Here is a 115,343-nt window from a genome sequence, read left to right on the forward strand (position 1 = left end):
CTTCATACATTTTTGAAATTTCATCTTGTGGTTTAACTCCAAGTCCTTTTTTAAGTATGAAATTTTCATAAAGTCTAGAGCCTCTTTTTAATGAAAGTCCATGAACTGTTAAACTATCTGGATTAAGTTCTTTTATTTCATTTGCAGTTTTTATAGCTTCTTTAATACCTTCTCCTGGAAGTCCTATTATCATATCCATATTAATATCTTTAAAACCTAATTCTCTTGCAATTTTAAATTTTTCTTTTACATCTTCTGAATTATGATTTCTTCCAATTAACTTTAATGTTTCATCATTCATAGTTTGAGGATTTATACTTATTCTAGAAACATTATATTTTTTCATAGTTTTAAGTTTTTCTAAAGTTATTGAATCAGGTCTTCCACATTCAACAGTAAATTCTAATATACCTCTATTTACCACAAATGCATTATAAACCTTATTCATTATTTCTTCAAACTCTTCATTAGATACTGATGTAGGAGTTCCTCCACCAAAATATACTGTTTCTATCTCTAACCCTTTTTTATCTACATATTCTTTAATTTTCTCTATTTCATAAGAAAGTGCATCTAAATATGGTTTTACAAGTTTTTTATTTCCTGATATAGGATTTGATGCAAAAGAACAATATAGACATCTAGTAGGGCAAAATGCCATTCCTATATATATAGCTATTTTTTTATTATTTATATCTAAAAACTTTTCTTCTACCTTTGCAATATCAATGCAAAGTTTTGCTTTTTCTTCTAAAGCCATATGTTTTTCATAAAAATATTTTATTATTTCTTCTTCGCTTTTTCCTTCATTTAATAGTTTTAATGCAATTTTAGAAGGTCTTATTCCAACTAAAGTTCCCCATGGATAAATATCTCCCGTTAAACTTTTAAGTCCTTTAAAAATAGTTTTCTTTATTATATCTTTTATATTTTCTTCTATTTTATCTTTTTCTTCAAAATTACCACTTTTAAAAACAACTTCATCTTTATTAATATCTACAGTGTAATCAAATTCATTTTCATTTTCAAATTTTATTTCATCTAAAGGAAAATATAAATTAAACATTTGATATACATCATATCTGTATTTTAAATCATTCAATCCTATATTAATTTTCATATTTTCTCCTTACTTTAAAAATGGATTGTTTTTCTTTTCAAATCCTATAGTTGTTTTTGGTCCATGTCCTGGATATACAGTTATATAATCTCCAAGTGGCAATAATTTAACCCTTATACTATTAATTATTTTTCCAAAATCTCCACCTGAAAAATCAGTTCTTCCTATTGACCCTTGAAACAATGTATCTCCTGAAAACAAATCATCTCCAATTAGAAAACAAACTCCACCTTCTGTATGACCTGGAGTACATATAACATTAACTTTAGTTTTCCCTATATAAAGATTAGAATCTTCTGTTAAGAATCCATCTGGCTTTCTTATATTTCCAAATACATAATTATCATTTTCTACATATTTCATTTCTGCTTCATTTACATAGAATGGAATATTAAATGATTGACTTAAGTATTCAACAGCTCCAACATGATCTAAATGAGCATGTGTTAATAATATAAATTTTGGCTTTATATTAAGTCCTTCTATTATTTGTTTTAACTTTAGTTCATCTCCACCTGGATCTATAATTCCTGCTTCTTTAGTATCATTATCTATTATTAAATAACAATTTGCATCATATATACCTGCTGGTATTGTTTTAACTATCATCAAAAATCATCTCCTTATTATTAAAATTGTTTGAAACTATCTAAAAGTATTGTTACAGGTCCATCATTTTGTATATCAACTTTCATATCCGCTCCAAATTCTCCAGTTTCTACTTTTAATCCTGTTTCTTTTAACATATTTACAAACTCATTGTAAAGAATTTTAGCTTCTTCTCCACCTTTAGCATTCATAAAATTAGGTCTTCTACCTTTTCTACAATCACCATAAAGTGTAAATTGTGATATAACTAAAATTTCTCCTTTTATATCTAATAAAGATTGATTCATTTTATAGTTTTCATCTTCAAAAATTCTAAGATTAACTACTTTATCTTTTATATATTTTAAATCCTCTATAGTATCTTCTTTTGATATTCCAATAAGAATATTTAATCCTTCATTTATTTTTCCTACTACTTCACCATCTACTTTTACACTAGATGAAGAAACTCTCTGTACTACAGCTCTCAAAATGAACACGTCCTTCTTTAATTATTAACTCTATATATATCAATTACCCCTCTAATTTTTCTAATAACCTTCATAAACTCCTTTAATTGCTCTATTGAGTTTATTTTTATTTTTATATTTATAGTTGCAACATTTCCTTTAGATGAATTCGCATTTAATGAATTTAAAGGTAATCCTTTTTCACTAATAACACTCATTATTTCAGCTAATATCCCAGTTCTATCTTCTGTTCTTATTTGAACCTCTGCTATATAAGCTGAGCCCTTTGCCTTTCCAAAGCTAGCTTCAACTATTTTTTCAGGTTCATTTTTAATTAATGCTTTTACATTATTACAATCTTTTCTATGAACAGATACTCCTCGCCCTTTTGTAATATATCCAACTATATCATCACCTGGCACTGGATTACAACATTTTGCAAATCTAACCATTATATTACTAAGGCCTTTTACAGTAACACCATAAGTTTTTTGGTTATCTTTTTCATGTTTCTTTTCTTGCTTTTGTATTTGTTCTTCAATATTTTTTTCTAAAGCTTCTTTAGCTGCTTTATCATCTATATTATCTTCTTTAAGCCTTGATACAAACGATGATGCTGTTATTACTCCAACACCTATATTAGCATATAAATCCTCTAAATTATGTATATTGTATCTCTTAAGAAGTTTGTTATAAACATCTCCCTTTGCAATATCATTAAATACAACACTTTGTTTCTTAAGTTCTTTTTCTAGGATTTCTTTTCCTTTTTCTATATTTTCTTCTTTTTTTATCTTTTTAAACCATTGTCTAATTTTACTCTTAGCTTGATTACTCTTTACAATATTTAACCAATCCATCTTAGGACCTTTTGTACTTTTAGAAGTAATTATTTCAACTATCTCTCCAGTCTTTAACTTATAATCTAAAGGTACTATTTTACCATTAACTTTTGCACCAACACATTTATTTCCTATATCAGTATGTATTCTATAAGCAAAATCTATTGGTGTAGAACCACTTGCTAAATTTATTACTACACCTTTTGGAGTAAATACAAATACTTCATCAGAAAATAAATCTATTTTAAATCCTTCTATAAATTCCTCAGCATCTGATGTTTCTTTTTGCCATTCTAACATATCTCTAAGCCATGCAAGCTTCATTTCAAAGTCAGCACCCTTATCATCTTCGCTTCCTTCTTTGTATTTCCAGTGAGCTGCTATACCATATTCTGCTGTTTTATGCATTTCAAAGGTTCTTATTTGAATTTCAAAAGTTTTACCTTGCGGTCCTATGACGGTTGTATGCAGTGATTGATACATATTAGGCTTTGGCATAGCTATATAGTCCTTAAATCTTCCTGGTATTGGTTTATAAATAGTATGAACTATACCAAGTACTCCATAACAATCTTTTACTGAATCAACTAAAATTCTTATTGCAGTTAAGTCAAATATTTGTTCTATATCTTTATGTTTTTTTACCATTTTTCTATATATACTATAGAAATGTTTTGGCCTTCCTTCTATATCAGCATCAATTCCTGCATCATCTAATTTTCCTTTAAGATCCTCTATAACAGAATCAATATAAGCTTCTCTCTCTACTCTCTTTTCAGCAATTTTATGTACTAAATCATAATATTCTTCTTCATGCAAATATCTAAAACTTAAATCTTCAAGTTCCCACTTAATTTTAGACATACCAAGTCTATGAGCAAGAGGTGCATAAATATCTAAAGTTTCTTTTGCTTTTTGTTTTTGCTTCTCTTTTTTCATATATTTAAGAGTTCTCATATTATGAAGTCTATCTGCTAATTTTATTATAATTACTCTTATATCTTTAGCCATAGCTAAAAGCATTTTCCTTACGTTATCAGCTTGCTGTTCTTCTTTTGTCTTATATTCTATTTTGCCAAGTTTTGTTACACCTTCAACAAGATTTGCTATTTCTTCATTAAATTCATTAGCCATATCTTCATATGTATAATCTGTATCTTCTATAACGTCATGTAAAAGACCTGCAGCAATAGTGCTAGTATCCATACCAAGTTCAGCTAATATACATGCTACGTCTATTGGATGTATTATGTAAGGTTCACCTGATTCTCTACTTTGATCTTTATGAGCTTCATTAGCTAAGTTATAGGCTTTTTTTATCGTTTCAATGTCAACATTATTGCAATTTTTTTCTATATAATTAACTAAATTCTCTATCATTAGGAATACGCCCCTTAAAATAGTATTAAACTATAATTATTTAAAATCAAAGGCTGGTTTTTTAACCAGCCATTATCTATTATTATATAATACCGTCAAAACATTTTCAATGATTTTAAACATCATACTGTGTTAATGACATTACATCGTAACCTTTAAGTTTATCTCTTCCTTTTAATTCTGTAAGTTCTATTACAAAATCTAATGAAACAACTTCTCCACCAGCAAGTTCTACAAGTTTTGCTACTGCTTCTATTGTTCCTCCAGTTGCTAATAAATCGTCAACTATTGCAACTCTTTGTCCTTTCTTTATAGAACCTTTGTGTAATTCTAAATTATCTGTACCATATTCTAAATCATATGCTATTGATATAGTTTCTCCTGGTAGCTTACCAGGTTTTCTAACTGGAATAAATCCAACACCTAATGCATAAGCAACAGGAACTCCAAATATAAACCCTCTAGCTTCTGGACCTACAACTACATCTATCTTTTTGTCTTTTAAATGCTCAACTATCTTATTAACAGATTCTCTTAATCCTTCTCCATCTGAAATTAATGTAGTTACATCTTTAAAACTTATTCCCTCTTTAGGAAAATCTTCAACTATTCTTATTTTTTCTTTTAAATCCATTTTGATTCCTCCAATATTTTAAGAATTACATCCTAACAATACATTATAATGCATTTAAAACTGCCTTATTCTTGTATTATATAAATATTTTGCTATTTGCTCTGCTCTATCTTCATCATCAGTCGTAATTAGTTCTAGAACTATTCTAGCATTATTTAATTTTCCAACAGCACTTGTAGTTGGAGTTATTAAATTTATAATTTTCTCTATATTCTCGTCATCAAGTTCTTCTATATTATTAAAGTTAATTATAGCTCTTAATCCAATGTTATTTGTATTGTCTAAAAATTTCTTACCTTCTTTTAGAAAAATAGCATTTTCTCCACTACCTTTAGAACCTGCCCACTTTGTACCAATTAAAATCAAATCCAAATATTTATTAATACTTTTCATATTGTAATAAATGGCTATAGCTTGCATTAATTTAAATGTTAAAGCACTTAATGATAAATTTTTATATCTATATTGACAACATTTTTGATTAGGATTTATATAAATATAATCTTTCTTTTCATTAATAATTTTATTCTCTATAACTATTAAATCTATTCCAAGCCTATCACAAAGTTCAACCTCTTCTTGTGATGCTAAATCCACTCCTAATGTAATTAGTAATTCTCCCCCTAAAAAATCTATTTTTGTTTTTATATCAAAAGAATCTACCTTTTTACATTCGTCTCCACCATCATGTATTAAATATTCTACATCTGCATTTAAGTATCTTAAAACTAAGCTTAAGGAAGCAATTGCACAAATACCATCAACAGTGTTTATTCCATATATAATGATCTTTTCCCTATTATTAATTGCTGTAACAAGACGTTCTATTGACTTGTTCATATCTTTCATAATAAAGGGATTATATCCTTTTATGTAATTAGGGCAATATATACTCTCCCAAAACTTACGCATCACTTACTATCTCCTCCACAAAATTAGAAAACAATAATATTATAATTTAAAACAGAGCATTTGACAAATATTTATGTAAAAAAGTTAAAAAACCTTCAAATTTATTTTGAAGGCTTTTATATTTAGACATAATCTTATAAGTTATGCTTTTGTTTTTTTATTATTATTTCTTCTTTTTTGAAGAGCAACCCATAAAGGTGATGCTATAAATATTGATGAATAAGCTCCTGTAGCTATACCAATTATAAGTGGAAGAGAAAATTCTCTAACAGTTGGCACAAAAATATTAACTGCTACAATTGTTATAAGAGTTGTAATTGTTGTATTAATTGATCTTGACATAGTTTGTGTTAAACTCTTATCAGCTATTTCAGTTGGAGAACTTCTTCTCATAATCTTTGAATTCTCTCTTATTCTATCAAAAATAACTATAGTATCATTTATTGAATAACCTACAACAGTTAATATAGCCGCTATAAATGGTGAGTTAACTGTTATATTAAATATAGCATAAAAACTAAGAGTTACTAATATATCATGAATTAGGGCTACTAAAGCCGCAATTCCAAATCTTATTTCAAATCTTATTGCTATATATATAAGCATGCACACAAATGCTATACCAATTGCTATAATAGCTTTATCTGTTAATTCTTTACCAACTGATGCACCTATTTCATTTTGAGAAACTAATGCTTTATCACCAATTTTAAAATCTTTCTTAAATTGATCATAAATTTCATTAACTTCTTTTGATGGTAAATTAGGTGATTTTATTTCATATTGTGTTGAATTTACAGTATTAGTTATTGCATCTTTATCATATTTTTTAACAATTTCATCTGCCTTTTGTTTATCAAATTCTTTACCAAAATCAAATACAACTTGTGTACCACCTTTAAAATCTATACCAAAATTAAGACCTCTTGTGAACATAAAGCCTAATCCCACAACTATAAAAATAAGGGATAAAGTAATCCATATTTTTGCATGTTCTATTATTTTCAACATAGCTCTACCCCCTTTTCACTTTCACTCTAAACAGAGATGGTTTGCTTAAGAAGCCAGCAGCTAACGCTTGATTCATTAAGAATTTTGTTACTATAAGAGCCGTAAATAAACTTACAACTATACCTATCATTAATGTTATAGCAAATCCTTTAACTGATCCAGACCCTACAAAATAAAGAACCAATGCAGCTATTATTGTTGTTACATTTGAATCAACTATTGATGAAAGTGCATTATCAAAGCCTTTCTTAACTGCTGATTTTGGTGAAATACCATTTCTAAGTTCTTCCCTTATTCTTTCAAATATAAGTACATTGGCATCTACTGCCATACCTATAGTAAGTAAGAATCCAGCTATACCTGGAAGTGTAAGTGTTGCTCCAATTTCAACAAACACTAGAAGAACTAATGTAACATATAATGTTAAAGCAATTGATGCTATTATACCTGGAACTCTATAATATAAAATCATAAATATGAATATTAAACTTATTCCAATCACTCCTGCTTTAACGGCATTTGGTAATGCTGTTTCACCAAGTTGTGCTCCAACAGTTTGTTGTGATAAAGCTTTTATACTAACAGGTAATGCTCCTGAATTTATAAGTCCTGCTAAATTTTTAGCTTCTTCAACACTACTCATACCAGTAATTACAGCTTCACCATTTGTTATTTGGCTTTGAACTGTAGGATTTGTAAGTTGTTGATCATCCATATTAATTGATATTTGTTTTCCTAAATATTTTTGAGTAGCCTCTGAAAATAATTTAGTTCCTTCATTATTTAATTCAAGTGAAACAACAGGCTTTCCATTTTGTTGATCAAGCATAGATGTAGCTTTTTTTACATCCTTACCAGTTAAAATTACCTTTCCATCTGGCGCCTTAAAAGTAAGCTCTCCTGTTTTACTTAAAGCATCTACTATACCTTGTGAATTATATTCTCCAGGTATATCAACTCTTATTTTATTATCACCTTCTGTAGTAACTACAGTTTCAGCTACTCCAAGCTTATCAACTCTTAATTTTATTAAATCTTTTGTTTTCTGTAAATCTTCATGACTTACATTTTCATCTTGAATTCCTAAAAGCACAGAAACTCCACCTTGTAAATCCAACCCTTTAGTTATAGCTTGATTGAAAGATTTTATCTCCCAGCCTCCAATTTTAACTCCTCTGAAGCAAACTATTGCTAAAATTATTATAACTAGGGTACAAAGCGTAAAAATAAATGTACTTTTTCCTTTTCCTTTCATTTTTATCCCCCTTCGGTTCAGTATAAACACTATTGTATAGTGCCCAAACTAATACTTAAATATTCTTTTTATAATTTTACATTTATTGGTATAAATTTCTATAAATCGCTTTTAATTATACCATAATATAATATCATAATAAAGTATTATGTAAACATTTCACTTTGTGATTAATTCAATCTTATTAAATAAAAAACACCACTTTTGTGGTGTTTTTACTTTTTAAATTATTTTTATTTAACTTCAGCTTCCTCTTTATTTAACTTAGTTGCAATTGAATTTTTAACTAATTTTATTTTTGTTCTATCTGAGCTTGTTTCTATTACTACATGCTCATCTGACATTTTAACTATTTTACCAACGATTCCGCCTCTTGTCATTATTTCATCATTAACTTTTAATGAATCCATCATTTGTCCATATTGCTTCTTTCTCTTCTTTTCTGGAAGAATTATCATAAAGAAGAAAAGACCAAATATTAAAACCAATGGTAGTATTTGATATAAAATTGGCATTTTGTACACCCTTTCCTTGTTTAAGTATCATTTGGAACTTATATCCCTAAAATGAGTTTACATTTATTTCATTTTGTTGTCAACAAAACATTTAAAACTATTATTAAATACTATTATTTTTTATTTCTATTCCACTCACTTAATTTTTGTTCTTTAAACTCTTTAAATCTATCTTCATCAATGGCATTTCTTATATCTTCCATTAACTTATTGTAAAAATAAAGATTATGAAGTACACAAAGTCTCATAGCAAGCATTTCCTTAGCTTTAAATAAATGTCTTATATATCCTCTTGTGTAATTTTTACATGTAGGACATTGACATCCTTCATCTATAGGTCTTTTATCTAATTCAAACTTTTTATTCATTAGATTAATCTTACCTTCTCCTGTAAACACATGACCATGTCTACCATTTCTTGCTGGAAGTACACAATCGAAAAAATCTACTCCTCTATCTACAGCTTCTAAAATATTTTCAGGCGTTCCAACTCCCATTAAATAGATAGGCTTATCTTGTGGAAGGTGTGGTACAACTGCATCTATTGTTTCATACATTTCTTCATGAGTTTCTCCAACTGCAAGTCCTCCAATAGCATATCCATCTAAATCCATCTTTGATATAGTCTTTGCATGTTCTATTCTTATATCTTTAAATGTGGCTCCTTGGTTTATACCAAATAACATTTGTTCTTTGTTTATAGTGTCAGGAAGTGAATTTAATCTATCCATTTCTTTTTTACATCTTTCAAGCCATCTTGTAGTTCTTTCAACTGATTGCTCAACATATTTTCTAGGTGATGGTATCTCTATACATTCATCAAATGCCATAGCTATAGTTGAGGCTAAATTACTTTGTATTTGCATACTTTCTTCAGGTCCCATAAATATTCTCTTACCATCTATATGAGAATTAAAGTATACACCCTCTTCTTTAATTTTTCTAATTCCTGATAATGAAAATACTTGGAATCCACCTGAATCTGTAAGTATAGGTCTATCCCAATTCATAAATTCATGAAGTCCCCCCATTTCCTTAACAACTTTATCTGATGGTCTTAAATGAAGATGATATGTATTTGAAAGTTCAACTTGACATCCTATTTCCTTTAAATCCATACTTGAAACCGCACCTTTAATAGCAGCTAATGTTCCTACATTCATAAATACTGGTGTTTCTATAGTTCCATGTGGTGTTACAAATCTACCTCTTCTTGCTTTCCCGTCCTTCTTTAACAAAGTATATCTTTTGCTCAAAAATTTCACTCCTTTAGTTTCTAAGTCAATTACTTTTTATTTAATAAACATAGCGTCTCCAAATGAGAAGAATCTATATTTTTCTTTAACTGCTTCATTATATGCATTTAATACATTATCTCTTCCTGCTAATGCTGAAACAAGCATTATTAATGTTGATTCTGGTAAATGAAAATTAGTTATTAAATTATCTACCACTTTATATTTATATCCTGGATATATAAATATATCTGTCCAACCACTTGCTTCCTTAACTGTACCATCATCTCCTGCTATAGTTTCTAATGTTCTTGTTGATGTAGTACCTACTGCTATAACTCTCTTGCCATTTTTCTTCGTATTATTTATTATATCAGCTGATTCTTTTGATAATTGATAAAATTCTGAATGCATAATATGATCATTTATATCATCAACTTGAACTGGTCTAAATGTTCCAAGACCAACATGTAAAGTTAGATAAACTATATTTACTCCTTTTTCTTTTATTTCTTTAAGTAATTCTTCTGTAAAGTGAAGTCCTGCAGTTGGTGCAGCGGCTGAACCTTTTTCTTTAGAATATACAGTTTGATATCTTTCTCTATCTTCTAATCTTTCATGTATGTATGGAGGAAGTGGCATTTCTCCTAATGAATCTAGAACTTCTTCAAATATTCCATCATATTCAAATTCTATAATTCTATTACCTGTATCTAATACTTCTAAAACTTCACATTTAAGTTTTCCATCTCCAAACTCAAATCTTCTTCCAGGTTTTGCGCTTTTTCCAGGCTTAGCTAAACATTCCCACTTATCTCCCTCAAGTCTTTTAAGAAGTAAAAATTCTATTTTACCACCAGTACCTTCTTTAGCACCTATAAGTCTTGCTGGCATTACTCTAGTATTGTTTAAAACAAGAGTATCACCTTCATTTAAATATTCTATTATATCCTTAAAAACTTTATGTTCTATATCACCTGTTTTCTTGTCAAGAACCATAAGTCTTGAAGTATCTCTTTTTTCTAATGGATGTTGTGCTATTAATTCTTCTGGTAAATAAAAATCAAAATCGCTTACTTTCATTTATTTCGTCTCCTTACTATATTTAAAAAAACTTTTTTTGTTCTCCTTTATTATGAGCACTAATACTTCTTCCTAAGTGCTTATATGCTTTTTCAGTTGCTACTCTTCCTCTTGGTGTTCTTACTATAAATCCTTTTTGTAACAGATAAGGTTCATATACATCTTCTAATGTTCCAAGTTCTTCTCCTATAAAATAAGATAAGGTTTCTATACCAACAGGTCCACCTTTAAAATTATCTATTATAGCTTCTAATATTTTATTATCAACTCTATCAAATCCTTGACTATCTACTTCTAAAAGTTTAAGAGCTTCTCTTGCTTCTTTATAACTTATTAAATTATCAGATTTAACTTCAGAATAATCTCTAACTCTTTTTAATAATCTATTAGCTATTCTTGGCGTACCTCTTGATCTTCTAGCTATTTCAAAAGCACCTTCCTCTGTTATAGAACAACCAAAAACTAAAGCACTTCTAACTATTATATCCTTTAGTTGTTCATCTGTATAATATTCCATAGAGCATAAAACCCCAAATCTATCTCTAAGAGGTGATGTTAACATTCCTATTCTTGTAGTTGCACCTATAAGAGTAAATTGTGGCAAATCAAGTCTAATAGATTTAGCAGCTGCTCCTTTTCCTATAACTATATCAAGAGCATAATCTTCCATGGCAGGATAAAGAATTTCCTCAACATTTCTATTTAATCTATGAATCTCATCAATAAATAAAACATCATTATCTTGAAGAGTAGTTAATATTGCAGCTAAATCACCAGCTCTTTCAATTGCTGGACCAGATGTAACCTTAAGATTTCCACCCATTTCTTTAGCTATAATGTTAGCTAATGTAGTTTTTCCAAGTCCTGGGGGGCCATATAATAAAACATGGTCTAATGCTTCATTTCTATTTCTAGCTGCTTTTATAAATATATCTAATCTTTCTTTAACTTTATCTTGACCTATATATTCATTTATTTTTTGAGGTCTTAAACTTAATTCTCCAAAATCTTCATTAAGTTCATTAGGTGTAATAATTCTTTCCAAAAATCTCACCTACCCCATTAAAACTTTTAAGCAATCTTTTATCATTATTTCTACAGTATTTTCTTTACTTATATTTTTAATAGCCATATTTGCTTCTTTTTCACTGTATCCTAATGCTAAAAGTGCTCCTAAAACTTCTGAAACTTTAAATGCATAATCATCATCTACTGAAGGTATATTTTCATTTATATCTCCATCTTCAAATAATTCATCTGGTTTTAACTTATCTTTAAGTTCTAATATTATTCTTGAAGCAGTCTTTTTACCTATTCCAGGAGCTCTACAAAGATGTTTATCATCTTCAGTCATTATTGCATACTTCAAATTATTTATTCTACTAATTGATAAAAGTGAAAGTGCAGCCTTTGAGCCAACTCCATTTATTCCAAGTAATAATTTAAACATATTTAATTCTTCTTTTGATAAAAATCCATATAATCCAATAAAATCTTCTCTAACTATTTGTTCTAAATAAAGCATAACTTCTTCACCAATAGATGGCATTTCTGACATAGTTATTCCTGAAGAAAATATTTTATATCCTATACCATTATTTTCAATGATTAAATAATCTTTTATTATTCCTATATATTTTCCTTTTATATATTCATACATTTATACTCCCCCTTTCCAATATGCTGGATGAAAGTATGTTCCCATACAAGTCTACTTATTACTTTATCATTTTAATTAAAATCTTTCAAGAAATGATAACAATAAAAAAAGGACTATATAATTAGTCCTAATTTTTACGTAATAAGTTCCATTATTTTATTTTCTACTTCTTCTATATTTTTGCTACTAAAATATTTAAAATTTTTAATTTTTTCAGCATCAGTATCTCTAAACATATCTATAGACATTTCATCTGAATAAACTTTTTCTTTTTTAAGTTCCCCATTATTATCAGCTTTATATATAGCTAAATATCCATCACTTTCACCAATATAATAAGTATCTTTCTCAAAATCACTACTAACTTTATCTTGACTATTTCTTCTATATATAAATCTATCATTTGATTTTTCTACTAATTCATATCCGTCTTTCAATGCTTGTTTTGTTAGTAATTCTTCTGTTAATCCATCCTTCAAATTATTAATTTTTATTAATTCTTTAACAGTTGTTGTTTTATCTCTCTTTTCATTAGTATAGAAAGAAATAATCAAATCATCTCTAAGTGTTCTTCCTTTTGCTATACTAGATGAATTAACTTCTTCTACCTGCATACTATTTTGCTTTTCAAGTTCTCTATTCTTAATACTTTTTGATGTTAAATAATATGTTCCACTAAAAAGAATTATAATACCTAAAAACACTATACTTAAATAAATTTTTCTTTTATGTTTCATTCTTATCACTCCTTATTGGGTATTTTTACCACAATAAAGAGTTTTATTCATTTTTTATAAAAATTTATTTTTATTTATACATATAAAAATCTTTTAATTCTTCCAAATCAAAAGAAGTTAGTCCATACTCTTTTTCAAAGTAATTCTCATAAGTTTCATATTTATTTTTTATAGCATTTAAACTTAATTGTATAAACGACCTATTAACCCCTAAAATTTCTTCTATTAACTTCTTTGTTTTTTCATCTTTAATATAATTACTACACATATTAATTACTTTTTTATTAAATTGCTCTCTATTCTCATTACTTTGTAAATAATCTTCTATTACTGTTTCTTCATCTATTCCTAATGCTAATAATAAAAGAGCAGATCCTATTCCTGTCCTATCCTTTCCTGCAGTACAATGCTGTAATATAGCTGTATTTTTTGGGTTTTTAAAAAGCTCAAATAATTCTTTGTATGCAGGATTATTAATTGGCATATTTTTATAAGCATCTTTAAGTAACTGTTCTGGAGTTATTGTAATTTCTTTTCCTTTCAATATTTCGGAAATATAACTTATCATATCTAAATTTTCACTTTTGCTAGTTTTTTCTTCAATATTCATTCCAGATATATTTATATTCTTAACTCCTTTTACTTGTATATCTGGATTTTCAAGTACTTCCTCTTTTGATCTATAATCCAATACATATTTTATTCCTAAAGTCTCAAAATATTTTAAATCATCATTTTTTAAATTTGAAAGATCTTCTGAACGATAAAATAATCCCCATTTAATCATTCTTCCTTTTTTATCTATATATCCTCCTAAATCTCTAAAATTACTAAATTTTTCAAGAGGTAATATTCTTTCTGCAAGAATAAGTTCTCCACTTTTGCATACAATTTTATAAAAAGTTCTATTTAAAGGTTTTGGATCTTTAAATTTTATTGTATTTTTATTATAAAAATCCATTAAAAATATTTCTTTTTCTTCTAATTTATTTTTATAAAATATTTTTCCACTTTCTGTTTTATTCAGTTTAATTTGTATATAATCTTCTTTTCTAATTAAAATTCCACTTATATTATTCATACGTACCTACCCTCTTAAATTTTTCCTATATATACCTAATATAATTATATATCTAATAATTTATTATATTTATGTTTACTAATTATTTTATTGAAAAATAATTATTTATTAATATTCTTCACATAATAATCCTATGTTTTTATAAAAGTATTAATCTTGACAATTCAGATAGGAATTCTTATAATTTTAAAAAAGAATTTATTTATAGGAAGAGGATTTCAAATGAAAAAACGTTTTACATTGCTTATATTATCATTGCTAATTATAGTAATATCATTAGTATCATGTAGTAATTTAAATAATAAAACTAATTCTACAGATTTAAATAAAAAAACTATTACTATAGGTACATCAGGTACATATTATCCTTTTACATATTCAAATAACGGAAACCTTGAAGGATTTGAAATTGACATATGGAATGAAATAGGGAAAAAATTAAATTACAATATAAAATTTAAGACCGCTTCATTTAGTGGGCTTTTTGGTATGCTTGAAAGTGGAAAAGTTGATACTTTAGCTAATCAAATAACTTTAACTAACGAACGAAAAGAAAAATACTTTTTTACTGATCCTACTGTATATAGTGGTGCACAAATAATTGTAAAACAAGATAATAATTCAATTAAATCATTTGATGATTTAATTGGTAAAAAAGTCGGTGTGGACCTTGGAAGTAATTATGAGCAAATAGTCAAAGATAAAGATAAAAATGGTAATATAAAAATTATAACTTATCAAAATACTGATGCTGCTTTTAATGAGCTTTTACTTGGTAGAATTGATGCTGTTGTTATAGACAAAGTTTCAGCAATAGCTGCAATTAAAGAAAAAAATTTAAATTTACAGCTTGCAGGTAAGCCTATTGATAAAATAGAAAATGCTTATCCATTTTTAAAAACAAAAGAAAATGAACATCTAATAAAAGATATAAATTCGGCTTTATTAGATATGAAAAATGATGGATCTTTAAAAGCAATTTCAGAAAAGTGGCTTGGAACTAATGTTACAACTCCAAATAATAACGAATCTGATACAGAATCTTTAAAAAGCTCTAAAGGCACATTATCCTTTGACTTTATGTATTCATTAAAATTAATTCCTATGCTAATTAAAGCTATGAAAACTACTATTTCATTATCTGTATTTGGTATGATTTTAGGACTTATTATTGGAATAGCACTTGCAATAATAAGAATTTACAAAATCCCAATAATTAAACAGTTAGCCGAAATATATATTTCATTTTTTAGAGGTACTCCTCTTTTAGTTCAATTATTTTTATTATATTTTGGTATTCCACAAGTTATACCACCCCTTCAAAATATGACAGCTTATACAGCAGCTCTTATTGGGCTTGGATTAAATGCATCTGCATATATTGCCGAAATATTAAGATCTTCAATAAATGCAATAGATAAAGGACAAATGGAAGCATGTTTATCAGTGGGAATGACAAAAGGAGAAGGACTTAAAAGAATAATACTTCCACAAGCATTCAGAATAGCTATCCCACCTCTTGGTAATATATTTGTTGATACTGTAAAGGGATCTTCACTTGCTTTTACTTTAGGTGTTGTAGAACTATTAGCAAAAGCTCAAATGGCTGCATCATCTAGTTACAAATTTTTCGAAAGTTATATTGTAGTAGCAATAATGTACTGGATAATCATAGAGTTCTTCAGTTATTTACAAAAAGTTTTAGAAAGAAAGATTTCAGTATATTAGAGGTGATATTATGATAAAAATAGAAGGCTTAAAAAAGAAATTTAATAATATAGAAGTTTTAAAAAATATAAATTTAAATGTTAAAACAGGAGAAGTTGTAGTAATTCTTGGACCATCTGGTTCTGGTAAATCAACCTTTCTAAGATGCTTAAATTATCTTGAATCTCCAGATGAAGGTAAAATAACAATTGGTGATATTTCTTTAGATACAAATAAAATAAATAAAAAGCAAATTCATTTATTAAGAAAACAATCTGCTATGGTTTTTCAGCATTATAATCTTTTTAATAACAAAACTGTATTAGAAAATGTAACAGAAGCATTAATAGTTGTAAAAAAAATAGACAAAACCAAAGCTTCAGAATTAGCTTTAGATGCACTAAGAAAAGTTGGAATGGAAAATAAAAAAGATGTATATCCAAATACTTTATCAGGTGGGCAAAAACAAAGAGTTAGTATAGCACGTGCTATGGCTATAAATCCAAATGTTATACTTTTTGATGAGCCAACGTCAGCATTAGATCCAGAACTTGTTGATGAAGTTTTATTAGTAATAAAAAATTTAGCAAAGGAACATAGAACTATGATAATTGTCACTCATGAAATGTCATTTGCTAAAGATGTTGGTGATAGAATTATCTTTATGTCAGATGGTTTAGTTGTTGAAGAAGGTACACCAAATGAAATATTTAATAATCCTAAAAATGATAGAACAAAACAGTTTTTAAAAAGATACATTAATTCTTAAAATAAAACTAAAAACCGATATAAATTTTTATATCGGTTTTTTTTATTCCTTTTCTATTTTAATAGATATTTTTGTAATGTAATTATTTGGATTTTTACTTGTTAGACTATCTAATACACAATATTCATAAGAATGACTTTTTATAATATATCCCATTCTATTTATCTCATTTAATAATTTTTTATAGCTTGTACCTATATCTTCATATCTACCTTGATGATAGATAATTGCATATAAACCTTCAGGTTTTATTATAACGTTTTTATCAGATATCTTATTATTTAAAGGTACAAAAGCATAATCTGCCGTAGTATAGTTTCCCTTATTTAAATTTTTAGCTGAAATCATAACTCCTATTTGATAATTATATACATAACAATTTAAAGTGGCCTTTTTTAATAATGTCTTTATAGCTATATTAGTTTTTATTAAATCGTATGGACTTTCTACCTCTTGTACTGCTAAAAATTCTTCTTTTAAGTATTTAAAATAAACCTTTTCTTCAAATTCACTTATATGCTCTATAGTTTCTATCTTTTTTTCAATTCTTTTAATTATTAAATTTAAATGTTCTTTTTGTTTTTCTAACTCTCTCTTTTGTTCAACCATCAAATTTAAAGTTGAATTTAAACTACGATGTCCTAAAAACTCTTTTATTTTTTTTAAAGGTACACCTATTTCCTTAAGTATTAAAATACTATCTAAAACTTCTAATTGTTCTGCAGTGTAATATCTATAATTATTAGAAGCATCAACTATTTTAGGTTTAAATAGACCTATTTTATCATAAAATATCAAAGTTTGTTTTGATAAATTATGAAACTTCGCCACTTCACCAATAGTAAATTTTATATCCATATTTCCTCCATAAAACTTTTAATATTCTCTTGACCATATAGTTACTATATCCTTTAAACTAATTATTGTAAATAATTATGTTAGATAAGGAGTACTATATATGAACAGCAATTTTACTAAACACCAAACTTATTTACAATTTATTAAGTATGTTCTCCCTTCTGTTGTAGCTATGGTGTTTTTATCATTTTATACTACTATAGATGGATTTTTTGTTTCAAGATTTGTAGGATCTGATGCATTAGCATCAATAAATATTATTATTCCAATAACCTGTGTAATATTTGGGATAGCAGTAATGCTTGCAACTGGATCTGGCGCCTTAGTTTCTATAAAACTCGGTGAAGGTAAAAAAGATGATGCTAATAAGCTGTTTTCTTTTATAACATTAACTCTACTTGTAATTTCTTTAATTTTAACTTTTATTGGATTAATTTTTTTAAAACCAATTCTATCATTACTTGGTGCAACTAAAGTTCTTATGCCCTACGCACTAAAGTATGGATTTATAACAATTTTAATGACTATACCTATGATGTTTAAATTGTATTTTGAGTATTATGCTCGTATAGATGGAAAGCCAAAGCTATCCCTTCTAATGTCATCAGTTGGCTTAATTTTAAATATAATATTAGATTATATTTTTATAGTAATTTTAAATCTAGGTATTTTAGGAGCTGCTTTTGGAACATTTTTATCAATAACTATATCTGCATTTATTGGATTATTTCATTTTTTAAGCAATGATTCTCTTTTATCTTTTAAAAAACCTAACATTTATTTAAGGGATTTATGGAATTCTTGTTTTAATGGAAGTTCTGAAATGTTTACTGAATTTTCAACTGGAATAACTACATTCTTATTTAATGTAAGTATACTTAAATTCCATGGTGAAAATGGTATCGCTGCTATGTCTATAATAACTTACATTTATTATTTTTTTATAGCCATGTTTTTTGGAATTTCAGTTGGAGTATCTCCTATTATAAGTTATAATTTTGGAGCAAAAAATAAAAATAAAATAAAAGAAAGCTTAAATTATAGTTTTATAACTATAGCTTGGTCATCGATTTTTATCTTTTTAGTTTCTTTTTTCCTTGGAAAATATATAATTTTATTCTTTACTAATAATTTAAATGTATATACTATAGCATACTTTGGTCTTAAATTGTTTTCTTTTGGATTCTTAATTATAGGTGTTAATATATTTATGTCAAATCTATTCACTTCAATAGGAAACGGAAAAATATCAGCCATAATATCTATAAGTAGATCATTAGTGTTTGTTAGTATTTGTATAATAATATTGCCTTATTTTATTGGAGTAAATGGAATTTGGCTTGCTATACCAATTGCAGAAGCTATAACTATTATATTTTCTTTAGCTTATTACTTTAAATATAAACAATATATATTATTAGAAAATTATAAATTAAAAACATGAAAGAAAATTTAAATTTATTAAAATATATGTTTTAATAAAAACATTTTAAAATACTATATTAGAAGTTAAATCTAATATAGTATTTTTTATAAAATTAACATTCAATAAATGTCTTTAACCACTCTTTTGTTTCCTTATCACAAAAAGCACCTTTTATACTATTTATATATATTTTTTTACCATCATTTATACTTAATATATGATTTTCATCTACAGCATTAAGTTCTTCTGTAAGTGTTACATTAGATACGGTTCTATTATCTGTACTTAAATTTACTAAAAGGTTATCTTCTAAAAATCTTTTTATCGGATGTTTTTTATAATTTTCTACTGCTTTTGTTTGTACATTACTCTTTGGACACATTTCAAGTATTACTTCTTTTTCTTTAACTAAATTATATATATTAATATCCTTTTCTATTGCAACAGCATGTCCAATTCTTTCTGCTCCTAATAATTCTATCGCTTCTTTAACATTAATTGAATGCCCTGTCTCTCCAGCATGAATTGTAATTTTATATCCATATTCCCTAGCTAAATTAAATGCATCTTTAAACTTTTTACAAAAACCTTTTTCTTCATTTCCCGCTAAATCTACTGCTACAACCCCATTTCCTATAAATTCTTTTCCACTTTCAATTACTTCATAAGCAGTTTTAATATCCATATTTCTTAAAATACTAAGGATTAAATTGCTTTTAACACCAAAATCCGTTTCCCCTTCTTTTAGTCCCATTAAAACACTTTCAATTATTTCTTTAATCTCAAGACCTTTTTCTTTATGTAAAAGTGGTGCGAATCTTATTTCTATATATTTAACATTTTCTTTACTAACATCTTCTATAAGTTCATATGCTATTCTTCTCAAATTTTCTTTACTTTGCATAACCTTTACTGGAATATCAAATCTTTTTAAATATACATTTAAGGATGAACAATTATCTGGAACTATTAACTCATTTTCTATATTATTAATATCATATAAATCTAAATTCAAATTTTCTTTAACTATTAACTCCTTTACTGTTTCTGGCCTTAAGCATCCATCTAAATGACAATGCAATTCTATTTTAGGTAAATTTTCAAATTTCATAACGTCCTCCTGTAATAAAAATTTTAAATTTTTAAATTTTCTACCTATAAAAAGATTTATTATAAAAAATTATAAAAAAAATTCTTGGTTACGAAGAAAATAATTAAATATCTTCTCCGTAATCAAGAATTATTGGTTCTTGGTAGAAACTCCTTAACCGTATTTTAAGGATTATACGAATTGTTTTTATTAAATTAAATATATTTTATCATAAAAATTTAATAAATCAATTATTATTTTTATTTATTATCTAATCTTCTAATTTTTCTATTAACCTTTGCTATTAATGCTGAATTATGGTTACCTTTGTTAATTAACGCTTCTTTTCTAGCTTCTAATTCTATTCTCTTATTCATTTTAAAACCCCTCTCACCCTTTATAATAAAAATATTTCCTCCTATATTTTAACATATTATTTATTTTTTTCAATAATATTTTATTATAAAACAACAAAAAACTACACTATAAAATTAGTGTAGTTTTACTAATTATTTTTTATGAGGAGAATTTCTTTCTTTGTCTTTTCCAAGTTTTCTTGATTCTTTTGAATATCCAACTTCATTTGCAGTTTCAATTTTCATTTTTTCAACTTCTTTTTTAGTTTTTTGTGAAACTTTTTTATTGTCTTTACTATTTTTGTTATTTTTATGAGACATTAAAACCTCTCCTTTTCTTTAAAATATCAATAATAGTATTAGACTTAATTAAAGTATGTATACTGTAAAATACTTACTATAAAAATAAAACCTTAGAAGAATTCTTCTAAGGTTTTATTTTACATAATAACTCTATTTAAAACTTTGCTCATAGTTTTATATAAAAATAAAGTAGCTATAAATGTACAGATAGCATTTCCTATTGAAACTTGAAATCCTAAAAGTAAAGTAATCCAAAGAGATTTTGCTCCAAGTCCAGCTGTTAAAAGATATGGAAGATCTATAATAGTTCCCATACAAAAAGATAAGATAGCTCCTACTATTCCATATATATACTCAGATTTTGTCACTCTTGATAAAAGATTATATATAAGTGCATACTGAGGAAGTACTAATAAATACATTATACTCCACGGAGCAATTCCTTTAGTTAACATTACTAAAATACAAAACACAACTATAGAAAACCATGATATTTTTTTAGGAAGTGTAGTTCCATATAATAAAATTACAAAACTTACAAGTTCAAAATACGTTACAAAAGAACCCATAAAGTAAACTATATATAATATAGCCGCTAGCAACGCACATTGAGTTAATTTTCTAGCATTCATTAAAATGTATTAGTAAATACAAATTCTACACTATCTCCATCATGCACATTTATTTTGTCCATAACAGGTGCACTACCTACTTTATAGTCTAAATTTTGTGATGGTGATTTATATCCATAAGTCCACCATGGTCCTTTATTTTTATCTTTTGTTTCTAAACCTTTAAGAGCTAATAAAAATGATCCATATTTACCATTTTCCATCTTTACTCCTAAAGTTTTTGTATTTTCATTTAAAAAATCAGCTAATGTATTTGCATCAGTTTTAAACTTTTCATTTTCAATAATAGTTTTATTATCTACTGCATCTTTTATTGTTACTGTTAAAGTTTTATTTCCTACAGAAGAATTATTTGTAGTTTTATTTATATAACTATAAGCAAATAAACCTACAACAACAATTGCTATAGCAATTATAACTTTTGTCCAAAATGATTTTTTCACCTCAAACTCACCTTTCTTTTTTATATTGTAATTTTAAATTTAGTACAAACTTAATTATAATAATTTTCATACTATATGTAAAATGTTTTTACTTTATTAAATTAAGAATAAATTATATTCTTTAAAGATTTATTTAATATTTTTAACTATTCCAAAATAACATCCTACAAAAGCTCCCATTGAATAAAGATAAAAAATATGGTCACTTTCTAGTGATTTAAGCTTAACAAGATTTAATATAAAAAACTCCATTAATGCAAAAACTACTGTAAATAAAATTATTTTAAATATATTGTTTACCTCTTTTTGTTTATCTTCTTCATATTCTTCATAAATAATCTCAATTAAAATTGCTTTTAAAATATTTATAACATAACTCGACAAACATCCAATCCATAATATAGACATACATAGTAACCAAAATAAACCGTTAATAATGATTCTATTAAAATCTAATATTTTGTTTATATTATAATGTCCGAAGTAGGATATCACTCCTATATATATTAATATTACTAAATTGAACAAAAGAAAATATTTTTTAAATATCTTATTTCCAAATTTAATCATATTTCTAAACGATAGTTTGTATTTTCTATTTGACTCCAAGACTTCTCCCCCTTAGTATATATTCCTAATTATAATATTGATATCATATTCAGTTGTGTAATTTTTATTTTCAATCTTTAAACTCTTTACTTGATTGTTTTAATTTTTTTAAATATATATATTTATCCATTTTAATATCTATTTAAAAATAATATATTTACCATAAGTAACACATCTTTTATAATTATTTTTAAACTTCATATACATTTCTGTAACTTACTTTACATTCTTTACATAAATTATAATTTAAAAACATTTTAAAAATATCTATATTTTCTATTTTGTAAACTTATAATATTTTAAATTTATGTTTTATAAAATAAGATACTAAATAACTCACTCTCACATTATTATTTAATAAAAATTTACTTTTAGTTCTCACCTAAAAACATAGTATAAAAATAATCAGTAGGTCTTATTAAGACCTACTGATTATTTTCTGTTTTCATCTTTATTTAAATATAATTTTAATTAATTAACTTAAATAAATTATAATATAAAATAAATTCACTTTCTTTATTTTGTAAATTGAAATAATTATTAATATCTACTTAAATTACAATTGTAAATGTAATTTTTTATCATAAGCCTTTGTTTTATTTATTATTTTTTTATTTAATTTTCTAAAATTTCTATCTTTATAATTACTCTATAAGTATTGATCCTCAAAAATTGTATTAGCAATAGTCCATCGCTCAAATCTAAGTTTTACAACTAACCCATAAAACCCCAATGTTATAATTGTTAAAAACCACCATAAAATCCAATAATTTATTAATTCCTTAGGTTTACCTATAAATTTTAATCTTTTACCGCAAATTACTGTATGTTTGCATCTTGCTTCATTTTTCATGCAAATAATCCAAGGATATGCTAATCCTAGTGTTATTACTCCAAGAAGTATTATTTTCAAATGAAATATTATATAATCTTTTAATTTTTTATCAAAAAATGAATTATACTTTTCTTTATTAATTATAATTGAAGATTTAACCATAATTTTAATATCCTTTCTATGTATTATTAATTATTTTATATTAAATTAAATAGCTTTCATCAATTAATTTATAATTTAATTTTTCTTCTTGATTTAATTCTTTTGACATTCTTTACACATAATTATTTTATACTAATAACATATATATTCTATTTCATATTTTTATTTATACATAAATATTACATTCAAATTATAGCATATTTTAGGGAAATATTGTATATTAAAGTTTCCAAATACCTTATACTATGTTTTAAATAATTATCTAATATTTAATATTCTTCCTTTAACCAATTTAACTTTTTCATAGATTTTCTCTTTCCAAAATATGTTATTATTGCAAATAATACTTTAAAAATTCTTTAAGCATATCATCTAACAATAAAAAAACACACCTCCAATACCGATATAACGTTATTATTGTATATCGACATTAAAAGTGTGTTATATTACTTTTGTATGTCACAATCGATTATTTTTTTGATTTTAAAAAGTGCTTAAAATGCCTTATTCTTCCCATCCTTCAGGGAATTCAGCATTGTGGTAAACTTCTTGAACATCATCATCATCCTCAAGTAAGTCAAGCATTTTTTGGAATTTTTTAGCATTATCTTCATCTAATTCTGAAGTTGTATCTGGAATCATTTTAACTCCTGCTTCTAAAAATTCTATTCCATTTCCTTCTAAAGCTTCTCTTACTAATCCGAAGTCTTCTGGAGTTGTATAAACTACAAATACTTCATCTTCAGCTTGGAAATCTTCAGCACCAGCATCTAATGCCATCATCATTACTTCTTCTTCATCTAAATCGCCTTTTTCAATAACGATTTCTCCTTTTTCTTGGAACATGAATCCAACACAGCCTGATGTACCCATGTTACCTCCACCTTTAGTAAATGCACTTCTTACATTACCTGCTGATCTATTTTTATTATCTGTTAATGTTTCAACAATTACAGCAACTCCTGATGGACCATATCCTTCGTAGACTATTTTTTCAAAATCTACTGATCCTGATTCACCTGATGCTTTTTTTATTGATCTTTGTATAGTATCATTAGGCATATTTGCTGCCTTTGCTTTTGCTATTACGTCTCTAAGTTTTGCATTAGACTCAGGACTTGGACCACCGCTTTTTACTGCAACCATAATTTCTTTACCGATTTTTGTGAAAATCTTTCCTCTTTTTGCATCCATTTTGCCCTTTTTAGCTTGGATGTTATGCCATTTTGAGTGTCCTGACATGTCTATTCCTCCTTACATTGTGTTAAACTATAAATTTATAAATTATACTTTAAAATTATATCATACTAAATTAGTTTTATTCAATATAGTAACCATTTTATAATGCTTATTTATATTTTCTTTACAATTAAATAACTTTAAACAATCTATTATTTTCTTTAAAATATATTCCTTCTTCTGCTTTTGATATAATAGCTTTACCATTAGTAGCTTCTGTAACTTCTTTTTCTATTAAAGGGATTATACTATTTTCTGCATATATATGTAAAATAACTTTATCTGTATATTCTGAGTCCTCTATATACCAGTTATTTTGTCCACAAAGATACTGTATTTTTCCTATTAAATCATAATCTATTTCAATAGAAATTTTAAATCCATGTACCTTTTCAACAACTCCAGCTGCAGTAACTGCAATACTTGCCCCTTTAGTATATGCACGAGTTAATCCCCCTGCACCTAAAAGTATTCCTCCAAAATATCTAGTTACAACTACAGCACAATCTGTTATTCCTTGTTTTTTCATAACTTCAAGTATAGGAATTCCAGCTGTTCCTTGTGGCTCTCCATCATCTGAGTATCTTTGTATTCCATAATTTTCTCCAATAACATATGCCCAACAATTATGTCTAGCTTGTTTATGCATACTTTTTATTTCATTTACAAAGGCTTTAGCTTCTTCTTCATTTTCTACTCTTTTAGCATATCCTATAAACTCAGACTTTTTTTCTTCAAATCTATCTTCTCCTCTATCTCTAATAGTTATATATGCCATAACCTTAATTCCTCCTTAATTGCTTTAATTCCTTCTTCTATAGATTCACAATTTGTCTGTGAAAAGCCTATTCTAAAAAATCCGTCTCCCTCTCTACTATTTCTAAAAAACAAAACCCCAGGAGTAATATAAACATTTTTCTTTTTTAATTTTAAAAATAACTCTCTAGAAGAAATTTTCTTATTCTTAATTTCTAAATAATAATTAAGTCCACCTTTAGGTTTATTACAATAAACGTAATCTGAAAGTTCTTCTTCTATAAGCTTACCCATAATATCATATCTCTTTTTATATTCATTAGATAATTTTTTAATATTTTCTTTCCAATTTTTATTTGCAATATAATATTCTAAAGCTCTTTGCATTAAAGTTGAAGTTGTAATATCAGTATTTAATTTAGTACTTAAAAACCTCTCCCTAAATCTTTCAGGAACTACCATGTATCCTAGTCTTATACCAGGTATAAATATTTTTGAGAAACTTTTAATGTATATTACTCTATCATCTTTATCTAAACTTTTAAATGGTGTATATTCAATATCTTCTTCATAAACAAGTTCTGATAAATAATCATCTTCTATTATATAGAAATCATATTTTTTAGATAATTCTATTAAACGCTTCTTTTTTTCTAAGCTATATGAAATTCCTGTTGGATTTTGAAAATAACTCATTGCATAAAATAAAGTTATTTTATTCTTTTTTAAAATTTCTTCAAACAATTCCATATTTATTCCATCTTTTTCTATTGGAACTTCAAATATATTAGCTCTTCTCCATTTAAAAACTGAAAGAGCACCACCATAAGTTGGTTTTTCAACTATAACATTGTCATTTATATTTATCATTGCTTTAGATGCTATATCAATTCCCTGTTGTGCACCTGAAACAATTATTATATCTTCAACATTTAATCTATTATTCCAAAATTCTTTATTTATTGTTTCTCTTAAAGGGTTATACCCTAATGTATTTTGAGAAAGCAAAACTTCTTCTCCGTCTCTATCTAAAACAGTTGTTATTATATCTTTAAAATCTTTTATTGGGAAAAATACTTCCCTAGTTGTTTCACCAGAGAAATCAACATAATTATCTAAATTACAATTTTTAAGAAATTTAAAAGTATTAGAATAAATTTTCATGAAATTAGAGTGTAACTCTTTTTTCTTAGCAAAAGTTCCACTCCCTATTTTTTGATATGCAAACCCTTCATCATTTAATTTTTTATATGCATTTACTACGGTAATTTTATTTACATTAAGTATTTTTGTAAGTTCTCTAATTGGAGGTAATTTTTCGCCGTCCTTTATATTTCCACTATCTATAAGTTCTTTAAATTTATCTGCTATTTGAATATACTTAGGTTTATCTTCTAAATAAACTATATCTTTTATGTTTTCCAAAAAATATCATCACCTTTATAAAATACCATAAACATTTTGAGTAAGTATTAAATTACCTTTTTTATCATAAACGTTTCTTTTTTTATGTTTTATTATTCCTTGTTCTAAAAGCTTTTTAAGTATTTGTTCAACCTTTATATTATATCCTACAAGCATTTCATCTTTTTTAATTTCCGTTGAACTTAAATAATCTTTATTACTCTTTAATATATCAATTATAACTTTTGCTGATATAGCTATATGTTTATCTATAAAATTTTCTATATAGTTTATTATATAAGATATATCTTCTTTATTCATTTTACCAAATAACTTCTCATCAATAATTCTTTTAAATGAATCATCTAAATTTATAACCATTCTAATTGCATCTTTACTAACTGTATATCCATTTAAACTTAAATAAAGTTTTGAAAAACTGTCTAAACTTCTAACCATAACTTCATATGCTGTATACATTCTTCCTAAATTTATATATTTTTTTGCTATCTTTACATCTTTAATTACTTTACTTAAATATTCTAACTTTCCTATTCCTGCATACTCATCAATTCCATATATAATTTTATTATATATAACATTTATATCCTTATCTCTTGAAAATACTAACTTTGAAAAACTAAGTATACTTTTTACTATGCCCCTTTTTCCCTCATTTTCATATGAATACACAAAACTATCTTTGCTTAATAACTTAGTATGCACTGGAATATTATTCACCTCAGAATATACATCTCTTACCTTATTAAACTCATCTTTATATATAACAAAAAAATCTATATCTGATTCATTCCATATATCTCCTGAAACCATACTTCCAAAAGTAAAAACTGCTATAACATTTTCATTACTTTCAAAAGTCTCCATCATAATATTAAATGCTTTTTGATATTCTATTATTATATCTTTCATAAAACTTCGCCCCCACAATTTTATATTGCTATTTTTATTATAACAAAACTGTTTCATATGTTAAAATATTATTTATAATAAATAAAAATTCCTAGAACAAAAGCTATTCTAGGAATTTTAAAATAATTATTGTAATATATTTATCATATAATCTTTAGTTCTATTAAAACTTTCATCATCTACTTCAACTATCATTCTAGTACCTGTTTCTACATATTCTTCTTCTAAAACTCTACCACTTCTATGAAGTAACGATTGAATATCTCCTCTATTATAAGGTACTATATACTCTACTTTCTTTAATTTATATGGAAGTTTTTCTTCTATTTCTTCTAATAAATTATCTAAATTTATTTCTTCTTTAGCTGAAACTTTTATAATGTGGTCATAATAAGAAATTTTTTCTTCTATATTAGCTATTTGTTCTTCTGTTGCTTTATCTATTTTATTTAAAACTAATATTGTATCTTTATCTATAGATCCAAGTTCTGACAGCACTTCTTCAACAGCTTTTATTTGCTCTAAAGCATCATCACTTGAAGCATCTACAACATGACATAAAAGATCTGAGTAAATAACTTCTTCTAAGGTTGACTTAAATGCTTCTACTAAATCATGAGGAAGCTTTCTTACAAATCCTACTGTATCAGTTAAAGTTATAAGACCTTTATTTTTAAGTATAATTGCTCTAGTTGTTATATCTAAAGTAGCAAAAAGCATATCTGCTTCAAAAACCTCTTCTTTATTTCTATTATCTTTTGATGCAGCTATTTTACATAGAGCATTTCTAAGTGTTGACTTACCTGCATTTGTATAACCAACTAAAGATACTTTAGGTATACTTTCTTTATTTCTTTTCTCTCTTTGAACTTCTCTTGTTTTCTTTATTTTTTTAAGTTCTCTATTTAAGTCATATATAGTTTCTCTTATATGTCTTCTATCTGTTTCTAATTTCTTTTCTCCAGGTCCCCTAGTACCAATACCACCACCTGTTCTTGAAAGAACTGTACCAAGACCTTGAAGTCTTCCTAATCTGTATTTAAGCTGAGCAAGCTCTACTTGTATTTTAGCTTCTTTACTTTTTGCTCTTCTTGCAAATATTTCAAGTATTAATGTAGTTCTATCAATTACCTTAGCCCCAATTGCATTTTCAAGATTTCTAACTTGTGAACCTGATAATTCATCATCAAATATAACAACATTAGCTCTTTCTGTTTGTCTTAAATGAGCAATTTCAAGAACTTTTCCTCTACCTATAAAAAATGCTGGATCTATTTTATTTCTACCTTGATATACTTTTGTAAGAACTGGTATGTCACAAGCTTTAGTAAGTTCTGCTAATTCATCTAAACTTTCTCTAGTATCTGATCCTACTAATATAGCTTTTTCTTCATCATTTTCTATAACATCATTTTCTTTTATAAGTTTTTCAACATATCTTATTTTATCTAATATATCTATTCTCATTAACTCTTCAATATTAAGATTATTTTTTTCTTCATATACTAAATCTTTATCTAATACCATTAAATTTGCTATTGAAAAATCAACAATTTCACCATTATTTATTCCAATTGCAACTATTGCATCTAATTTAAGCTTTATAAGAGCCGTTAAATCAAGTGCTGATAAATTGCTATATCCATTTGGATGTGTGTGAATAACTCTAACTCCTGAAAGTCTTTTTTCATATATATCTAAAATAGGAAGTTCTACTGATGTTGAATCGCCTATTGCTACAGATGTAACTTTTCCTTTTCTATCAATAGCTACACTTACTTCTCTCTCTATTTTTGAAGAAACATTAGTAATTATATCTATAATTTCTACATTACATACTTCTTGTTTTTGAGTTTTTATATTATATAAACTGTCTAATTCTGAAAGAATAGAATTCCTTATTCCTTCTGTATTTCCATGTATCATTAAATCACCCTTTTTATTATCTATATAATTAATTTTGAATATAATTCTATACTAATAAATACTTATTGTAAACTAAATCAATTAAATTTGCACTTGATTTTTCTTCTATAATAAAGTATTTTATTTATTAAGAAATTGATATTTAAAAATACTTGGAGGTTTTATTAATGGATGATAAGAAACGTAATATTTTATTTTCAGAAGAGCAAATTCAAAAAAGAATAGCTGAGCTTGGAAAGGTTATAACAGAAGATTATAAAGATAAAAATCTTTATGTTTTATCTTTATTAAGAGGAAGCTTTATATATGCAGCTGATTTAGTTAGATACATAGATACAAAAGCTAAAATAGGATTTATGACAACTTCAAGCTATGGACATGAAGAAACAAGTTCTGGAACAGTTAAAGTTGTAAATGATATTCCAGATAATATAGAAGGTTATGATGTTTTAATAGTTGATGATATAGTTGACAGTGGTATAACAATGGATTTCGTTGTAAATCACGCAAAAAAACTAGGAGCTAAATCAGTTAAAACTTGTGTTCTTCTAGATAAACCTTCAAGAAGAAAAGTTGATATAACTCCTGATTATTGTTGTTTTGAAATAGAAGATTTATTCGTTGTAGGTTATGGCTTAAATTATGGAGATCATTACAGAAACGTACCTTATGTTTTCAATTGGGAAACTAACTAAAACTATTTTCACTAAAAAGAGACAAGTTAGACTTGTCTCTTTTTTTAATCATTTAATTCTATTGCTGTATCTGGAATTTCACCAACTATTATAGATTCAGATAATGGTATTTGCGCATCGACATTCATTTCTTTGCTATACATAGGTATTATTATTTTTATTCTTGCTTTTACATTTAAATATATTTTATGTCTAGTTTGATTTATTCCAGCACTTTCAAATATAGAATCATAAGATGTTTCTATATTACCAAGTGGTTCCATTTGTATAGTTATCTTAGGGCCTAAATTATAATATATACTTTTATCAGTCATCCATCCAAGAGGAACTTCAATTCCTTTAACACCTAGTTGTTCTAATTTTTCATTACATCTAATTGCAATTTTCCCAGATACTTTATTTATAAGCTGAGTATTAGATTTAATTAGATTTATTCTATTTTTATCGTCCCTTTCTATAATTACTATATCTTCTGATCCAACTATTTCATCAAAAACGTCCATGCTAACTTCATTTATAGCTCTAACAGCTTCTGCTCTCATTAAAGTTTCTGAAATAGCTAATACAGAAGGCATGACTTTTTTATCAAATACTATAACCATAAGATTAAAAAATATAAAAATGGTGATACTAACTGCTATAACTGATTTACGCTTGTTTTTTCGTGTTCTTGTATAATATTTCATAAAACACCTTTTTATTGAGTTATTGGTTTAATAATATTATAATTATGCTATAATGGATAAGAATATTATTTATTAATTTTAAAATAATTGGGAGGATGAGATGGCAAATAAAAAAGACTTAAAAAAAGATAAAGATAATACTAATAGCCAAGCTCCACAAAAGAAAAAATCTACTAAAAAGAACATTTTTAAATGGGTAGGGCTTAGCATATTATTTTTAATATTAGCCGTAGCCGTAATAGGAGTTGGATATGTTGTAGCTGTTGTGAAAAACACTCCACCTATAGATATTAATAAAGTTGTTAATGTCGACCAAACCCTACAAGCATATGATAATAACGGAAAATTTATGGCCTCTTTACATGGAAAAGAAGATTATCAAAAAATAGAATCAAAAAATATACCTAAAAATCTTAAAAATGCATTAGTTGCTATAGAAGATGAAAGGTTTTATGAACATGATGGTATAGATGTTAAAAGAATACTTGGTGCTGCTGTTAATGACGTTGTTTATATAGTTACAGGAAAAGGCGGAATTCAAGGAGCATCTACTTTAACTCAACAATTAGTTAAAAATACTCTTTTGACCAACGAAAGATCAATTGAAAGAAAAGTTCGTGAAATTTATCTTTCACTTCAAATCGAAAAAATGCTATCAAAGGATGAAATACTAACAGCATATCTTAATCATTTCCCCGTAGGTGGTGTAGCATACGGCGCTCAAGCTGGTGCTAAAATGTATTTCAATAAAAATGCTAAAGATTTAAATCTTATAGAATGTGCTTACTTAGCTGGTGTTACTCAAGCACCAACAACTTACAGTGGTTATACACAAAAAAATCCTTCTGTTTATATTAACAGAACAAAACTTGTGTTATCTAAAATGCTTGAGCATAAATATATAACTCAACAAGAATATGATAAAGCAATAAAGGATTTAGATAATGGAAAACTTAAATTTAAGAAATCTAAAGTAGACTACAGATTACCATATGAAGATTTTATTTATGCTTCTGTAGATCAAGTAAAAAAAGATTTAAAGAAAAAATATAAATATAGTGATGAGCAAGTTGAAAGCTTAATTCAAGCTGGTGGACTTAAGGTTTATACAACAATGGATAGAAGCTTACAAGATTATACTCAAAAAGTACTAGATAATTATAATAATTACAATATTCCAGGTTATGATAAATTAAATAAAGATGGTGTTCCACTACTTCAATCATCTGCTACTATAACTGATTATAAAAATGGTGAAGTATTAGTTTTAGTTGGTGGAAGAGGTAGTCAAAGTGCTCGTTCATTAAATAGAGCTTATAGTTCATTAAGATCAATAGGTTCTACTACAAAACCATTTACTGTATATGGACCTGCAATTGACACAAAAAAAGCAACTGCTGCTACTACAATTGATGATTCACCAATTCCTGAATCAGTATCATCATATAGACCTAGTAATGCAGGTAAAACCTATAAAGGATTAATTCCTTTAAGAGAATCTTTAAGAATTTCAAGTAATGTAGGTTCTGCTTTAACTCAAAAAATGGTTGGAGATGAAACTTCACTTTCATATGGAGAAAAATTCGGAATTAAATATTCAAATGGTTCAAAATTCCCTTCCACTTATGCTTTAGGACAATTTGATAATAGTTCTACTGACCCAGATGGAGCCAACACATTTATAATGGCATCTGCTGTTGGAACTTTTGGTAATGATGGAGTATATGTTGAACCTAGACTTTATACTAAAGTTGTTGATTCTAATGGAAATGTATTATTAGAAAGTAAAAAAGAAGATAAAAGAATATTATCCTCTCAAGCTGCCTATATAATCTATGATATGATGAAAGGACCTTTAACTTACAATGCTACATATGCTCAACTTGGAGCTATGCCTGCTGCTGGTAAGACTGGTACTACTACTGATAATAAAGATTATTGGTTTGTTGGATTAACTCCTCATCTTAGTGGTGCAGTTTGGGTTGGTTATGATAATCAAGCTTCCATAAAAGGTGGTGGATCTGGTGCTACTGCATCAAATCTTTGGGGAAAAATTATGAGAAAAGCAAATGAAGGTTTAAGTACAAAAGATATTGATAAACCATCTGGAATTGTAGAAGTTTCTGTATGTAAAGATTCTGGATTACTTCCTACTGATCTTTGTAAAAATGATCCTAGAGGAAATCAAGTTTATACTGAATTATTTATTGAAGGAACTCAACCTTCAAGTTACTGTGAAACTCATGTAAGTGCTCAAATTAATAGTTCTAATGGTTTGTTAGCTACAAATAACACCCCTGCTGGTTTAGCAGCAAGTAGAATTTTTATAACAAAAGATTATAAAAATCCAGTTACTGCCGATTATAAATATATACTTCCAACTTCTTATGATAATTCAACCTATACACCTACGGAAGATAAAAAGGATAAAGATAAGAAAGACAAGGAAGACGAAAAAGATAAAAAACCAAATGAAAATAAAAAGCCTGATTCAAATGAAAATAATAATGAAACCACTAAACCAAATGAAGGAACTACTCCTGAGCAAAACAATAATCAAAATAATAATAAACCATCAAATACTCAAAATAACTCTAATAAACCTAACAATTAACAGTTTAAATAAGCATCTTTTTAAAGATGCTTATTTTTTATATACATATGAATAAAACATCTCTTTTTCTTGCAATACTGTTGTATTTTCAATGATTTTTACTTATTTTTACTGATTATTTTAATCTATATGAAATTTAGTTAATCACTTCTTGCATTTTATGTTTTTTTATTATATACTATAATCAATAATTATTTAGAATATTATTTTAGAAGGGAGATTTTTAATGAATTTACTTAATGATTTCATATTAAAATTCAATGATATTTTGTGGACATATATTTTAATAGCTATGCTATTAATTTTAGGTATTTATTTTTCTTTTAAAACAAAATTTGTACAATTTAGATATATAAAAGAAATGTTTAGACTTCTTGGAGATGGATTTTCAGCAGATAAAAAAAATGGAAGTATATCATCATTCCAAGCATTTTGTATAAGTACGGCTTCAAGAGTTGGTACTGGAAACTTAGCTGGTATCGCTATTGCAATTTCTGTTGGAGGTCCTGGAGCTATATTCTGGATGTGGCTTATAGCACTTATAGGTGCAGCATCAAGCTTTGTTGAATCTACTCTAGCACAAATATATAAAGAAAAAGCTGAAGATGGCTCTTTTAGAGGTGGACCAGCATATTATATGCAAAAAGGTTTAAATAAAAGATGGATGGGTGTTATATTCTCAATACTTATAACTATAGCTTTTGGTTTAATATTTAACTCAGTTCAATCTAATACTATAACATTAGCATTTAAAGATGCCTTTGGCGTAGATAGATTAATTGTTGGTATTATACTAACTTTAATAACACTATTTGTAATATTTGGTGGTGTTCACAGAGTTGCAAAGGTATCAGAAGTTATTGTTCCTATAATGGCTTTAGCATATATTGCAGTTGCTTTATTTATATTAATAATAAATATAACTGAAGTTCCTTCTATATTAAAATTAATAATAGAGAATGCTTTTGGATTTAAAGAATTTGTTGGTGGTACACTTGGTGGAGCGTTGCTTATGGGTATTAAAAGAGGACTTTTCTCAAATGAAGCTGGTATGGGTAGTGCACCAAATGCAGCTGCAACAGCAGATGTAAGCCATCCTGTAAAACAAGGTCTTATCCAAACATTAGGAGTATTTACAGATACAATTATAATTTGTAGTTGTACTGCATTTATAATTCTTTTATCAGGTGTTAATTATTTAGATAAATCAGTTACTGGAATTCAACTTACTCAAAGAGCTTTAAGTACACAAGTAGGCCCTTGGGGGAATACATTTATAGCAATATGTATACTACTTTTTGCCTTCAGTTCAATTGTAGGTAATTATTACTATGGTGAATCTAATATAGAATTCCTAAGTAAAAATAGAGTTATATTATATGTATATAGATTTTTAGTTGTTGGAATGGTATTCTTTGGATCAATAGCAGAAATAAATATAGTTTGGAATTTAGCGGATGTATTTATGGGACTTATGGCTGTAACAAATCTAATAGCAATTACCCTTCTTAGCAAACAAGCCTTCTTAGCATTAAAGGATTATCAAGACCAAAAGAGATCTGGTATAAAAGAACCATTATTTAAAGCATCTAATATACCTGGTTTAAAAAATGTTACTGAATGGAAATAGAAAAAGCAGATCATTTGATCTGCTTTTTATTTAACTTCTATTTTATCTATAACATTACTAATAATATTTATTATTTTACCTGATTTTGCTGATATAAAAAATATTTTATCAGTCTTTTCATTTGAAACTTCTACAACATAAGCCAATTCTAATCTTTCATTTTGTGCGCTATTACAAAAAGCTAAATATGAATTTGTCTTTATATGCCCTTCTTTTTGTACTTTATTAAAAAAGTTTAAAGCGATTTTTTCAGCATTATTTTTTGATATATTTATTTTTATACTTTCATGATCACTATTCTTAGTCTTATTTATATATCCTTGTAATTTTCCAGTATTTTTATTTATATTCAAAATTACCTCTTGCGAAAAATATGGGTATCCTTCTTCATATTTTAAAAATATAACAGAATAAAAATTAGAATCTTTATTTGTATAATTTTTATCTATTTCTTTTAATTTATAATTGCTTCCATCTATTTTATTTATATATTTTTTAGCAATTTTTACACTTTCATCTAATATTATATTAATTTTATTATCAGTTTTTCTCTTATCAACAAAACTTATAATTTTATTATCTTTATTTATTTCTATCATATAAAACTTGCTTTTTAATAAATAAATCTCTTCATCACTTTTTTCTAAATTTCTTTTTTCTATATTGAATCTTATCTTTTTCTTTTCCTCTTTAATAATATTATTTTCACTTAATGTATTAATAAACTCATTTCCAAATTCTATTTTTTCATTTCCCTGTCCATGAAAAATATGTAAAATTAATGGAATAATTAATAACAACAAAAATATTATAACTAAATAAACCCATTTACCCTTGATATAACTCATCTTATCCCCCACACAAAATATTACTTTGTATAATTATTTTACACTATAGTTCACTTTTTGAAAATATAATTTAAACCTTTATGAACATTGTTATAATTATAATCAAATTCTATATTACATAATATTTTTTATAGTATAATTAAGATAATAAAACTATCAAATTTTAGGAGGGTATATATATGAGCTTATCAAAATTAATTGAACAAAAAAGAAAAGAAAAAATTAGACAATCTCAAAAGAAAACAGCTAAAACTTTAGTAACTGGAGTTGCTTTTGGTGCATTAGCTGGAGCTTTAAGCGGTGTATTATTTGCTCCAAAATCAGGTAAGGAAACAAGAAACAATTTAAAGGATACTGCTAAAGATGTTAATGAAAAAGTAAAAATAGCAGCTAACAAAGCATCTAATACTTGTAAAGAAAATGTACTAGAAGCTAAAGCCAAAATAAAAGATTATTTAAATAATAAAAATATTCAAGATTTATCAACTAAAGAAAATGAAGAACATCTAATAGATGAAGTTAAAGAAGAAACAAATTCAGAGGTTAATAACTAATGTATATTAATTTACTTGATTTATTTTGGATAGTTATTGGTATTTTAGGTATAGTTGCATTAGTTTTCTTAATAATTTGTCTAATAAAATTATCTACTATTTTAACTAATGTAGATACTATTTTGACTAATAATAAAAAAAATATAGATACTACACTTAATAATGTAAAAGATTTTTCTGATAATGCAAAAGATATTTCAGATGTTGCAACTGAAGCAACTGCTGATGTTATTGTAGCAAAAGAAAATTTACAAGGACATTTAGAAACAGTAAGAGATATTGCAAACATTGTTTCAGGAGTATTTTTAAAAAATAAGTAGGAAAAATACTTTCCTACTTATTTTTTAGTCCTATATTATAAGCTAATTTTTCTTCTAAATCATTTCCGCCTATTTTTTTAATTAAGTTTAAATATAACTCTATATTTCCCATTACATTTTTACTCAACATTATTTTCCCATTATCTGTATAATTTCTTTTTACTAATCTAAAATCATTTTTTTCTATATCTAGTCCATCTATCCAATCTCCATAAGGAACTAAAACGCCTTTTAATTCATTACAATTTGCTAAATAATATATTCCTTCATTAATAGCACATATAAAATCACATTCTTTATAATACTTTAATATATAATTTATTATCTTTCCTTTACTACTTTCATCTATTATTTTATTTCCACCTGGTATTATAATTATATTAGGTTTAATGTCATTTTTAGTTATACTTAAATTAATATTTTTACTAATATTTATATTATTATCAATTGCTATACCATATACATTAAACATTTTTCTTCCAAGTATAGTATTAGCTTTTGAAAACAATTCCTCTGCCATAGTATAATCTAACATATTCATATTCTTAATCATTAATACTCCTATGTTAGTATTTTTGCTTTTATCAAAATTCAAAAATCCTGATTTACTAATTCTTATAATTGTAGTGTTTCCAAATTTTTTAACTTCCTCAAACCCTATTTTTTGAGCTACCCTTTCCCCTTCTAATGTTGATACTTTATCCATAAGCATGTCCCCACCAAATTCGGTAAAATAATATTCTAGAAGTAATCTAACAGCTTCTTCTCCATATCCATTATTTCTATAATTATAATGTATTTTCACATTAAACCTTGCAATTTTTGTTGCAGAATCATATCCGTGAAAACTAACTTCTCCTATTGGAGTATCGTTATTATCATATACTAAACAATAAAAATTCTTTCCATCAGTTGGGTTAACCATTTTTTTATAAAACATATCCCACTTTTCTTCTGTAAAATAAAAAACTCCTCCAATATCTTTCATAGTTTGTTTATGAGCCCAAAGCTCTTTAACAAACGATAATTCATTATACTCAGGTTGTTTTATATATACCTTTTTACCATTCCTTCTATATAATCCGTCTCTCAGTTTCATTATAATCACCTTTATCTAAAAATTCACCCTTCTCAATTTATAGAACAATACTTATTTTATATTAATTATATCAAACTTTTAATGTTTTTTTGTATATTAATAAATTTTTTATTATTTTAGAAATTGTATTAATTTATTATTATTTTTTAAAGTGACACTATATCAAGTTTTTAATATACAAAGTTAAATGTTTTATCTTAGTATTACTAAACTTTATTTACGTTTTTATTAAACTTATTTTTACAGTAAATGCTGTATCCTTTTATTATCAATGAATCTAAAGAAAAAATTTTTTTATTTTTTTATTAAATATATTGATTTTTAAACATATAATAATTATAATTATTCTTGTTTGTTTAGTAATCTTAAACTTTATGTTTAGTAAAAGTTATATTTTAAAACAGAAATGTGGTGTGAAAAATGGAAATAGGCGATAAAATCAGAAGTCTTAGAATTGCTAAAGGTCTCACACAAGAAGAATTAGCTAATAGATGTGAATTATCTAAAGGATTTATATCTCAAGTTGAAAATGATTTAACTTCACCATCTATTGCTACATTAGTTGATATTTTAGAAATCCTTGGAACTAATTTAACCGAGTTTTTTAGTGAAAAAGGAGAAGAAAGAATAACATATAAAAGTGATGACATGTTTGAAACTGAAGATGAAGACTTAAAGTACAGCTTAAAATGGTTAGTTCCTAGTGCTCAAAAAAATGATATGGAGCCTATTATGCTAACTTTAGAGCCTAATGGCAGATATATAGAGGAAGAACCTCATGAAGGGGAAGAATTTGGATTTGTCTTAAATGGAAGTATAATTTTACACTTAGGTGAAAAAAGATATAAGGTAAAAAAAGGAGAAAGCTTTTATTTTAAACCTAAATTAAATCATTATCTTTCAAATCCAGGTAAAACTACTGCAAAAGTTATTTGGATAAGTACTCCCCCATCATTTTAGATTATTTATTAAGACTATATAGAAAGAGGTGTTTATTGTGAAAGATAACATTCTAGAATTAAAAGGTATAAGTAAAAAATATGAAGATAACGAGGTTCTAAAGAAACTTGATCTTAATATAAAGAAAAATGAATTTTTAACACTTTTAGGTCCTAGCGGTTGTGGTAAAACTACTACCCTAAAAATAATTGCAGGATTTGAAACAGCAGATAGTGGTAAAGTTATTTTTGATGATAAAGATATGGCAAGCCTTCCATCTTATAAAAGACCTGTAAATACAGTGTTCCAAAAATATGCTTTATTTCCTCATATGAATGTGTTTGATAATATAGCCTTTGGTTTAAAAATAAAAAAATTACCAAAGGATGAAATAAAAGAAAAAGTTACTGAAATGCTTAAATTAGTTGCTCTTAGTGGTTTTGAAAATAGAAAAATAGACTCTTTAAGTGGTGGACAACAGCAAAGAGTAGCAATTGCAAGAGCATTAGTTAATGAACCTGAAGTTTTACTTCTTGATGAGCCTTTAGGTGCATTAGACTTAAAACTTAGAAAAGAAATGCAAATAGAGCTTAAAAAAATTCAACAAAGACTTGGTATTACATTTATATTTGTAACTCATGACCAAGAAGAAGCTCTTACAATGTCAGATACTATAGTTGTAATGAATAAAGGTGTTATTCAACAAATGGGAACACCTCAAGATATATATAATGAACCTGCTAATGCATTTGTTGCTGATTTCATAGGTGAAAGTAATATAGTTGATGGTGTTATGCTTTGTGACTATAAAACTGAATTTTTAGGAAAAATATTTGAAAGTGTTGATTTTGGATTTGATAAAAATGAAGAAGTTGATATAGTTATAAGACCTGAAGATATTAAAATGGTTAAAGCTTCAGAAGGTATGCTTAAAGCAAAAGTTATATCTGTTATTTTTAAAGGAGTTCATTACGAAATAGAAATAGAAGTTGAAAATTGTAATGATAAATGGATTATTCATAATACAAAATCAGCTGAAGTTGGATCAACTATTGGAATAGATATATATCCAGAAGATATTCATGTAATGAAAAAGGTGAGAGAATATGAATAAAAGAAGTAGATTAGCAGCTTATCCTTACATAGTATGGAGCGTATTATTTATTGTTGTTCCTTTAATTATGATTTTATTTTTTAGTTTTACTATAGATACAGGTTCTGGTTATAAATTTTCACTTGAAAATTTTGAGAGGCTTATGAATCCTATATATATTAGAATATTTGGTCGTTCAATGTATTTGGCATTTATTTCTACTGTATTATGTTTAGTTATAGGTTATCCTGTTGCTTATATAATATCAAAAATGCCTGAATCAAAGAGAAACCTAGTAATAATGTTATTTATTCTTCCTATGTGGATGAATTTCTTACTTAGAACTTATGCTTGGATGCCTATATTAAGCAGAAATGGTATAGTAAATAACTTTTTAGGGTTATTTGGAATTGAACCAATTCAATTTTTATATACTAATGGTGCTATTTTACTTGGTATGGTTTATAACTTCTTACCATTTATGATATTACCAATATATACAGTATTATCTAAGCTTGATCAAAATTTAATAAATGCTGCATATGACCTTGGAGCAAACAAAAAGCAAATCTTTACTAAAGTAATATTGCCTTTAAGTATGCCAGGAATTATTTCTGGAATAACTATGGTATTTATGCCGGCTGTATCAACTTTTGTTATTCCAAGACTACTTGGTGGTGGAAAAGATATGTTAATTGGTAATGTTATAGAACAACAATTTACAACATTAAGCGATTGGCACTTTGGATCAGCACTTGCAATTATACTTATGATTCTAATATTAATATCAATGGCTTTAATGTCTAAATTTGATAGTGAAGAAGCTGAAGGCGGTGGTCGTTTATGGTAAATAGATTACACAATTTTATAAAAAGATTTTATTTGATTATAATTTTTATATTTTTATATGCTCCAATAGTTACTTTAATGGTGTTCTCATTTAATGATTCTAAATCAATGGGACATTGGAGTGGTTTTACATTAAAGTGGTATAAATCACTTTTTCAAAATGATGCATTAATGGAAGCTTTATACTATACAGTTTTAATTGCTTTAATTGCCTCTATTATTGCTACTATTGTAGGAACTATAACAGCTATTGGAATTAGTAGAATGCGTGGAAAAAGCAAAGCTTTATTACTTAATATAAATAACCTTCCTATTATAAATCCAGATATAGTTACTGGTATAGCTTTAATGAGTTTATTTATATTCTTAAAATTTGATTTTGGATTTAATACAATGCTTCTTGCTCATATATCTTTTGATATACCATTTGTAATATTATCAGTTCTTCCTAAAATAAAACAACTTCCTGATAATACTATAGAAGCAGCAATGGATCTTGGTGCTACTCCTTGGTATGCACTTAGAAAGGTTATAATACCTCAAATTAAGCCAGGAATATTTGCTGGATTTTTAATGGCATTTACTATGTCAATTGATGACTTTGTTATAAGTTTCTTTACAACAGGTCCTGGGGTTACAAATCTTTCAATAGAAATTTACTCTATGGCAAGACGTGGTATTAAACCAGAAATTAATGCACTTTCTACACTAATGTTTGTTACAGTTCTTATACTACTTCTTATAGTTAATAAAAAGAAAAAAGTAGAGGTGAATTAAATGAAAAGAAAAAAGATTTTATGCACTACTATTGCCCTACTTGGAATAATAGCTACTACTCTTTTTACTGGGTGTAGCAATTCTAGTGCTAGCACTAATTCAGAAAACTCAAAAATATTAAATATATATAACTGGGGAGATTATATAGACCCTGATTTAGTTGATAAATTCCAAGAAGAAACTGGAATAAAAGTAAACTATAATACTTTTGATACAAATGAAACTATGTATTCTAAAATAAAAGATGGATCTAGTAATTATGACCTAATTGTTCCATCTGATTATATGATTGAAAAAATGAGAAAAGAAAATCTTTTAGAAAAAATTGATTATAAATATATTCCTAATTATAAATATGTAGGTAAACAGTTTAAAGACTTGCCTTATGATCCACACAATGAATATTCAGTTCCTTATATGTGGGGTACAGTAGGAATTGCTTATAATAGTAAAATAATAAAAAAACCAGTAGATAGCTGGAATATACTTTGGGATAAAGATTATAAAAATCAAATTGTTATGGTTGATTCAGTTAGAGATGCTATGGCAGTTGCATTAAAAAAACTAGGATATTCCTTAAATACTACAAATCCAAAGGAAATTGATAAAGCAGCTGAAGAACTTAGAAATGAAAAGCCTTTAGTTCAAGCTTATATGGTAGATGAAGTTAAAGATGCTTTAATAAGTGGTGAAGTAGCTGTTGCACCAGTTTGGTCTGGAGATGCTATGTATATAATGGATGAAAATCCTGATATTAAATATGTAATTCCAAAAGAGGGTTCTAATCTTTGGTATGATGCTTTAGCAATTCCAAAAGGAGCTAAGCATAAAAAAGAAGCTGAAGAATTTATAAACTTTTTATGTGAACCTGAAAATGCATTAAAAAATGTTGAATATATTGGATACCAAACACCTATTACTAAAGCTTATGAAATGCTTCCTCAAGATGTAAAAGATAAATATCCTACTGAAGAAGAACTTAAAAGATGTGAAGTATTTAATGATTTAAGTCCTAAAGCGTTAAGAAATTATAATGATGCATGGATTAAAGTTAGGTCATAATAAAAAAGCAATCAGAAATATGATTGCTTTTTTACAATTATATATTAATTAGGAGGTACTTTATAATGATTAGAATAAAAGTTTTAGTTAGTGGTCATGTTCAAGGTGTAGGCTTTAGATTTTTTACTCAATATGAAGCATCTTTACTTAATCTAACTGGATTTGTTAAAAACTTATCTGATGGAAATGTTTATTTAGAAGCTCAAGGAGATAAAAATAATATTTTAAAATTCATAAATAAAATAAAAAAAGGTAATGGCTTCTGCAAAGTTAAATCTATTTCTATTGATGAATTAACTCCTATTGATTCTGATAAAAAATTTAAAGTCTTATATTAAATTTTATATAGTATTTTCTTTAAATCTATATAAAGGTTAATACATATAATTAATTTTAAATGCTTATTTAATTCTGTTTCTTTTAAATATTTTAATTATAATTTGAAAACATTATATTCTAATATATTATGTATATAAAATTTATACTTTTATAAAATAAAAAGAGTCAATTTTAAATTGACTCTTTTTTTAATCCAAAAATTTATTTGTTTCATCAAAAATTACTTTTCTAAGTGCTATTATAGCAATAAGGTTTGGTATTGCCATAAGACCATTTACTATATCTGCTGATATAAATATAATATCTAATGATATAAATGCTCCAATAGCAACTAAAATTATGTAAATTATTTTAAATGGAATTATCGCTTTTTCACCTAATAAATACTCTATACATTTTTCACCATAATAATTCCATCCAAGTATTGTTGTAAATGCAAAAAATACCAATCCTATATTAACTATATATTTTCCAACATAAGCAATTGGTAACCCAACCTCAAATGCAGCAGTAGTTAAACTTGCTCCATCAATTGAAGAATTAAATGTTCCAGTTAATACAATTACAAGTCCTGTCATTGTACATATGATTATTGTATCAAAAAATGTTCCTGTCATTGATATTAATCCTTGTCTTGCTGGTGAGTTTGTTTTTGCAGCAGCTGCTGCAATTGGTGCACTTCCAAGTCCAGCCTCATTTGAAAATACTCCTCTACTAATGCCTTTTTGCATAACTATAATTATTGATAGTCCAGTTACTCCTCCCATAGCTGCTTTTGGATTAAATGCACTTTCAAATATAATATGTAAAGCTTCTGGAATACTTTTAAAATTAAATATTATTACTAATATAACTCCTAAAATATAAAACAATGCCATAAATGGAACAACAGCTTCTGATACTTTGGATATTCTCTTAATTCCACCTAATGTTACTAAAGTAACAAGAACAGTAACTATAATAGCTGTTATAATAATTGGTACATTAAAACTATTTTTTAATCCTTCTGATATTGAATTTACTTGAGCAAAAGTCCCTATTCCAAATAAAGCCACTAAAACTCCAAATAAAGCAAAAAGTTTTGCAAGCCACTTTATACCCATACCATTTTGTATATAGTACATAGGGCCTCCTTTTACTACTCCATTTTCATCAAATTCCCTATACTTTATAGCAAGCACTCCTTCAGCATATTTAGTAGCCATTCCAAAAAATGCTGCAATCCACATCCAAAGTAAAGCTCCAGGTCCTCCTGCCTTTATAGCAGTTGCAACACCAACTATATTTCCTGTTCCAATAGTTGCTGAAAGTGCTGTACATAAAGCTCCAAAACTAGATACATCACCTTTTGCTCCTTCTTCTTTTTGAAATATAAACTTTATAGCTTGTGGAAGTTTTCTAATTTGTATAAACTTAAGTTTATATGTTAAATAAATTCCTGTACCTAATAATAACACTAAAAGTGGTGGACCCCATACAATAGAGTCAATTGTTCTTAATATTTTTTCCATAATAAAAAAATCCCCCTAATTTATCATTTTGGAGGAGATTAAATAAAGCTAAAATATATAAAATTAGCTTCAAAAAATCCCCTGTCCTTTTACCTGAGAGTTTCAGCATAGAAATTTATGCCTTGCTCCTTCGGTGCTCAAAAGAAACTTTTGAGTCTCTCCAGAGGCTCGTCCAGTAGCGGTCCTACAACCTGAAAGATTTTTCCTCTTCGGTGGACTAATTAAATCAGTCTCTCTCCCACTACCTTCATCCGAACGTATTTAATTTTATTTAATTATATATATAACTTATAAATAAATCAAGTTTTTTTAAAATAAATTATCATATTGATATTTATAACAACATCCTACTATTATTAAATAATAATTTATGATATTATAATAATTATTATTTACATAAAGAAAAGGTGGTATACATGATAAAATTAATCGCATCTGATATGGATGGAACTTTATTAACTCCAGAAGGAAATGTTCCTAGTGAGTTTTTTGATATATTAAAGAAATTAAAAGAAAAAAATATAGAATTTGTTGTAGCTAGCGGAAGACCTTACAAAACTTTATATGAAAATTTTAAACCTATTTCTGATGAAATATCCTATGTATCAGATAATGGTGCAATGGTAGTTGAAAATGGAAAAATTAAATCTATAGAAGTTATGGATAAATCATCTGTAATAAAAATTGTAGATGCTTGTAAAAAGATTAAAAATTCTGTAGCTATATTTTGTGGCGTTAAAAATTTTTATCATATTGATTGTTCTGAAAAATTTACTGATGAAATAAATAAATATTATTTAGATAATACTATAATAGATTCTTATGATTACATAAAAACTGTTGATGATGAAATATTTAAAATTTCTATATGTGATATGGATAATGCAATGACAAATTCATTTAAACTAATGAATGATATTTTAGGAAATGAATTTAAAATAGTTGTTGCCGGTAAATATTGGACTGATATAACTAATAAAAATGTTAATAAAGGCAATGCCATAAAAAAAATTCAATCTATAAATTCTATATCTCCTAAAGAAACCATGGTATTTGGAGATTATTTTAATGATATTGAAATGCTTAAGAGAGCACATTATAGTTATGTTATGGAAGACGCTTTAGATGAAGTTAAAAAACATGGTAATTTTATAGCTAAAAGTAATAAAGAAAATGGTGTAATTCAAGTGATTAATGAACTAATAAATTAAACTTAAAAAGGTTGCAATTAAATTGCAACCTTTTTATTTAAAGTTCTACTCTATTTCTAATTTCACCTTTATTAAAAGCTCTTATATTTTCTATTAAATCATTAAATAATCTCTCTCTAGCCTCAACACTCGCCCAAGCAATATGTGGTGTTAACACTAATCTATCCTTATTTTTTACTGATAATAAAGGATTTTTACTTAATATAGGCTCTACTGAAAATACATCTAATGCAGCTCCTGCAATTTTTTCCTCATCAATTGCTCTTGCTAGATCTTCTTCTACAATAATTGGTCCTCTTCCCATATTAACTAGAAAAGCTTCTCTTTTCATTTTTGATATATTTTCATAATTTATTAATCCTTTTGTGTTTTCATTTAATGGTGCATGTATTGAAATTATATCTGAAGTTTTCAAAAGTTCCTCAAACTCCACTCTTTTATAAGATGAATTATTATTTTTACCTGATGTTGAATAATAAATTACATTCATTCCAAAAGCTTCACAAACTTTTGCAACTCCTCTTCCTATTGCTCCAAGCCCTATTATTCCCCATGTCTTTCCTGATAAATCATTATATGGTTTATCTAGATTTGTAAACATTCCTGAATTTGAGTAATTGCCTGACTTTACAAATTCATCATAATAATTTATTTTATCGTATAAATGCAACAATGTAGCAAATGTATGTTGAACAACAGTATTAGTTGAGTAACCAGCTACATTTGTAACCGCTATATTTGTATTTTTAGCATATTCAATATCTATATTATTAAACCCTGTTGCCATTTCACATATAAGTTCTAAATTTTTACATACTTTCAAATTATCTTCATTCAAAACTACCTTATTAGTAAGAATTATATTAGCGTCTTTAATTCTTTCTAATACTTCATCCTCTTTAGTCATTCCATATACTTTAAGGCTACCAAATTCCTCAAGCAAGCTGTAGTTCATATTTCCTAAAGTATTCCCATCTAAAACTACTATACTCTTCAAAAATTATCACTCCAATTCATTTATGAATTTTAACTTTATTTTACCATATTTTTTTGAATAAATTTCAAACATATGTGTAAAAAAATAAATTTTTGACAAAAATCATAATATAAATCAAATAGAAAGGAGCAATATTTTCATGGAAAATAAAGAATTAGTTTGTTTAGCATGTGATTATTCTTGTACTCTATTACTAACTTTAGAAAACTCTAAATTAATAGGTATAGAAGGCAATAAATGTAATAAAGGAGTGTTATATGCTAGTAAAAGATGTATAGTGCCCTCTAGCATAGTAAAAACTATTATTAAAGTTAATAACGGCTCTTCAAAAACATTGACAGTCAAAAGTGAACTAGGAGTTCCAAAATCTCTTATTTTTTCTATTTTAAATGAATTAAAAGATTTAACTGTAAATGCTCCTATAAATAATGGAGATATAATAAAAGAAAATATTTGTAATACAGGAATAAATATAATAGCCGAAGGTAACGTAAAATTATATTCATAATTTTAAAGTTTAAACGTATACTTAGTAATAACAATACCTCTCTAAAAAATTATAAAATATTTCTAATAGCTAATGTTTAATTAAAAGCCCAATTAAAATTTTTAATTGGGCTTTTAATATTTATTTTAATTTTAAATTAATACTGATAATAAATATAGAATCCATAGTTGCAATGGATAAAATACGTAAAAAAACCATCTAAAGTCTTTTCCTTTTTTTCCATTATATATGTATATAAACGGTATAGTAAATATAATCATCCACTGAGGATATTTTAATAAAGCTTCAATATTAAATCCTGGGAAAAATAATGCCGAAAAAACAAAAATCGCAAGATACATATCTCTTCTATTATTAAAACATTTATAAAAAATGAAAACAAAAGCAGGTCCTAATATTAAAGACTCAGTAAATATTCCAAGTGATGTACCAACTAAAACTTTTACAAAAGCCTTCTTAAAATCCTTACCTCTAAATTCTACTAATCCATTTAACATTATAAATCCAGCTGATAAAGCTAAAAACATATTATTTGGCATAATATATACTTTATTATAGAATGCATACCTTAAAATATATCCTCCACATACTATTAAAAAAATAATTATAGATGTCATTTTATCTGATATTATTTTAGATTTTAAAGTTATTACTAAAATAGTCACCATAAAAATTAAAACTAATAAACTAACTACATATGATAGTAAATTAAAATTACTATACATTAGATTGTTTCCATCTACCCCTTTTAATATTAAAACAGATAATATTAAATTTCCTATAAACATTATTTCAGCTGCTACTAATAATCTTTTTTGATAATTATTTTTTGAAGACGTTTTAAAATATCCTTCTACTAAAAGATAAAAAAATATTGGCATAACAACTCTTCCTACATAAGTGAACCAAAAAGGTGCTCCATCAAAGAAAAATCTTATACTATCCAATACCATAAATAGTACCATTAATAATTTTAGTTTAAATCTGTCCATCTCTTTCTCCTTTGTATTTATTCCACATTAATAAATTATACATCTTTAACCTTTACATTAAAAGTCTTTTGTAATACTATAACTAATATATAATATTAAAGAGGTGACATGATGAAAATTTTATCTTATAAAGTTAAATATAATGAGGTAGATGACATAATTACAAAATTACAAATAAACGATATTTTTAATGTATTTTATGAAAATCCATTAGAAATAACAACAGATGAATTTGGATATGGTTATATTGAAAAAGATAATGAACCTATAATTTTAAAAGTAGCATATGATGAAGAACTTAATAAATTTGATGAATTTTTGAAAAGAATAAATTTAATATTAGATAAAGAACCATCATCAATCGAAGAAGTAAATTATGAATATGAAGAATTTAGTATACCACCTATTGTTATAAATGATAATTGGGTTTTAGCAAGTCCAGAAGAAGAAGTTCAAGGGAAAAATAAAATAAACTTTATATCTCAAGGGGCCTTTGGAACAGGACTTCATGAAACAACTCAAGACTTATTATCTGTAATACTTGAGAAAGACTTTTCTAATAAAAGAGTTTTAGATATTGGTACTGGATCTGGAATTCTTTCTCTAGCAACTGCTATAAAAGGTGCAAGTGAAGTTGTAGCACTAGATATTAGAGATGTTTATGATGAAGTTATGTTAAATGCATCATTAAATAATATAAATACTATAAAAGTTTTAGTTGGAGATGCTATATCAAATGAAGTAAAAATTGATGGATTATTTGATTGGATTTATATAAACATAGGAGGAGCTGAAACCGAAATGTTTATGCCTATTATAAATAAACATTTAAAACCATCAGGTAAACTGTTAGTTTCTGGGCTTGTAGAATGGAGTTTTGACTCTGTAAAATCTATTGTAGAAGCTAATGGTTTTGTTATGAATGAAAAGTTACAAAGCCAAGAATGGTGTACAGCAATATTTTCAAACATTAGATAATAATTGAAATTAATTTCCTCATTTTTTATTATTGTGCTATAATACTACTTAATATCGGGTTTTCTTCTAAAGGAGGTATTCATATGAAAAAAATATTGATATGTTTTTTTGCTATGTTAGCTTTAACTATAAATTTGGCACTTCCTGCATTTGCAGATCCAAAAGATAACATAGAAAAAAGTAAAGCTGAGTACAAACAACTAAGTGAGGAAATTAAAAATTTAGATAATAAAATAGCAAATTTAGATTCAGAAATAAATAAAATAAATACGAGCATTGATAACAATAAAGTAAAAATTAATTCAATCGAAAAAGAAATTGATACTACAAAAGGTAAAATAGATGAAACAAAAGAAGATATAGCTAAAGGACAAGCTATCTTATCACAAAGATTGCGTTCCGCTTATAAATCTGGTAGCTACTCCATTTCATCATATATTACTTTTCTATTTCAGTCAAAAGGGCTAAGTGATTTAGTTGGTAGAATTGAAGCAGTTGAAAAACTTGTAAGTGCTGATAATGATACAATTAATGAACTAAAAACTAATGAAAACAACTTACAAAATGATATAAAAAATTTGATAAACCAAAAAAGTGAAATATTAAAGCTTAATGATGAAAACTCTAAAAATTTAAAAACCGTTGTTTCTAAACAAAGTGAACTTAAAGAAGCTAAGGCTAAATTTGATTCTCAAAAAGCACAAGTTGAATCAGTTATAAAAGAAAATGAATTAAAACTTATTTCTTATCCAATAAATACTATAAATTCATCTTCTTCATCAATTAACGATTTACAAAATGCAGTTGAAACATTAAAACAATTATTACCTCAAATATCTACATCATCAGTTATAGATGAAGCTAAATCTTATATTTCAAAAGGAAATGACTTAATTAGCAAAAAGAAAGAAGCAGAAAAAACACCTGCTACTCCAAATAATAATTCTAATACACCTAGCAAACCATCTAGCGGTAAAAAAACTTTATCAATGGAAGCTACAGCCTATTCGGGTCATACTACTACTGCTATGGGGTTAAAGCCAGTTAGAGATCCAAATGGTATAAGTACAGTAGCTGTAGATCCAAATGTTATTCCTTTAGGAAGTAAAGTTTATGTAAGTGGTTATGGATATGCAATTGCATCAGATACTGGTGGTGCCATTAAAGGAAATATAATTGATTTATTTATGAATTCAGAAGCCGAATGTACTCAGTTTGGTAGACAACAAGTTACAGTAACTATAATAGCTTATCCAAATGAATGGTAAAAAAATAGCCAAGCTAATAAAAGCTTGGCTATTTTTTATTTCTTATATAAAGCCTTCCAAGTATTCTTTCCAACTATTCCATCAACTAATAATCCATTATTTTTCTGAAATAATCTTATTTCCCTTTCTGTAACATCTCCAAAATATCCATCTACCCCATAAGGACTTAAACTATATTTATTAACTAAAAGCCTTTTTTGAATCAACTTAGTTATATTACCACTGCTATATTTTCTTAATATTATACAAGCATCTAATGTTTTCTCTCCAAAATACCCATCTATATTAAGACCCTTATTAAATTGTTTGTTCAACTCTAATTGAAGTTTTTTAACTTCTTCTCCACTTATAGATTCTTGCCATAAAGGTTTAGTTATACTTATATTAGACTTATTTTCTTCTACTACTATTTCTTTTCCTATTAATCCTTCTGCTATATTTTTACCTATTTTATCATAACCTAAAGCTTTATATAGTTGTACATCTTTAACAGCTTCTACAAAACAAACCTCTATTATCATAGCCTTCATAATTGTATGCTTAAGTTCATAAAGATTTTTATTATTTTTAATTCCTCTATTTTTAAATCCAAGTTTCCCTAAATTATCTACTACTCTTTTTGCCTCTATAAAATTATCATTATAAGTGAGCACTTCTGATCCTATAGCACCATCATATTTATTATATGCTTTATTAAAATGACAACTCACAAATAAATCTACTTTTAACTCATTAGCCTTATTTACTCCATAGGCTAATTCTTCTCCGACAGTTTTATAAGAATCACTTGGAGTTAAATCTACAACATCTATTTTTGCAATTTTTAAATATTTAATAATTGAATCTTTTATATTTCTATTTTCTTTTGTTTCATCTAATATTCCTTTAGAACCTGGTACTGAAAAAGTGTGCCCTGCCCTTATTGCTATTTTCATATAAACCCTCCTTTTTAACTTTAGTAAATACTTAAATTAATAAAATATTTATCTATATATAAGATATGCATAGTTTATATTTTTTCAACAAATAAACAAAAAAACATTAATATATAAAATATTAATGCTTTTTAAAATTACTTATTTTTCTATTTTGGAAAAATCATATTTGGATATACTTTCTTCAAATATGAATTTGGATAATGCTCATCTAAAAATCTATCTATTGCATTATTAGCTTTAACGTGATTTATTCTTGCAACTTCTCTTCTTACAGCAAGTGCAGATAATATTATATTAGGTACCATAATTATTATAAAAATATAAGTCCAAATTTTTATTGTTTTATTTGAAAAATGATTAATAATTTTATTAAATAAAGGATATATTTCTTTTATAAAAAATAATCCTAATATTCCCCAAAATACACAATATTCAATACTTGTTCTTCCATTAATGCTAAGTGCTTTACTTGTATAATCCCATGATATTGTTCCTACCATCTTTTGCTGTACCCATGAACAAGTATACTCAAAAAAACCACCTAAAACTGCACTTATTAAAAATATTATAAATCCATCCCATTTTGCAATTTTATATAAAAGTATTGTACAAAGAACACAACCTATACCATATACAGGACTAAATGGACCATATAATAACCCTTGTCTACTTTCAAAATACCCATTTCTTATGAAACACCAAATCATTTCCACAGCATATCCTAAAATCGAACCTATCATAAATATCCAAATTAATTTATAAAAATTTATTTCTTTTTTTGAATTAAACATATACTCTTCTCCTTCCATAATATCAATATAAAAATAATATCATTATATTAAATATTTAAAGAAAATTTCCTTTTAAATTTTTTTTAATTTTAAACATAAAAAGAAAAACACTAGGTAATACCCTAGTGTTTTTCATATATGAGATAAGCCATAAGCGGAGTTCTGTATTAAGCAATCATCTATCTAGGCTTACTATTGCTAGTAAGCTCAAGCGACACACCACGAAACGGGACGGGCAGCCCCAAAATGTTTCTTTCTCGGTCTTGCTCCAAGTGGGGTTTACATAGCCATAATGTCTCCATTATGCTGGTGAGCTCTTACCTCGCCTTTCCATCCTTACCTAAAAATAGGCGGTATATTTCTGTTGCACTATCCTTCGAGTCGCCTCGACTGGCCGTTAGCCAGCACCCTGCCCTATGGAGCTCCGACTTTCCTCTCCTAGCTCTAAGGCTAGCAGCGATTGCACGTCTTACTCACATTGTATATACTATCATATATTTTTTCATTTTACAAATGAAATTTTTTACAACTCACAAAGTAAAAGTAATATTATAAGCAATAATGCCATTATAACTACTCCAGTTAATCCAACTCCAAATAATAATAATGCACAAACCATTGCACCACAAACACAACATTTTGCTGGAGTAAACCAACAAAAAAAGATTGATTTTTTAAATTCATTAAAAGGAGATTTCCCCCTTGATCCTAAATTTCTAAATCCGCTCATAAATTTATTAAAGCCATTACTTTCACTATTCATCTTATACTTTGACTTCTTACCCATAGCACCATCCATTAAACATTATTATTATTTAATATATGATGATATAACTCATTTGTTAACTAAACAAATGTATATGGATCTTTATTAACTTTAGATTCTATAAACTTTATTTCCATAAATTTATCTTTTAATGGTTTTATTGCCTCTAAAAAAGCTAACCATTCAGTCCCAAAATGTCCTGCATCTATTATAGTTATTCCAAGTTCTTTATAATCAGATGCAAAATGATATGTAGTATCTCCTGTTATTATACAATCTGCTCCTAAATTTACTGATTCACTTATAAAATCTTGTCCACTACCATTTATTATAGCTAATTTTTTTACATATTCATTTCCTGTAACAACTCTTAAACTTTGAATACCAAGTTTTTCTTTTATTAAAGCAACTAAATCTTCTACTTTTAAATTATCTTTTAAACTTACGATTCTACCAAGTCCAGCTTCAGAAAACTCACTATTTTTTGATTTTTCTATTATCATATCAGAATCAAACCCTAATATTTTTACTATCTTATCATTTATTCCATTTTGAACTGAATCTAAATTAGTATGACTTGAATAAAGAGATATATCATTTTTTATAAGTTCAATTATTTTATTTCCAAGCAAATCATTTTTAACTATTCTATTTGGTTTTCTAAATATTAATGGATGATGTGTTATTATCATATCACATTTATTTTCAATAGCCTCTTTTATTACATTATTTGTACAATCAAGAGCTAATAAAATCTTAGAAACTTCTTTTTCTTCATCCCCAACCATAAGACCTACATTATCAAAATCTTCTTTAAGTACTTCTGGAGCTATTTCATTCATAAATTTTTTTATATCTTTAACTTTTATACTCATAAATCTCATCTCCAAATATTAATTATTTATATATTGAGCTAAATTATTTAATATATCTACCTTTTCTTTTAATTCTTTTTTTCTTTCTATAGCACTTTCTGTATCATCATCTATGAAATTTAAAATTTTATTATACTTTTCAATTTTAGAATTTATGTATTCTTTCATTACTGGATGCTTATCTCTTAATAACTTAGGGCTAATTTCATAATATATTTTATCTAATTCTGTAACTTCCCCATCTTTAACCCTAACTTTAAATAACTCATAATATTTTTCTTCATCTATACATAAATCTTCTTCAATTACCTCATAACCATTTGTATAAAGGTATTCTCTTAATACTTCTGGATTTTGAGCTGGTTGAAGTATTATAAATTCAAAACCTTTAGCTTTTTCTTTATCAGCTTCAAGTATATCTCTTATTAAATTCCCTCCCATTCCAGCTATAACTAATCCTTGTGCTTCTCCTTTTTTTATAGGATCAAGACCGCCTCCTAGTCTAACCTCAACATTTTCATCTACTCCTTCAAATATTGAATTTAGCTTTGCTTTATCTAAAGGATCTTTATTTATATCTGTGGCAATAGACTTTTGGCATATATTTTTTGATACTGCATATATAGGAATATATCCGTGGTCAGTTCCAACATCTACTAAAGTTTCGCACTTATCAATATAATTAGCTATTAAATTTAATCTTTTACTTAATTCCATATGTATTCTCCTATTTCCTAATGATGATTTATTTTCTTTTGTTTTAAGTATATATTATATCATAAATTTAAAATTAAAATAGCACCACATTTTGGTGCTATTTTAAGACTAATCTAAATAGTCCTTAAGTTTTTTACTTCTTGATGGATGTCTTAATTTTCTTAAAGCTTTTGCTTCTATTTGTCTAATTCTTTCTCTAGTTACGTTGAACTCTTTACCAACTTCTTCTAGAGTTCTTGCTCTTCCATCATCTAAACCAAATCTAAGTCTTAATACTTTTTCTTCTCTTGGAGTTAAAGTATCTAATACATTTATAAGTTGTTCTTTTAGCATTGTAAACGCAGCTGCTTCAGCTGGAGCTAAAGCATCATCATCTGGTATAAAATCTCCTAAATGGCTATCTTCTTCTTCTCCTATTGGTGTTTCAAGTGAAACTGGCTCTTGAGCTATTTTTTGAATTTCTCTGACCTTTTCAACAGGTAAATCCATAACTTTTGAAATTTCTTCTGGGAATGGATCTCTACCTAATTCTTGAAGTAATTGTCTTTGAACTCTTATAAGTTTATTTATAGTTTCAACCATATGAACTGGTATTCTTATAGTTCTTGCTTGATCTGCAATAGCTCTTGTAATCGCCTGTCTTATCCACCAAGTAGCATAAGTTGAAAATTTAAATCCTTTTCTATAATCAAATTTTTCTACAGCTTTTATAAGACCTAAATTACCTTCTTGTATAAGATCTAGGAAAAGCATGCCTCTTCCTACATATCTTTTAGCAATACTTACAACAAGTCTAAGGTTTGCTTCTGCAAGCTTTTTCTTAGCATATTGACTTCCTTCTTCAATTTGATTTGCAAGTTTAATTTCTTCTTCTGAAGATAATAAAGGTACTTTTCCAATTTCTTTTAAATACATTCTAACAGGGTCATCTATAGCTATACCTTCTGGTACACTTAAATCTAATTCTTCTTCAGCCTCTTCAACTTCTGCATGTGGTTCCCCAGTTACTTCTATTCCCATTGATTCTAATACTTCATATATTTTTTCTATTTGTTCTGGACTTAATTCAATATTGTCTATTTCATCCATAATTTCTTTATAAGTTAAGGAACCATTCTTTTTCCCTTTATCTATTAAATTTTTAACTACAACCATTTTTTGATTTCTATCTTTTTTTTCTTCTTTACCTTTAACTTTTGTTTTTCCTGCCATAATTTGTTACCTCCTTCCGTCATGACCATTTAATCTCTCTCGCCCTTTTTTAATTCACTATTTAATTTATTTAATTCTAGTGCAATTTTTATTGAATCTTCTATTAATCCTTTTTCAGCTAATTCTTTTTGCTTCTTTTTAAGCTTATCAATTTCTCTCTTTAATTTAAAACTCTTAACCTCTTTTATGTAATCTAATATTAGTCTTTGTTTATCCGTAGCTTTTAAAACTTGGAATTCTTTTATTTTTACCCATTCCTTAGAAGATTCTATATCATCACACCCAGCTTCAACATGTAAAGTAATATCTTTTAATCCTTTTTCTTTTCCATCTTTAATAAGATTAAAAATTTTAGAGTAAGAATTAGAAATTAGATCCTCAGAGGAAATATTATTAACTATTTCTCCATAAAAATCTTCATCTAACATTAATTTTATTAATGCTTTTTCAGCTTTTAAATAACCAGGTTCTACATATAATTTTGTTCCAAATTCTTCCTTTTTATTCACTAAATCATCAGTTTTCGTATTTCTATTTATAGCAATTAAATCATATAAGGATTGCTCCTTTATTCCTGTATCTTCTGATATACTTTTTACGTAAATATCTTTTTCTACAGGATTTAACTTTGCTAGTATTTCAGTAACTCTATCACCATATTCTATAAGAGAAGTTTTTTCTTTAAAGTTTATTCCCTCTTTTGCTCTTTTTAGCTTATAAGATATTAAATCTTCAGCATTATTAACAAGTTTTAAGAAAGCATCCTTTCCATTGCTTCTTACAAACTCATCTGGATCTTTTCCCTGAGGTATTTGTAATACCCTAACATCAAATCCTGCTTCCCTTAGTATATCAAGTCCTCTAATTGTAGCTGTTTGACCTGCAACATCTGCATCATAAGAGATAATCACTTTATCTGCATATCTTTTAAGAAGACGTGCTTGATTTACAGTTAATGCAGTTCCTAAAGATGCAACTACATTAGTTATTCCATATTGATGAAGAGATATTAAATCCATATACCCTTCAACTATTATAAAATACCTATCTTCTAACTTATTTTTTATAGCAAAGTTTAATCCATATAAATTAGTTCCTTTTTGAAATACTAAGGTCTCTGGAGAATTTAAATATTTGGGTTTAGAGTCATCTAAAACTCTCCCACCAAAACCTATAACATCTCCTTTTATATTAAATACTGGAAACATTACTCTATTTCTGAACCTATCATATAATGTTCCTTTTTGACTTCTTATAATAAGACCTGCCTCAAGAATTAATTCATCACTAAATCCTTGCTTATTTAGATAATATCTTAGATTTTGCCATCCATCTTTTGAATAACCAAGCCCAAACCTCTTTATAGTTAAATCTTTAATTCCCCTATTACTGAAATATTCTTTAGCTTTTGAATCTCTTTGAAGGTTAGAAAAAAAATATCTAGCTGCTGCTACATTAACCTTATATAAAAGATTTTTCTTTTTAACAACCTTACTTTCTTCACCATTTCCAAGACTTAAAGGAATATTAGCTCTCTCTGCAAGTAACTTACACGCTTCAATAAAATTTAGATTTTTTTGTTTCATAACAAATGTAAGTACATTGCCAGCTTCTCCACATCCAAAACATTTGTAGATTTGTTTATCTTGAGAAACACTAAAGGAAGGTGATTTTTCATTATGGAACGGACAAAGTCCCATGTAATTTCTACCTGATCTTTTAAGTTTTACTACATCTGAAATAACATCAACAATATCATTCTCTTGTTTAATTCTTTCAATAGTTTCTTCTGTAATACGCAAGGAGCTCTCTCCCTCCTCAGCTTTTTTATGCAACTTATTTTATATTCGACATTTTTTTGCTTATCCCTTCTTTTATTATAAACATTTTTTGTAGAATATTATATTTTGTTGCTCTTTTTATACATATTCTTCTTAAATATTCAAATTCCTTCTTTTGTATACAAATTTATTTTTCCTTAATTTGTATTTTTTATTCCTTTTTTTAGTATATAACTAGTTTTGGAACATAAATTTCATTAAATTTATTTAAACAATAATCATCACTCATACCAGCTATATAATCACAAACTCCTCTTTCTAATCCTTCCCTTTCAACAATTTCTGAATAAAGCTTAGGCATTTTATTTGGATTTTTCATATAATAATTTATTATATGTTCTAATATAAATTTAGCTTTATCCCTCTCTATCTTTAAAATTTCACCTAAATAAATATTTTTAAACATAAATTTTCTAAGTTCTATCATAGCTTCATCTTTTTCTTTGCTAAGACCTACTTTTAAAATTCCATTTTCTAAGTTTTTATTAGATTCATTTATAAAATCTGTTACTAAACTTTCAATTCTAGTAGAATGATTATTACCTAAAACTTTAATAACTTCTTTTGGAAGTTCCTCTTCCCTTAACATATTTGCTCTTATAGAATCATCTATATCATGATTTAAATATGCAATTTTATCAGAATATTTAACAACTATCCCTTCTAAAGTAAATGCATTATTTTTTTTATTTTTTGAAAGACCACTATGATTTATAATTCCATCTAAAACTTCTTTAGTTAAATTTAAACCTCTTCCATCCCTTTCTAACTTTTCAACAACTCTAACGCTTTGCTCATTGTGTCTAAATCCACCCTTTAAAAAATCATTTAAAACTTCTTCTCCATTATGCGCAAATGCAACATGGCCTAAATCATGCCCTAATGCTATAGCTTCTATTAAATACTCATTAAGACCTATCCCTATTCCTATAGTTCTTGCAATTTGTGAAACTTCTAAAGTGTGTGTTAACCTTCTTCTGTAATGATCCCCATTAGTTCTTATATATACTTGTGTTTTATCTTTAAGTCTTCTAAACGCTTTAGAATGTATTATTCTATCTCTATCTACCATAAAACAAGTTCTTATGCTGTCATTTTTTTCATTGATTTTTCTTCCTAGACTTTCTGAAGAATACTTCGCCTCTTTTCTTAATGTCAACCTTTCAAAATTCTCAATTTTTTCTCTTATATACACATAATTCACCTCTAATTAAATAATTCTATATATATCTTTAAAATCCTTTATTTATTAATTCACCTTAGTATTTGCAAAAATTTTAAATTTATTATTATTCTATTTAGATAAACTTTATAATAAATATAGTAATAACAAATACAAAAAATAAAAATTAAATGTTGACAAGTAAAATAAATTTAATAATAAGCAATGTATTTAAGGAGATTATTTAATGAGCAAAAAGTATAAAAATAAATGTAAAGATATATTTTCAGAAGAAAATATAAAAAAAAATATTTTGATTCATTATGGATTAGATGATGCTAATATTGAAATAATAAAATTTAAAGATACAGATAAACAAAGAGCAGTTTATAAAATAAATAAGTCTGGTGTTTCCTACTGCTTAAAAAAAGTTTATTTTGATGAAAAAAATTTACTTTTTGTTTATTCTGCTTTAGAGTGGTTATGGAAAAATGGAATAAAAACACCAACTCTTTTAAATACTTTATCTAAAGAGAAATATGTTAAATTTAAAAATATGTTTTTCATTCTCACCCCTTGGATAGATGGTGTTAAATGTGATTTTGACAATTTAGATCATTTAGTAATCTCAATAAGACAGCTTGCTGGAATTCATTCTTACTCAAGAAAATTTAAACCTATACCTGGAAGTGAAAATCGCATAGGCCTTTCTGATTATTACATATCTACAACAAAGCATTTTGAACAGTTATTATCATTTTATAACTTAGCTTCTAAATCATCAGATAAATTTTCTAATGAATATATAAAAACCTTTGATGATAACTTAGAACTTGCTAAAGCTTCATTATATTTAACATCAAATATAAATAATAATGAATTATCTAAATCTTTATGCCACGGTGATTATGTAAATAAAAATATTATATTTGATTACAATTCTAATATATGGGTAATAGATTTAGATAAATGTAGATTTGATTATTCTGCTAGAGATTTTGGATATTTTCTTAGAAGGCTTTTAAGACGAGATACAACCTGTTTTGATATAGAACTTACCTTATCACTATTAAGAGAATACAATAATATAACTAATCTTACCCCTTCTGATTTAAGATATATTTTAGCATATGTTGCCTTTCCACAAAAATTTTGGAAAATATCAAGAGATTATTATAAAAACTTAAATAAATGCAATAAAGATGCATTTTTTGCTCTTCTACAAAAATCTAATGATAAAACTTATTTTCATCTTAAATTCATTAATGAAATAATACCTAGAATAGAATCTGAATATGGATTTAAACTTTAAAAAAGCCCTAGAGAATAAATTCTCTAGGACTTTATTAATTATCTTTTATTCTTTACTTGTGCTTGAGCTGCTGCAAGTCTTGCAAGTGGAACCCTAAATGGTGAACAAGATACATAATCTAAACCTATATTATGGAAGAATTCAACAGATGAAGGATCTCCACCATGTTCTCCACATATACCAAGTTTTATATTTTCTCTTGTTGATTTACCTTTATCTACTGCCATTTTAACTAATTGTCCAACTCCATTTTGATCAAGTTTTGCAAATGGATCTTGCTCATAAATTCCTTTTTCATAATATGAACCTAAGAATTTAGCTGCATCATCTCTTGAAAATCCGAAAGTCATTTGAGTTAAATCATTTGTACCAAATGAGAAGAATTCTGCTTCTTTTGCTATTTCATCAGCAGTAATACAAGCTCTTGGAATTTCTATCATAGTTCCAACTTTGTATTCTATCTTAGTTCCTTTTTCATCCATAACTAATTCTGCTGTTTTAACAACTACATCTTTAACATATTTTAATTCTTTAAGTTCTCCAACTAATGGAATCATAATTTCTGGTATTACATTATATCCTCTTTCAACATTAACAGCTATTGCAGCTTCAATAATTGCTCTTGTTTGCATTTCTGCAATTTCAGGATAAGTTACTGCAAGACGACAACCTCTATGTCCCATCATTGGATTAAATTCATGTTTACTCTCTACAGCATTTTTTATTTCTGATACATCAATATTTAATTCTTTAGCTAATGCTTTCATATCTTCATCAGTATGAGGTAAGAATTCATGTAGTGGTGGATCCAAAAGTCTTATTGTAGCTGGCATACCTTTAAGCGCTTCATATATTCCTATAAAATCTGCTCTTTGCATTGGAAGTATTTTATTAAGTGCTTTTCTTCTTTCTTCTACTGTTTTAGCTATTATCATTTCTCTAACAGCTAAAATTCTATCTTCAGCAAAGAACATATGCTCTGTTCTACAAAGACCTATTCCTTCTGCTCCAAATTCTACAGCTTGTTTAGCATCTCTTGGAGTATCAGCATTAGTTCTAACCTTTAATGCTCTTATTTCATCAACCCACTCCATGAAAGTTTTAAAGTATCCTGTTATTTCTGGAGTAACTGTTTTTATTTTTTCTCCATATACATTTCCAGTAGTTCCATCTATTGAAATATAATCTTTATCAGTATAAACTTTTCCATTAACTTCTAAAGTCTTATTTTCTTCATTTACTTTTAAATCTCCGCATCCTGCAACACAACAAGTTCCCATTCCTCTAGCTACAACAGCTGCATGTGAAGTCATACCTCCTCTAACAGTAAGTATTCCTTCTGCTGCTATCATACCTTCTATATCTTCTGGTGATGTTTCAAGTCTAACTAAAACTACTTGTTCTCCATTTGCTGCTCTCTCTTTTGCTTCTTCTGCAGTAAATGCTATTTTACCACATGCAGCACCTGGTGATGCAGGTAATCCTTTTGCTATAGGATTTGCTTTCTTTAAATCATCATCATAAAACGTTGGATGAAGAAGTGTATCTAATTGTTTTGGCTCAACTTTAAGTATTGCCTCTTCTTTTGAAATCATACCTTCATCTACTAAGTCAACTGCAATCTTAAGTGCTGATTGAGCTGTTCTTTTACCATTTCTAGTTTGAAGGAAATATAATTTTCCTTCTTCAATTGTTATTTCCATATCTTGCATATCTTTATAATGCTTTTCTAATATGTTAACTATGTCAACAAATTCTTTATATATTTTAGGATTTTGTTCTTCTAGTTTCTTTATAGGAAGAGGTGTTCTTATTCCTGCAACAACATCTTCTCCTTGGGCATTCATTAAATATTCTCCATAAATTTCATTTTCTCCATTTGCTGGATTTCTTGAGAATACAACTCCTGTTCCTGAAGTTTCTCCTTTATTACCAAATACCATTTCTTGAACATTTACTGCTGTTCCCCATTCACCTGGTATATCATTTAATCTTCTATATACTATAGCTCTTGGATTATTCCATGATCTAAATACAGCAGTTACCGCTTCAATTAATTGTGTTTTTGGATCTTGAGGGAATTCTTCCCCTTTTTCTTTTACATATATTTGTTTATACATTGAAACAAGCTCTTTTAAATCCTCTGCAGTTAACTCTGTATCAAATTCAACTCCATTACGCTCTTTCATTTCATCAATTTTATTTTCAAATAACCTCTTTTCAATTCCCATAACAACATCTGAGAACATTTGAATAAATCTTCTATATGAATCATAAGCAAATCTAGGATTATTTGTAGCCTTTGCCATAGCCTCAACAGAAGCATCATTTAACCCAAGATTTAATATGGTATCCATCATACCAGGCATTGAAACCCTAGCCCCTGATCTTACTGAAACAAGAAGTGGATTTTCAGTACTTCCAAACTCCTTTCCAGTAACTTTTTCTAATTCCTTCATAGATTTTTCTATTTCTTCTATTATTGAAGACGCAATTATTTTCCCATCTTCATAATATTTATTACAAGCCTCTGTTGTAACTGTAAATCCTTGTGGAACTGGTACTCCAAGACTTGACATTTCCGCTAGATTGGCACCCTTTCCACCTAGCAAATTTTTCATTGACGCATTTCCTTCCTTAAAAAGATAAACGTACTTTTTTTCCATCTCAATACTCCTCCGTTCAATACTAATGTTATCTATACTATCGGCAATATTACCGTAGTTAGCTAAGTTTAATTATTTATTATTCCCTAGTTTAACAAATAACCTTGTAACGTTAGTTTTTGACACTTTACCCACTATTTTGTATTGTTCTTTATCTTCTACCATAATTTTTTCAACAATTGGAATACTATCAATTTCATGTTCTATTATTTTTTTTGCTATATCATAAGCTGGATCATCAACTGTGCCACATACTATGTTAGGCATTCTAGTCATTATCACACCTACAGGTACTCTATGAATATCCGTGCCTCCTATTGCAATTTTAAGAAAATCTTTTCTTGAAACTGCACCAGTTAAAACTCCTGCATTTTCAACAAATAAAGTTCCTACATCATTCAAAAACAAGTATACGATTGCATCGTAAACTGTTGTACTTTCATTCACTATAGAAGGTTTGGACATAATATCTTTAACCTTTATTTCATTTATATATTCATTTACTAAACTACTCTTTGGTTTATTTGAGTATACATATCCAACCTTAGGTCTTGCATCTAATGTACCTATCATCGTCAATATTGCAAGATCAGCTCTTAAGGCAGCTCTCGTTACCCCTAGTTTCTCTGCTAAAGCTTCGCTAGTTATAGGCTGTCCTTCTTTTACTAGCTTAATTATCTCCTCTTGTCTTTCTGACAATTTCAAAATCGATCCCTCTTTCTAATACAAGGAATATTGAATAAATTGTTATTTTTTGAAATTATAATATAATTATACCACTCAATTCCATTTTTGTCATAGCTTTTCCCATTTTTTTGTAATTAATTTATAAAATATTCCTTGTTAATTGATTTTATCTTAAAAATTTTATAGTTTTGATTATTTTGTATTTTAATTATTCTTTATCATCAAAATTTACTGTATATGTATATACAGTATCTTCTCCACTATAAACATTAGTTTTGTTCTTTTTATTTTTTGTACTATTTATTTTATCTTTAACCATTTCAGTAAAATTTAATGCCTTACCCTTAACTTCTTTGGCTGTACTTTCAACATACTTATTTACAACTTCAATACTTCCATCAGATTTTATTATTTCAATAGTTAACTTAGTTGCAACAGCTGCAATTACTCCAAAAGCTAGTATAGGCGGAATAATAACAGCTATAACTGTTGCTGCTATTCCAGCATTTACTGGGACATCTACAATTAACTCATTATCTTTTTTTACCCTTATTCTACTTACATTTCCTTTTTCTATAATATCCTTTAACCATGTTTTAAGCTCATCAATAGTTAATGATTTTTTTTCATTATCATTTTTACTTGAATTTTCTTCAGCAAATGGTACTACAACACTATTTTCTATATATATTAAAGCTTCTAAAACATCCCCATCATTAAGTTCTAATGCTTTTTTTGCAGCTTCATAAGTAACTCCTGTTCTTTCTCTTATTTGGTCTACTTTTTCTAAAGTAATTTCTTTCATAAATTATCACTCCTTTAAGTAATTTAGCATCTCTAAACTTTTAGGTTTTTTTGAATAATTTGATGATATTATAAAGCTTGTAACTCTCTCAATTTCTTTTTTTATATCTTTTGATAAATTAAGTCTAAAAATTTTATCTGCAGTAGTATTAGATAAAAATTTTAATGAATTATAGCATCCCTTTGAAACATAAAGTCCATGAGTTTTTTCGCATTCATCACAAACTCCTCCAAAATTAGAAAGACTTATATAATTTGATACATTTATTTTTTTTCTACAATTTACACAATAGTCTAATACCAATCCATATCCAGTAGCTTTTAAAAGTTTTAATTCAAAGGACCTTATAAGCAACTCATAATCTATAGCATCAGTATCTAAAAGATATAGTGTAGTTATAAACTCTTTGTAAAGATATAAGTTCCTCTCTCCCTCTACTAATGCTATATCAATAAGCTCACATAAATATGATGAATATGTAAGCTTATCTAAGTTACTCATAAGGCCTTGAAATGAATTAATTATTTTACCTTCTTGAATATTAGATAAATTTTTACCTTTAAATATTGTATAATCTCCATAGCAAAGTGGAAGTGTAATTGCAAATAAACCACTCTTACTTTTTTTTGCTCCCCTAGCTACAGCTGTAATTTTACCTAATCCTTCAGTGTAAATCCAGATTAACTTATCATTTTCTTTATAATCAAGAGCTTTAATAATAACACCTCTTGTATTTATTAAAGACAATTAAAATCAACCTCCAAATATTTACTTAAGCTTTTTATATCCAAGTTCCTTAAGCAATATTTGGTTGTCTCTCCATTCTTTTCTTACTTTAACCCATATTTTTATATTAACTTTGCTTCTTAAAAATCTTTCTAATTCATATCTTGAAGATTCACCTATTCTTTTTAAACATTGCCCATTTTTCCCTATTATTATTCCTTTATGAGAATCTTTTTCGCATATTAAGTCAACTTCAATATGATAAGTTCCATTTTCTTTTTGTTTCATTTGTATTACATCTACTGCTATACCATGTGGAACTTCATCTCTTAATGTTCTAAGAGCCTTTTCTCTTACTATTTCTGATACTACAAATCTTTCTTGAACATCAGTTATCATATCTTCCGGATAATATTTAGGACCTTCTGGTAATTCTGCTACCATAAGTTCTAATAATTTATCAACATTTTTTCCTTTCATTGCTGATATAGGAATTATTTCTTTAAAATCAAATTCTTTTGAAAACTCTACTAATGTTTTAGCTACAGTTTCTTTACTAAATTCATCAACTTTATTTATAACTAAAAAAACTGGAGCTTTTTTATCTCTTAATGATTCTAGTATAAATTTATCTCCTCTTCCAATTTCCTCACCTGGATTAGTTAAGAAAAGAATTAAATCAACATCTTTAGTTGATTCCTTTGCTGAATTAACCATATATTCTCCAAGCTTATGTTTAGGCTTATGGATACCTGGCGTATCAACGAAAATCATTTGATAATCATCTGTTGTTAATATTGTCTGTATATTATTTCTTGTTGTTTGTGGTTTATTAGAAACTATTGAAAGCTTCTCACCCATTATATAATTCATTAATGTAGATTTTCCAACATTTGGTCTTCCTACAATTGAAACAAATCCTGATTTAAACATTTTTCCTCCTGTTACTCTAGATCCTTCTTTGTAAAGGAACCTGGCATTAATTCTTCTAAAGTTTTTTCTATATAGTCATTTTCATTTTTTATTATATAAATTTTTATATTTTCGTCTTCTGCAAATTCAGTTATAACCTGTCTGCAAATTCCACAAGGATAAGTATAGCTATTTGTATCTCCTATAAGTGCAAGAGCTTTAAGAACTCTATTTCCTTTAGAAACTCCATTAAAGATAGCACTACGTTCTGCACAATTTGTAGCTCCATATGATGCATTTTCTATATTGCATCCTGTATATATATTTCCATCTTCAAAAAGAGCTGCTGCTCCAACTTTAAAGTTTGAATATGGACAATATGCTTTTTCTCTTACATTTATAGCTTCTTTTATTAAATTTTCATTAACCATATAAAATCCCTCGCTTTAAATTGTATAATCTATTTAACTATATGTGCTATATATTATATCACTAATAATGAAATTTAAAAAGTTATATATATATGTTTACCCATTAAATATCGTAAATATAAGTAGTGTAACTAATATACCAAAAATAGCTCCAACTAAAACTTCTAATGAAGAATGTACTTCAGAATCAACCCTGCTTTGCGCTGTAATAAGTGCCATAATAAAACTTAAAACTATACATATAGGTTCTTCTGTTATTAAAGAGATAGCAGTAGCTATAGAAAAAGCTAAAGCACTATGTCCACTTGGCATACCACCTTTAAGAGGTGTTCCTTCTCCAAATATAGCTTTTACTATTATCGTTAAAATACAAACTACAACTAATAATATAAATATTGTATAAGGCTCTGAACTCTTTATTTTATGAAGCAATATAAATGAAAAGTTAGACAATTTATCCCAAAAGATAACATAACCAACTACAACAGCATTTATGGCTGTAATTATTACAGCTCCTGCCGCAACATTTTTTGCTATCTTAGCTAAAGGATGATAATAATTTGTGTTCATATCAACAACTGATTCTATAGCTGTATTAAAAAGCTCTGCACTTATTACCATAGATATAGTTATTGCTAAAATTAAAAATTCTATTTTTGAAACATCAAAAAATAAACATCCTATAAGAACTAATACAGAAACTACCATATGAATTTTCATATTCCTTTGAGTTCTAACAGTATAAATAACCCCATCTATAGCATTATTAAAACTATCAACCATCTTTTTTAATCTCATAAAATCACCCTTATTTATTATCTACTAATATTTAATTTACCAAGTATTTCTTCTTCCCTTTTTCTCATTATTTTTTTCTCATCTTCTTCCATGTGATCATAACCTAAAAGATGTAAAACTGAATGAACTACTAAATAGCATGCTTCTCTTTCAAAGGAATGATTGTATTCTTCACTTTGCTCTAAAGCTCTCTCTAAAGATAAAACTATATCACCTAAAACTAATTCTTCTCCATCTAAAAATGTTTCATCAAATTCCTTATTTAAATATATTTCTTTAAATACCTTTTTATCTTCATAATCTAACATTGGAAATGATAAAACGTCTGTTGCTCTATCTATTCCTCTTGTATCATTATTTATTTCTTTTATTTCATTATTATCAACAAATAACATAGATATTTCACAATCTACATTAACTTCTTCTTCTTTTAGGGCAAAATTTATTACTCTTTCTAAATTATTAATAAATTCTTCTGTTACATTTATTTTATCTTGTCTATTATCTACATATATCATATTTTTTCTCCCTTTATATTTATTTTATATTTATATTATAAACTAAATTATGGGGAGTTTAATACTCCCCATAACAATTAATTATTTTTCTCTTTTTTTTCACTTGGATATTCTATACGTTGATGGTATATACCATATAAGGCTTTCAAGAAACACTTTCTAATCGTTTCTAAATCTTTAAGTGTCAAATCACAATTATCTAATTGTCCTGAATAAAGTTTATCTTTTATTATATTATTTACCATTTCCTCTATTTTACCTTTAGTTGGTTCAGATATTGATCTAACTGCCGCTTCTGTGCTATCTGCTAACATTATTATCCCCGCTTCTTTACTACTTGGTATTGGACCTGGATATCTAAACTCTTCTTCATTTACATCTTCTGGATTTTCAGAACTATTTTTCATTTTATAATAAAAGTATTTTACTAATGTTGTTCCATGATGTTGTTCTATTATATCTTTTATAACATCAGGTATGTTATATTCCTTTGCAAGTTCAACACCATCTTTAACATGAGATGTTATTATTAAGGTACTCAAATTAGCTGTAATTTTATCATGAGGATTCTCTTTTCCAAATTGATTTTCACCAAAAAAATATGGTCTTTTTGTCTTACCAACATCATGGAAATAAGCACCTACTCTAGCTATTACAGGATTAGCATTAACTTCTTCTGCAGCCATTTCTGCTAAATTAGCAACTAACATACTATGATGATAAGTTCCAGGAGCTTCCATCAAAAGCTTTTTAAGTAACGGGTTATTAGGATTTGAAAGTTCTAAAAGCTTAAGTGTTGTTACAACATCAAAACTTGATTCCAAAAACGGTAATACACCTATAGAAAGTATTGCCGAAAAAATAACTCCTACTGCTGATAATCCACTAAAAATAAATATTTCTTTAAAGTTGTTTGATAATAATACTCCTGTTGTAAATGTAATTATAGCACTTATTATCATGAGCCATATTGATGAATAAAAAATATCATTTCTTTGTTGCATCTTTCTAAAGCTTATAGCTCCTAAAATAGCATTTAATATTCCAAGAATCATTATTTGTGGATTAAAATTAACTAATGCACTTATAATTATTACATTAATACTACAAACTATAAGAGATAACTTATAATCAATAAGTAAAGTAATAAGTATTGGTGCGCATGCTAGAGGAATAACAAAGGGAGAAATTTCTCCAATAACTCTAGCTAATATAAAACTAAATATATTTATTATATTTATAAGTACAACAAGCTTAGTATTTTTATATACATTTTTATGATATTTATATATATAAAAATATTGAATAAAGAATGTTACAACAGTAAATATAGCAAGCATTGAATAAAGAAGTAAAAAGCTTCCCCCTCCATTTTGATCTAAAATACCTAAATCTTTTAATATTTCTATCTGTTCTGCTGTTACAGGTTCTCCCTCACTTACTATTGTTTGATTTTTCTTAATTATTACTTTAGGTACATTCTTTTGAACCTCTTTTATTAACTCTTCTGTTTTTTCTTTATCATAAAAGAAATTTGGTTTTATTTCAGGTATAACTAACTTTTTAAGAACCTTTTTAACAGAAGGCTTAGTATCTGTTGCTTCAATTTGTTTGTTTGCAAGATCTATTGCATTATTTAAACTTTCAGCATTTCCATCCTCTATATTCGTTTGATAAACTTCATTTATTATTGTATTTAATTCAAACTTTATATCATTAAGTTTAGAATCAGAAAGTGAAATTAATACTTTATAATCATTTTCATTTAAATATTTGTTATCTAACTTCAATAATTCTTTTAATTTATCATTTTCATTTTCCACTGTTGCTTTTAAATTTATAACTTTGTTTAAAACATTATCTATATTTTTTAAGGCTTCCGTCCTAATTTCACCCTTTGAAGTATAAGGCTTATCTATTTTTTCAGTTGCTTCTTTTATTCTTTCATTTGTAGCTATTTCATTTACAGTATCTCTTGGTGCCTTTATATCAACTCTAGCTATTTCACCTTCCTTTAAATCATACTGTTTAGGTGCTATTGCCGTTATAAGCAATATATATGTTATAAGTATTGTAACTATATTAACTAATGTTTTAATATATAATTTTTTAGACTTTTTTGATAGACTTTTATTTAAAAATAACTTTTCTTTTATATTCAATGTTTATCACCTTCTTATCAATTACATATTACTTAAATTTACGCTATGTTTTCTTCAACTACAAATTGTGCAATTATTTGTATCTTTCCATCTTTTATACTTTTAACTTTATGATTTCTCTTTATTATTTTAGCTTCATTACTAAGATCCTTTAATAGAAGGTTTTCTAACTTATTTAAAGAGTCATTCACTACGCTATCTTCATCTAAATTTATTTCCCTTTCTGCCATTTCACAATAAGTAATAGACTTAACAAATCCAGTATTATCTACTATTTTATCATAATTTCCAAATGAATTTGTAGCCTTTTTTAAGTAAATTTTCTTTCCCCATAAGTTTAAATATAAATCTTTATCCTCTCTTCCTGTTTTCTCTAACTTTTTACCTTTTATTTGAACTTCTAAACTTCTCTCGTAAAAAACATTAGCTATAACGCTTCCTTTAGGTTCAACTTCATATTTTTCTTCTAAAAGGCCATCATATGGATATATTAAAACATCACCCTTTTTAACCATATCTCCTGGATTTACTGCTGCTGTACCAAATTGAGTATATACTCTTTTTACTTCTCCATCCTTTTTAGCTAATATTTCTTTATTATAATTTTCTAAAAAATCTGGTGGATTTACTTTTTCTTCTATTTTAACTTTTAAAGTAGAACCTTCAATTCTTGCCCTAACCCATAATATTTCATCATGTATATCTTCAAGTTTTTTCTCTAAGCTATAAACATCAACTTCACTTTTCCCAATACCTTGCTTTATTCCAAATTCATTTAATATTTTTCTTATTTCAAATGGAGTAACATTTTTTTCTGTATATATATCTATCGCCCATATTCTTGTTGATAATATAAACAATATAAAAAAGAATAAAACTCCACCTATAGTAAATGTTATCTTTCTTTTTAATTTCGATATATTTATTATTTTTCCTTTTCTTTTTAAAATTTTAGTTTTTCCATTACACCTTTTAACTATTGTCTTTAAATCTTCATAATCATCTCCATATATATCCATATTTAAAGTAACAGCATCTATCCTCTTTATTTTATTAACCTTTATACCACTTTTCCATAGTCCATTTAATATTTGTTCTGTATTCATACAAGTAACTTCAACTGTTATTATAGATATTTTTTTTGCATAGTACCTCATATTTCAATACCTTCATATGATATTGCTTTAAACCTTCCACTTAAAACTATTGTTTCAGATGCTATATATAATATTTCAAAATTTTCACCCTCAATTTTTACAAAACCTATATTAGTTTTTACTTTTATAAACTCTTTATCAAAAGAATCTATTCCCTTATGATTTTCTATACTTATTTCTTCTCTACCTACAACAGTTATCTTAGGTAAATTCAAAATAACATCTTTAGGTAAATCTATTTTTTCTATAATGTTATTCTTTTTTTTATTTATACTCTCTCTCAAAATAAAACCTCCCTTTACAAATACTCCTATCATAGTAATTTATGATTTTTAAATAATTTTAATTACAAAAAAGGAGAGTTTTTAAACTCTCCTTTTTTAATAAATAACAAAAAGAGCTCCATAAGAGCTCTTTTGCTATTTATTATTTATTATTTAAATAATTTTTAACTAATTGACTTACAAGCTTGCCATCAGCTTTACCAACTGTCTTAGGTCTAACTAACGCCATAACTTTTCCCATGTCTTTTATGCTACATGCACCCGCTTCTGTAGCTGATTCTTCTACTATCTTTAAAATTTCGTCTTCGCTTAATTGCTGAGGAAGGTAATCTAGCAAGATACTGATTTCAGCATTAGCTTCATCTACTAAATCTTGTCTGTTACCTTTTTCAAACTCAAGCACAGCTTCTCTTCTTTGCTTGACTTCTTTTGCTAATATTTCAATTATTTCGCTTTCTTCTACTGGTTTACCAGTTGTTTTTTCAGCTAATAAAATAGCAGATTTAGCGGTACTTAATACATTAGCTTTAAACTTGTCTTTTGCCTTTAAAGCAGTTTTCCAATCTTCTTGAAGTCTCTCTTTAATTCCTGGCATTTTTATACCTTCTTTCAAAATACTACTTGAACTTTCTCTTTCTAGCAGCTTCTGATTTCTTTTTCTTCTTTACGCTTGGTTTTTCGTAGTGTTCTCTCTTTCTTACTTCTGAAAGAACTCCAGCTCTAGCGCATTTTCTCTTGAATCTTCTTAATGCACTTTCAAGTGTTTCGTTTTCTCCAACTTTTATTTCTGACATCTATTATCCCTCCCTCCGCTAGCTTAAATTATAAATTCAATCAGCTACGGGCTTAATAACACAAGCTATATTATACATTAGTTTTGTTATTTATGTCAACATTTTACGTAAACATTTTTAGCCTGGTGGCCATTTTAATTCTCTTCCACCTAAAACATGGAAATGCATATGATCTACTGTTTGCCCACCTAACACTCCACAGTTATTTACTATTCTATATCCATCATCAGCAATACCTAACTCACTTGTTATTTTATTTATAACTTCAAAAATATGTGCTATTATATGAGAATTTTCGTTTGAAATCATATTAGCACTTTTTATATGTTCCTTTGGTATTACTAAAAAATGAACCGGTGCCTCTGGACTTATATCATAAAATGCATAAACTAAATCATCTTCGTATATTTTCTTTGAAGGAATTTCACCTTTTACTATTTTACAAAAAATACAATCTGTCATAAGTTCACCCCCTTTACAGAGTAGTTACCTTATTATTTTACCACTTTTCCTTCTGCATAGTCACCCTTTGATTCAAAAAGTTTTACTTTTATTATATTTCCAATATCATCTTTAGATGCACCATGAACATGAACCTTAACATAATTTCTAGTATACCCTTCAAATATTCCATCTAAGCCTTTAACTTCCTGCTCAATTAAAACTCCCATTTCTCTTCCCATTAAACTATCAGTATAAGCTTTTTCATTTATATTATTAAGTTCTATTAATCTTTTGCTTCTCTCTTCTTTTATATTTCCATCTATTTGGTTTTCCATTGTAGCTGCTTTAGTTCCAGTTCTTGGACTAAATTTAAATATATGAGTTTTAGTTAATTTATTTCTTTTTAAAAATTCATATGTTTCTTCAAACTCTTCATTAGTTTCTCCTGGAAATCCAACAATTACATCTGTTGTTATTGAAGCATCCTTTAAATTTTCTCTTAAAACATTAACTATTCTTTCATATTCTTCTGCTGAATATCTTCTATTCATTCTTTTTAATGTGGAATTACAACCACTTTGAAGTGATAAATGGAATTGTGGGCATAATTTTTTCATGTTTTTTATTTTTTCTACAACTTCATCAGTAAAGAATGCTGGCTCTATTGAACCTATTCTAACTCTTTCTATTCCATCTATCTTTTCTATTTCTTCTAATAACGTTACTAAATCAACATTACCTTCTAAATCTAATCCATATGATGCTGTATGTATACCAGATAAAATTACTTCTTTAAAACCATGATTTGCAAGTTCTCTTACTTCATTTAATACATTATTGAAATCTTTTGAGCAAACTGCGCCTCTAGTATATGGTATTAAACAATATGCACAAAACCTATTACATCCATCTTGTATTTTTAAAAACGCTCTAGTTTTATCTCTATAATCTTCTATTTTTAATTCCTCAAATTGTTTATTTCTAAGTACTGCCCCAACTTTAACTTGAGGTTTCTTTTCATCCCTAGCTTTATTTACATAGTATACTATGTCTCCTTTATTTCTAGTACCAAGAACTACATCTACACCTTCTATTCCTGAAACTTCTTTTGGCGCTATTTGTGAATAACAACCTACAACTGCTATTATAGCTTCAGGATTTAATCTTCTAGCTCTACCTATAATTTGTCTTGATTTTTTATCTCCCATATTAGTAACAGAACATGTATTTACAACATATACATCTGAAACTTCTGAAAAATCTACAACTTCATATCCTTCTCTTACAAATTTTTCAGTCATAGCTTCTGATTCATACATATTTACTCTACATCCTAATGTAGCAAATGCAACCTTCATTAAATCTTTCCTCCTAAGTCACCTAATTCATATTGAATCAATGAGGTAGCAACAAAACCTGCTGTTTCTGTTCTAAGAATTCTTTTTCCTAGAGTTATAATATATGCTCCCTCTGTCTTTAACTTTTCTATTTCTGCTTCTTCAAATCCACCTTCTGGCCCTACAACAATTCCAATTCTCTTTATAGAATTTTTATCTAAATCCTTCATCAAAGATTTTATACCAAAATCTTCTTTATTTTCATAAGGTACTATAAGTAAATCAAATTCTTTTATTTCTTTTATTAAATCATTAATTTTTATAGGTTCTAAAACCCTTGGAATTATACTTCTTTTACTTTGCTTACAAGCCTCAAGTGCTATTCTATTTAATCTATCTAATTTTTTAAAATCGCCTTTTAATTTTACATCAACTCTATCAGTAATTAAAGGAACAAATTTTGTTATTCCAAGTTCTGTTCCTTTTTGAACTATTAAATCCATTTTTTGCGCTTTTGGCATCCCTTGAAATAAAACTATTTCAATATTACTTTCATTATTTAAATCTAACTTTTTAACTATATCTAAAGTTACTTCACTTTTTGTAACTTCATTAATTTTAGCTAAATACTCTGTTCCATTACAATCATTTAAGACTACCTCTTCACCTTCTGAAAGTCTTAAAACTTTATATATATGCTTAACATCATCACCTATTATTTTGGCATAATCTCCAAATACATACTCTGATGGTGTAAAAAACTTATGCATTAAATAATCACCTAACCTTTATTTTGATTTTGCAATTATGCAGTTCCATTCTCCGTCTTTGTTAACTTTAATTACTTCAAAACCACTTTCTTCAAGCTTAGATGTAACCATATCAACTCTATCATGAATTATACCTGATGTTATAAATATTCCACCTTCTTTTAAAACTCTCTTAACATCATCTATTAATATACATATTACTTCTGCAATAATATTAGCTACAACTATATCAGCTTTCCCATCTATAACTTCAACTAAGTTTCCATAAAGAACTTCTATATTATCTAAATTATTGTATTCTACATTTTCCTTTGCTGACTCAACTGCAACTGGATCTAAATCTACCCCAACAGCTTTTTTAGCTCCAAGCTTAGCTGCAGCTATTGCAAGAATTCCTGAACCTGTTCCAACATCAAATACTATACTATCTTTTTGAACATATTTTTCAAGTGCTTGTATACACATTCTTGTTGTTTCGTGGTCACCTGTTCCAAATGCCATTCCCGGATCTAATTCTACAACTAATTCTCCATCTTTTTGTTCGTATTCTTCCCATATTGGTTTTACAACTATTTGGTCTCCAACTTTAGATGGTTTATAATACTTTTTCCAATTATTTGCCCAATCTTCTTCATGAGTTTTAGAAACTTCAACTCTTCCTTCTCCAACGTTAAAGCCCATATTTCTTATTTCTTCTACTTTCTCTTTAACATATTTAACAACTTCATCTATGTTGTCTTCTTCTGAAAAATATCCTTTTACAACAGCAAATTTACCTTTATGTTCTAAAACATTTATATCTGCAAAATCCCAAGTTAAAGGACCTTGTTCTCTACCTAATATGTCATTTGGATCTTCAACTGAAACTCCTTTGCAATCTAATATGTAAAAAATCCCTTCTATTGGCTCAAGTGCCTCACTTGTTGTAATAACTTTTATCTCTATCCATGATCCTTCCATGAAAATCATTCCTTTCTAATATGTCACTAATAAACTAATAAATAATTTTAACCTTTTTCTTAAGATTATGTCAAGGTTACTACTATCAATATATAAAATACTTTAAATTACATTTATCAATAGGTTATAAAATATCTTTTTAACAATTTATATATTTATATTACAAAAAAGGCTACTTAAAATAGTAGCCTTTTTAGATTTATTTAAATAAATCTCTTAATCCTTTTTTATGATGCTCTTTTCCATCTACCTTTTCTCCTGATGCTTCCATAAACATCATTAAAGCTTCTTTTTGCTTTTCATTAAGCTTTTTAGGAATATCAACTATTACTTTTACATATTGATCTCCTCTTCCGCCTCCATTAACTCTAGGAACACCTTTTCCTTTTAACCTAAATAATGTTCCAGATTGAGTTCCAGCTGGAACTGTATACTTAACATTTCCATCTACAGTTTCAACAGTTATCTCAGTACCTAAAGCTGCTTTAGCCATAGATACATGAGTATCAACATATATATCTATTCCTTTTCTTTTAAACTTAGAAGATGCTGATACAATTATATTAATATAAAGATCTCCTGCTGGACCTCCATTAGTACCATCCTCACCTTGTCCTCTAAGTGGAATTACATTTCCTGTATCTACACCTGCTGGTATATTAACTTTTATTTTTCTATGCTTTCTAACTTTACCTTTTCCTTTACATGTTTCACATGGTTCTTCTATAATCTTACCTGTTCCATGACATTGATCACATGTTGTTGTACTTACGAAACTTCCAAGAGGTGTTTGTCTTTGAACTCTAATTTGTCCTGTTCCATGACAAGTTGGACATGTTTTTGGTGTTGTTCCTGCTTTAGCACCTGTTCCATGACAACTTTCACAATTTTCACTTCTTGTAATTGATATTTCTTTTTCTACGCCTTTTATAGCTTCTTCAAATGTTAGTCTTATTGTATATTCAATATCGGCTCCTCTTCTTGGTCCATTATTTCTAGCTGAACTTCCGCCACCGCCTCCAAAGAATGAATCAAATATATCTCCGAAGCCTCCGATATCTGAAAAATCGAAACCTCCGAATCCACCTGCTCCTGCTCCAAATCCACTTCCATCAAAATCAGCTGTTCCAAATTGATCATATCTAGCTTTTTTCTCTGGATCTGAAAGTACTTGATAAGCTTCATTTATTTCCTTAAATTTTTGTTCTGCTTCAGCATTTCCTTGATTTTTATCAGGATGGTATTTTATAGCTAGCTTTCTAAAGGCCTTTTTTATTTCTGCATCACTTGCACCCTTTTGTAAACCAAGAATTTCATAATAGTCTTTTTGCGCCATCTATTTCACCACCATATTATTATAAATTTATATTATTAAACTTTACAAAAGGGAAGACGAGTACTGCCTTCCCCTTTGTTATTATAAAGGTATTGTAGTTTATTTACAACTACTTATCATCTTCTACTTTAAAATCTGCATCTACAACATTATCATCATGTGGTGCTTCTTGAGATCCTTGAGCTCCACCCATGTTATTTGGATCAAATCCTTGAGCTCCACCTTGTGCTCCTGCTTCTTGATATATTTTTGATGAAATTGCATAGAATTCTTTTGTTAATTCATCAACAGCAGTCTTAATAGCTTCTAAATCGTCTCCATCTTTAACTTTCTTAACAGCTTCTAACTTTTCAATAACCTTTGCTTTATCTTCTGCTGAAACTTTATCTCCAAGTTCTTCTAAAGTTTTTTCTGTTTGATAAACGACTTGATCTGCATTATTTTTAACTTCTATTGTTTCTTTTCTCTTCTTGTCTTCTTCAGCAAATTTTTCAGCTTCTTTAACAGCCTTATCTACTTCATCATCAGTTAAGTTAGTTGATGCTGTTATTGTAATATTTGCTTCTTTACCAGTTCCTTTATCCATAGCTGATACATTAACTATACCGTTAGCATCTATATCAAATGTAACTTCGATTTGAGGAATTCCTCTTGGAGCTGGTGCAATTCCTGATAATGTAAATCTTCCTAAAGTTTTATTATCAGCAGCCATTTGTCTTTCACCTTGAACTACGTGAATTTCAACTGATGTTTGACCATCTGCAGCTGTTGAGAATACTTGACTCTTCTTAGCTGGAATTGTTGTATTTCTTTCTATAAGTGGAGTAGCAACTCCTCCTAAAGTTTCAATTCCTAATGTTAATGGTGTAACATCTAATAATAATACGTCTTTAACTTCCCCTGTTAATACACCTGCTTGAATAGCTGCACCTATTGCAACACATTCATCTGGGTTAACTCCCTTTGAAGGTTCTTTTCCTATAAAGTTTTTAACTGCTTCTTGAACAGCTGGTATTCTTGTTGATCCACCAACTAATAATACTTTATCAATGTCTTTTACTGATAATGATGCATCTTGTAATGCTTTTTTCATTGGTTCAATTGATCTTTGAACTAAATCATGAGTTAATTCATTGAATTTAGCTCTAGTTAAATTCATATCTATATGTTTAGGACCTGTTGCATCTGCTGTTATAAATGGTAAGTTAATATTTGTTTGTGTTGATGATGATAATTCAATTTTAGCTTTTTCAGCTGCTTCTTTTAATCTTTGAAGTGCCATCTTATCTTGTCTTAAATCTATACCATTTTCTGCTTTAAATGTATCTGCAATATAGTCCATTATTTTGTTATCAAAGTCATCTCCACCTAAGTGAGTATCTCCATTTGTTGATAGTACTTCAAATACTCCATCGCCAAGTTCTAGTATAGATACATCAAAAGTACCACCACCTAGGTCATATACTAATACCTTTTCTTCTGCTTCTGTTTTATCTAATCCATAAGCTAAAGCTGCTGCTGTTGGTTCGTTTATTATTCTTAATACTTCAAGTCCTGCTATTTTACCAGCATCTTTTGTTGCTTGTCTTTGAGCATCATTAAAGTATGCAGGAACAGTGATAACTGCTTGATTTACTTTTTCTCCTAAGTAACTTTCTGCATCTGCTTTTAATTTTTGAAGTACCATTGCTGATATTTCTTGTGGTGTATAGTTCTTTCCATCTATATCAACCTTATAGTCTGTTCCCATATGTCTCTTTATTGAGATTATTGTTTTGTCTGGATTTGTAATCGCTTGTCTTTTAGCAACTTGACCAACTAGTCTTTCTCCATTTGCTTGGAATGAAACAACTGATGGAGTTGTTCTTGCTCCTTCTGAGTTAGTTATAACTACAGGTTCTCCACCTTCCATAACTGCTACACATGAATTTGTAGTTCCTAAGTCAATTCCTATAATTTTTGCCATAATATATTCCTCCTTAACTCAAACTTTCATTTGATTTAAATTCTAAATTTAATATATTTTAAAATGTTATTTTTAGTTTGCAACTTTTACAACAGAGTGTCTTATAACTTTGTCTCCTCTTTTATAACCTTTCATGAAAACTTCAGCTACTTGATTTTCTCCAAAGTTCTCATCTTGAATATGCATTACTGCTTGATGCATATTAGGATCAAAACCTTCTTCTGTTATAATTTCTTCAACACCTAACTTTTCTAGAGATCCTCTAAAACCTTTAAGTGTCATTTCTAATCCTTTTTTCATATCTTCTACACTACCATCAGCTTCGATAGCTCTTTCAAGATTATCAAGGTTTGGAATTATTTCCTTTAATACATCTACACATGCATCTGTGTAAATTCCTTCTTTTTCTTTTGTTGTTCTTTTTCTATAATTATCATATTCAGCTGTAAGTCTTAAAAGTCTGTCCTTTAAAGTCTCAAGTTCATTTTGTAGCTTTTTATTTTCTTCCTTTGTCTTTTTAAACATTTTTAACTCATCCTCTTCTTTATTATCTTCTACTTGAGACTCTTCTTTTAACTCTTCTTCATTTGATGAATCTAAATTTTCTTTTGTCATTTCTTCTTCAGCTACTATGTTTTCCTCATTTTTAACTTCTTGTTCTTGATTTTCTAAATTTTCTTTCACTTTTTGCCCACACCTCGTCTCTTTTATTTTTTAGACTGTCCTTTAAGAGTTTGATTAAGCTCTTTCATGACTTGTGCCATTATTGCAATTACCTTTGAATAATCAATTCTTCTAGGTCCTATAAGTCCAATAGTACCTTTTGCATTATCTCCTAAAGAATACTCAGCTGATATAACACTACACTCTTTTGCTTCTGGAAGATAATTTTCATCACCAATCTTTATTGTTATATCGCTTTCAGGTTCTATTAGTTCCACAACGCAATCTTTATTATGAAGAAGTGATAATATTCTTTTTGCATTTTCTATGTCATTATACTCAGGAAAGTTGAATATATTAGTTGCACCTTCCATAAAAACTCTTGAAGTATCGTCTTCCTTTAGGCACTGATAAAGTGCTGGAATTATTGCATTAAATACTTCATCTTGACCATCTAAACCTATTTTTAAATGATTTATAACTTCTAAGTTAATTTCATCTATAGATAGATTTACAAGTCGTTTATTTAATACTTCATTCATCTTATTTAATATATTTATTGAAGGTACTTTATCTACTTTTATTATTTGATTTTTTATAAGTCCACCATCAGTAACTATTACTGCTAATAAACTTGAACTATCGACTCTCATAAGTTGAATTGATTTTATACAACTCATACTAAGAGATGGTGTTTTTACAACACATGTAAGATGAGTTAATTCTGAAAGTAAAGTACTTGCATTTTTAACTATCTTGTTAACCTCAAGCATTGCTGAGTTTATAACATACTCTCTTATTTTTAAATCTTCTTCTTTACTTAAAATTGGTTTATCCATCAAACTATCTACATATAGTCTATATCCTTTGCTAGATGGAACTCTTCCTGCTGAAGTATGAGGTTGTTCTAAGTACCCCATATCCTCTAAATCTGCCATTTCATTTCTTATTGTTGCAGAACCAACACCTAAATTATAGTTTTTAGCTATTGTTCTAGATCCAACAGGTTCACCAGTCTTAATGTAATCATTGATAATAGCTTCTAATATTTTTATCTTTCTATCATCAATAACCATATCATCACCTCTACTTGTTAGCACTCACTAACAACGAGTGCTAATGACTATATTTAAATAATATTCTCGTTACATATTTTTGTCAACGAGAATATTTGCTTTATTTTAACTTTTAAAGATATTTATATGATATTATATTTATTTTTCTTTTAATTGCTTCATTTTTCTATCACTATTTAATAAATTCACTCATAACGTAATTTGATACTTCTACACCTTTTGAAGTTAAATATATATAGTTATCTTTATCCTCTATTAGTCCTTTTTTTATATTTTTATTTATAACATCACCATATACATCCTCTATATTTTTATCAAACTTTCTCTTAAAATTATTTTTATCTATTCCTTTAATCAATCTAAGCCCTAAAAACATAAATTCTTCCATATCTTCTTTTTTACTATTTTTAATAATAGATTCTTCTACTGCTTCTTTATTATTTATTTTATTTATGTATTCTTTTATATCATCTATATTTTTTATTCTGTTACTATCTATATATGAGCTTGCAGATACACCTACCCCTATATACTCTTCAAGTTTCCAATAAATTTTATTATGCTCGCACTCTTTATTTTCCTTTGAGTAATTTGATATTTCATACTGATGATAACCATTAGATTTTAATATATCCTTTGTTATGTTATACATTTTCCTTTCTTCGTCTTCAGTTGGTAATTTTAATAATCCCTTTTCATTCATATTATAAAAAGGTGTTCCTTGTTCTATTATTAAACTATAACAAGATATATGTTCTGGATTTAATTTTACTATATCTTCTAAACTCTTTTTATAATCTAATACACTTTGATTTGGAAGTCCAAACATTATATCTATATTTATATTATTAAACCCGAATTCTCTTGCCCTATTATAATTTTCCTCAAATTCTTTCATTGTATGTATTCTTCCTATTTTTTTTAATAAATTATTATTTGTAGTTTGAAGTCCCATACTAATTCTATTTATACCATTATCCTTAATTATTTTAAGCTTTTCACTTGTTAAAGTTCCTGGATTACATTCTATGGTTTTTTCTGAACCTTCTTTATACTTTAAACTGTTTAAACATACTAATAAATTATTTAAATTTTCTTCTTTTAAGTATGAAGGAGTTCCTCCCCCTATAAATAAAGTTTTTATAATTTTACCTTTACATTTTAAATTTATTTCTTTAATCAATGAATCTATATAACTATCTTCTAAATTTTCTTTTCCTGCATAAGATGGGAAATCACAATAAAGACATTTCTGCTTACAAAAAGGAATATGCACATATAGTGAAATTTCTTTCATCCTTATCACCTTCTTCTCTATATTTATATATTTTATTTATTATAACAAAAAGAAGAATCTAATCCTTATTAAATTAGATTCCCCTTTATTTTAAAAATTATTTTATAATAACGCTTCTGCTTGTCTCTTTAAATTTTCAAGTTCTTTGCTTTCAGTTTCTATTACTGAGAAGTCATGTATATCTTTAAAATTATAAAAATAATTTGCAAAGGCAATTTTTTGTGATCTATTAATATCAAGATCAGTTGCTATTTTATCTAAATAATCTACTTCAACTTCACCATAATTACCATCTACTAAAGCTAATCCTACTAATTCAAAATAAACTATTCTTTTTATTCTTTCTTTACTATTTTTTAAAATTTCTAGTGCTTCATCATAAGACACCGCACCAATTTTACTTAAATCTAAATTAAGTTCTTTCAAATAATCTTTTATTAGTCTCTTTTCTTCTCTTGCAAGTACATGATCTATGTTAGCAAACTCATTTACTAAATTTATAAAAGCTATTGCTTCTTTATTGTTTAACTCTTTTAAAAACATTAATAAACCTCCTTTTCCTTTGTTTTATTATACCTTATATTTACTAAAAATTCACTTAACCTTATTATATCTTAAACATATTTTAACATTTCTTTTCCCATATATCTATATTATCTATATTGTGAATAAGAAGATTTTTCTGAACTCTATAAATTTTTGTTACTATTTCTTCTCCATTTAATACTACTTTTAAATCTTCATTGAATCCATTATTTAATATATAAGAATCTATTTTATTTCCTTTTAAACTTATAGGAATTATTTCTCCGTTTATTCTTTTTAGTGTACCTGTTATTATTCCTTCTTTTCTTAACTTTTTACACTTTATATTTACATCTCTTAAATTAATTTCTATCATAATATACACACCTCCGTAATTTCTTATAGTAATGTATATTCAAAAAGATATAAATAATTCCACATATTAAATGTTATTTTAATTAAAAATAAGAGTCTAATACAAAATGTATTAGACTCTATAAATTAATCTACTTTTAATATTGACATAAATGCTTCTTGTGGAACTTCAACTGAACCCACTTGTCTCATTCTCTTCTTACCTTCTTTTTGTTTTTCAAGAAGTTTTCTCTTTCTTGAAATATCTCCGCCATAACATTTAGCTAAAACATCTTTTCTCATAGCCTTTACTGTTTCTCTAGCTATTATCTTTGAACCAATAGCTGCTTGTATTGGAACTTCAAAAAGTTGTCTTGGAATAATTTCTTTAAGCTTTTCAGCTATTCCTCTACCTTTATGATAAGCTCTTTCTTTTGGAACTATCATTGAAAGAGCATCAACTACATCACCATTTAAAAGAATATCAAGCTTACAAAGCTCTGCTTTTTCGTATCCTTTAAATTCATAATCTAATGATGCATAACCTCTAGTTTTTGATTTTAATGTATCAAAAAAATCATAAACTATTTCATTTAGAGGTATATCATAATTAATTACAGCTCTTGTTTCTTCCATATATTGCATATCAATATATGTTCCTCTTCTCTCTTGGCAAAGTTCCATAACAGCTCCTACATATTCAGTTGGAGTAATTATTGAAGCCTTAACAATAGGTTCTTCCATATAATCTACTTCACTCATTTCTGGTAGATTTGTTGGATTTGTTATATCTAAAACTGTTCCATCAGTTTTCTTTATTTTGTATATAACTGATGGTGCTGTTGTAATAATATCAAGATTAAATTCTCTTTCTATTCTCTCTTGAATTATTTCCATATGTAAAAGACCTAAAAATCCACATCTAAATCCAAAACCTAATGCTACTGATGTTTCAGGTTCAAAATTTAAAGCTGCATCATTTATTTGTAACTTTTCAAGTGCTTCTTTAAGTTCTTCATACTTTGCTCCATCTACTGGATATATACCTGAGTATACCATTGGAATTGCTGGTTTATAACCTGGAAGCGCATCTTTAGTTTCTCTTCCACTTTCAGTTATAGTATCACCAACTCTAGCATCCTTTACATTTTTTATAGATGCTGTAATGTATCCAACATCTCCAGCTTTTAATTCATTAACTGGTAAAAAGCCTGGAGTAAATACACCAACTTCAGTTACATCATAAACTTTATTAGTTGCCATAAACTTTATTTTAGTTCCTCTTTTTACAGTACCATCTATAATTCTTACATAACTTACAACACCTTTATATGTATCATAATATGAATCAAAAACTAAAGCTTTAAGCGGAGCTTCTTCATCTCCATTTGGAGCTGGTATATCACGCACAACAGCTTCTAATACTTCTTCTACATTTAATCCTGTTTTTGCAGATATCATTGGAGCATCTTCTGCTGGAATACCTATTACATCTTCTATTTCTTGTTTTATTTCATCAGGTCTTGCTGATGGAAGATCTATTTTATTTATAACAGGTGTTATTTCCAAATCATTGTCTAATGCTAAATAACAATTTGCTAATGTTTGAGCTTGAATACCTTGAGTTGCATCAACAACTAATACAGCCCCTTCACAAGCAGCTAAACTTCTTGATACTTCATATGTAAAGTCTACATGACCTGGAGTGTCTATAAGATTTAATATATACTCTTCCCCATTATCTTTTCTATATATAAGTCTTGCAGCTTGAGACTTTATTGTTATTCCTCTTTCTCTTTCAAGTTCCATATTATCAAGTACTTGTTCTTCCATTTCTCTTTTTGTTAAAGTACCTGTAATTTCTAATAATCTATCTGCTAATGTTGATTTACCATGGTCTATATGTGCTACTATTGAAAAATTTCTAATAAATTTTTGTCTATCATTTTTCATATATAAAATCTGCCCTTCTTATATAAGAAAGCAGTTATTTCACCCCCATATATTAAAGTCAAGCTAAATTATATCATACTTTCCTTAGGTAGTGTCAATATTTATAGGGTATATAACTGCCTTTATTTTAAGATATTAATTTTTGTATTAAATTTTGTATATTTATTATTACGCTTTTTAAACTATCTGTAACTTTATAAAATTTATCTTTTATAAAGTTAACTAATTCAGATTCTTTCTTAATTCTTAAATTATTATCATTTATATTCAATAAATAATCTCCGTTTTCCTTATTATATATTTTAACATCTGCATTATCTTGAATAAAATTATTAAAATCTTCACCAAACTCTGTATTAACAATTTTTTTATTATCATCAGTGTTACCAACTGGAGATAATGATTTTGTATTTATTATATTTACTTTTATTAAGCTAAAAAAAGCTAATAATACTATAACTACCGAAAATATAATTATTGAGTACTTTTTTAATTTCATAAAGTTCACCTCACTTATTTTAAATAATAGACACTTTATAAAACTTTTATGCAAAAGTACTCATTATTAATTACTTACCGTTTATATATTCTGCTATAACTCTCGCAATATATTTAGCTGACGTCATTGCTTCCTTTGATGTATTTATATTAGACCCAACTTCAAATAATATTGAATTACTTAATATATCTTGATTAAGTAAATTAATTCCCCTGTTCCATGTTTCACTTGTTACAAGACCTGGATATAAAGAATTTGCAATATTATATAATTTTTTCCTCATCTTTTCATTAGAACTAAATTTAGAACTTCCTCTTGTATTTAAAAACATTATTCTTGCCATACTTTGCTTATTTATATTTACTGTAAATAAATCTTTAGTTCTATTTGTTGCTTTCTTTTTATCTATACCATCTCTATGAATATCGATTACTAATTTAAAATTATCTCCATATTTATCATAATATTTTTTTACCGTATCTCTTGATCTATTATAACTATCATTATACGAAACATCATGTACAGTTTTATCATGTATTACTGATATACCATAATTTTCTTCTAACTCTTTTGTAATAATTTCTCCAACTCCAACTACATTATGATTACTATCATCAGTAAAGTTCTTTGTTTCTGAATAACCTTCTCCTGTATGAGTATGATAAATTAAAACCTCAGGCTTAGACTGATTTAACTCTTTTTTAAGTTTTGGGTTATATAAATTATTTTTTTCTTCACTTGTATATTTTATTATAGATTCAGAATCAAGCTCAAAAGGACTATATCCTGAATCTTCTTTATTCTCTTTTACATAATCATCTATTTTAAACATTGGAATTTCATTGCTTACTAGCTTTTCTAAACTTAAGTCTGATAAACCAAGTGCCTCTAATGCTATATTTTTTAATGAAAAATTATTTTCATAATAAGCTTCTTCATCATAAACTTGAGTTTTGACTAAAGGCATTGAAAAATTTAGAAGTTCAACGTAAGCTAATCCGCCTCTTTCACTATTATTTTTCATTATATATATACATCTACCAAAAAATATCACTAGGCATACAAGTAAAATCATTATTCCTATATCCATAGAGCTTTTTCGCCTTAAATTATTACTATTTAAACCCACACTCTATCCCCTCCTCACTTTTAAAAGTATATGAGGGAATTTACATAATTATTATATCTTTATTTAATTTTTAATTCATAAATTTATTTATATCTTCCATTTCTAAATTAGGTTGAACTGCAATATTTACACCATTTGCAATTATTTTTGATAAAGAATCTATCACTTGATCTACTTCCTTTGGAGTAACCATTAAATCACCAACATAAGGATTAAGTAATTCTTTTATAAGCATTCCTTTTTCATATTTATCTACACCTTTTATCATATTATAAAATTCTGATCCTTTTTCTGATTTGCTTATAAGTTCATCTATTACTAAATCTATACTATCATTTGCAATAGTTGCTGCATCAACAACTGTTGGAACTCCTATGGCTATAACCTTAACACCTAATGTTTCTTCATTTATAAGCATTCTATGATTATTAACACCAGCACCTGGTGATATTCCTGTATCGCTTATTTGTATAGTTCTATTTACTCTTTCTATTTTTCTTGAAGCTAATGCATCTATACATATAACCAAATCTGGATGTATTTTTTCCACAAGTGCTTTTATTATTTCTCCTGTTTCTATTCCTGTTATTCCCAAAACCCCAGGTGCAATAGCACAAACAGGTATTATAGAATCATCTATAGACTCTGGAATAACTTCTTTTAAATGTCTTGTTATCATTATCTTCTCTACAACCTTTGGCCCTAAAGCATCTGGAGTTACCTTCCAGTTTCCAAGTCCAACTACTAAAGCTGTCTTTTTTTCATCAATATCAACTAATTTTTTAAGAGTTATGCCTACAGTTTCTGAAACATTATCCATTAATTCTCCATCATATATTGTATATTCTGGAATGTCTATAGTTATATATGTTCCTATAGGTTTTTCTAATTTTTTTGCACCTTCATTATTTTTTATTTTTACTGTTGTAATCTTACTATCACTAATTACTTCTTCATTTACAATAACACCATCGATCTCACCTTTATGAGCTTTTGAATAGTTTTCCTTAGCTTCAATTGCAAGGTCTGTTCTAAAATTCAACATAATGTCACCTCTTTAATTTTATACTTTCAAAATTATTTTTCCTTTTTGTTTAAATTTAATACTTGAATATAATAAATTTCAATGCTATAATATGGTTTGTTGAATGTAAACTCGTACGCAGATTCCCCAAAACTGCAGAGAGGCCCTATAAAATTTAGAGGGGGTGAAAAGTAATGGCAAACATAAAATCAGCTAAAAAAAGAATTAAAGTTACTCAAACTAAAACTTTAAGAAATAGAATGGTTAAATCAGCTTTAAAAACTGAAATAAAGAAGTTAGAAGCTGCAATCGCTGCTAATAACGCTGAAGAAGCTAAAGCTGCTTTCGTTCAAGCTACTAAAGCTTTAGACATGGCTGCTTCAAAAGGAGTTCTTCACAAGAACATGGTTGCTAGAAAGAAGTCAAGACTAGCTGCAAAGTTAAACGCTATGGCATAGTAGTAACATAAACCGACCTTTAACGGTCGGTTATTTACTTTCTACAACTTTTATCTTGAATAAATATTTTCAAGAAATAAAAACACCCCAGAAATTTCTGAGGTGTTTTTTATTTCTTCACCATTGCTATATTTATTAAAAATAATTCTAGCTCTGACTTTTTATCTCCTAAACCACTTTTTAAATTTTTATCTACTTCTACACAAAGCTGTAATATTTTTTCTAATTGTTTTAAAGAAAACTTATTACTTTGTGCTACAAGTTTTTCAACAACAAATTGTGGTATTCTATATTCACTTACAAAATCATTTATTTTTTTTCCTAATGATAATCCAACTTTTATATCATATAATCTTTTAAACTGATTTTGTATAGATGTAATTATTAACATATGTTGATCTGCTTTAAATAATAGTTCATTTAGTATATCAAGAGCTCTTTCTATTTTTTTTTGTGATACTAAATCAACTAAATCAAATACATCATCTTCACTTTTATTAGGTATTAGCATATCAATATCTCTTTTAGTTATTTCTCTTCCTACAGTATAATCAACTAATTTACTTACTTCCTTTTGTGCAATCTCTAAATTCATAGGAATCTTCTCACAAAAATATCTAAGTTCTACTTTATTTATATTTTTTTTATTTGTTTTAAATATATTGTCTACTCTCTTATAAAATCCATCCCTTTTTAACTTATCTATTTGGACAATAGTAGTAATCTTATCAAGAGCCATTATATTTTTATTTTTCTTTAAAGTATCTCTTTTATCTCCGAATACATGGTATAAAACTAATATTGTATGACCTGGCATATCTTTTAAATATTCTTTCATACTATTATAAAAACTTTTATTTGAAGCATCTAATTTTTCTTTTAAAAATTGACATCTATATACAATGACTACTTTTTTTTCAGCCATAAATGGTAATGTTTCACAAGCATTTACTATTTCATCAAATTCACATTGAACCCCATCAAATTTTACTAAATTTAAGTCTTTTAAATTTTCATCAATATATGGACTTATAACCTTACCTATGGCTTCTTTTATAAGTTCTTCATCCGGTCCACAAAAAATATAAGAATTTTTTATATTCCCAACCTTTATATCTTTTTCTAACGTTTCATAATTTATCAAGCTAATCACCTTTCAAGTAAAATCTATCTTACTAATATTTTTTCTCCTAATATAACTATACTAGTAACATCATCTTCTTTGAAATTAATTATATCATATTTAATATTGCTTTTATTATTAAAACTCATGTTTAAATAATATTTAGTTTCATTTACATTTAATATATAATCTTTATTAAAAGTTTCTAAAAAGCAATTTTCTTTTATTACTATTCTTTTTGTATTCTTATAATAATTATTAGAAGCATATACAGATTTCATTTTATTTACATCAATATTATCATTAGATAATAAAATTCTTTTTCCTTTATACGAAACTAAAAGTGTATCTTTATATTTATACTCTATTTTAGGATTTATACTATATAAACTAATTGTTATAAAAACTATATATGATAAAGGTAATATAATAATTTTCTTATATCCTCTGTTGTATATAAAAAATGTTATTAAAAGACTAATATAAAAATATCCATAATACTCATTTATATACATCATATTAGGTGTGATTTCTAAAAATAATTCACTTATATTATCAAAAATTATTATAATATTTTTTAATATAAAACTAATATAATTAAATAGAAAATCTATATTTATAAAAAGTACTGATATTATGCTTATTGTTAATATTAAATTTATTATAGGAATAAGTATTAAATTTCCTATAATAAATCCTATAGATATTTCATTAAAAAATATTATAAGTATTGGTAAAGTAAATAATTGAGCACTTAATGATATACTTAAAGTTTCTCTAATTACCTTAGGTAATTTATAAAATTTTTTATTTAAAGTTTTGTTGTATAATATAATACCAATAGTTGCTCCAAATGATAATAAAAATCCAACTTCAAATATGCAATATGGAGATATTAAAAATATTATTATAGAGCTTAATGCCAAACTACATATATGATTATATCTCCTTTTTAAAATTACTCCCAAGTTTATAATAAACAACATAATAAATGCCCTTACACTTGAAAAAGCCATACCAGTCATAATTACATAAAAAAATGTTATTAAAAGTGCAAATTTTTCTTTAAATAACTTTTTCATAATTAAAAATATAACCCCTATATGAAGCCCTGATACACTTAATGCATGTATAATTCCAAATCTTTTCATATCTTCTTGATCTTCAAAATCTAAAGCTTTATCTTTTCCAAAAGTAATTGATGTTATAAGACTTGCCTTTCTAATTCCAATATTATTTTCAAGTTTTTCTTTAAACTTTTCTCTTATATTAGAAAGTTTTGTATTTATATCATTATTATCTATAGTCCATTTTTTTATTTCATAATTTCCTATTCTTCCACGCTTTTTATCTAATTTTCTTTCAAATATTCCTTTGCACTTTATTACTACTCCTTCTTTTAAATTAGATATATCTCCCTTAATAAATACTTCTCTTCCTTTTATATTTCCTATACCACCATAAGAATATAATTTTTCTATTCTTATCTTTTCAATGTTATTTATTTTTAAATTATAAAAATTTATATTTATAGTTATTCCAATTATAAATATAATAATCGTAAATATAAAAAATTCAGCTCCCTCTTTTAATATAACCCATAAAAAGAAAAGGCTAACTATGGTGATAGCTAGCCAAATATCATTATCAAAATATTTATAATATATACTACTAAAAAGTAAAGATACTGCAATATATATAATAGGTAACCTTACTTTTCCTATTTTATTTATGTTCAATTAGCTCACCTCTAATAGTGAGTATAGACAATTAATTATAAAATTTATTCTAAATTTATTTACTTTTAGGCTTAAAAATAATTGCCATTATGTAACCAAAAATTATAGCCGCTGTTATTCCTGCTGCCGCTCCTTTTATACCCCCACTAAAAGCTCCAAAAAATCCTATTTTATCAACTTCTTTTATAGCTGATTTAGCCAAAGAATTTCCAAAGCCAGGCAATGGTATTGTTGCTCCCGCTCCTGCAAAATCTATAAGTTTGTCATATATACCAAAGGCTCCTAATACTGCTCCTATCGTTACAAATAAAACTAAAATTCTTCCTGGTGTAAGTTTAGTTTTATCCATTAAAATTTGAGCTATAACGCATATAATCCCCCCAATTATAAATGCTTTTACGTAATCCATATTTTATTTATCTCCTTCCTTAATCCATCTCTATAGCTACCGCATGTGCTATACCAGGTATACTTTCTCCTTGAAGAGATGATGTTGTACTCATTAAAGCACCTGTTGATATTATAAGAGCACTCTTTATTTCTTTTCTCATTAATTTTTTATATATATATCCACATGTAACTGTTGCTGAACATCCACATCCACTTCCACCAGCCTCTGTGCCTTGAAGTTCATTGTTAAATATTATATCTCCACAATCTACATGATTATTTCTTATATCATATCCATATTCTAATATCAACTTATCACATATTTCCTTACCTACTTTTCCAAGATCTCCTGTTGCTATTATGTCATAATCTTTTGCTGTTCTTCCCGTATCTTTGAAATGATTATATATAGTATCAACAGCAGCTGGCGCCATTGCAGCTCCCATATTGTTAGCATCCTTTATTCCATAATCTTTTACTACTCCAGTAGTAACATATGTTATTTTAGGAAAATTCCCTTCTTTCCCAAGAACCATTGCACCAGATCCTGTTACAGTCCATTGAGCTGTTTTACATCTCTGAGCACCATATTCTAAAGGAAATCTAAATTGTCTTTCAGCAGCACAAAAGTGAGATGAAGTAGCTGCTACTACATAATTTGCAAATCCTCCATCTATTATAAGAGATGCTAGACTTAAGGATTCTGACATGGTTGAACATGCACCATAAAGTCCAAAAAAAGGTATATTTAACTCTCTTGCTGCAAAACTTGATGAAATTATTTGATTTAATAAATCTCCTGAAAACATATAATCTATATCTTCTTCTTTTAAATTTGCTCTTCTTATAGATTCTTTTATTGATGTATACATCATTTCACTTTCAGCTTTTTCATAACTTTCTTTACCATAAGTTTCATCATTTAATACTTGATCAAAATATGATTTTAATGGTCCTTCCCCTTCTTTTGGTCCAACAATTGAAAAAGCTGAAATTATTTTAGGAGGATTTTTTAATTTTACAGTTTGCCCTCCTACTTTTTTTATATTATCCACATTAATACCTCCATTCATAAGCTAATTAAAATATTTTTATTAGATAGTATATTAATCCAATTATTACAGATGATCCTATTCCATAAACTAATACTGGTCCAGCTATTGTAAATATTTTCGCTGCAACTCCAAAAACAAAACCTTCTGTTTTAAATTCGATAGCTGGTGCAACAACAGCATTTGCAAAACCAGTTATTGGTACAACAGTACCAGCTCCTCCATAATTTGCAATCTTATCATATATACCAACTCCCGTTAATAAAGCTCCTAAAAATACCATTATTATTGCTGTTATACTTGATACTTCATCTTTTGAATATCCAATTCTTAAAAATATATCTGATACTAACTGACCAACATCACAAATTAATCCTCCAACTATAAAAGCTCTTATACAATGTCTTGTAAGCTGAGGTTTAGGTTCAGTTTCTTTAGTTATTTTTTTAAATTTTTCTTTTACCATATTTTCTTTATTATTTTTTCTTTTCAAACCTATTCTCTCCTTTCAAAAATATATATCATTATTATTTGTAAAATAATTAATCTAATTCTTATAATTAATATTTTCATAAAAAAAGAATGAGATTTTAAAATCTCATTCTAATCTGACAATTTTTCTTTCATTTTAGATAATACTTTTTTTTCTATTCTAGATACCTGAACTTGACTTATACCTAACATTTTTGCTACTTGTACCTGGGTTTTATCTTTAAAATATCTAAGTATTATAATTTGTCTTGACTTTACATCTAATGTTCCTATAGCTTCTTTAAGCGCTATTCTTTCTATCATTTCAGAATCTTCTTCAGCATTTTCACTTATTTTATCTATAAGAAGTACTGGTGCACCATCATCTTGATGTATAGTATCATACAAATATTGCATGCTTGATGATGACTCTAATGCAATTATAATCTCTTCCTTATCTATAGATGAATACTCTGATAATTCATCTATAGTAGGTTCTCTATTTAACTTTTTGGTAAGCTCTTCTTTAGCATAATGTAATTTTCTCGCTAATGTTTTTACATTTCTACTTACCTTTATAATTCCATCATCTCTTAAAAATCTTTTTATTTCTCCTATAATCATAGGAACTGCATATGTTGAAAATTTAACATTAAATGATTCATCAAAATTTTTTATAGCTTTTACAAGACCTATCGAGCCAATTTGATATATATCTTCATAATCGTATCCTCTATTAGAAAACTTTTTGCTTATAGATGATACCAACGGTAAATTCATTTCAATTAATCTGTCTAATGCCTTTTTATCACCATTTTTAGCTAAAGGCAACAATTCAGAATTGTCATCATAATTAAATTCCTCTCTTTTATAATTCTCAATGCTCATATTTTTCCCCTAATCTATTTCAGTATCAATATTTTTCTTCATAACAACCCTTGTACCTTTTCCTTTTTCACTATATACTTCCAAACTATCCATAAAACTTTCCATAACCGTAAATCCCATTCCTGATCTTTCAAGATCCGGTCTTGAAGTGTATAAAGGTTCTTTTGCCTTTTCAACATTTTCTATTCCTACACCAAAATCTGATATTATTATTTCAACTAAAGTTCCAGAAATTGAGGCATCAATTCTTACATTACCATCTTCTTTATTTTCATATCCGTGAATAATAGAATTAGTTACACCTTCTGAAACAGCTGTTTTAATATCTGTAAGCTCCTCTATTGTGGGATCTAATTGAGAAACAAAAGCTGATACTGCAACTCTTGCGAAACCTTCGTTTTCAGATTTGCTTAAAAATTCAATACTTATTTTATTATCGTACATTATAAAACCCCTCCATTAAATGCACCTTACTGCCTCATCTACAGTATTAAAGTTTTTTATAATTTTAAATAATCCAGATAATTCAAAAACTCTATTTACACTTTTACTTACATTAGCAACGCAAATATTACCTCCATTTGCAGAAACCTTTTTATATCGTCCTACAACAACACCAATTCCTGAACTATCCATAAATGTTACTTTACTAAAATCTAATATAACATTTGTTATGTTATCTCTGTCTATTCTATCATCAATTTTAACTCTAATTTCTTGAGAACTATGGTGATCTAACTCGCCAATAAGATGAGCAATCAACTTGTTTTCTATAATATTAAATTTAAGATACATACATAATACCCTAAAGTTCCCTTTAGAGTAATTCACCTCCTCATCACCCTTTTCTTCCATATTTTAACATATAACTTTCTTTCAAGTCAATTACTTTACATATTTTATATATTTTAAAAAAATAAGGAGCAGTTTTTGCTCCTTATAACAATCTATTAATTATTATATTTTTCTATTTCTTTATTTATTTTTTTATAAAAATCTTCTACAGTTTCATCATTATCTAATATTAATGTTTCTATTGCATCATTTATTGTTTCCATTTCGTATATATGAAAGTCCCCATTTTTTATAGCTTCTTCAACTTCCTTATTTAATACTAATTCATCTTTATTAGTAGATGGTATTAAAACCCCTTTTCCTTTAATACCTGTAGTTCTTTTACATACATTAAAAAATCCCTCTATTTTTTCATTTACTCCACCTATAGGCTGTACTTCTCCAAATTGATTTAAAGATCCTGTAACAGCTATACGTTGATCTACTCCAATTTTACTTATAGCAGATAACATAGCTATCATTTCTGCAACTGAAGCACTATCGCCTTCTATAAGTCCGTAGCTTTGTTCAAAACTTAAATGAAGATTTATAGGTAACTTTTTATATGGTGATACTAAACTATATAATAACCCTGTTAATATTTTTATTGATTTTTCATGAATTTTACCACTTAACTTTGATTCTTTATGAATATCAATAACATTACCTTCACCTTTTAATGCTAAGCATGTTATTCTTAAAGGCTTTCCGAAACTAAAAATTCCAGTATCTAATACAGCAAGTCCATTTACATTCCCTATACATCTTCCATCTGTCTTTATAAAGATTTTATTTTCTTTATACATATCAGCATATTCATCAATTATGCTGTCCTTCTCATATATTACTTCTTCTATAAATTCTTTTAATATTTTATTTTCCTTCTTTATTCTTGCTATATTATCTGCTCTTACTAATATAGTATCTATTTTAAATTCATCTATATTTATCTTTTCTCTATTTGAAGCTGTTCTTGTTAAATACCTTAATAAAACTTTTATTCCTTCATTATCTAAATCTAGTAATTCTTTTTTCTTAATTCTATCTTTTATAAATTCTACTAATTCATTAATTATATTTTTTACATTCCCAATTTCAGTTTTTATTTCACATTTTAATGGAAATAAACTTTTGAATTCTTCATCATGATTATATAAAATTGAATAACTTTCATAATCTCCTATAATTATAACTTTTACATCTATAGGTATTGACTTAGGCTTTAATCCATTTATAGATAGTAATTCTAAATAATTTCTATTACTATCTAAATTCACTTTTCCAGACATCAATGAGTTTTTAAGTTGATAATAGCTATTACCATTTTGAATAAGTTTATTAAGTCTTATTATTAAACAGCCTTCATTTGCCTTAAGAAGTGAACCTGCAGTTATTAGTGAAAGATCTGTGGTATAATTACCATTTTGACTTTCATATTCTATATTACCTATAAGGTTCGCTATATTTGGATCATCTTCATATATTACTAAAGGATGATTATTTTTTGAATTATCTACAATAACTTCAATATTGTATTTTGACAAAATCTTTTCAACTGTTTCATCCTCATCTTCTAAATCTATACTGTAATTTTCTATAAGTTCGTCTTCTATACTTTCATATAAAGCTATTAAATAATTATATACATCGTCATCTCCTATAAAATCTAAAAGAAGATCATCCTTTAAGTTTTCCATTCGTTCATTTATATATTCCCTAAATATAACTTTTATCCTTTCCATTGAATTAACTTCTAAATCTTTTAAATCATCTAATATAATTTCTGCTCTTTCTTTAAGCTTACTAGCTTTTTGAATTATTATATCTTTATCTTTAATATCTAGTTCATCATACTCCTTCTCTGTCATTACTTCTCCTTCGTTTAATGGAATGAATGCAAACCCTCCTGAAGTTGCTTTAACATCAAATCCATCTTGCTTTGCAACCTCAACTAATTCCCCTATATATTTATTTCTTTTAAGATGTATATTTTCTACAATTTCATCTTTCTCATCATCTGATGACATATTGAAAAATTCTAAAAAATTTATCATATACTCTTCTTTTAATTTTTTTATTTCTTTTTTTAAGCTTTTCCCCTTTCCATTAGAAACAAATATAGGAAATGGACTTTTTATATCTTTAATAGTTGCATAGCATATATCTGAAGGAGGCTTTAAAGACTTATATTCATTATCTATGAAATTAACTAACCCATCTATCTTATCTTTTGAAAATGAATCTATAATATACAAGTTATATCCTTGCCTCCTTATATTAAGGGCAGCCTTTATTTCATTGTAAGGAGTATTTATTTCTGGAATATCCTTAATAGTTACCCCATCCCCTTCGTTAACATATTCCAAATCATAAATTATTTCTTTTAGAGTTAATTCTTTCTTCATACTAATGCTTTTACTAAATTCACCTTTAGTAAATTTAGATAATTCCTCCTTATTTTATATTTGTATATTATATTAATATTCTAGTTATTTCATTTTAGATATAATTTTTGAAAATAAAAAAAATCCTTAAGAATTTTTTCTTAAGGATTTTAAAACGTTTTAAATTAATACGTACTATCTGACTCTGTTCCTTCACATATTGCTATTGAAGCAGAAGCTCCTATTCTTGTAGCTCCATTTTCAATCATAACTAAAGCATCTTCTAATGATCTTACACCACCTGATGCTTTAACTCCCATATTCTCTCCTACAGTTTCTCTCATAAGCTTAATATCTTCTCCTGTAGCTCCACCTGTTGAAAATCCAGTTGAAGTTTTAACAAAATCAGCTCCAGCTTCCTTTGATAATTTACAAGCTATAACTTTTTCTTCATCTGTTAAAAGACAAGTTTCAATTATAACTTTAGTTAAAGCCTTTCCTTTAGCAGCTTCTACTACAGCTTTTATATCTTCTTTTACAAAATCATAATCTTTATCTTTAAGTCTTCCAACATTTATAACCATATCTACTTCAGTTGCTCCATTTTGGATAGCATCTTTTGTTTCAAAAACTTTTACTTCAGTAGTTGTAGCTCCTAAAGGGAATCCTATAACTGTACATACTTTAACTTCACTATTTTTAACTATTTCATATGCTTCTTTTACTCTTCCTGGATTAACACATACAGATGCAAAATTATATTTTACTGCTTCTTCACATAGCTTCTTAATTCCTTCACTTGTTGCTTCAGGTTTCAATAATGTATGGTCTATCATTTTTGCTAATTCTTTTTTATTCATTTTTTGCACTCCTTTACATAATGACTCTAATGTGATTATAGAACTTTTTCGACAATATTGTCAATAATATATCATTTAAAAAAAAGCACACTAAAATAATGATATTTGTTCTTCTAAACTTTCTTTAAAGTAAGATACACTAAGCCCTATTAATCTTATATCTTCTTTAAGACTATCTTCTATTAAAATTTCTTTTGCTATTTTAAATATATCGTCAAAACTTCTAATATAATCTTTTAATGTTTTACTTCTTGTATGATTTTTAAAGGAACTAGTTTTATATTTTAAAGTAACAGTTTTTATAAATTTATCTTCTTTTATAAGTATGTCTGATATATTTCTTGAAAAAAACTCCAAATATTTAATAAGTTCTTTTTTATCTTTAGTATCTCTTTTAAGAGTTCTTTCTTTTCCAATAGATTTCCTATCTCTAATTATAGTTACTTTTCTCTTATCAATCCCTCTTATTCTATGAAATACTTCTACACCTTGCTTTCCTAAATATTCAAATAAAAATTCTTTAGAAAGAGGATATAAATCTTCAACTTTAAAAAATCCCATATTGTTAAGTTTACTTACAGACTTACTCCCAAGCCCATATATTTTAGATATTGATAAAGGAAATAAAACTTCTGGCACCATATCCTTACTTATTATCTTTATTCCATTTGGTTTATTCCAATCTGATGCAAGTTTAGCTAAAAATTTATTATAAGAAATTCCTATAGATAAAGTTAATCCTAATTCCTTATAAACCCTTTCTTTTATATATCTTGCTACATTTTCTCCTTTTTCTATAGTACCACTCATCAAATCTAAGTAAGCTTCATCTATTGATAATGGTTCAACTAAATTTGTAACTTCTCTAAATATTTCAAAGACTCTTCTTGATATTTCTTTGTACCTTGAATGTCTTACATTTAAAAATACTCCTGTAGGGCATAGTTGCCTTGCTATAAACAAAGGCATTGCTGAGTGAACACCATATTTTCTTGCTTCATAAGAGCATGTAGATACAACTCCTCTTTCACTAACTCCACCTACTATTACAGGTTTTCCTATTAACTTTTTATTATCAATTTGTTCAACTGATGCAAAAAACGCATCCATATCAACATGAAGTATTATATTTTCATAAAGCTCCATTTACTAGGCTAAAACCTCCTCAAAAATCCCTTGTTTTTTACTAACAAGAAATGAATATACTGAAAAACATATTAATTCATTTAAAAATTCATTTTTCGTTGAATTTTTAAATAACTCATAAAACTCTACTATAACTATAGAAATTAAAGTTCTAAATGTTTTATCCATATAAAAAGCATATTCCCCATCTTCATCACATAAATACTGATTTACTTCATTTATTTTTTCTAAATAACTATTTATATTTTCTTCCCTTTCAATAATTCCAATTAAAGGCAATACTTCATCACTAATTTTCATATTATTTTTATTAAATGCATTTATTAATGCTTTAATTTCATAGGGTGCTGAGGCTTTATCATTTAAAACTATACTACTTGCAATTCCTTGAAGATCATTTTTAGAATAGTGCTCTAAATCTAAAAGATGTTTGAACATGCTATCTATATATTCATGAATATTTTTGGCTTCACCTTTATTTTTATTATTTTTTATTGCAAGAAGAGCACACACCAAATAATCTTCCTCATCAGTAAATCCTTTATAATTTTCTTTTAAAGAATTATAAATTATTTTCATATCTTTTATTGTGCTATCGATGTTATTAAATTCTATATGTTTTGCTATTGTATAAGCTGCTAATACTAAAAAATCATTTTCTTTAAAATCATTTTCTTCTAATATATCATTTATATTTATTACTTTGTCTGAAAACTCTTTATAATTTTCCTCTTTACTTATGAGTATTGATATCATATATAACATATCGCCTCTAAAGCTTGACATTTTATTTGTATTTGTTTTTATATACTTTCTTATTTCTTTTATTTTATCTATATCAATATTATAATCCTCTTCAAATATTAATGATGCAAAATGATTTATATATTCTCCATCAAATCTTAATTTATGCTTTACTAATTTATAATTTTCAATAACCTTATTTGTAATAGAGTATAAAATATTATTCATTATTTAACCATCCCCATTTCTTAATAACAAATATATTATACATTAAAATTCATAATAATCTTTTAATTATTAATTAAAACCAATTTAATTATACTATATTTTTATGTCATTAATATGACTAAAAGTTATTAAATTAACTTCTAGAAGTTAATTTAATAAAATATAAATAGCTTTATTTTTAATTAAACATATTTATATTTACGGTATTTTCTTATACTAACTTTTTATTTTATTAATTTTTCATTTATGTTATAATACTACTTGTTATAATGGATTTATCCAATTGACACGGACTTATATTTAAAAAGGAGAATTTGTTTATGGGATTAAGAGATAAATTTGATAAATATTTTAGAGACTCTTACTTTGAAAAATATGGAGATAGAATAACAAGTGCTTCTGGTACTGTAATTTCAGTTAAAACTGAAAAGAAAAATTATATTATTTTTCATAAATTAATTGTTGATATGATAATCAAACCTGAAGTAGGTAGAGCTGCTATTAAATGTAGATATAAGAAAAGTAGATGGTTTAAAGAACCTGACTTTATTCAATTAAATAAAGGTCATAAAGTAATGATTATGGGACTTAAAGGCGTTAAAGGAAAGAAAGACTCAGAAATTCTTCAAGTTCAAAATATCTTAAATCTAACTACAAAGAAAGATTTAATACCAATAGATCATTCTCAAATAAAAAAAGCTAGACAAACAGCTTCAAGAATGAGACAAAGATAATAAAAGCTACGTATAAACGTAGCTTTTATTATTTATATTTCATAATCTACAACTTTTCTATCTGTTGCAATTTCTTTAACGAATTCTTTAACCTTTAAATGCTTTGGATGATTTTGATAAATATCTAAATCATCTAAATTGTTAAATACTGAATATAAAATTACATCCATACTAGCATTACTATTATTCAAATTTATTCCGACTTCAATTTCGTTTATTTCTTTTATATCTTTTTTTAAATCTTCTAATAATACTTTTAACTTCTTTGCATTTTTCATTCTATTTTCTTCTTTTAAGTTCCACATAACTATATGTTTAATCATAAATATCACCTCTTAATAATTATCTTATAAAATAAATTTAAAATAAATAATTTTTCTAAAAAATACTCTTAAATTTAATTTTATAATTTTAATTATTTTGATTTTATATATAAATAAACACTATTTATAAATGCTATTACTCCAGAGAATAATAATACTATCATCCAATGATTAAGCATAAGTGGTACTGTATGGAATATAGAGCTTAAAAATGGTACATATAAAATTGAAAGTAACATTATTACTGATACTAAAACCGCTCCAACTAAATATGGATTTGTAAATAATTTTATCTCAAATATTGAATGTCTCTCTGATCTACACTCAAATACATGAAATAACTGTGACATTATCAAAGTTGAAAGTGCTATTGTTCTACAAGTTTCAAGATCCATTCTATAAAATCTTCCAATCATAAAAGCTAAAAGTGTACAAACACCTATAAGGGTTCCTCTTATAATTATCTTTTCTGTAAGTCCTCTTGCAAATACACTCTCTTTCTTTTCCCTAGGCTGTTGTCTCATTATATCACTATCTGCTGGATCTACACCAAGCGCAATAGCTGGAAGTCCATCAGTCGCTAAATTTACAAATAAAATTTGAATTGGAGTAAGAGGATTTGGCAACATAAATATTGTTGCTAAAAACATTGTTAAAACTTCACCTAAATTACATGATAAAAGATATCTTATAAATTTTCTAATATTATCATATATATTTCGTCCTTCTTCAACAGCAGCAACTATAGTACTAAAATTATCATCCATAAGTATCATTGATGAAGCCTCTTTAGTAACATCAGTTCCTGAAAGTCCCATAGAAATACCAATATCAGCTTCTTTTATGGCTGGAGCATCATTTACCCCATCACCTGTCATTGCAACAATATTTCCTTTCGATTTAAATGCCTTAACTATTCTAAGCTTATGACTTGGAGATACTCGTGCAAATACTCTAACTGAATCTATTTTGCTGTAGAGCTCTCTATCAGTCATTTTTTCTAAATCCTCTCCAGTTAACACTTGACTTTCATTTTTGCATATGTTTAAAGATTTTGCTATAGCAAAAGCTGTTTTTTGATGGTCACCTGTAATCATTACTGGTTTTATTCCTGCAAGCTTACATTTTAATACAGCATCTCTTGCTTCACTTCTTGGGGGATCTATGCTTCCAGCAAGTCCTATAAAGATTAAATCACTTTCAAGTTTTTCACTTTTCATTAAATTATCAGCTTTATAAGCTGCTGCAATACATCTTAAAGCTCTAGAAGACATAGCTTCAATTGAATTAGTAATCATCTTCTTTCTTTGATAAGTAAGTGGTTTTACTATTCCATCTTCATATATATAATTACTCTTTTCTAATATTCTCTCTGGAGCACCTTTTACATAACATATTTCTTTTCCATTTTCCTCAACTATTACAGACATCATTTTTCTAGTTGAATCAAAGGGAATATCAAACACTCTTTTTACATCCTTAGTAAAATTTTTTAAATCATCTACATTTTTAAAGAACATTCTAACTAATGCTGTTTCTGTTGGATCTCCAAATAATGCTCTATCTATTTTTTTACTCTTTTTATCAATCTGACAATCGTTACAATGTACTAATGCAGATTTTAACTTTAATATACCTCTAACATTATTTATATCTTCTTTTTCTAATTCGATTATTTTTCCATTTAAATATACTTCTTTTACTGTCATTTTATTTTGAGTAAGAGTTCCTGTTTTATCAGAACATATTACAGACGTACAACCTAATGTTTCAACAGCTGGTAGTTTTCTAACAAGGGCATTTCTTTTAAGCATTTTAGATACACCAAGTGCTAAAGCAACAGTAACTATTGCTGCAAGTCCTTCTGGTATTGCAGCTACAGCTAATGAAACTCCAAGTAAGAACATTTCTCTAACTTCATTTCCTCTTATAATTCCAAGTACAGTAACTATTATACATATAGCTAAACAAATAACTACTAATATTTTACCTAGCGAATCTAGCTTTTCTTTAAGAGGTGATTTATCTTCTTCTATATTTTGTAGCAGATTTGCTATTTTACCCATCTCTGTCTTCATTCCAATTTCTACTACCTTAAAAAGTCCTTTTCCTTTTAAAACATTTGTTCCCATAAATCCTAAATTATTTCCTTTGTTACAATCTTTATTAATTCCTACTGATTCTCCTGTTAACAAAGATTCATCAACTACTATTCCAGAAGCTTCTAAAAATTCTCCATCTGCTGGTATTCTATCACCAGATTCTAATATAACTATGTCACCTATTGTTAAATATTTAGAATTAATAACCTTTATTCTTCCATCTCTATAAACTTTACAAGTAGGTGCCGCCATATCTTTTAAAGCTTCTAAGGATTTTTCAGTTTTAAATTCTTGAAAAAATCCAAGTAATGCATTAACTATAACTATAATAAGTATTGTTATTGCATCTGCCGTATCTCCCATAAAACCTGATATAATAGTTGCACCTATAAGAACCCAAACCATAAAATCATTAAATTGAGATAATAATATTTTTATAGGAGATGATTTACCTTTTTGTTCTAATTCATTTAATCCAAAGTTTTTAATTCGCTTCTCTGCTTCTTTTGTTGTAAGCCCTGGAATTATATTTTGTTCCTGTATCACCTTAAGAATTCCTCCTTATTTAAGCATTCTTATATATATATATTTAAAATTTATTAACTTATGAAAAGTTTTAATTAAAGTTACTGCTTTACTTTTTGTTATTTAGGTCGTACAATTATACTGTAAATTCATAAGATAAAGGAGGTAATGTCTTTGAAGAATGTAGTATATGTTACTGGACACAAAAATCCAGATTCAGATTCAATATGTGCTGCCATCTCTTACGCAGAGCTTAAAAATAAAACTGGTAATATTCCAGCTATTCCTGTAAGACTTGGAAATGTTAGTAGAGAAACTCAATTTATTTTAGACTATTTTAATGTTGAAGCACCTGAATTTTTAGAGACAGTTAAATTAAAAGTTGAAGATTTAAAAATAGATAATATCAGCCCTATATCACCTGATATATCTTTAAAAATGGCTTGGAATATAATGAGAGATAAAAATATTAAATCTATTCCTGTAGGTGACCATAAAGACCACCTTATAGGTTTATTATCAATTTCAAACCTTACATCTTCTTACATGGACATATGGGATAACAAAATATTAAGCAAGAGCGAGACAAGTATTGATAATATAATTGATACTTTATCTGCAAAAGCTTTATACATAAATGAAAATGTTAAAGTATTTCCAGGTAAAATCTGCGTTGCTGCTATGCAACCAAATTCAATGAAAGAACATGTAGATGAAGGTGATATAGTAATTGTTGGCGATAGACCTGAAATTCATGAAGAAGTAATTAACGAAAAAGTTTCTTTAATGATTTTAATAGGATCAAGTTCATTAAGTGATGAGCTTTTAGCTAAAGCTAAAGAAGCTGGAATAACAGTTATTTCTACTCCACATGATTCATTTACAGCTTCAAGACTTATAATTCAAAGTATCCCAGTAAGATACGTTATGGTTAAAGATGATATCGTATCCTTCTCTACTGATGATTTAGTTGAAGATGTTAAAGAAACAATGCTTGAAACTAGATATAGAAGCTATCCTGTAGTTGATTCTGAAGGAAAAGTTATTGGTACTATTTCAAGATACCACTTAATCTCAAACTTCAAGAAAAAGGTTATTCAAGTTGACCATAACGAAAGAGGTCAATCAGTACCTGGTCTTGAAGAAGCAGATGTTCTTGAAATAATAGACCACCATAGAGTTGCTGATATCCAAACAAGTAACCCTATATTCTTCAGAAACGAGCCTATAGGAAGTACATCTTCTATAGTTGCTAAATGTTATTTTGAAAATGGAATAAGACCATCAAGAGAAATTGCTGGATTATTATGTGGTGCTATAATTTCTGATACATTATTATTCAGAAGCCCAACTTGCACAGAACAAGATAAATATATTTGTAATAAACTTGCTGAAATAGCAGGAATAAATTTAGAAGAATTTGCAAAAGAAATGTTTAAAGCCGGTACTTCACTACAAGGTAAAACAGTTGAACAAATATTCAACCAAGACTTCAAACCATTTACTATTGGAGATACTAAAATTGGTGTAGCTCAAGTTAATACAATGGATATTGAAGGATTTATGCCTTTAAAAGATGATATGTTATCATACATGAGCAAAAAAGCTGAAGAAGGCGGATTTGATATGCTTATGTTATTATTAACTGACATATTAACTGAAGGATCACAAATACTTGTTGCAGGAAAACAACCTGAAATAGTTGAAAAAGCATTTAAAGTAGAACTTAAAGATTCTATGGCATTTTTACCAGGAGTTCTTTCAAGAAAGAAACAAGTAATACCACCACTTACAAATTCAATAATAAATTCATAAAAATAAAACCATGCTATTTTTAGCATGGCTTTATTTTTTTTCTCTTATTTCCATTTAAGTATTTCTATATTATTCTTTTTCTTAAAATTTATAAGATATGGATGTCCGACTAAATCTAAAAGAGGTTTATCTGATAAAGAATCAGAAAACATATATGAATCTTTAAAATCAACTTCTATATTATCTTTCTTTAATTCTTCCATTAATCTTCTAACTTTTTCTTCACCCTTACAATTATATCCGTCCATCTCTCTTATGAATTTTCCATCTTTAAATTTAAACTTAGTTCCAATAATCTTGTCTACCTCTTTGAAACTATAAAACTCATTTAAATAAAATTCTGGTGATGCTGATATTAAATAAATTTTATAACCTTTTGATTTTAATTCTCTCATCATTTTTATAGCATCTTCATACAATATATTGCTAAGTACGTCACTATAAAACTCTTTAACTATATATGATAATTCCTTTTCTTCTATACCATCTATAAATTTAAGAAAAGTTTCTTTAACTTTCTTTTCATCATATATTCCTATACCATACATAATACCTGAAAATATTGCTCTTGGAAGAAATTTAATATTTTTCTTATCCTTATGTATCATATATTTAAAAAATTGCATTAATGTTTCTTTTTTTGTTATTGTAAAATCAACATCGAATATTCCTAGCTTTACCATATGTTCCTCCAAATATTTTTTCTATATATATTATATACTATTTATTAAACTTATTTAATTAAAAAATAAAATTTATAAAAAATGATTAGCTTTCAATTTTTAAAGCTAATCATTTTCAAATATTTATAGAGAATTAATAAAACCTTCTATTCTGTCTAATCCTTCTTTAATATTTTCTATTGAAGTTGCATATGAAAGTCTTATATATTTATCAAGTCCAAATGCAATTCCAGGAACTACTGCAACACTCTTCTCTTTAAGCAATTCTCTTGAAAAACTAATAGAATCAGTTATCTTTTCTCCATTAACTTCTTTTCCATAAGTACTTGATACATTTACCATTATATAAAACGCACCTTTTGGTATTATATAATCTATTCCTTTTATTTTATTTAATCTCTCAACCATATATAATCTTCTCTTATCAAACTCTTTAACCATTTCCTCAACTGATTCTAAAGAATTTTTAAGAGCTTCTATAGAAGCATATTGTGTTATTGAATTAATGTTTGATGTCATATGACTTTGTATACTAACCATATGCTTAATAACTTCTCTATTTGAAGCAGCATATCCAACTCTCCATCCAGTCATAGCTGATGATTTTGAAAGTCCATTTATTACTATTGTATTTTCATACGCATATTCTGAAAGAGAAGCTATACTTATATGCTTTTCTCCATCATATATTAACTTCTCATATATTTCATCTGATATTATTATCAAATCATTTTCTTCTGCAAATTTTGCAATTTCTAAGAGTTCTTCTTTAGAATAAACAGCACCACTTGGATTATTAGGACTATTTATAATTAAAGCTTTTGTTTTATCTGTTAAAACTTCTTTTAGGCAATTTTCAGTATATTTATAACTATTGTTTTCGTTAGTATTTACTAAAACAGGAACACCACCTGAAAGCTTAATAAGTTCTGGATAACTAACCCAATAAGGCATTGGTACTATAACCTCATCTCCTGGATTTAATATCGCCATAAAAGCATTTGCCAAACATTGTTTTGCTCCATTACTTACTATTATTTGATCTATTTTATAATCTAAATTATTTTCTTTTTTTAGTTTTTTACATATCTCTTCTCTAAGATTTTTTACTCCAGCAACTTCTGTATATTTAGTCTTTCCTTCTATCATAGCACAATTAGCTGCTTTTAATATATTTTCTGGAGTATTAAAATCTGGCTCTCCAACTCCAAAACTAATTACATCAACACCACTTTCTTTTAATTCTTTAGCCTTTGCTGTAATTTCTAAAGTTATTGATGCTGAAATTCCTTTTGCTCTTTGTGATAATTTCATTTAACTTCCCCTTTTCTACTTATTGCCTTTATTATTAATTAACTTATTTAATAAATTTTCATCTATACCTTCATAGCCTATGCAAATTTCTTTATTATATCCTCCGTGAAAATCACTTCCACCTGTTATGGATAACTTATATTTTTTACTTAAATTATAAAATAAATTTACTTGATCCTTTGAATGACTTGGATGGTAAACTTCGATTCCATTTAATCCATAACATTTTAATTCTTTTATAATTTTTTCTACTGCCATACTTTTATATATTTTGCCTGGATGTGCTAAAACTGCTATTCCACCAGCCTCTTTTATAACCTTAATAGCATCTTTATAATTTAATTTTTCACCTGAAACATATGCCGGCTTTCCTTTTAAAAGATATTTTAAAAACGCCCCTTTAAAATTCTCCTCATATCCCTTTTTAACAATTTCATTTGCAATATGAGCTCTTCCAATAGATAAATTATCTTTTATAATATCATCAATATTTAAATATATTCCTTCATTTTCAAGTTTATCTATTATACTTTTTGCTCTTTTTATTCTAGATTTTTTTAAATTATTTACTACATCATTTAAATTTTTATTATCTATATCTATAAAATATCCTAATATATGAATTTCAAATTCATATATTTCACTACTAAACTCTATACCAGGTATAACATTAATTCCATCATTATTTCCTCTAGTTATATATTGTGAATCAATAGAATCATGATCTGTTATAGAAATATACTTAACTCCATTGTTTTTAGATACTTCTAATATTTGTTCTGGTGTTAGTTTGCCATCAGAAAAGGTGGAATGTAAATGTAAATCTGCGTACTTCATATAATTACACCATCCTTATCTATATAATGACTATACCACTTTTAAATTTATATGTAAATTAATAAAATCTTATAAATATTTCAAAAAAAGAGTGGCAAAATACCACTCTATCTTTTAATATTAGTCTTCTGCTAATACTTCCTCATAATAAGCTCTAACTTTATCAAACTCAGCTTCATCAGGTACTATTAGTTCTTCATTTTCTTCTGAAACTCTAAATAAATATACTGAATCATCATCCATATTTTTAGCTAAAACATATTCATTTTCTTCAAATTGAAAAGCATCTATAATTGGACATGATACTGTATTTCCTTCATCATCTACTAAATCTACTACAAAATGATCATGATGGTCTTCTCCACATCCACATCCTTCTCCATGCTCATGGTGATGTCCGTGTCCTCCACAACATTCATGGTTTTCATCGTGATGATGTCCTCCACAACACTCATGTTCTCCTTCATGATTGTGATTTCCACATCCGCATTTATTTAATTCTTTATCCATTTTCATTCCTCCTTATAATTAAGATACATTACTTAACATTATATTTTAATTGTAACCTTATTTAAGTTAAAATAAAAGCTAAATTTAAAACTTTTCTATTTATATAATATATACTATAAAAAAAGTGGTTTAAAAACCACTTTAAAATATAATTCCATATACTATAGCAGATACTATAGCTCCTAATATAGGTGCTACAACTGGTATCCAAGCATACTTCCAATCTGATCCACCCTTACCTGGTACAGGTAATATAAAATGAGCTAATCTTGGCCCAAAATCTCTTATAGGATTTATTGCGTATCCTGTTGGACCTCCTAAACATAATCCTATAGCCCATATAAGTATTCCTATAGCTAAAGGTTGAAGCCCATCAACAAAAGGACTTGATGATATACCTAATATTCCAAACATTAATAAAAATGTACCTATGAATTCAGTTATAAAATTCCACTTTGGATTTCTTATTTCTGGAGCTGTACAAAATACTCCAAGTTTTGTAGCTTTATCTTCTGTAGCCTCAAAATGATTATAGTATGATAATAGAACTAATGTAGCTCCTATAAAGGCTCCTATAAATTGAGCTAATATATACATTGGCACTTGACTCCAAGCAAAGTTACCAGTAACAGCTAAAGCTAAAGTTACTGCTGGATTAAAATGTGCTCCACTTATAGTTCCAAACATAAATACTGGAACAGCAACAGCAAACGCCCAACCTGATGCAATAACCATCCATCCTGAATTAAAACCTTTAGATTTCTTTAAAACAACGTTTGCAACTACTCCATCACCTAATAATACTAATATAGCAGTTCCTATAAGTTCAGCCATAAATGTTCCTAAATTCATTAAAAACTCCTCCTGTTGTAATAAATTATGTCATTAAAATAGCCCCTTTATTTATTAAAGCTAAAGGGGCTTTATGTTATAACTTATAATTAGTATGCAGCTTTAAAGATATTGATTATATCTTGCTTATTTCCTTTTCTTGGGTTTGAGAAAGCATTTCCATCTTTTAAAGCCATTTCAGCCATGTATTCGAAATCTTCTTCTTTTATTCCCATATCTCTTAATCTAGCTGGAATTCCGATATCAGTTGAAAGCTTGAACATAGCATCTATTGCTTTTTGTGCAGCATCCATTACTGATAATCCTTCAATATTTTCTCCCATGAATTCAGCTATATCAGCGAATTTTTGAGGGTTTGAAATTAAGTTATATTTTTCAACGTGTGGTAAAAGCATTGCATTTGCTACACCGTGAGGCATATCATATAATCCACCTAATTGGTGAGCCATAGCATGTACATATCCTAAGTTAGCATTATTAAATGCCATACCAGCTAATAATGAACCGTAAGCCATGTTTTCTCTAGCTACTAAGTTTTCTCCTAAAGCAACTGCTTGTCTTAAGTTATTTGATATTAATTTTATAGCTTGGATTGCAGCAGCATCTGTTACAGGATTAGCATCCTTTGATACATATGCTTCTACAGCATGAGTTAATGCATCCATTCCTGTTGCAGCTGTAAGTCCTGCTGGCTTACCAACCATTAACATTGGGTCATTGATTGAAACTAATGGTAAGTTTCTCCAGCTTACGATAACAAACTTAACTTTTGTTTTTGTGTTAGTTATAACACAGTGTCTTGTAACTTCACTAGCTGTTCCTGCTGTTGTATTAACTGCAACTATTGGAGGAAGTGCATTTGTTAATGTTTCAATTCCTGCATAGTCATAAAGATCTCCTTCATGAGTTGCTGCTATACCGATACCTTTACCACAGTCATGTGAGCTTCCTCCACCAACTGTAACTATCATATCACACTTTTCATCTTGGAATATTTTTAATCCATCTTTAACGTTTGTATCCTTTGGATTTGGTTCAACTCCATCGTAATAAGCAACTTCTATTCCTGCTTCTCTTAGATATTTTTCAGTTAATTCAACTGCTCCACCTTTTAATCCTCTTAAAAATTTATCTGTAACTATTAAAGCTTTCTTTCCACCTAATATTTTACATCTTTCACCAACTACTGTTATTGAGTTAGCTCCCATAAAGTTTACGCTTGGTACTAAATAATCGTACATTCTCATCTTTAAATTCCTCCTAGATTTGTTTATATATTAATTTTAAAATATTAATATTCTTTACTAAAAGCATCAACTGCAGCTTGTGCAATGGCCATATCTTCTTCGACAGTTCCACCACTTACTCCAACTGCTCCAACAACTTGTCCATCAACTATTATTGGGAATCCACCACCAAATGGTACGATTCTTTGATTGTTTGTAAGTTGTAATCCGTAAAGGCTATCTCCTGGTTTTACAACATCTGCAATTTCATGACTTCCTTGTTTTAAACAAGCTGCTGTATAAGCTTTATTTATAGCTATATCAATGCTTGTTATGAATGCATCTTCCATTCTGTGCATTAACATTAAGTTTGCACCCTTATCTACTGCAGCAAATATAACTGGAACATTCATTTCAGTTGCTTTTGCTTCAGCTGCTTTTGCCATTTCCTTTACTATTTCTAAACTTAACTCTTTAACTTCATTTAACTTTTTCATAGTAATCAATATCCTCCTTTACATTTCTTCAAAATATCTTGCTATTGCAAAAAGTGTATCTGATAAACGATTTATATATTTTGAAACTTCTTCCCTTAAAGATTCTTCTCTCTTTAAAGTTATTATTCTTCTTTCAGCTCTTCTACATACTGTTCTTGCTATATGTAAGCTTGCTGATATTTCATTTTTTCCTGGTATAACAAATTCTCTTAAAGGACCTGTTATTTCCATATATTTATCTGTTAGTTTTTCTAAATATTCTATATCTTCTTTAGTAACTATTTCTTTTAAATATTTAATTCCGTTTTCATCACTTGCAAGTTCAGCACCTAAATTAAATAATTTTTTTTGTATATTTCTAAGCTCTTCTCTTTGTTCTGTTAATTGAATTTTTGAGTAAGCAAAACCTATTGATGATATTAATTCGTCTACAGTTCCATATGCTTCAACCTTTAGACTATCTTTATCAACTCTGCTTCCTCCAAATAGTGCTGTAGTTCCTTTATCACCTGTTTTTGTGTAGATTTTATACATATTAATTACTCCTTAATATTATTTAAAAGCTATACCTTTAACTAATCTTCCTGCATTTGAACCTAGATCTCTTAATTTACTGTTATCATCATCTAAGTTCATAGTAAATAAAGGTTTATCTTTTTCTAACTTATTTAGTGTTAAAGTTATTTTGCCCTTACTATCAATTCCTATACCAACTAAAAGTTTAGATTGCATTGATGCTAAATGACTAAGTTCTTCAGAAGTATTACATTCTTTAGCTTTTAAATCAAAAGGTATTCCTTCTTCTTCTATTCCCCATAATACTTCATCTAATCTACTTAAATCTTTTAAATCATTTGAATAATATACATATATACTAGGAACTTCATACTCATAAGCTTTCATTACCATTGCCATACTAAATTACTCCATTTCATTGCAAGATAATATAAGTCCAGTAGCAACAGCATTTCTTGGTCCCTCTGTTCCTCTTATGTTTCCACGACCTGCTACTACACCATATTGTGATAATGAATCTGTAACTAATTGAGGAGTTTCAAAGTCTAATGATGATCCACCAACTAATACTACAAATTCAATGTCTCTTATATTTCCAGTTGGTGAAACTATACTTAAAGCTCTTAGGCAATTTGTTACAAATACCTTTTCCTTAGCTCCTCTTCTTATAGTTCTTATTTTTTCTATAGAAGTTTGTCCATCTATCGGAACTAAAGTTCCATCTTTTATTATTACAACTTTTGAAAATACTGATGGATCTAAAGGCTCCTTAAAGAATTCAACAGTTCCATCCTCATGTCTTATATGGAAAAGACTTTCAACTTTAGCTAATGGATATTTTTTTATATCTTCTGCTAAATTAAATGAATCAAGTCCTAATTCTGATTTAATAAGCATAGTTACCATATTTCCAGCACCAGCTAAATGTATTGATGAAATTTTTCCTTCTTTATTTATAATTGATGCATCAGTAGATCCTGCCCCCATATCTAATATAGCAAGCGGTGTACTACTTCCTGGAGTTGTAAGTGCTCCACGAATAGCCATGTCAGCTTCTACTCCACCAACTTCTACTGGTACATTAAGTTCTTCTCTTAGCTTATCTGCTATCATTTGCATTTGTAGTTTATCTGCTTTAACCATAGCAGCTATTCCAACTGCATTTTCAAGTGAAAACTCCTCTGCAAGACCACCCTTTACTTTTTGTGGGATAAAAGTATCAACTGCTAAAAGGTCTTGTATTTTTATATCTGATATTTTTTGCTTAGTAAGATTAGCCATAACTTGTCTTACTCTTTCAAGCATTCCACCAGCATTTGTACCAGCTTCTCCCTTTACATCTTGTATTGGTACACAAGCTCTTACAGCATCCATTATTTTTTCTGCACCGTGTTCTACATCTACACTTTCTTTACGATTTAACCCATCTATATTTATACATCCTGCTGGTATTTTCTTTTCTTGAACATCTCCTTTTGGAGTTTTAATTACTACGGCTGATCTGTTTCCTATAAGAGCTCTTGATATTGGAACTATCATTTTTGTTTCTTCAGCTGTTAAATTAAATACTGTTGCTATACCATAAGGATTAGCTAGACTTTCAACTACTTCTCCTTGACCGGCAACTTCTACAGCAGCCTTCATATTAACTGGCACTTTTTCAAGTAACATAACTTCATCTACAATAGGAATAGTATTATCTAATCTATTGTTTATAAGTACTCCGTCATCTCTTTGAACTATTGCTGCTGTAATTTTTATGCCTCTTCTTGTAGCATGATTTATTCTAGCTGCTGCTTCTAGGAAATTTATTTTGCTTAATATAAGTGGTATAAATGCATCATCTTCTGATAATTCATTTTCATTTATATTTTCTAGGTCTTCTATATATATAGTTTTTCCTGTTCCAATTCCTATTCCACCTGGTGTTTGTGGGTTATGTCCTATCATTGTTGACTCTGTTATTATAGTTTCAGTTATAGTTTCCATAGCAACATCACCTATAACTGGAGCTGCTTCATTTATTCTAACTAAATCTAAATTATCAAGAGTTAAAGATACTTTTTTTAATGCTTGTTTTAGGGAATCAAATACACCTTCTATATTTTCTTCAGTACCTTTTATACCTGTTGTAGGAACTATACCGCTTGAAAGAAATTCTATTTTTCCATCTTCTATTTTTGATAATGCTGTTTCCGTAGTAGCATTACCAATATCAACACCTGCTACTATTTTCATACTTTCCTCCTGAAAGAAATAAATTATTCTTGTCTTAATTTATTTCTCTTTTCGTATACTTCTACTGCTTCTCTTACGAAATCTGCATTAACTTTTGCTCCATATACATTTTCAAGTTCATCTGCAATCTTTAAAAGATCTTCTTTAGTTGAACGAAATGGTCTTAACGCATTGTACATTTCAAGTATTCTATCATCTGGAACTTTTATAAGTTCAGCAGCTCTTCTAAGGTTTCTTGCTATTGCAGCTCTATTCATACCTTCAGCTATTTGAGCTTGCATTTCTAATGTTTCAGGTGATATTCTAACGTCTTCTGGTTTAATATCTCCATTTAATATATTTTCTAATGTTATATCATTTAAATTTTTTCCAGTTGGTGTGCTTATATCCTCTGGTCTTTTAGTTGCTAAAGGGTAATCTTTAGGTCCCATTTTTTTCGCTTCCATTAAGTCTCTCTCCTTATCCTTTTAGAATTTAACTTCTATTTGTACTGGTTTTGCTCCATTTACTACATGCTTAGTTTCTTTTATATGGTATAATGCTGCTATTGCCATAAATTTTGGTCTAGCCATTTGGTCATTTTTTGTAGGTACTGGAGTTGGTGATTCTCCTTTTGCATATTTAGCTGCATTTTTACCGATTAATCTAAAAGTTTCTAATGTTAATAATGGTGCTTGTGGGAATAATTCTAAGTTATTTAAAGGAAGTAAGTCTTTTTGGTGAATTACTGTTGTTCCTTTAGATTGAATTCCTATACCAATTCCTGATCCACTTAATTTTGCTGCATCATTTGCTATAAATGAAACATCTGATGTTCTTAATATTCTAACAACTCTAGCATGTAATCCTTCTTCTTCAATACCTGCTATAAGTTCTCTTAAAATATCTTTGTGATCTATATTAACTAATGTATGATGTTGAAATTTTTCAAATGCTGGGGCAAGTCCAATCACAACCTCATCCGCTCTTGTTCCAACTTTTGCTTCTCCTACTTCTGTAAGAGTAAGCTCTGGCATAACAAATTTA

Annotated in this window: 117 protein-coding genes, 1 other RNA gene and 3 riboswitches (2 of these 121 cut by a window edge); of the genes, 22 read left to right on the plus strand and 96 right to left on the minus strand. The window is 27.1% G+C overall.

Features of this window, described 5'->3' with window-relative positions:
• From AC4FQ1_RS03035 to AC4FQ1_RS03105, 15 genes are all read right to left on the minus strand, one after another.
• Positions 1-1,120, minus strand: partial view of a coproporphyrinogen III oxidase gene (locus AC4FQ1_RS03035; RefSeq protein WP_491168902.1) — the 5' portion only. Its footprint begins 308 nt before the window's first position; 1,120 of the gene's 1,428 nt are visible here — the first part of the coding sequence; its start codon is at positions 1,118-1,120; its stop codon lies beyond the left edge, outside the window.
• A gap of 9 nt (positions 1,121-1,129) precedes the next feature.
• Complete coding sequence (locus tag AC4FQ1_RS03040) at positions 1,130-1,729, minus strand: MBL fold metallo-hydrolase (RefSeq protein ID WP_491148131.1); 600 nt, start codon at positions 1,727-1,729, stop codon at positions 1,130-1,132.
• A gap of 20 nt (positions 1,730-1,749) precedes the next feature.
• Complete coding sequence (gene dtd / locus AC4FQ1_RS03045) at positions 1,750-2,199, minus strand: D-aminoacyl-tRNA deacylase (RefSeq protein ID WP_303128618.1); 450 nt, start codon at positions 2,197-2,199, stop codon at positions 1,750-1,752.
• Positions 2,200-2,216: 17 nt separating this feature from the next.
• A complete protein-coding gene (locus AC4FQ1_RS03050) occupies positions 2,217-4,400 on the minus strand; it encodes a RelA/SpoT family protein (RefSeq protein WP_491146806.1) in 2,184 nt (727 codons plus the stop codon).
• A gap of 115 nt (positions 4,401-4,515) precedes the next feature.
• Positions 4,516-5,034 (minus strand): adenine phosphoribosyltransferase, encoded by a 519-nt coding sequence (locus AC4FQ1_RS03055; protein ID WP_303128625.1) that lies wholly within the window; start codon positions 5,032-5,034, stop codon positions 4,516-4,518.
• A gap of 54 nt (positions 5,035-5,088) precedes the next feature.
• Positions 5,089-5,946, minus strand: coding sequence for a DHH family phosphoesterase (locus tag AC4FQ1_RS03060; protein ID WP_303128717.1), 858 nt, complete (start codon positions 5,944-5,946; stop codon positions 5,089-5,091).
• A 141-nt stretch (positions 5,947-6,087) separates the two neighbouring features.
• Positions 6,088-6,957 (minus strand): protein translocase subunit SecF, encoded by an 870-nt coding sequence (gene secF, locus AC4FQ1_RS03065; RefSeq protein ID WP_491146805.1) that lies wholly within the window; start codon positions 6,955-6,957, stop codon positions 6,088-6,090.
• A gap of 4 nt (positions 6,958-6,961) precedes the next feature.
• Positions 6,962-8,212: a protein translocase subunit SecD gene (gene secD / locus AC4FQ1_RS03070; RefSeq protein WP_491168903.1), complete on the minus strand. Its 1,251-nt coding sequence runs from the start codon at positions 8,210-8,212 to the stop codon at positions 6,962-6,964.
• A 233-nt stretch (positions 8,213-8,445) separates the two neighbouring features.
• Positions 8,446-8,727: a preprotein translocase subunit YajC gene (gene yajC, locus AC4FQ1_RS03075; RefSeq protein WP_303128631.1), complete on the minus strand. Its 282-nt coding sequence runs from the start codon at positions 8,725-8,727 to the stop codon at positions 8,446-8,448.
• Between the two features lie 113 nt (positions 8,728-8,840).
• Positions 8,841-9,983: a tRNA guanosine(34) transglycosylase Tgt gene (gene tgt / locus AC4FQ1_RS03080; RefSeq protein WP_303128633.1), complete on the minus strand. Its 1,143-nt coding sequence runs from the start codon at positions 9,981-9,983 to the stop codon at positions 8,841-8,843.
• Positions 9,984-10,019: 36 nt separating this feature from the next.
• Positions 10,020-11,045, minus strand: a complete 1,026-nt coding sequence (queA, locus tag AC4FQ1_RS03085; protein WP_491168904.1) for a tRNA preQ1(34) S-adenosylmethionine ribosyltransferase-isomerase QueA — start codon at positions 11,043-11,045, stop codon at positions 10,020-10,022.
• Between the two features lie 22 nt (positions 11,046-11,067).
• A complete protein-coding gene (gene ruvB / locus AC4FQ1_RS03090; protein WP_303128637.1) occupies positions 11,068-12,090 on the minus strand; it encodes a Holliday junction branch migration DNA helicase RuvB in 1,023 nt (340 codons plus the stop codon).
• A gap of 9 nt (positions 12,091-12,099) precedes the next feature.
• Entirely contained in the window at positions 12,100-12,705 is a 606-nt protein-coding gene (gene ruvA, locus AC4FQ1_RS03095) for a Holliday junction branch migration protein RuvA (RefSeq protein WP_303128639.1), read from the minus strand.
• A gap of 134 nt (positions 12,706-12,839) precedes the next feature.
• Positions 12,840-13,442 (minus strand): hypothetical protein, encoded by a 603-nt coding sequence (locus tag AC4FQ1_RS03100; protein ID WP_303128641.1) that lies wholly within the window; start codon positions 13,440-13,442, stop codon positions 12,840-12,842.
• A gap of 70 nt (positions 13,443-13,512) precedes the next feature.
• Positions 13,513-14,523 (minus strand): tyrosine-protein phosphatase, encoded by a 1,011-nt coding sequence (locus tag AC4FQ1_RS03105; RefSeq protein ID WP_491168905.1) that lies wholly within the window; start codon positions 14,521-14,523, stop codon positions 13,513-13,515.
• A gap of 222 nt (positions 14,524-14,745) precedes the next feature.
• On the opposite strand from AC4FQ1_RS03105, the gene AC4FQ1_RS03110 reads away from it, so the two are divergent.
• Positions 14,746-16,251, plus strand: a complete 1,506-nt coding sequence (locus tag AC4FQ1_RS03110; RefSeq protein ID WP_491168906.1) for an ABC transporter permease subunit — start codon at positions 14,746-14,748, stop codon at positions 16,249-16,251.
• A 10-nt stretch (positions 16,252-16,261) separates the two neighbouring features.
• Positions 16,262-16,999 carry an amino acid ABC transporter ATP-binding protein gene (locus tag AC4FQ1_RS03115; RefSeq protein WP_491168907.1) on the plus strand — a complete coding sequence of 246 codons (738 nt, stop codon included), beginning with the start codon at positions 16,262-16,264 and terminating at the stop codon, positions 16,997-16,999.
• A 42-nt stretch (positions 17,000-17,041) separates the two neighbouring features.
• Here the strand turns inward: AC4FQ1_RS03115 and AC4FQ1_RS03120 are convergent, their stop codons facing one another.
• Positions 17,042-17,857 (minus strand): MerR family transcriptional regulator, encoded by an 816-nt coding sequence (locus AC4FQ1_RS03120; protein WP_491168908.1) that lies wholly within the window; start codon positions 17,855-17,857, stop codon positions 17,042-17,044.
• Positions 17,858-17,957: 100 nt separating this feature from the next.
• On the opposite strand from AC4FQ1_RS03120, the gene AC4FQ1_RS03125 reads away from it, so the two are divergent.
• The gene (locus AC4FQ1_RS03125; protein ID WP_491168909.1) at positions 17,958-19,301 is read left to right on the plus strand and encodes an MATE family efflux transporter; all 1,344 of its coding nucleotides are present in this window, start codon (positions 17,958-17,960) and stop codon (positions 19,299-19,301) included.
• Positions 19,302-19,395: 94 nt separating this feature from the next.
• Here AC4FQ1_RS03125 and add read toward each other — a convergent pair whose 3' ends face one another.
• From add to hflX, 11 genes are all read right to left on the minus strand, one after another.
• On the minus strand, positions 19,396-20,394 hold the full coding sequence (gene add, locus AC4FQ1_RS03130; RefSeq protein WP_491168910.1) for an adenosine deaminase: 999 nt from the start codon (positions 20,392-20,394) through the stop codon (positions 19,396-19,398).
• Between the two features lie 99 nt (positions 20,395-20,493).
• Positions 20,494-20,593, minus strand: a riboswitch (purine riboswitch).
• 289 nt (positions 20,594-20,882) lie between these two features.
• Entirely contained in the window at positions 20,883-21,050 is a 168-nt protein-coding gene (locus AC4FQ1_RS03135) for a small, acid-soluble spore protein, alpha/beta type (protein WP_491168911.1), read from the minus strand.
• Between the two features lie 119 nt (positions 21,051-21,169).
• Positions 21,170-21,664 carry a hypothetical protein gene (locus AC4FQ1_RS03140; protein WP_303128659.1) on the minus strand — a complete coding sequence of 165 codons (495 nt, stop codon included), beginning with the start codon at positions 21,662-21,664 and terminating at the stop codon, positions 21,170-21,172.
• Positions 21,664-22,107 (minus strand): hypothetical protein, encoded by a 444-nt coding sequence (locus AC4FQ1_RS03145; RefSeq protein ID WP_303128662.1) that lies wholly within the window; start codon positions 22,105-22,107, stop codon positions 21,664-21,666. The genes AC4FQ1_RS03140 and AC4FQ1_RS03145 overlap by 1 nt, the downstream gene beginning before the upstream one ends.
• A 129-nt stretch (positions 22,108-22,236) precedes the next feature.
• Positions 22,237-22,716: a hypothetical protein gene (locus AC4FQ1_RS03150; RefSeq protein ID WP_491146798.1), complete on the minus strand. Its 480-nt coding sequence runs from the start codon at positions 22,714-22,716 to the stop codon at positions 22,237-22,239.
• Positions 22,717-23,365: 649 nt separating this feature from the next.
• Positions 23,366-23,716, minus strand: coding sequence for a YjgN family protein (locus AC4FQ1_RS03155; protein ID WP_491168974.1), 351 nt, complete (start codon positions 23,714-23,716; stop codon positions 23,366-23,368).
• Between the two features lie 501 nt (positions 23,717-24,217).
• Positions 24,218-24,955, minus strand: coding sequence for a YebC/PmpR family DNA-binding transcriptional regulator (locus tag AC4FQ1_RS03160; protein WP_303128667.1), 738 nt, complete (start codon positions 24,953-24,955; stop codon positions 24,218-24,220).
• A 127-nt stretch (positions 24,956-25,082) separates the two neighbouring features.
• Complete coding sequence (locus tag AC4FQ1_RS03165) at positions 25,083-25,730, minus strand: YigZ family protein (RefSeq protein ID WP_303128670.1); 648 nt, start codon at positions 25,728-25,730, stop codon at positions 25,083-25,085.
• The gene (pdxR, locus tag AC4FQ1_RS03170) at positions 25,718-27,133 is read right to left on the minus strand and encodes a MocR-like pyridoxine biosynthesis transcription factor PdxR (RefSeq protein ID WP_491168912.1); all 1,416 of its coding nucleotides are present in this window, start codon (positions 27,131-27,133) and stop codon (positions 25,718-25,720) included. The genes AC4FQ1_RS03165 and pdxR overlap by 13 nt, the downstream gene beginning before the upstream one ends.
• Before the next feature lie 15 nt (positions 27,134-27,148).
• On the minus strand, positions 27,149-28,045 hold the full coding sequence (locus AC4FQ1_RS03175; RefSeq protein ID WP_303128675.1) for a nucleotidyltransferase domain-containing protein: 897 nt from the start codon (positions 28,043-28,045) through the stop codon (positions 27,149-27,151).
• A 126-nt stretch (positions 28,046-28,171) separates the two neighbouring features.
• Positions 28,172-29,971 carry a GTPase HflX gene (gene hflX, locus AC4FQ1_RS03180; protein ID WP_491168913.1) on the minus strand — a complete coding sequence of 600 codons (1,800 nt, stop codon included), beginning with the start codon at positions 29,969-29,971 and terminating at the stop codon, positions 28,172-28,174.
• Between the two features lie 167 nt (positions 29,972-30,138).
• On the opposite strand from hflX, the gene hpt reads away from it, so the two are divergent.
• Positions 30,139-30,666: a hypoxanthine phosphoribosyltransferase gene (gene hpt, locus AC4FQ1_RS03185; protein ID WP_303128681.1), complete on the plus strand. Its 528-nt coding sequence runs from the start codon at positions 30,139-30,141 to the stop codon at positions 30,664-30,666.
• A 44-nt stretch (positions 30,667-30,710) separates the two neighbouring features.
• Here the strand turns inward: hpt and yunB are convergent, their stop codons facing one another.
• Positions 30,711-31,352, minus strand: coding sequence for a sporulation protein YunB (gene yunB / locus AC4FQ1_RS03190; protein ID WP_491146796.1), 642 nt, complete (start codon positions 31,350-31,352; stop codon positions 30,711-30,713).
• Positions 31,353-31,452: 100 nt separating this feature from the next.
• Here yunB and AC4FQ1_RS03195 point away from each other — a divergent pair, with 100 nt between their 5' ends.
• Together AC4FQ1_RS03195 and AC4FQ1_RS03200 are read left to right on the plus strand one after the other, a co-directional pair.
• Positions 31,453-33,966 (plus strand): transglycosylase domain-containing protein, encoded by a 2,514-nt coding sequence (locus AC4FQ1_RS03195; protein ID WP_491168914.1) that lies wholly within the window; start codon positions 31,453-31,455, stop codon positions 33,964-33,966.
• Positions 33,967-34,192: 226 nt separating this feature from the next.
• Positions 34,193-35,596 (plus strand): alanine/glycine:cation symporter family protein, encoded by a 1,404-nt coding sequence (locus tag AC4FQ1_RS03200; RefSeq protein WP_303128688.1) that lies wholly within the window; start codon positions 34,193-34,195, stop codon positions 35,594-35,596.
• Positions 35,597-35,622: 26 nt separating this feature from the next.
• Here AC4FQ1_RS03200 and AC4FQ1_RS03205 read toward each other — a convergent pair whose 3' ends face one another.
• A complete protein-coding gene (locus AC4FQ1_RS03205) occupies positions 35,623-36,444 on the minus strand; it encodes a hypothetical protein (RefSeq protein ID WP_491168915.1) in 822 nt (273 codons plus the stop codon).
• A 179-nt stretch (positions 36,445-36,623) separates the two neighbouring features.
• Here AC4FQ1_RS03205 and AC4FQ1_RS03210 point away from each other — a divergent pair, with 179 nt between their 5' ends.
• Together AC4FQ1_RS03210 and AC4FQ1_RS03215 are read left to right on the plus strand one after the other, a co-directional pair.
• A complete protein-coding gene (locus AC4FQ1_RS03210; RefSeq protein WP_303128691.1) occupies positions 36,624-36,998 on the plus strand; it encodes a YtxH domain-containing protein in 375 nt (124 codons plus the stop codon).
• The gene (locus AC4FQ1_RS03215) at positions 36,998-37,318 is read left to right on the plus strand and encodes a hypothetical protein (RefSeq protein WP_303128692.1); all 321 of its coding nucleotides are present in this window, start codon (positions 36,998-37,000) and stop codon (positions 37,316-37,318) included. The genes AC4FQ1_RS03210 and AC4FQ1_RS03215 overlap by 1 nt, the downstream gene beginning before the upstream one ends.
• A 13-nt stretch (positions 37,319-37,331) precedes the next feature.
• On the opposite strand, the gene AC4FQ1_RS03220 is transcribed toward AC4FQ1_RS03215, so the two are convergent.
• Complete coding sequence (locus tag AC4FQ1_RS03220) at positions 37,332-38,417, minus strand: GNAT family N-acetyltransferase (protein WP_491168916.1); 1,086 nt, start codon at positions 38,415-38,417, stop codon at positions 37,332-37,334.
• A 420-nt stretch (positions 38,418-38,837) separates the two neighbouring features.
• Between AC4FQ1_RS03220 and AC4FQ1_RS03225 the strand changes: the two genes are divergently transcribed.
• The 6 genes from AC4FQ1_RS03225 (at position 38,838) to AC4FQ1_RS03250 (ending at position 43,475) form a co-directional block, all read left to right on the plus strand.
• Positions 38,838-39,377: a helix-turn-helix domain-containing protein gene (locus AC4FQ1_RS03225; protein ID WP_303128698.1), complete on the plus strand. Its 540-nt coding sequence runs from the start codon at positions 38,838-38,840 to the stop codon at positions 39,375-39,377.
• Positions 39,378-39,414: 37 nt separating this feature from the next.
• Positions 39,415-40,470, plus strand: a complete 1,056-nt coding sequence (potA, locus tag AC4FQ1_RS03230; RefSeq protein WP_303128699.1) for a spermidine/putrescine ABC transporter ATP-binding protein — start codon at positions 39,415-39,417, stop codon at positions 40,468-40,470.
• Positions 40,463-41,299 (plus strand): ABC transporter permease, encoded by an 837-nt coding sequence (locus AC4FQ1_RS03235; RefSeq protein ID WP_303128700.1) that lies wholly within the window; start codon positions 40,463-40,465, stop codon positions 41,297-41,299. Before potA ends, AC4FQ1_RS03235 begins: the two co-directional genes overlap by 8 nt.
• A complete protein-coding gene (locus AC4FQ1_RS03240; RefSeq protein WP_303128701.1) occupies positions 41,293-42,075 on the plus strand; it encodes an ABC transporter permease in 783 nt (260 codons plus the stop codon). Before AC4FQ1_RS03235 ends, AC4FQ1_RS03240 begins: the two co-directional genes overlap by 7 nt.
• A complete protein-coding gene (locus AC4FQ1_RS03245) occupies positions 42,076-43,137 on the plus strand; it encodes an ABC transporter substrate-binding protein (protein ID WP_303128702.1) in 1,062 nt (353 codons plus the stop codon). It abuts the gene before it with no gap.
• Positions 43,138-43,202: 65 nt separating this feature from the next.
• Positions 43,203-43,475, plus strand: coding sequence for an acylphosphatase (locus AC4FQ1_RS03250; RefSeq protein WP_303128703.1), 273 nt, complete (start codon positions 43,203-43,205; stop codon positions 43,473-43,475).
• A gap of 189 nt (positions 43,476-43,664) precedes the next feature.
• Here AC4FQ1_RS03250 and AC4FQ1_RS03255 read toward each other — a convergent pair whose 3' ends face one another.
• Positions 43,665-44,987, minus strand: coding sequence for an alanine/glycine:cation symporter family protein (locus AC4FQ1_RS03255; RefSeq protein WP_303128705.1), 1,323 nt, complete (start codon positions 44,985-44,987; stop codon positions 43,665-43,667).
• Between the two features lie 78 nt (positions 44,988-45,065).
• Positions 45,066-45,154: riboswitch (glycine riboswitch) on the minus strand.
• Between the two features lie 2 nt (positions 45,155-45,156).
• A riboswitch (glycine riboswitch) is annotated at positions 45,157-45,238 on the minus strand.
• Positions 45,239-45,403: 165 nt separating this feature from the next.
• Between AC4FQ1_RS03255 and AC4FQ1_RS03260 the strand changes: the two genes are divergently transcribed.
• Positions 45,404-46,198 carry an HAD family hydrolase gene (locus AC4FQ1_RS03260; RefSeq protein WP_491168917.1) on the plus strand — a complete coding sequence of 265 codons (795 nt, stop codon included), beginning with the start codon at positions 45,404-45,406 and terminating at the stop codon, positions 46,196-46,198.
• A 37-nt stretch (positions 46,199-46,235) separates the two neighbouring features.
• Here the strand turns inward: AC4FQ1_RS03260 and AC4FQ1_RS03265 are convergent, their stop codons facing one another.
• The gene (locus AC4FQ1_RS03265) at positions 46,236-47,195 is read right to left on the minus strand and encodes a D-2-hydroxyacid dehydrogenase (RefSeq protein WP_491146790.1); all 960 of its coding nucleotides are present in this window, start codon (positions 47,193-47,195) and stop codon (positions 46,236-46,238) included.
• Positions 47,196-47,334: 139 nt separating this feature from the next.
• On the opposite strand from AC4FQ1_RS03265, the gene AC4FQ1_RS03270 reads away from it, so the two are divergent.
• Entirely contained in the window at positions 47,335-47,703 is a 369-nt protein-coding gene (locus AC4FQ1_RS03270) for a DUF1667 domain-containing protein (protein WP_303128708.1), read from the plus strand.
• Between the two features lie 131 nt (positions 47,704-47,834).
• Here AC4FQ1_RS03270 and AC4FQ1_RS03275 read toward each other — a convergent pair whose 3' ends face one another.
• Positions 47,835-48,695 carry a TraX family protein gene (locus tag AC4FQ1_RS03275; RefSeq protein WP_491146789.1) on the minus strand — a complete coding sequence of 287 codons (861 nt, stop codon included), beginning with the start codon at positions 48,693-48,695 and terminating at the stop codon, positions 47,835-47,837.
• Between the two features lie 111 nt (positions 48,696-48,806).
• On the opposite strand from AC4FQ1_RS03275, the gene AC4FQ1_RS03280 reads away from it, so the two are divergent.
• Positions 48,807-49,673, plus strand: coding sequence for a 50S ribosomal protein L11 methyltransferase (locus AC4FQ1_RS03280; RefSeq protein ID WP_491148127.1), 867 nt, complete (start codon positions 48,807-48,809; stop codon positions 49,671-49,673).
• A gap of 83 nt (positions 49,674-49,756) precedes the next feature.
• Positions 49,757-50,941 carry a 3D domain-containing protein gene (locus AC4FQ1_RS03285; protein WP_303128710.1) on the plus strand — a complete coding sequence of 395 codons (1,185 nt, stop codon included), beginning with the start codon at positions 49,757-49,759 and terminating at the stop codon, positions 50,939-50,941.
• Between the two features lie 35 nt (positions 50,942-50,976).
• On the opposite strand, the gene AC4FQ1_RS03290 is transcribed toward AC4FQ1_RS03285, so the two are convergent.
• The 9 genes from AC4FQ1_RS03290 to AC4FQ1_RS03330 all read right to left on the minus strand — a co-directional run bounded on the left by AC4FQ1_RS03290 (position 50,977) and on the right by AC4FQ1_RS03330 (position 59,276).
• Positions 50,977-51,876 (minus strand): N-acetylmuramoyl-L-alanine amidase, encoded by a 900-nt coding sequence (locus tag AC4FQ1_RS03290; protein ID WP_491168918.1) that lies wholly within the window; start codon positions 51,874-51,876, stop codon positions 50,977-50,979.
• Positions 51,877-52,025: 149 nt separating this feature from the next.
• Positions 52,026-52,670: a putative ABC transporter permease gene (locus AC4FQ1_RS03295; protein ID WP_491168919.1), complete on the minus strand. Its 645-nt coding sequence runs from the start codon at positions 52,668-52,670 to the stop codon at positions 52,026-52,028.
• A 135-nt stretch (positions 52,671-52,805) separates the two neighbouring features.
• Positions 52,806-53,146: RNase P RNA component class A (rnpB, locus tag AC4FQ1_RS03300), an RNA gene on the minus strand.
• Between the two features lie 47 nt (positions 53,147-53,193).
• Complete coding sequence (locus AC4FQ1_RS03305) at positions 53,194-53,457, minus strand: hypothetical protein (protein WP_491146786.1); 264 nt, start codon at positions 53,455-53,457, stop codon at positions 53,194-53,196.
• A 59-nt stretch (positions 53,458-53,516) separates the two neighbouring features.
• Positions 53,517-54,311, minus strand: a complete 795-nt coding sequence (locus AC4FQ1_RS03310; RefSeq protein WP_491146785.1) for a Nif3-like dinuclear metal center hexameric protein — start codon at positions 54,309-54,311, stop codon at positions 53,517-53,519.
• An 18-nt stretch (positions 54,312-54,329) separates the two neighbouring features.
• A complete protein-coding gene (locus AC4FQ1_RS03315; protein ID WP_491146784.1) occupies positions 54,330-55,028 on the minus strand; it encodes a tRNA (adenine(22)-N(1))-methyltransferase in 699 nt (232 codons plus the stop codon).
• A gap of 108 nt (positions 55,029-55,136) precedes the next feature.
• The gene (rpoD, locus tag AC4FQ1_RS03320; protein WP_303128578.1) at positions 55,137-56,240 is read right to left on the minus strand and encodes an RNA polymerase sigma factor RpoD; all 1,104 of its coding nucleotides are present in this window, start codon (positions 56,238-56,240) and stop codon (positions 55,137-55,139) included.
• A 29-nt stretch (positions 56,241-56,269) separates the two neighbouring features.
• A complete protein-coding gene (gene dnaG / locus AC4FQ1_RS03325) occupies positions 56,270-58,042 on the minus strand; it encodes a DNA primase (RefSeq protein WP_491146783.1) in 1,773 nt (590 codons plus the stop codon).
• Between the two features lie 202 nt (positions 58,043-58,244).
• Positions 58,245-59,276, minus strand: a complete 1,032-nt coding sequence (locus AC4FQ1_RS03330; RefSeq protein WP_491146782.1) for a deoxyguanosinetriphosphate triphosphohydrolase — start codon at positions 59,274-59,276, stop codon at positions 58,245-58,247.
• Positions 59,277-59,490: 214 nt separating this feature from the next.
• Between AC4FQ1_RS03330 and AC4FQ1_RS03335 the strand changes: the two genes are divergently transcribed.
• Positions 59,491-60,555, plus strand: a complete 1,065-nt coding sequence (locus AC4FQ1_RS03335) for a CotS family spore coat protein (protein ID WP_491168920.1) — start codon at positions 59,491-59,493, stop codon at positions 60,553-60,555.
• Between the two features lie 38 nt (positions 60,556-60,593).
• Here AC4FQ1_RS03335 and ppdK read toward each other — a convergent pair whose 3' ends face one another.
• The 28 genes from ppdK to gpr form a co-directional block, all read right to left on the minus strand.
• Positions 60,594-63,221 (minus strand): pyruvate, phosphate dikinase, encoded by a 2,628-nt coding sequence (ppdK, locus tag AC4FQ1_RS03340; protein ID WP_491168921.1) that lies wholly within the window; start codon positions 63,219-63,221, stop codon positions 60,594-60,596.
• Between the two features lie 72 nt (positions 63,222-63,293).
• Positions 63,294-63,926 carry a transcriptional regulator CcpN gene (ccpN, locus tag AC4FQ1_RS03345; protein WP_303128565.1) on the minus strand — a complete coding sequence of 211 codons (633 nt, stop codon included), beginning with the start codon at positions 63,924-63,926 and terminating at the stop codon, positions 63,294-63,296.
• A gap of 190 nt (positions 63,927-64,116) precedes the next feature.
• On the minus strand, positions 64,117-64,713 hold the full coding sequence (locus tag AC4FQ1_RS03350) for a DUF4342 domain-containing protein (RefSeq protein ID WP_491168922.1): 597 nt from the start codon (positions 64,711-64,713) through the stop codon (positions 64,117-64,119).
• A gap of 6 nt (positions 64,714-64,719) precedes the next feature.
• Positions 64,720-65,460, minus strand: a complete 741-nt coding sequence (gene recO, locus AC4FQ1_RS03355; RefSeq protein ID WP_491168923.1) for a DNA repair protein RecO — start codon at positions 65,458-65,460, stop codon at positions 64,720-64,722.
• Positions 65,461-65,481: 21 nt separating this feature from the next.
• Positions 65,482-66,372: a GTPase Era gene (gene era / locus AC4FQ1_RS03360; protein ID WP_303128558.1), complete on the minus strand. Its 891-nt coding sequence runs from the start codon at positions 66,370-66,372 to the stop codon at positions 65,482-65,484.
• Between the two features lie 11 nt (positions 66,373-66,383).
• Entirely contained in the window at positions 66,384-66,782 is a 399-nt protein-coding gene (locus AC4FQ1_RS03365; RefSeq protein WP_303128556.1) for a cytidine deaminase, read from the minus strand.
• 96 nt (positions 66,783-66,878) lie between these two features.
• Positions 66,879-67,580 (minus strand): diacylglycerol kinase, encoded by a 702-nt coding sequence (locus AC4FQ1_RS03370; protein WP_491168924.1) that lies wholly within the window; start codon positions 67,578-67,580, stop codon positions 66,879-66,881.
• 17 nt (positions 67,581-67,597) lie between these two features.
• Complete coding sequence (gene ybeY, locus AC4FQ1_RS03375; protein WP_491168925.1) at positions 67,598-68,098, minus strand: rRNA maturation RNase YbeY; 501 nt, start codon at positions 68,096-68,098, stop codon at positions 67,598-67,600.
• A 77-nt stretch (positions 68,099-68,175) separates the two neighbouring features.
• Positions 68,176-70,260: an HD family phosphohydrolase gene (locus tag AC4FQ1_RS03380; RefSeq protein WP_491168926.1), complete on the minus strand. Its 2,085-nt coding sequence runs from the start codon at positions 70,258-70,260 to the stop codon at positions 68,176-68,178.
• 38 nt (positions 70,261-70,298) lie between these two features.
• Positions 70,299-71,417 (minus strand): sporulation protein YqfD, encoded by a 1,119-nt coding sequence (gene yqfD / locus AC4FQ1_RS03385; protein ID WP_491168927.1) that lies wholly within the window; start codon positions 71,415-71,417, stop codon positions 70,299-70,301.
• A complete protein-coding gene (yqfC, locus tag AC4FQ1_RS03390; protein WP_491168928.1) occupies positions 71,414-71,701 on the minus strand; it encodes a sporulation protein YqfC in 288 nt (95 codons plus the stop codon). The genes yqfD and yqfC overlap by 4 nt, the downstream gene beginning before the upstream one ends.
• A gap of 142 nt (positions 71,702-71,843) precedes the next feature.
• The gene (locus AC4FQ1_RS03395) at positions 71,844-72,296 is read right to left on the minus strand and encodes a GatB/YqeY domain-containing protein (RefSeq protein ID WP_303128541.1); all 453 of its coding nucleotides are present in this window, start codon (positions 72,294-72,296) and stop codon (positions 71,844-71,846) included.
• 22 nt (positions 72,297-72,318) lie between these two features.
• The gene (gene rpsU / locus AC4FQ1_RS03400) at positions 72,319-72,495 is read right to left on the minus strand and encodes a 30S ribosomal protein S21 (protein WP_008429643.1); all 177 of its coding nucleotides are present in this window, start codon (positions 72,493-72,495) and stop codon (positions 72,319-72,321) included.
• Positions 72,496-72,612: 117 nt separating this feature from the next.
• The gene (locus AC4FQ1_RS03405) at positions 72,613-72,957 is read right to left on the minus strand and encodes a histidine triad nucleotide-binding protein (RefSeq protein WP_303128506.1); all 345 of its coding nucleotides are present in this window, start codon (positions 72,955-72,957) and stop codon (positions 72,613-72,615) included.
• A 32-nt stretch (positions 72,958-72,989) separates the two neighbouring features.
• A complete protein-coding gene (mtaB, locus tag AC4FQ1_RS03410) occupies positions 72,990-74,297 on the minus strand; it encodes a tRNA (N(6)-L-threonylcarbamoyladenosine(37)-C(2))-methylthiotransferase MtaB (RefSeq protein WP_303128504.1) in 1,308 nt (435 codons plus the stop codon).
• The gene (locus AC4FQ1_RS03415; RefSeq protein WP_303128502.1) at positions 74,297-75,046 is read right to left on the minus strand and encodes a 16S rRNA (uracil(1498)-N(3))-methyltransferase; all 750 of its coding nucleotides are present in this window, start codon (positions 75,044-75,046) and stop codon (positions 74,297-74,299) included. The genes mtaB and AC4FQ1_RS03415 overlap by 1 nt, the downstream gene beginning before the upstream one ends.
• An 18-nt stretch (positions 75,047-75,064) precedes the next feature.
• Positions 75,065-76,006, minus strand: coding sequence for a 50S ribosomal protein L11 methyltransferase (prmA, locus tag AC4FQ1_RS03420; protein ID WP_303128493.1), 942 nt, complete (start codon positions 76,004-76,006; stop codon positions 75,065-75,067).
• 199 nt (positions 76,007-76,205) lie between these two features.
• A complete protein-coding gene (gene dnaJ / locus AC4FQ1_RS03425; RefSeq protein ID WP_303128464.1) occupies positions 76,206-77,342 on the minus strand; it encodes a molecular chaperone DnaJ in 1,137 nt (378 codons plus the stop codon).
• 109 nt (positions 77,343-77,451) lie between these two features.
• Positions 77,452-79,308: a molecular chaperone DnaK gene (dnaK, locus tag AC4FQ1_RS03430; RefSeq protein ID WP_491168929.1), complete on the minus strand. Its 1,857-nt coding sequence runs from the start codon at positions 79,306-79,308 to the stop codon at positions 77,452-77,454.
• A gap of 72 nt (positions 79,309-79,380) precedes the next feature.
• On the minus strand, positions 79,381-79,992 hold the full coding sequence (grpE, locus tag AC4FQ1_RS03435) for a nucleotide exchange factor GrpE (RefSeq protein ID WP_303128458.1): 612 nt from the start codon (positions 79,990-79,992) through the stop codon (positions 79,381-79,383).
• Between the two features lie 23 nt (positions 79,993-80,015).
• On the minus strand, positions 80,016-81,047 hold the full coding sequence (gene hrcA, locus AC4FQ1_RS03440; protein ID WP_303128456.1) for a heat-inducible transcriptional repressor HrcA: 1,032 nt from the start codon (positions 81,045-81,047) through the stop codon (positions 80,016-80,018).
• A gap of 172 nt (positions 81,048-81,219) precedes the next feature.
• Positions 81,220-82,344, minus strand: coding sequence for a radical SAM family heme chaperone HemW (gene hemW / locus AC4FQ1_RS03445; RefSeq protein WP_303128454.1), 1,125 nt, complete (start codon positions 82,342-82,344; stop codon positions 81,220-81,222).
• A gap of 102 nt (positions 82,345-82,446) precedes the next feature.
• Positions 82,447-82,887, minus strand: a complete 441-nt coding sequence (locus AC4FQ1_RS03450; RefSeq protein ID WP_303128451.1) for a hypothetical protein — start codon at positions 82,885-82,887, stop codon at positions 82,447-82,449.
• Positions 82,888-82,969: 82 nt separating this feature from the next.
• Complete coding sequence (locus AC4FQ1_RS03455; RefSeq protein ID WP_303128448.1) at positions 82,970-83,245, minus strand: hypothetical protein; 276 nt, start codon at positions 83,243-83,245, stop codon at positions 82,970-82,972.
• A gap of 125 nt (positions 83,246-83,370) precedes the next feature.
• Complete coding sequence (gene lepA, locus AC4FQ1_RS03460) at positions 83,371-85,176, minus strand: translation elongation factor 4 (protein ID WP_303128446.1); 1,806 nt, start codon at positions 85,174-85,176, stop codon at positions 83,371-83,373.
• Between the two features lie 127 nt (positions 85,177-85,303).
• Positions 85,304-85,675: a sporulation-related protein NgaS gene (locus AC4FQ1_RS03465; protein ID WP_303128443.1), complete on the minus strand. Its 372-nt coding sequence runs from the start codon at positions 85,673-85,675 to the stop codon at positions 85,304-85,306.
• Positions 85,676-85,745: 70 nt separating this feature from the next.
• Complete coding sequence (locus tag AC4FQ1_RS03470; protein ID WP_491168930.1) at positions 85,746-86,804, minus strand: stage II sporulation protein P; 1,059 nt, start codon at positions 86,802-86,804, stop codon at positions 85,746-85,748.
• A gap of 70 nt (positions 86,805-86,874) precedes the next feature.
• Positions 86,875-87,849, minus strand: coding sequence for a GPR endopeptidase (gene gpr, locus AC4FQ1_RS03475; RefSeq protein WP_303128439.1), 975 nt, complete (start codon positions 87,847-87,849; stop codon positions 86,875-86,877).
• A 173-nt stretch (positions 87,850-88,022) separates the two neighbouring features.
• Here gpr and rpsT point away from each other — a divergent pair, with 173 nt between their 5' ends.
• Entirely contained in the window at positions 88,023-88,286 is a 264-nt protein-coding gene (rpsT, locus tag AC4FQ1_RS03480; protein WP_024615134.1) for a 30S ribosomal protein S20, read from the plus strand.
• Positions 88,287-88,395: 109 nt separating this feature from the next.
• Here rpsT and holA read toward each other — a convergent pair whose 3' ends face one another.
• The 12 genes from holA to AC4FQ1_RS03540 all read right to left on the minus strand — a co-directional run bounded on the left by holA (position 88,396) and on the right by AC4FQ1_RS03540 (position 100,145).
• Positions 88,396-89,430 carry a DNA polymerase III subunit delta gene (gene holA / locus AC4FQ1_RS03485; protein WP_491168975.1) on the minus strand — a complete coding sequence of 345 codons (1,035 nt, stop codon included), beginning with the start codon at positions 89,428-89,430 and terminating at the stop codon, positions 88,396-88,398.
• A gap of 23 nt (positions 89,431-89,453) precedes the next feature.
• On the minus strand, positions 89,454-91,148 hold the full coding sequence (locus AC4FQ1_RS03490) for a ComEC/Rec2 family competence protein (protein ID WP_491168931.1): 1,695 nt from the start codon (positions 91,146-91,148) through the stop codon (positions 89,454-89,456).
• A gap of 55 nt (positions 91,149-91,203) precedes the next feature.
• Positions 91,204-91,557 (minus strand): stage V sporulation protein AE, encoded by a 354-nt coding sequence (spoVAE, locus tag AC4FQ1_RS03495; protein ID WP_303128430.1) that lies wholly within the window; start codon positions 91,555-91,557, stop codon positions 91,204-91,206.
• Positions 91,558-91,576: 19 nt separating this feature from the next.
• On the minus strand, positions 91,577-92,593 hold the full coding sequence (gene spoVAD / locus AC4FQ1_RS03500; protein ID WP_491168932.1) for a stage V sporulation protein AD: 1,017 nt from the start codon (positions 92,591-92,593) through the stop codon (positions 91,577-91,579).
• A 25-nt stretch (positions 92,594-92,618) separates the two neighbouring features.
• The gene (gene spoVAC / locus AC4FQ1_RS03505; protein WP_303128594.1) at positions 92,619-93,056 is read right to left on the minus strand and encodes a stage V sporulation protein AC; all 438 of its coding nucleotides are present in this window, start codon (positions 93,054-93,056) and stop codon (positions 92,619-92,621) included.
• A gap of 137 nt (positions 93,057-93,193) precedes the next feature.
• Complete coding sequence (gene sigF, locus AC4FQ1_RS03510) at positions 93,194-93,949, minus strand: RNA polymerase sporulation sigma factor SigF (RefSeq protein ID WP_303128426.1); 756 nt, start codon at positions 93,947-93,949, stop codon at positions 93,194-93,196.
• A 9-nt stretch (positions 93,950-93,958) separates the two neighbouring features.
• A complete protein-coding gene (gene spoIIAB, locus AC4FQ1_RS03515) occupies positions 93,959-94,393 on the minus strand; it encodes an anti-sigma F factor (RefSeq protein ID WP_491146763.1) in 435 nt (144 codons plus the stop codon).
• A 15-nt stretch (positions 94,394-94,408) separates the two neighbouring features.
• On the minus strand, positions 94,409-94,744 hold the full coding sequence (spoIIAA, locus tag AC4FQ1_RS03520; protein ID WP_491168976.1) for an anti-sigma F factor antagonist: 336 nt from the start codon (positions 94,742-94,744) through the stop codon (positions 94,409-94,411).
• Between the two features lie 155 nt (positions 94,745-94,899).
• Positions 94,900-97,188 (minus strand): AAA family ATPase, encoded by a 2,289-nt coding sequence (locus AC4FQ1_RS03525; RefSeq protein ID WP_491168933.1) that lies wholly within the window; start codon positions 97,186-97,188, stop codon positions 94,900-94,902.
• A 164-nt stretch (positions 97,189-97,352) separates the two neighbouring features.
• Positions 97,353-98,027, minus strand: coding sequence for a deoxyribose-phosphate aldolase (gene deoC, locus AC4FQ1_RS03530; protein WP_303128417.1), 675 nt, complete (start codon positions 98,025-98,027; stop codon positions 97,353-97,355).
• A gap of 90 nt (positions 98,028-98,117) precedes the next feature.
• A complete protein-coding gene (locus AC4FQ1_RS03535; protein ID WP_491168934.1) occupies positions 98,118-99,173 on the minus strand; it encodes a DNA polymerase IV in 1,056 nt (351 codons plus the stop codon).
• 3 nt (positions 99,174-99,176) lie between these two features.
• Positions 99,177-100,145 carry a DUF4003 family protein gene (locus AC4FQ1_RS03540; protein WP_491168935.1) on the minus strand — a complete coding sequence of 323 codons (969 nt, stop codon included), beginning with the start codon at positions 100,143-100,145 and terminating at the stop codon, positions 99,177-99,179.
• A gap of 320 nt (positions 100,146-100,465) precedes the next feature.
• Between AC4FQ1_RS03540 and AC4FQ1_RS03545 the strand changes: the two genes are divergently transcribed.
• Positions 100,466-100,879: a hypothetical protein gene (locus AC4FQ1_RS03545; RefSeq protein WP_303128408.1), complete on the plus strand. Its 414-nt coding sequence runs from the start codon at positions 100,466-100,468 to the stop codon at positions 100,877-100,879.
• 32 nt (positions 100,880-100,911) lie between these two features.
• Here AC4FQ1_RS03545 and AC4FQ1_RS03550 read toward each other — a convergent pair whose 3' ends face one another.
• Both AC4FQ1_RS03550 and AC4FQ1_RS03555 read right to left on the minus strand, forming a co-directional pair.
• Positions 100,912-101,202 carry a Dabb family protein gene (locus tag AC4FQ1_RS03550; RefSeq protein ID WP_303128407.1) on the minus strand — a complete coding sequence of 97 codons (291 nt, stop codon included), beginning with the start codon at positions 101,200-101,202 and terminating at the stop codon, positions 100,912-100,914.
• Positions 101,203-101,294: 92 nt separating this feature from the next.
• Positions 101,295-103,850, minus strand: coding sequence for a calcium-translocating P-type ATPase, PMCA-type (locus AC4FQ1_RS03555; RefSeq protein ID WP_303128405.1), 2,556 nt, complete (start codon positions 103,848-103,850; stop codon positions 101,295-101,297).
• A 153-nt stretch (positions 103,851-104,003) separates the two neighbouring features.
• On the opposite strand from AC4FQ1_RS03555, the gene AC4FQ1_RS03560 reads away from it, so the two are divergent.
• Positions 104,004-105,644 (plus strand): putative manganese-dependent inorganic diphosphatase, encoded by a 1,641-nt coding sequence (locus tag AC4FQ1_RS03560; RefSeq protein ID WP_303128404.1) that lies wholly within the window; start codon positions 104,004-104,006, stop codon positions 105,642-105,644.
• A 44-nt stretch (positions 105,645-105,688) separates the two neighbouring features.
• On the opposite strand, the gene AC4FQ1_RS03565 is transcribed toward AC4FQ1_RS03560, so the two are convergent.
• The 12 genes from AC4FQ1_RS03565 to AC4FQ1_RS03620 all read right to left on the minus strand — a co-directional run.
• Positions 105,689-106,327: an HAD-IB family hydrolase gene (locus AC4FQ1_RS03565; protein ID WP_491168936.1), complete on the minus strand. Its 639-nt coding sequence runs from the start codon at positions 106,325-106,327 to the stop codon at positions 105,689-105,691.
• 123 nt (positions 106,328-106,450) lie between these two features.
• Positions 106,451-107,641, minus strand: coding sequence for a pyridoxal phosphate-dependent aminotransferase (locus AC4FQ1_RS03570; RefSeq protein ID WP_303128401.1), 1,191 nt, complete (start codon positions 107,639-107,641; stop codon positions 106,451-106,453).
• Positions 107,642-107,656: 15 nt separating this feature from the next.
• Positions 107,657-108,478: a PHP domain-containing protein gene (locus AC4FQ1_RS03575; protein ID WP_303128400.1), complete on the minus strand. Its 822-nt coding sequence runs from the start codon at positions 108,476-108,478 to the stop codon at positions 107,657-107,659.
• A 120-nt stretch (positions 108,479-108,598) separates the two neighbouring features.
• A complete protein-coding gene (locus AC4FQ1_RS03580) occupies positions 108,599-108,988 on the minus strand; it encodes a DUF1292 domain-containing protein (protein WP_303128399.1) in 390 nt (129 codons plus the stop codon).
• Positions 108,989-109,129: 141 nt separating this feature from the next.
• Positions 109,130-109,840 (minus strand): MIP/aquaporin family protein, encoded by a 711-nt coding sequence (locus tag AC4FQ1_RS03585; RefSeq protein WP_303128398.1) that lies wholly within the window; start codon positions 109,838-109,840, stop codon positions 109,130-109,132.
• Between the two features lie 89 nt (positions 109,841-109,929).
• Positions 109,930-111,087 (minus strand): 1,3-propanediol dehydrogenase, encoded by a 1,158-nt coding sequence (gene dhaT, locus AC4FQ1_RS03590; protein WP_303128397.1) that lies wholly within the window; start codon positions 111,085-111,087, stop codon positions 109,930-109,932.
• Positions 111,088-111,131: 44 nt separating this feature from the next.
• Positions 111,132-111,563 carry a GlcG/HbpS family heme-binding protein gene (locus AC4FQ1_RS03595; protein WP_491146755.1) on the minus strand — a complete coding sequence of 144 codons (432 nt, stop codon included), beginning with the start codon at positions 111,561-111,563 and terminating at the stop codon, positions 111,132-111,134.
• A gap of 18 nt (positions 111,564-111,581) precedes the next feature.
• Positions 111,582-112,097, minus strand: coding sequence for a cob(I)yrinic acid a,c-diamide adenosyltransferase (locus AC4FQ1_RS03600; protein WP_303128394.1), 516 nt, complete (start codon positions 112,095-112,097; stop codon positions 111,582-111,584).
• Between the two features lie 18 nt (positions 112,098-112,115).
• On the minus strand, positions 112,116-112,478 hold the full coding sequence (locus AC4FQ1_RS03605) for a glycerol dehydratase reactivase beta/small subunit family protein (protein WP_303128393.1): 363 nt from the start codon (positions 112,476-112,478) through the stop codon (positions 112,116-112,118).
• Between the two features lie 6 nt (positions 112,479-112,484).
• Positions 112,485-114,317 carry a diol dehydratase reactivase subunit alpha gene (locus tag AC4FQ1_RS03610; protein ID WP_303128392.1) on the minus strand — a complete coding sequence of 611 codons (1,833 nt, stop codon included), beginning with the start codon at positions 114,315-114,317 and terminating at the stop codon, positions 112,485-112,487.
• A gap of 23 nt (positions 114,318-114,340) precedes the next feature.
• Positions 114,341-114,763: a diol dehydratase small subunit gene (locus tag AC4FQ1_RS03615; protein WP_303128391.1), complete on the minus strand. Its 423-nt coding sequence runs from the start codon at positions 114,761-114,763 to the stop codon at positions 114,341-114,343.
• Between the two features lie 21 nt (positions 114,764-114,784).
• Positions 114,785-115,343 carry the 3' portion of a propanediol/glycerol family dehydratase medium subunit gene (locus AC4FQ1_RS03620; RefSeq protein ID WP_303128387.1) on the minus strand. 17 nt of this gene lie beyond the right edge of the window, so the window shows 559 of its 576 coding nt (coding positions 18-576); its start codon lies off the right edge, out of view — the gene reads right to left on this strand; its stop codon occupies positions 114,785-114,787.

The sequence above is a fragment of the Clostridium sp. TJA020 genome (assembly GCF_058310295.1).

Bases quoted from the DNA above. Each gene is read 5' to 3' on its own strand.
- AC4FQ1_RS03040 (WP_491148131.1), bottom strand. From the start codon at position 1,729: ATGATAGTTAAAACAATACCAGCAGGTATATATGATGCAAATTGTTAT.
- AC4FQ1_RS03050 (WP_491146806.1), bottom strand. From the start codon at position 4,400: ATGATAGAGAATTTAGTTAATTATATAGAAAAAAATTGCAATAATGTT.
- AC4FQ1_RS03055 (WP_303128625.1), bottom strand. From the start codon at position 5,034: ATGGATTTAAAAGAAAAAATAAGAATAGTTGAAGATTTTCCTAAAGAG.
- AC4FQ1_RS03060 (WP_303128717.1), bottom strand. From the start codon at position 5,946: ATGCGTAAGTTTTGGGAGAGTATATATTGCCCTAATTACATAAAAGGA.
- secF (WP_491146805.1), bottom strand. From the start codon at position 6,957: ATGTTGAAAATAATAGAACATGCAAAAATATGGATTACTTTATCCCTT.
- secD (WP_491168903.1), bottom strand. From the start codon at position 8,212: ATGAAAGGAAAAGGAAAAAGTACATTTATTTTTACGCTTTGTACCCTA.
- yajC (WP_303128631.1), bottom strand. From the start codon at position 8,727: ATGCCAATTTTATATCAAATACTACCATTGGTTTTAATATTTGGTCTT.
- queA (WP_491168904.1), bottom strand. From the start codon at position 11,045: ATGAAAGTAAGCGATTTTGATTTTTATTTACCAGAAGAATTAATAGCA.
- ruvA (WP_303128639.1), bottom strand. From the start codon at position 12,705: ATGTATGAATATATAAAAGGAAAATATATAGGAATAATAAAAGATTAT.
- AC4FQ1_RS03100 (WP_303128641.1), bottom strand. From the start codon at position 13,442: ATGAAACATAAAAGAAAAATTTATTTAAGTATAGTGTTTTTAGGTATT.
- AC4FQ1_RS03105 (WP_491168905.1), bottom strand. From the start codon at position 14,523: ATGAATAATATAAGTGGAATTTTAATTAGAAAAGAAGATTATATACAA.
- AC4FQ1_RS03110 (WP_491168906.1), top strand. From the start codon at position 14,746: ATGAAAAAACGTTTTACATTGCTTATATTATCATTGCTAATTATAGTA.
- AC4FQ1_RS03115 (WP_491168907.1), top strand. From the start codon at position 16,262: ATGATAAAAATAGAAGGCTTAAAAAAGAAATTTAATAATATAGAAGTT.
- AC4FQ1_RS03120 (WP_491168908.1), bottom strand. From the start codon at position 17,857: ATGGATATAAAATTTACTATTGGTGAAGTGGCGAAGTTTCATAATTTA.
- AC4FQ1_RS03125 (WP_491168909.1), top strand. From the start codon at position 17,958: ATGAACAGCAATTTTACTAAACACCAAACTTATTTACAATTTATTAAG.
- add (WP_491168910.1), bottom strand. From the start codon at position 20,394: ATGAAATTTGAAAATTTACCTAAAATAGAATTGCATTGTCATTTAGAT.
- AC4FQ1_RS03135 (WP_491168911.1), bottom strand. From the start codon at position 21,050: ATGTCTCATAAAAATAACAAAAATAGTAAAGACAATAAAAAAGTTTCA.
- AC4FQ1_RS03140 (WP_303128659.1), bottom strand. From the start codon at position 21,664: ATGAATGCTAGAAAATTAACTCAATGTGCGTTGCTAGCGGCTATATTA.
- AC4FQ1_RS03160 (WP_303128667.1), bottom strand. From the start codon at position 24,955: ATGTCAGGACACTCAAAATGGCATAACATCCAAGCTAAAAAGGGCAAA.
- AC4FQ1_RS03165 (WP_303128670.1), bottom strand. From the start codon at position 25,730: ATGGCATATATAACTATTAGAGATAGAGGAGAAGATAGATTTGAAGAA.
- AC4FQ1_RS03175 (WP_303128675.1), bottom strand. From the start codon at position 28,045: ATGAAAGATATAATAATAGAATATCAAAAAGCATTTAATATTATGATG.
- hflX (WP_491168913.1), bottom strand. From the start codon at position 29,971: ATGATACATGGAAATACAGAAGGAATAAGGAATTCTATTCTTTCAGAA.
- hpt (WP_303128681.1), top strand. From the start codon at position 30,139: ATGGATGATAAGAAACGTAATATTTTATTTTCAGAAGAGCAAATTCAA.
- yunB (WP_491146796.1), bottom strand. From the start codon at position 31,352: ATGAAATATTATACAAGAACACGAAAAAACAAGCGTAAATCAGTTATA.
- AC4FQ1_RS03195 (WP_491168914.1), top strand. From the start codon at position 31,453: ATGGCAAATAAAAAAGACTTAAAAAAAGATAAAGATAATACTAATAGC.
- AC4FQ1_RS03200 (WP_303128688.1), top strand. From the start codon at position 34,193: ATGAATTTACTTAATGATTTCATATTAAAATTCAATGATATTTTGTGG.
- AC4FQ1_RS03205 (WP_491168915.1), bottom strand. From the start codon at position 36,444: ATGAGTTATATCAAGGGTAAATGGGTTTATTTAGTTATAATATTTTTG.
- AC4FQ1_RS03210 (WP_303128691.1), top strand. From the start codon at position 36,624: ATGAGCTTATCAAAATTAATTGAACAAAAAAGAAAAGAAAAAATTAGA.
- AC4FQ1_RS03215 (WP_303128692.1), top strand. From the start codon at position 36,998: ATGTATATTAATTTACTTGATTTATTTTGGATAGTTATTGGTATTTTA.
- AC4FQ1_RS03220 (WP_491168916.1), bottom strand. From the start codon at position 38,417: ATGAAACTGAGAGACGGATTATATAGAAGGAATGGTAAAAAGGTATAT.
- AC4FQ1_RS03225 (WP_303128698.1), top strand. From the start codon at position 38,838: ATGGAAATAGGCGATAAAATCAGAAGTCTTAGAATTGCTAAAGGTCTC.
- AC4FQ1_RS03235 (WP_303128700.1), top strand. From the start codon at position 40,463: ATGAATAAAAGAAGTAGATTAGCAGCTTATCCTTACATAGTATGGAGC.
- AC4FQ1_RS03240 (WP_303128701.1), top strand. From the start codon at position 41,293: ATGGTAAATAGATTACACAATTTTATAAAAAGATTTTATTTGATTATA.
- AC4FQ1_RS03245 (WP_303128702.1), top strand. From the start codon at position 42,076: ATGAAAAGAAAAAAGATTTTATGCACTACTATTGCCCTACTTGGAATA.
- AC4FQ1_RS03250 (WP_303128703.1), top strand. From the start codon at position 43,203: ATGATTAGAATAAAAGTTTTAGTTAGTGGTCATGTTCAAGGTGTAGGC.
- AC4FQ1_RS03255 (WP_303128705.1), bottom strand. From the start codon at position 44,987: ATGGAAAAAATATTAAGAACAATTGACTCTATTGTATGGGGTCCACCA.
- AC4FQ1_RS03260 (WP_491168917.1), top strand. From the start codon at position 45,404: ATGATAAAATTAATCGCATCTGATATGGATGGAACTTTATTAACTCCA.
- AC4FQ1_RS03270 (WP_303128708.1), top strand. From the start codon at position 47,335: ATGGAAAATAAAGAATTAGTTTGTTTAGCATGTGATTATTCTTGTACT.
- AC4FQ1_RS03275 (WP_491146789.1), bottom strand. From the start codon at position 48,695: ATGGACAGATTTAAACTAAAATTATTAATGGTACTATTTATGGTATTG.
- AC4FQ1_RS03280 (WP_491148127.1), top strand. From the start codon at position 48,807: ATGAAAATTTTATCTTATAAAGTTAAATATAATGAGGTAGATGACATA.
- AC4FQ1_RS03285 (WP_303128710.1), top strand. From the start codon at position 49,757: ATGAAAAAAATATTGATATGTTTTTTTGCTATGTTAGCTTTAACTATA.
- AC4FQ1_RS03290 (WP_491168918.1), bottom strand. From the start codon at position 51,876: ATGAAAATAGCAATAAGGGCAGGGCACACTTTTTCAGTACCAGGTTCT.
- AC4FQ1_RS03295 (WP_491168919.1), bottom strand. From the start codon at position 52,670: ATGTTTAATTCAAAAAAAGAAATAAATTTTTATAAATTAATTTGGATA.
- AC4FQ1_RS03305 (WP_491146786.1), bottom strand. From the start codon at position 53,457: ATGGGTAAGAAGTCAAAGTATAAGATGAATAGTGAAAGTAATGGCTTT.
- AC4FQ1_RS03310 (WP_491146785.1), bottom strand. From the start codon at position 54,311: ATGAGTATAAAAGTTAAAGATATAAAAAAATTTATGAATGAAATAGCT.
- AC4FQ1_RS03315 (WP_491146784.1), bottom strand. From the start codon at position 55,028: ATGGAATTAAGTAAAAGATTAAATTTAATAGCTAATTATATTGATAAG.
- rpoD (WP_303128578.1), bottom strand. From the start codon at position 56,240: ATGGCAGGAAAAACAAAAGTTAAAGGTAAAGAAGAAAAAAAAGATAGA.
- AC4FQ1_RS03335 (WP_491168920.1), top strand. From the start codon at position 59,491: ATGAGCAAAAAGTATAAAAATAAATGTAAAGATATATTTTCAGAAGAA.
- ppdK (WP_491168921.1), bottom strand. From the start codon at position 63,221: ATGGAAAAAAAGTACGTTTATCTTTTTAAGGAAGGAAATGCGTCAATG.
- AC4FQ1_RS03350 (WP_491168922.1), bottom strand. From the start codon at position 64,713: ATGAAAGAAATTACTTTAGAAAAAGTAGACCAAATAAGAGAAAGAACA.
- era (WP_303128558.1), bottom strand. From the start codon at position 66,372: ATGTTTAAATCAGGATTTGTTTCAATTGTAGGAAGACCAAATGTTGGA.
- AC4FQ1_RS03365 (WP_303128556.1), bottom strand. From the start codon at position 66,782: ATGGTTAATGAAAATTTAATAAAAGAAGCTATAAATGTAAGAGAAAAA.
- AC4FQ1_RS03370 (WP_491168924.1), bottom strand. From the start codon at position 67,580: ATGAGATTAAAAAAGATGGTTGATAGTTTTAATAATGCTATAGATGGG.
- ybeY (WP_491168925.1), bottom strand. From the start codon at position 68,098: ATGATATATGTAGATAATAGACAAGATAAAATAAATGTAACAGAAGAA.
- yqfD (WP_491168927.1), bottom strand. From the start codon at position 71,417: ATGAGGTACTATGCAAAAAAAATATCTATAATAACAGTTGAAGTTACT.
- AC4FQ1_RS03395 (WP_303128541.1), bottom strand. From the start codon at position 72,296: ATGCCAGGAATTAAAGAGAGACTTCAAGAAGATTGGAAAACTGCTTTA.
- rpsU (WP_008429643.1), bottom strand. From the start codon at position 72,495: ATGTCAGAAATAAAAGTTGGAGAAAACGAAACACTTGAAAGTGCATTA.
- AC4FQ1_RS03405 (WP_303128506.1), bottom strand. From the start codon at position 72,957: ATGACAGATTGTATTTTTTGTAAAATAGTAAAAGGTGAAATTCCTTCA.
- mtaB (WP_303128504.1), bottom strand. From the start codon at position 74,297: ATGAAGGTTGCATTTGCTACATTAGGATGTAGAGTAAATATGTATGAA.
- AC4FQ1_RS03415 (WP_303128502.1), bottom strand. From the start codon at position 75,046: ATGCATAAGTTTTTTACACCATCAGAGTATGTATTTGGAGATTATGCC.
- prmA (WP_303128493.1), bottom strand. From the start codon at position 76,006: ATGGAAGGATCATGGATAGAGATAAAAGTTATTACAACAAGTGAGGCA.
- dnaJ (WP_303128464.1), bottom strand. From the start codon at position 77,342: ATGGCGCAAAAAGACTATTATGAAATTCTTGGTTTACAAAAGGGTGCA.
- dnaK (WP_491168929.1), bottom strand. From the start codon at position 79,308: ATGGCAAAAATTATAGGAATTGACTTAGGAACTACAAATTCATGTGTA.
- hrcA (WP_303128456.1), bottom strand. From the start codon at position 81,047: ATGGTTATTGATGATAGAAAGATAAAAATATTAGAAGCTATTATCAAT.
- hemW (WP_303128454.1), bottom strand. From the start codon at position 82,344: ATGAAAGAAATTTCACTATATGTGCATATTCCTTTTTGTAAGCAGAAA.
- AC4FQ1_RS03450 (WP_303128451.1), bottom strand. From the start codon at position 82,887: ATGTTTTTAAAAGAGTTAAACAATAAAGAAGCAATAGCTTTTATAAAT.
- AC4FQ1_RS03455 (WP_303128448.1), bottom strand. From the start codon at position 83,245: ATGATAGAAATTAATTTAAGAGATGTAAATATAAAGTGTAAAAAGTTA.
- lepA (WP_303128446.1), bottom strand. From the start codon at position 85,176: ATGAAAAATGATAGACAAAAATTTATTAGAAATTTTTCAATAGTAGCA.
- AC4FQ1_RS03465 (WP_303128443.1), bottom strand. From the start codon at position 85,675: ATGAAATTAAAAAAGTACTCAATAATTATATTTTCGGTAGTTATAGTA.
- gpr (WP_303128439.1), bottom strand. From the start codon at position 87,849: ATGTTGAATTTTAGAACAGACCTTGCAATTGAAGCTAAGGAAAACTAT.
- rpsT (WP_024615134.1), top strand. From the start codon at position 88,023: ATGGCAAACATAAAATCAGCTAAAAAAAGAATTAAAGTTACTCAAACT.
- spoVAE (WP_303128430.1), bottom strand. From the start codon at position 91,557: ATGGATTACGTAAAAGCATTTATAATTGGGGGGATTATATGCGTTATA.
- spoVAC (WP_303128594.1), bottom strand. From the start codon at position 93,056: ATGGTAAAAGAAAAATTTAAAAAAATAACTAAAGAAACTGAACCTAAA.
- sigF (WP_303128426.1), bottom strand. From the start codon at position 93,949: ATGAGCATTGAGAATTATAAAAGAGAGGAATTTAATTATGATGACAAT.
- spoIIAB (WP_491146763.1), bottom strand. From the start codon at position 94,393: ATGTACGATAATAAAATAAGTATTGAATTTTTAAGCAAATCTGAAAAC.
- spoIIAA (WP_491168976.1), bottom strand. From the start codon at position 94,744: ATGTATCTTAAATTTAATATTATAGAAAACAAGTTGATTGCTCATCTT.
- AC4FQ1_RS03525 (WP_491168933.1), bottom strand. From the start codon at position 97,188: ATGAAGAAAGAATTAACTCTAAAAGAAATAATTTATGATTTGGAATAT.
- deoC (WP_303128417.1), bottom strand. From the start codon at position 98,027: ATGAATAAAAAAGAATTAGCAAAAATGATAGACCATACATTATTGAAA.
- AC4FQ1_RS03535 (WP_491168934.1), bottom strand. From the start codon at position 99,173: ATGGAGCTTTATGAAAATATAATACTTCATGTTGATATGGATGCGTTT.
- AC4FQ1_RS03540 (WP_491168935.1), bottom strand. From the start codon at position 100,145: ATGAATAATATTTTATACTCTATTACAAATAAGGTTATTGAAAATTAT.
- AC4FQ1_RS03545 (WP_303128408.1), top strand. From the start codon at position 100,466: ATGGGATTAAGAGATAAATTTGATAAATATTTTAGAGACTCTTACTTT.
- AC4FQ1_RS03550 (WP_303128407.1), bottom strand. From the start codon at position 101,202: ATGATTAAACATATAGTTATGTGGAACTTAAAAGAAGAAAATAGAATG.
- AC4FQ1_RS03565 (WP_491168936.1), bottom strand. From the start codon at position 106,327: ATGGTAAAGCTAGGAATATTCGATGTTGATTTTACAATAACAAAAAAA.
- AC4FQ1_RS03570 (WP_303128401.1), bottom strand. From the start codon at position 107,641: ATGAAATTATCACAAAGAGCAAAAGGAATTTCAGCATCAATAACTTTA.
- AC4FQ1_RS03575 (WP_303128400.1), bottom strand. From the start codon at position 108,478: ATGAAGTACGCAGATTTACATTTACATTCCACCTTTTCTGATGGCAAA.
- AC4FQ1_RS03580 (WP_303128399.1), bottom strand. From the start codon at position 108,988: ATGGATAAAGAATTAAATAAATGCGGATGTGGAAATCACAATCATGAA.
- AC4FQ1_RS03585 (WP_303128398.1), bottom strand. From the start codon at position 109,840: ATGAATTTAGGAACATTTATGGCTGAACTTATAGGAACTGCTATATTA.
- dhaT (WP_303128397.1), bottom strand. From the start codon at position 111,087: ATGAGAATGTACGATTATTTAGTACCAAGCGTAAACTTTATGGGAGCT.
- AC4FQ1_RS03595 (WP_491146755.1), bottom strand. From the start codon at position 111,563: ATGAAAAAGTTAAATGAAGTTAAAGAGTTAAGTTTAGAAATAGTAAAG.
- AC4FQ1_RS03600 (WP_303128394.1), bottom strand. From the start codon at position 112,097: ATGTATAAAATCTACACAAAAACAGGTGATAAAGGAACTACAGCACTA.
- AC4FQ1_RS03605 (WP_303128393.1), bottom strand. From the start codon at position 112,478: ATGGCAATGGTAATGAAAGCTTATGAGTATGAAGTTCCTAGTATATAT.
- AC4FQ1_RS03610 (WP_303128392.1), bottom strand. From the start codon at position 114,317: ATGAAAATAGTAGCAGGTGTTGATATTGGTAATGCTACTACGGAAACA.
- AC4FQ1_RS03615 (WP_303128391.1), bottom strand. From the start codon at position 114,763: ATGGAAGCGAAAAAAATGGGACCTAAAGATTACCCTTTAGCAACTAAA.